This is a genomic window from Synechocystis sp. PCC 7339 (genome assembly GCF_019924095.1).
In the GTDB taxonomy this organism is placed as follows: domain Bacteria; phylum Cyanobacteriota; class Cyanobacteriia; order Cyanobacteriales; family Microcystaceae; genus Synechocystis.
The window spans coordinates 1,036,158-1,151,500 of record NZ_CP063659.1; the positions used below are offsets into that span (position 1 = coordinate 1,036,158).

Consider the following 115,343-nt stretch of genomic DNA (forward strand, 5'->3'; position numbering starts at 1 on the left):
CTGCCTTCAATGATCACTTCCTCCACCTCCATAACCCCCTGCCCCTGGGCTGGCGGAGTTAAACTGGAGGCCAAGGCCAGGCCACAGAGAGTTAAAGCCAATGGGTGCACAAGACGTTGAAGCATAGGAAGTCGGGGAAGGGCAAATGGAAGACGGCAGTGTAAGGCAAACTGCAACGTATATTAACATTCTCGGTTGATCTCTTTAGAACACCATTAGGCTAGTTTTACCATTGCCAAGACAACTTGTTTTTCCTCTCCGGCTCCCTGAGGAAAATTTGTTTTGCACCGACCTATTCTCTGGGGAGAATTCCTTCCCCCTACTCCAGATCAAAGGGCTTTGTGGCCAATGTCCCGTCGGTAATACATGCCCTCAAAATTAATTTGTTCTACTCCCCGGTAAACAGTGGCGATCGCCGTGGATAAGTCTTCCCCTAGGGCTGTGACCCCCAGCACCCGGCCACCATTGGTGAGCACTTTACTGTTCTTAAGTTCGGTTCCGGCATGGAATACTGTGACATTTTGGGCTTCAGCCTCAGCCAAACCATTAATTTCATCGCCTTTGCGGTAACTACCGGGATAGCCTCCAGCGGCCACCACCACACAAACTGTATTACCGGTATGCCATTGCAGTGGCTCCAACTGGTCTAGGGTTTGGTCCACACAGGCCATTAACACTTTTTCCAGGGGAGTGGCGAGGAGGGGCAACACCGCTTGGGTTTCAGGATCGCCAAAACGACAGTTATATTCCAACACTTTAATTTCCCCGGCGGGACTGACCATTAAGCCAGCGTATAACACCCCTCGGTAATCAATACCCCGCTTAGCTAGGGCGTTAGCCGTGGGTTGTAAAATTTGTTTTTGCACCTGGTCTATGACCGCTGGGGGCGCGATGGGAGCAGGACAGTAGGCCCCCATGCCACCGGTATTGAGGCCTTGATCCCCTTCCCCAATGCGTTTGTGATCCTGGGCTGGTAGTAGGGGAATTACGGTTTTACCGTCACACAGGGCTAGCACGGAAACTTCTTCCCCCGGTAAAAATTCCTCCACCACAATTTTGACAAAGCCCTGGTCAAATAATTCGATGATCGCCGTGGTTGCTTCGGCCAAAGTTTGGGCCACAATCACCCCTTTACCCGCCGCCAAACCGTCAGCTTTCACCACTATGGGGGCTCCCATCTTGGTGGCATAGGCCTGGGCTGGTTCTGGGTTGGTAAAAGTTTCTCCAAAAGCTGTGGGAACCCCTGCTTCGACTAATAACCGTTTCGTCCAGGATTTGCTTGCTTCCAATTCGGCCCCGGCTTTAGTGGGGCCAAAAACTTTTACGCCCAACGCTTGCAGTTGATCCGTTAATCCCAGGGTAAGGGGCAATTCCGGCCCCACCACTACTAAATCAATCTTTTCCGTTTGGCAAAATTGACAGATTTCCCCCAGTTGATCGACGGCGATCGCCACATTGGCGGTTTTGGGTAACCCGGCCGTGCCACCATTTCCAGGTAAGCAATAGCAATGGCTCACTTCTGGCGACCGAACCAATGACCAAACCAAAGTATGTTCCCGTCCACCGCTACCAATAACTGCCACCTTCATGGAGCCTAACCTCTACAACCGTTGGAAAAATTATGATAAATTAGCCGTTTTTAAGATTAACAGAATGGCCGGAGTTGACTAGAGTTATTTATCTACGCCCCCCAAATTCCCCATGGTTGAACAACATTTACTCATTTTCACCCGTTGGCCGGAACCAGGAAAAACGAAAACTCGCCTGATCCCCGCGCTCGGCCCTGGGGGAGCGGCCAAGCTACAACAACAACTGACGGAACATACGGCTCAAACCGCCCATGATTTTCGCTGCCAAACCGATGCCCCTTGTCAAATAAGTGTCTTTTACACTGGTGGAACTAGACAGCAGATGGAACAATGGCTAGGAACTAATTTTTGTTATCAACCCCAAGCAATGGGAAATTTAGGCGATCGCCTGCAACAATCTTGCCAGTGGGCCTTTGGACAGGGTAGCCAAAAAGTGGTGATTATCGGCATTGACTGCCCCGGTGTGACCCCAGAACTCCTCCAAATCACTTTCACTGCCTTGGATAGTTATTCGGCGGTGTTGGGGCCCGCCCTCGATGGAGGTTATTATCTAATGGGCTTGACTAAGTTTAACCCTGCTTATTTCCAGCAAATCGATTGGGGCACCGAGAGAGTTTATCAACAGACCCTAACCAAAATTGTCCAAAACGGCGATCGCCCTTACAAATTACCTGCCCTACCGGACATAGACCATCCCGCGGACCTACAATATCTGCCCACCATTTTCACCAACACACCCCCAACTTAGGTTGACAGTGCTAAATGGGCAACGGTACAATGAAAATTTGTCGATGATTTTCTTATTTATTAGGAGAAAGATCCTAATTCCCACCATATTTAACACATGCCAACTATCCAGCAGCTAATTCGTAGCGAACGCTCGAAGGTACAGAAGAAAACTAAATCCCCTGCCCTCAAGCAATGCCCCCAGCGGCGGGGAGTCTGTACTAGGGTCTACACCACCACCCCCAAAAAACCCAACTCAGCCCTACGGAAAGTGGCCCGGGTAAGGCTCACCTCTGGGTTTGAAGTGACGGCCTACATCCCCGGCATTGGCCACAACCTGCAGGAACACTCCGTAGTCCTGATCCGGGGCGGTCGGGTGAAAGACCTGCCTGGGGTTCGCTACCATATTGTGCGGGGGACGCTGGATGCCACCGGGGTTAAAGACCGGAAACAGGGTCGCTCCAAGTACGGCACCAAACGGGAAAAAGCGAAGAAATAACTTTCTCAACTTTCCATTAGGTTAACTTCCCTTGTCTGGTGAAGGTGTAGCCGGTTTTACAACTCTCCCTTACTTCCGGCAGCCTAGCCCGAGAAGTTTGGCAGTGACCACAACCTTTAATCATTATCTAGAGCAACAAAGAGTAAAAAGTTATGTCTCGTCGTGGCAACGTCAAAAAGCGCCCTGTCCCCCCGGATCCCGTTTACAACAGCACTCTGCTGAGCATGACCATCCGTCGGGTGATGCGCTCCGGTAAAAAATCCTTGGCTTCTAGCATTGTTTACAATGCCTTGACCTCCGTTGGTGAAAAAACCGGCGAAGATCCCTTGGAAGTATTTGAAAAGGCGATCAAAAATCTGACTCCCCTAGTGGAAGTTAAAGCCCGTCGGGTTGGGGGTGCCACCTACCAAGTGCCCATGGAAGTTCGCCCTGCCCGGGGGACTGCTCTGGCCTTGCGCTGGTTGGTGCATTTTTCCCGTGCTCGGGGTGGTCGCACCATGGAAAGCAAATTGGCTAACGAAATTATGGATGCCGCCAATGAAACCGGCGCCGCCATCAAAAAGCGGGAAGAAACCCACCGCATGGCCGAGGCCAACAAAGCCTTTGCCCATTACCGCTACTAGGTAGAAGCATCTTCACCACAGGTTTGGGGTTGAGTTGCCCCCACACCTCCCTGGGCTAGTTTTCAGCCCCCCCCCCTAGATTTAGTTGCAAATCTAGAAAGGTAAGGGAAAACGTATAGAATTGTTAATGGCCTCCCATTTCCCCTTGGGGAAGAGAGAGCTTGTTTTTGGTCGAACCCCCGGTTAGGAGTAAACTTCATGGCTCGCACAGTGCCCCTAGAACGAATACGTAACATTGGTATCGCCGCCCACATTGATGCGGGTAAGACCACCACGACGGAACGGATTTTGTTCTACTCTGGCGTGGTCCATAAAATCGGTGAGGTTCATGAAGGTACAGCGGTGACGGATTGGATGGCCCAGGAAAGGGAACGAGGCATCACCATCACCGCCGCTGCCATTAGTACCGATTGGTTGGGGCACCATATCAATATTATCGACACTCCGGGGCACGTGGATTTCACCATTGAGGTGGAACGCTCCATGCGGGTACTGGACGGAGTAATTGCTGTATTTTGTTCCGTGGGGGGAGTGCAACCCCAATCGGAAACGGTGTGGCGTCAGGCGGAACGGTACCAAGTACCCCGCATTGCCTTTATCAATAAAATGGACCGCACCGGGGCTAACTTTTTCCGAGTTTGTCAGCAGATTGGTGATCGCCTGCGGGCCAATGCAGTGCCCATTCAAATCCCCATTGGTAGTGAAGCGGAATTTGAAGGTATTGTGGATCTGGTGCGGATGAAGGCCTACCTCTACAAAAACGATTTGGGCACGGACATCCAAGAGGTTCCCATTCCTGCTGCAGTGCAAGATAAAGCAGAAGAATATCACCTGCGTTTGGTGGAATCAGTGGCGGAAGCAGATGATGCTCTGATGGAAAAATATTTAGAAGGGGAAGAGTTGACCGCCGATGAATTGGTGGCTGGTCTACGGCGGGGAACCATTGCCGGCACCATGGTGCCAGTGCTTTGCGGCTCTGCATTTAAAAATAAGGGAGTTCAGCTTTTACTCGATGCGGTGGTGGATTACCTCCCCTCCCCTCTGGAAGTACCGGCGATCGAGGGACATTTACCCGATGGGGAAGTGGCCGCTAGACCAGCGGACGATGAAGCTCCCCTGTCGGCTTTGGCCTTTAAAGTGATGGCGGATCCCTTTGGTCGGCTCACCTTTGTGCGGGTTTATTCCGGTGTGTTGGCCAAGGGCAGTTATGTCTTGAATTCCAGCAAAGAAAAGAAAGAGCGCATTTCCCGCCTAATCATACTCAAAGCCGATGAGCGCATCGAGGTTGATCAGCTTAACGCCGGAGATCTAGGGGCAGTGCTGGGGCTCAAGGACACCCTCACCGGTGACACTCTTTGTGACGACCAAGAACCAATTATTTTAGAGTCCCTGTTTATTCCCCAGCCAGTCATTTCCGTGGCGGTGGAACCAAAAACCAAACAGGATATGGACAAGCTTTCCAAGGCTTTGCAGTCCCTATCTGAAGAGGATCCCACCTTCCGGGTCAGCGTCGATCCAGAAACCAATCAAACGGTGATCGCCGGCATGGGAGAATTGCATTTAGAAATTCTGGTAGACCGAATGCTGCGGGAATTTAAGGTGGAGGCCAATGTGGGGGCTCCCCAGGTAGCTTATCGAGAAACCATTCGTAAGGCAGTGCAGGCGGAAGGTAAATTCATTCGCCAAAGTGGAGGTAAAGGCCAATATGGCCATGTGGTCATTGAGGTGGAGCCCACCGAGCCGGGGACGGGCTTTGAATTTGTCTCTAAAATCGTCGGTGGCGTCATTCCAAAGGAATATATTGCTCCGTCGGAACAGGGGATGAAGGAAGCCTGTGCTTCGGGGGTATTGGCGGGCTACCCAGTCATTGACCTCAAAGCCACCTTGGTAGATGGGTCTTTCCATGATGTGGACTCATCGGAAATGGCCTTCAAGATTGCTGGTTCCATGGCAATCCGGGAGGCTGTGGGCCAAGCTGACCCTGTACTCCTGGAGCCGGTCATGAAAGTCGAGATTGAAGTTCCTGATGACTTCATGGGCAACGTGATCGGTGACCTCAATGCCCGTCGGGGCCACATTGAGGGCCAGGAAACGGAGCAGGGCATAGCCAAAGTGGCCGCTAGTGTCCCATTAGCGGAAATGTTTGGTTATGCGACCGATATCCGGTCAAAAACCCAAGGCCGGGGTATTTTTTCGATGGAATTTAGCCATTATGCAGAAGTACCCCGTAATGTTGCCGAGGCGATCGTCGCCAAAAGCAGAGGGTATGCCTAACCCGGCGGTTCTCGGTTCTCCTAGGACTGCAATCTGTGTAGAAACAATCAAAGGAATTATTTATTCATGGCACGCGCAAAATTTGAACGGACGAAAGACCACGTAAACATTGGCACCATTGGTCACGTTGACCACGGTAAAACCACCCTAACGGCGGCGATCACCATGACCTTGGCGGAATTGGGTGGTGCCAAAGCCCGGAAATATGAAGATATTGATGCGGCTCCTGAGGAAAAAGCCCGGGGTATTACCATCAATACCGCCCACGTTGAGTATGAAACTGATAGCCGTCACTATGCCCACGTGGACTGTCCTGGTCACGCTGACTATGTGAAAAACATGATCACCGGTGCCGCCCAGATGGACGGTGCAATTCTGGTGGTTTCTGCCGCTGATGGGCCCATGCCCCAAACCCGGGAGCACATTCTCTTGGCTAAGCAGGTGGGGGTTCCCAAACTGGTGGTCTTTTTGAACAAGAAAGACATGGTGGACGACGAAGAACTGCTGGAACTGGTGGAATTGGAAGTTCGTGAGTTGCTCAGCGACTACGATTTCCCCGGCGATGATATTCCCATCGTGGCTGGTTCTGCCCTTAAGGCGATCGAAGGTGACGCAGAATATAAAGCTGCCATTCTTGAGTTGATGAAAGCCGTTGATGATTACATCGACACTCCCGAGCGGGAAGTGGATAAACCCTTCTTGATGGCGGTGGAAGACGTATTCTCCATCACTGGTCGGGGTACTGTGGCCACTGGTCGGATTGAACGGGGTAAAGTTAAAGTCGGTGAAACCGTGGAAATCGTGGGCATTAAAGACACCCGTAACACCACCGTTACCGGTGTGGAAATGTTCCAAAAAACCTTGGATGAAGGTATGGCTGGAGACAACGTCGGTCTGCTTCTCCGGGGTGTACAAAAAGAGGACATCGAACGGGGGATGGTTTTAGCCAAGCCCGGTTCCATCACTCCCCACACCGAATTTGAAGGCGAAGTTTATGTGCTCAAGAAAGAAGAAGGCGGTCGCCACACTCCTTTCTTTGCCAACTATCGCCCCCAGTTCTATGTGCGGACAACGGACGTAACCGGAACCATCAAGAGCTACACCGCTGATGATGGCAGTGCTGTGGAAATGGTTATGCCTGGCGATCGTATCAAAATGACCGTTGAGCTGATCAACCCCATCGCCATTGAACAAGGGATGCGTTTTGCTATCCGTGAAGGTGGCCGTACCATCGGTGCCGGTGTTGTTTCTAAGATTTTGAAGTAGTCCTTAGAACAACATTAATGATGTAGTTGGTGTTGGTTTGGTTACGGTAAGTTTTTTCTGACTGGGCCAGCCCCACTGACTACTCAATTTTCTGAACCTTGACAATTAAACAGTCCGCTAATTCTGAGTTAAATTTCCATGGCAACATTGCAACAACAAAAGATTCGTATCCGCCTCAAAGCCTTTGACCGTCGCCTGCTCGATACATCCTGCGACAAGATTGTAGAAACTGCTAATCGTACCAATGCCGCCGCTGTGGGACCGATTCCTTTGCCCACCAAACGGAAAGTTTATTGTGTGTTGCGCTCTCCCCACGTGGATAAAGATTCTCGGGAGCATTTTGAAACCCGCACCCATCGCCGCATCATCGACATTTATCAGCCTTCTTCCAAAACCATTGACGCCCTCATGAAGTTGGATCTCCCTGCTGGGGTCGACATTGAAGTCAAGCTATAACTATAAGTTGACTATTTGAATTTTCCACATCCTCGTTAAACTGATAGCGAGGATTTTTTGTTGATATTTAATTGTCAGTGGATTTTGATTCGCTTTGAATCCAATGGTCGATCATATTAAACATTTTTTCATGACTAATGATTCGCCGTTTTTGTCCATTCTTATTTTGAGTTGTCACACGATCTGAAATATCCAAGAATGTTTTAAATTTTCCATTTGCTTCCCTTTCTTGATAAATTAAAGCTCCATACTTTTTAGCTTCTGCGTAACTTATTCCACATTTAGAATCTAAAATATTAATTATTTTATCTATAAAACTTTCGTTGAAATAATCCAGGTAAGAAAGGGATTTGGTATTAATCTTGAATAATTTATCAATTTGATGCTGATGCTCCTTAACTGTGGTGGCGAGATTTTCAATGCTACTGGTCAAACTCTTTTCAAGATTTGTTAAACGAGAGTTATCAATAGTCTGCTCTGATTTACCAACCGCATCTGTTCTGTTAGTAATCGGTCGAGGTGTTGAGCTTTTAAATTTGGATAATTGTTCATTAATAAGGTCTTTGTTTTTATCATTTAAGATAACCGCTCTAATCATTTCAAAGAATTTATATTTTTCTCTGGCTTTTTTGGCCACATAAAGTTCCAGATCGCCTTCGACTACACGATACTCATCTAGTCCAATTGTTTCAACAAGAATCGGGTTAAGATTACCACCACATTCTAAATAATTATCGGCTAAGGCTTCTATTTCATTAGCGGGATAATTGGAAGCCGGCTGGGAATTTTCAACAGAGACAATGTCCAATAGTTGAATAGAGAATAGTTCTTTTTTAATCATTTTTAAATTTCTATTATTTATTAGGAATTTATTTTTTCTAAAATTTCCATGGCTAAAACCTCAAATTCATGAGACGAAGGAGAATCAGGTTTAAAGTCCAAGACTGAGCGGGGATCAGGAATAAGATCATCACCAAATGCAATAGAATTTTCTAAGCATTTTGCTAAATCTTCCCGTTCACAAATCATACTATCCATTATCGGCAAATCATATTTTGTCTGAACTAATTTTCTTCGCTTAGGATAGTTACTGGATAAGAATTTAGCATTGGTGGAAATTTTTGATGGAAGCACTCCTAATATTTTGAGATCTTCCATTCCATACATTTCCTTAGTTTCATTGATTTGTGCAATGAATCTTTTGACATTGTTCAAACCTTCATGAGAAAAAGGTTTGAGGTCTGAAGGTATGAGAAGAAAATCTGCGGTAATAAGTGCAATTTTGGCATAAAGATTTAGTGATGGAGGCGTATCAATAATTACAATGTCGTAGTGGTTATAAGTTTTTTTAGTTTATTCAAAAGTCGTATTTTAGCAGGTTCTCTTTCATTTAAATTTTTCTCTTCTTCCATTAGCTCAATATGAGAAGGAATTACATCGATGTTGTATTGACTAAAACTAGCTTTTCTTGCAACTTCGGCAATTTGATATTCATCTCTAGATTGAATAACTTGCATAATATTATTGCCTTTAATGTCATCATTTGCTTCATCCACAAACTTGACTAAGCCAGTAGCATAGGTAGTATTGGCTTGACTATCTAAGTCCACTATCAGAACTCGTTTTCTCTGTTTCGCCAGGGCCGCGGCTAGGTTGACAACAGTTGTAGTTTTACCTACACCGCCTTTATTATGGTAGACCGCAATAACTTTCATTGGTTGCTGGGGAAGAGGGTTACTTGGTTGAACTGGAGCAGGAATAGTTTTCAGCGAACTAGATAGCTCTTTCTTACTAATAATTTGCTTGATGCTATCAAGGTTAGCAGAAATTTCCGAACCAGGACAGGAAAATATCAGATTAACTTGGTCATGTTGACGTTCATAAATCCGTAACATGAGACCATTGGTCAAAACTCCATATAGAACCCGGAGACTCCGCATATAGTTGGCCAGCTTAAAGGCATGTTTGTCCAAATTTTGGTTAGGACTTTTAGCTTCAATAATCAGACTTAGAGGCGATGTCTCTGTCACAGTAAAGGGCAAAATCTGAGTGGCAAAAGCAAGGAAATCTAGCCGAATATTTCCAAAAGTGACTTCCTGATGCCAAGATTCCGGCGTATAGCCTAGGAAGGGAAGCAAATGCTGAACAATTAATTTTGTCTCAACCTCCTTTTCGTTGCGGCAAATTCTGGGGTCAAATTGAAATGGTGCAGGATTTGCCATGGGACCGCCGCTGCAAAAACAGAGTACCCTTTTATTTTAATCTTATTTGTTGATAAATCGACTAATTGTTCTCGATGGGGAATATGAAGGCGAGCGAACTCATTTAACTAGAATCAGACTTGATTACCCTGAAAGAAACTTGCTAGTCCGGGTTGTAGTCTGAACATCTATAATTTGTTCTGTTTTGATGGGAATGACTCGGGACTAGGGGGACTCTGCTTAGTGGAAAAATTATTAAAAATTGCTGGTATCATTGATCGACTCTTAGCAGGTATAGGCAAATTCACTGCTTGGCTGGTATTAGCGATGGTACTAATAGGTGGTTGGAATGTGGTGGGGCGCTACCTCGGTCGCTTAGTGGGCCAGAATTTAGCCTCCAATGGTTTGCTGGAAGCCCAATGGTATTTGTTTGACTTAGTTTTTCTTCTAGGTGCCGCCTACACACTACAAACTAATGACCATGTGCGAGTGGATATTTTCTACAAATCCCTTGGCGATCGCCAGCGGGCTTGGGTGAATTTATTGGGCACTTGTCTGTTTTTGTTCCCGTTTTGTGGACTGGTGATTTTTTATTCCTGGGAATCGGTGCTCAATTCTTGGCAGATTTGGGAAGCTTCTCCGGATCCGGGGGGCTTACCCCGTTATCCCATTAAAACAATGATTATTGTCGGTTTTGTCCTACTTATGCTCCAAGGCATTGCGGAAGTAATTAAAAATCTGGCGATCGCCCTTGGCCATGGTAATACGGAGGCTAGGGATTAATGGTGGACTACGACTGGTTAGGGCCAATGATGTTTGTGGGGGCATTGGTCTTCCTGGGCTGTGGCTATCCCGTTGCCTTTTCTCTAGGAGGGGTGGCGATTTTATTTGCCATTATCGGTGCAGCTTTGGGTTCTTTTGACCCGATATTTTTGTCCGCAATGCCCCAAAGAATTTTTGGCATTATGGCCAATGGCACCCTCCTGGCCATTCCCTTCTTCATCTTTTTGGGGTCCATGTTGGAGCGGTCTGGCATTGCCGAACGGCTACTGGAAACCATGGGCATTATCCTGGGTCATTTGCGGGGGGGGCTTGCCCTCGCTGTGATTCTGGTGGGTACCATGCTAGCGGCCACCACTGGAGTTGTAGCGGCCACCGTGGTGGCCATGGGTTTAATTTCCCTGCCAATTATGTTGCGCTATGGCTACAGCAAGGAGCTAGCTTCCGGTGTGATTGTGGCCTCTGGCACCCTCGGACAAATTATTCCTCCTAGCGTAGTTTTGATCGTTTTAGCAGATCAATTAGGAGTTTCCGTCGGGGATCTATTCATTGGTTCCCTTCTGCCTGGATTGATGATGGCCGGTAGTTTTGCTGTCTATGTCCTCATCATCGCTTGGCTTAAACCCAATCTAGCCCCTGCTTTGCCGGCTGAAGTTAGGAACATTGGCGGTCAGGAACTACGCAGACGCATAGTACAAGTGATGCTACCCCCCTTGATTTTGATTCTATTGGTGCTGGGCAGTATTTTCTTTGGCATTGCTAGCCCCACCGAAGCGGGGGCAGTGGGATCCATCGGGGCGATCGCCTTGGCTTTGGCCAATCAAAAGTTAACTTGGCAATCCCTCTGGCAGGTGTGTGACGCGACCCTACGCATTACTAGCATGGTGATGTTAATTTTGTTAGGCTCCACCGCCTTTAGTTTGGTGTTCCGGGGACTGGAAGGCGATCGGTTTATGTTTGATCTTTTGGCTAATTTACCCGGCGGTCAAATGGGCTTTTTAGCCGTTAGTATGTTGACCATTTTTATTCTGGGATTTTTCATTGACTTTTTTGAAATTGCCTTTATTGTTCTGCCTCTGTTTAAACCGGTGGCGGAAACCCTAAATCTAGATTTAATCTGGTATGGGGTAATTGTGGGGGCTAACTTACAAACTTCTTTCCTCACTCCACCCTTTGGCTTTGCCTTATTTTATTTGCGAGGAGTAGTCCCCCCCAGTTTAACCACTGGGCAAATTTACCGGGGGGCTCTGCCATTCATTGCTCTACAAATCTTGGTGTTGCTACTCATTATTATTTTCCCGCCCCTGGTCAATTGGTTACCTTCCCTGAGTGTTAATTAGGTAAGTTGATTTCTTCCACTTGGTCATAATTTTTCTGCCATTTCATCACCCTCTTACCCTTTCCATGCGTAGCTTCATTGTAGCTAGTTGTTTATTATTTTTAATTCCGGGTTTAACTGTCAGCGCCACTGCCCAAACTATGGCGATCAAGATGGATAGCATGGCCATGGCTAACCGGGAAGCTAGTTTAGAGGCCATTCGGCAACGGGGTAAATTAAGGGTAGGAGTTAAGAAAAATTTACGACCATTGGGTTTTCGCAACAACCAAGGTGAATTAGTTGGTTTGGAAATTGCTTTGGCCCATCGCTTGGCCCTGGCATTGTTGGGGGACGAAAAAGCAGTGGAGTTAATTCCAGTGCAAAACCAAGACCGGCTCGCCCTCTTGCTCAATGGTGACGTGGATTTAATCATTGCCCAAATGGGACAAAATCCGGCCCGCGATCGCCTGGTGGATTTTTCCCCGCCTTACTATGTGGATGGAGTGGGCCTAATTAGCAAAAACAAGCAACTTAAAAATTTAGATCGGAGTCAACCCCATACCATTGCGGTGCTTAATAACAGCGGCACCATCGCCGTGCTCAAACAAGCATTTCCCCAAGCTACCCTTGTGGGGGTAGATTCCTACGACCAAGCCTACCAAATTCTGGAACAGGGGCAAGCCATGGCCTTTGCTGGGGACAATTCTGTGTTAAGTGGCTGGGCCCAATCCCAACCGGATTACCAGCTTTCATCTTTGCAATTAACCGTGGCTCCTTTGGCGATCGCCATGGCCAAAGGGTTGCAACACCAAGCCCTACAACGGGAAGTTAACCAAACCCTACTGCAATTGCGGGCTTCCGGCTGGCTCCGGCAACAATGGCAAGCCTGGGGACTCCCCTTCTAGGAAATGCAGAAAATTTCGTCCTAGTCAACAATACTTAACAAAGGTTTACAATTGCCTTGGCTTTTGTTAAGGTGTAACTGTCAAAGTTGGTTTACTTGGAGAAATCAAACATGCAATCCTCACAGACCTGGGCGATGTCCTCCGCAGACACAGCTACAACAGCTACAAAAGAAACCAACTGGCTCTCCCTATTGTTCTTTTTGATGGGGGCGATGAACGTCTATGTGTTTTTCCGTCGTCAACGGGACTGGTTGAACCGTCAAGGGCTGCGCTTAATTAAGGTCGCCCTCGCATCCTTTGGCTGTGCTGCCCTATTGGAAGCACTGATCTTCTAGGGACAATGTTTTCCCCGGATGCAATTCCGTCAGTTAATTATTGCGGTGGCGGATTTCAACTAAATGACGTAGGCGGCCTGCAGGCCCCCAAAGCAACTGATATTTAATCCCTGGTGGCCATTATGACTGTGGTGATTTCCCAGTCCTAATACCCCTTCCCGAAACATTCCCCGGTCGGCGATCGCCTCTTCCCAATTAACGCCCTGCACCATGGCATCGTCCCAAATTGCCTGGGTTAGGTTGGCTCCCATCAGATCAGCCCCGGTTAGATCCGCTCCGGTGAGATTCGCCCCGGTCAAATCTGCGCCCCGGAGGTTAGCACTTCGCAAACTAGACTGGCTAAGGTTTGTCCCCCGTAGGCAACTGCCGGTTAATTTAGCTCCGTCCATGGTCAAGCCCTGGAGACTGAGATTACTCAGATCCATTTCCTTCATAAAAGCCCGGCGCAGATCCGTTGCCCACAACCTCGCATCACGCAGATTGGCCAGGCTCAGACAAGCCTCCTGGAGATTGGCCCAGGAGAGATCGGCTCCCTGGAGATTAGCTTCCCTTAAATTAATAGCAAACAAATTAGCTCCAGCAAGGTTAGCCTGTTCCAGGTTAGCTCCCCGGAGATTGGCATGGCCCAGGGTCGCTCCACTCAGCTTAGCCCCCTTAAAATTAGTTTTGACGGCAAAAGCCCCGTAGAGACTGGCTTTGGTCAAATTAGCATAGCTTAAATCTGCTTGGTTGAGTTTAGCGTAGGTTAAATCCGCCCAGTTCATCTTGCAGTGGCCGAGGCGGGCTTTAGTCAAAAAGGTACGCTGTAAATTACTGCCGATCAGGTTAGTGCGCTCGAAATCCACGGAAATGAGAGTGAATCCTGATAGATCAGCATTTTGTAAATTTTCCCGGGGGAAGCGGCGCACACCGTGTTCATAGGCCCGCAGGAGAGGATTAATGTTCATAGACAAGGAAACTCCATGTCGAGAATGTTTACTGTTGTCCCTCTTTGGCCACCGGGTTTGGGCGGCGGCAATTTTGACCAATGAAAGCACAGCAGTGACGTTTGTTAGATATTTGCCCAGAAAAATCCTTCCGTCTGTAATGGATTTTACCTAAAACAAACTATTTAGACATACTTTTTGGTTGAGCTGACACAATTCTTAATTGTTTATTAAGAATAAAATGGTCTATGTCCTAAGACAGAGGACAAAAGCTACAACCGTTGCTTCGTAAAGTTTTCACTCAAATATTTTTCAAGAAAAATCAATTATTTATGCCGGTAAGTCATTAACCTTTTGTAGTCAAGCTATAAATTCGTTAACAAATAATTTTAATAAGTTTTATGAATTTTTGTCCTCTGCCATAATCGCCAAAAAGCCATTGCCCAGACTAATCTGGGGCATTAATACCGGGGCTATGGCGATGAATATCCCCGGGGTAAGGCATGACAAAACTTTACAAAAAACTGAGGGTGCCAGTGTCCCCATCCAATTCCACTTCGCTACCCACGGGCAAAATAGCATTAACACCGCCATGGCCAAAGGGTAAATCCGCCACCACTGGTATGCCCAAATCCCCTAGGCGATCGCCAAGTACTTCTTCCACCGTCCAACTGGGGAAACCGGCGGGGGCTTCACATTCACTAAATCTTCCCAGGGCAATGCCACCCACCTGGGATAAATTGCCGGAGGCTCGCCATTGGGTCACCATGCGGTCAATGCGGTAGGGGGCTTCGGTCACATCTTCGATCGCCAAAATTACGTTGGCCAAATTGGGTTGCCAGGGAGTGCCTAAAAAATGGGTAGCTACGGTCAAGTTTCCTGCCACTAAACGCCCTCGGGCCCTGCCTTTTTGCCAACTATTCCCGGTCAACGGTGTGAGGGGGAAACCCTGAAGATGCACCCGTAACCGTTCCAGAGCCCAATCCGGCTCATCGCTGATCGTGGTCAATACCGGGCCGTGGAGACTAATAATGCCTGATTTGAGCAAACTCCATAAAATACCTGTGACGTCGGAAAAACCCAACACCCATTTTGGCTGGGCAATTTCCGGCCATTGCCAATCTTCCAGTAGCCGGGCGGAGCCGTAGCCCCCCCGACTGCATAAAATTCCTTTACATTGGGGGTCTAGCCAGGCGTTCAGTAAATCTTGCCGGCGTTGTTGATCCGTGCCCGCTAAATAACCTTGGCGGTTTTCGTAGCCTTGGCTGAAAGTCACCTCGTAGCCCCACGATCGCCAAATTTCTACCCCTTTTTGTAAGACGGCCAATTCCCGCAGACTACCGCTAGGGGACACCACGGTGAGGAGATCGCCGGTTTGGAGGGGTGCTGGTTGCAGAAAATTTTGGGGCAGGGAAAACATTGGTTGAGGATTTTTGCAAAGTTTACTCTAGCAAAAGCTTGCTCAATAGTTTTGCTGGTTGAACAGAGAACTTGACACTGTATTGTATTGCTCCCAATCTCCCAATCAGTGTTAGGAAGATTTCAACGGGCTCCTAGTCTAACCATGCTGGGCTAGATATTCCGCCAAATCCTCAATCAGCCTGGGTAATTCCGCCTCAGTGGTTAAACGAATCCGGTCGTCCCGTAGCGTCAGCAATACTTTCGCGGCAAAGGGACTGGGATAAATATTGGGATTACAAAATACTTCTAGGAATACTTCACCACTGTGGCAATATTCCAAATTCTGTTGCTTCTCTGGCCGGCCTCCTTGGTTGACCTGGGCACCAATGGCCTTTAGTTGATTGACCAATTGGTTAATTTCCTTCTGGAGGGCGATCGCCGCTTCGGGACTAAAGGGAAAACGAACAGAACCTTGGAGTAAGTTGAGGGTTAGGGGGGCTGTCATCGGAAAAATAGGGCTGGAAAATCAATTGTTAACACAGAGCCGGAGCAGACAAATTCTGGCCGCCGCCGTCCACTCCAGGGTACTGCGCTAAACGGGAATTGCGGCCGAACCTCTTTCGAGCATCTTCTCTTACCATGGGGGCATAACATTAATGTTTCTGCCCAAGGGGGAAGGTTATTATGTGCCAGAACTGCGGTTGTAGTGCGGTGGGAACCGTTGCCCATAGCCACCATCACCATGGCGATGGAAATTTGGCCCACAGCCATGATGGCCATACCCACCAGGAAGATCATCACCACCATGGCGACCATAGCTACAGTCCAAGTCAGGAGACTGTAACCATTGAACCTGATCGCCATTCTATTGCCATTGGTCAAGGCATTCTGAGCAAAAATGACCGCCTAGCGGAAAGGAATCGGGGCTACTTCCAGGCCAAAGGTTTACTGGTGATGAATTTTCTCTCCTCCCCCGGAGCCGGTAAAACCGCCCTGATCGAAAAAATGGTCGGCGATCGACAACAGAAGCATCCCACCGCTGTCATTGTGGGGGATTTAGCCACCGATAACGATGCCCAACGTCTCCGCAGTGCCGGGGCAATCGCCATTCAGGTAACTACGGGGAATATTTGCCACCTGGAAGCGGAAATGGTGGCCAAGGCAGCCCAAAAGTTGAATTTAGACAACATTGACCAATTGATCATTGAAAATGTCGGTAATCTAGTTTGTCCCACCGCCTATGATCTGGGGGAAGATTTACGGGTCGTATTATTTTCCGTCACGGAAGGGGAGGATAAACCCCTCAAATACCCCGCCACGTTCAAATCAGCCCAGGTTATTTTGGTGACTAAGCAGGATATTGCCGCCGCGGTGGATTTTAATGCAGAGCTAGCTTGGCAAAACCTAAGACAAGTAGCTCCCCAAGCAAAAATTTTTGCCGTGTCTGCCCGCACGGGGGAAGGATTGCAGCCCTGGTATGAGTATTTGAATCAATGGCAACTCCAGCACCGCTCGCCCCTAGCTGATCCGGTGTTGGCCTAGGAATGTAGGGAAAAACATTATGACTGTGGCACTCCCATGGTTCCTGGCGGTGGTTAGCGCGGCCCAAATGCAGGAGGTTGAAAATTGGTTATTCGCCCAGGGCATGCCGGTGGCGGCCTTGATGGAAAAAGCGGCTCTACAGATCGCTAATAGATTGTCCCTGCTCTATCCCCTCACTAAATTTCCCCGCATCGGGGTGGTGGTGGGCCCGGGCCATAACGGCGGCGATGGCTTAGTGGTGGCGAGGGAACTGAAGCTCCAGAATTACCAAGTAAAAGTTTTACAACCCCTGGATCAGTTAAAGCCCCTAACCCAAAACCACGCTGACTATGGCAAAAGTTTGGGCATCCCTTGGGTGGATGATGTCCAGGCTTTAGCCCATTGTGATCTGATTATTGATGCTTTGTTCGGCTTTGGTTTAACTAGACCGATTACCGGGGTGATCGCCGACCTAGTCACAGCCATTAACGATTTATCCATGCCCGTGGTCAGCATCGATCTGCCTTCCGGCATTCATACCGATACGGGGGAAATTTTAGGCACAGCGGTGCAGGCAGACCGGAGTTTTTGCCTTGGTCTCTGGAAACGAGCTTACTTTCAGGACAGGGCTTTGGCACACTTGGGCCAGACAGAATTACTAGGTATCGGTTTACCGCCCCAGGCGATCGCTAATGCTTTAGGTCAAGTTTGGCCGGTGCAACTCCTTGGGGCTGAGCAAGCTCAACGGATATTGCCCCTCCGCCGCCCCCTAGTGACCCACAAATATCACCAGGGCCATGTGTTGCTCATCTGCGGTTCCCAACAGTATGCTGGCGGAGCGTTATTAAGCTGTTTGGGAGCGAGGGCCAGCGGGGTAGGCATGGTGACCATGGCGGTGCCAAAAAGCATTAAAAATCTCATCCATCGTCAATGCCCAGAGGCGCTGGTTCATGGTTGTTTAGAAACCCCCTCTGGGGCGATCGCCGGTTTAGGGAATTTGGACCTATCCCGTTACACTGCCGTTGCTCTGGGGCCAGGGTTAGGCCTTGACGTGGGCCCAGTGGTGGAAGAAGTTTTGCCGGTTAATTGTCCCCTTATTTTGGATGCCGATGGCCTCAACCAACTGGCTCGGCAACAATTATTACCCCTGTTGGCGGAACGGACAGCCCCCACCGTGTTAACGCCCCATGGGGGTGAATTTCAACGGCTTTTTCCTGACCTCGACCAAGGCGATCGCCTCACAGCAGTGCAAAGAGCAGCAGCCATGGGCCAGGCCACCGTGTTACTCAAGGGAGCTAAAACGGTCATTGCCAGCCCAACGGGGCCCACTTGGGTAATCAAAGATAGCACTCCAGCCCTAGCCCGGGGGGCAGTGGGGATGTCCTCACTGGATTAATGGGGGGCATCTTGGCTCAAACAGGGGAATTTGACCTAACTCAAGGGGTAGCAACGGCCGCTTGGTGGCATGCCCAGGCCGGTATTTTAGCGGCTCAACAAAGAACAGTTTTGGGGGTGGATGCCCAACATTTAGCAGAATATTTGATTCCGGCCTGCCGCCAGTGGATCGGTCAAAATGCGACCAACTAGCCTGTTAATTTGCTCCATTACAGTTTATTTGGACTAAAGAATCTTCGTCTGAGCGAGCTTAGGGCTAGCCTAGCCAGGGTCAGTTGACTTCTGGGCGAATATCGGTAAGCTAAACTAAGATTAATTCTGGAAAAAATTGTTCCTGGAAAATGGCTAATTTTCATCATCTGAGTTTGCAAGGTTACCAATCCCATTCTCTGGCGTGAGGAAGTTCTTACACCGTGTCATCCACCAGCACCCTAAAACCGTCTTCCACCAAGGCCAAAGCCAAAGCCCAGCCTAATTTTTTCCAGCGGGTATTGCGCACCACTGGCACCACTTTTTTGGGGGTGGGTCTAGTTTCTAGCGCTGTGCTGGCCGGAGGGATGGCCGGTCTAGCCTTCAGTTTCCGTAACCTACCTGATGTGCGGGGTTTAACTTCCTACGTGCCGGCCCAAACCAGTTACATTTACGACGCCAAAGGGCGGGAATTGCTTAGTCTCCACGGGGAAGAACATCGCAAGGTTGTTCCCCTAGCAGAAATTTCCCCCAACCTGAAACGGGCCGTACTGGCGATCGAAGACAGCAATTTTTACAAACACCAAGGCATCAACCCCAACAGCATTGGGCGGGCCTTGTTAGTCAACTTTAAGAGTGGTGGAGTGAGCGAAGGGGCTTCTACCCTTAGCATGCAGTTGGTAAAAAATATTTACCTGAGTCAAAAAAGAGTTTTTACCCGCAAGTTGGCTGAAGCGGTTTTGGCGGTCAGAGTCGAGCAGGTATTCGACAAAGACCAGATTTTGGATATGTACCTCAACTACATCTACTGGGGGCATAATAACTACGGCATTCAAACCGCCGCTGAAAGCTACTTTAAAAAATCCGCCGCTGACCTAAATTTGGCCGAATCCGCCCTGTTAGCAGGCATGATTCAAGCCCCAGAGGCCTATAGCCCTTTCAACAATTTCACCGCGGCCAAGGAACGCCAGGAAGTGGTGCTGGATCGTATGGCCAGTATTGGTTGGATTACCCCCGCTGAAGCCGAAGCCGCTAAAAAAGAACCCCTCCAGAACAAATTAGGTGAACCCACTGCCTGGCAAAACAGCAAATTGCCCTACGTTACCGATGCGGTTATTGCCGAACTGGAAACTAGATTTGGTCAAGAGGCTTTGGCCCAAGGCGGTCTAAGGATACAAAGTACTATCGATTACGACACCCAAAAGCTAGCAGAAAATACGGTCAAGTCCGCCTATAAAAATTTGCGGGGACGCATGGGGAGGGCCAAGGATTTACAGATTGCCCTAGTGGCAGTGGAGCCGGAAACCCATTTCATCAAGGCTATGGCTGGAGGAGTCGATTACAACAAAAGCCAACTTAATCGGGTCACCATTTCCCGTCGTCAGCCGGGTTCAGCCTTTAAACCCTTTGTTTATTACAGTGCCTTTGCCAGTGGGAAATACACCCCCGATTCCTCCATCGAGGACCGGCCCATTAACTTAAGGGACGGAGCCGGTGTCTATTCTCCCAAAAACTATGGCGGTGGGTTTTCCGGTTCCATGTCTATTCGCCAGGCGGTGGCCAGTTCCGCCAATATTCCAGCGGTGTTGATTGGCAGTCGGGTTGGTCTCAATAAGGTGATTGAAGATGCCAAGCAGATGGGCATTAAAACCCCATTGCAGTCTGTTCTTTCCCTGCCCCTGGGGTCGGTGGATGTGACTCCGTTGGACATGGCCGTGGGCTATGCCACCCTAGCTAGCAATGGTTGGTATTCCGAACCCACTGCAATTTTACGGGTTACCAATGTGCGGGGGGATGTGCTGCTAGACAATAGTCCCAAGCCGCAACAGGTGTTAGACCCCTGGGCCGCCGCCAGTACTTCTTCAGTGCTGACTTCCGTTGTGCAGGGGGGGACCGGGACGTCGGCCTACTTAGGGCGTCCCACTGCCGGAAAAACTGGCACCACGGACAATGAGCGTAACGTCTGGTTTGTGGGTTATGTGCCCCAACTGGCCACCGCTGTCTGGATTGGAGATGATGCTAACCGTCCTCTGGGTAAGGGTATTTCGGGGGGGGATATGCCGCTCCCATTTGGCGTTCTTTTATGAGTCAGGCTATTAAAAATATGCCCGTGGAAAATTTCCCCTCCCCTTCCCAATTCCCCCGTCCCAAGCCGGAAAAACAACAAAAATCCTAGGCTTTGACCCGATCGCCGCTGGGGGTTAATGACAGAGAAAAATGCCCGTTGGAAGGCGGGAGTATGGCAGAATGGGGAGAAGCCAATATGCTGGAAATTCATGACTGCCACTGCTGTTAAAACCGATTACGAAGCGATTATTGGGCTAGAAACCCACTGTCAGCTCAACACAGCCAGTAAGATTTTTTGTAATTGCTCCACCGATTTTGACAGTCCCCCCAACACCAATGTCTGTCCGGTGTGTTTGGGATATCCGGGGGTTTTACCGGTGCTCAATGAAGAGGTGTTGGCGGCGGCGGTGAAGCTTGGCTTGGCCATCAATGGCCAGATTGCCCCCTACAGCAAATTTGACCGCAAACAGTATTTTTACCCGGATTTACCCAAGAACTATCAGATTTCCCAGTTTGATTTGCCCATTGTGGAACACGGCTCCTTGGAAATTGAGTTGGTGGATAAAAAAACTAAAGAAATTACCCGCAAAACCATTGGCATCACCCGTCTACACATGGAAGAGGACGCGGGCAAGTTAGTCCATGCGGGCAGCGATCGCCTGGCGGGATCAACCCATTCTCTGGTGGACTTTAATCGTACTGGGGTACCACTGCTGGAGATCGTTTCGGAGCCAGATTTACGCACGGGTCAGGAAGCGGCGGAATATGCCCAATCTTTGCGGCAACTGGTGCGTTACCTAGGCATTAGCGACGGCAATATGCAAGAAGGTTCGCTCCGTTGTGACGTGAATATTTCTGTGCGCCCTGTGGGACAAAAGGAATTTGGCACCAAGGTGGAGATCAAAAACATGAACTCCTTTAGTGCCATCCAAAAGGCGATCGAGTATGAAATTGAAAGACAAATTGAGGCGATCGGCAACGGGGAAGAAATTTACCAAGAAACCCGCCTCTGGGAGGAAGGCAGTCAACGCACCATCAGCATGCGGAAAAAGGAAGGCTCCAGCGATTATCGCTATTTTCCTGAACCGGACTTGCCCCCGCTGGAAGTTTCCGAACAGCAGAAACAAACTTGGTTAGCCACATTGCCAGAACTCCCCAGTGCCAAACGGGCCCGCTATGAAAAGGAATTGGGTTTGTCCGCCTACGACGCCCGAGTGTTAGCGGAAGACCGGGAAGTAGCGCTTTACTTTGAGGAAGCGGTGGATGTCGGGGCCGATCCGAAAGCAGTGACCAACTGGGTTACCCAGGACATTGCAGCCTACCTCAACAACAACCGTTTGACCATCGGCGAGCTGACCTTGAAACCATGGGCCCTGGCAGAGTTAATCGCTTTAATTACTAAAGGCACCATCAGCGGCAAAATTGCCAAGGATATTCTGCCGGAGTTATTGGAAAAGGGTGGTTCTCCCCAGAAAATTATTGAAGCCAGGGGCTTGGTGCAAATTTCTGACCCCGACGAGTTGACTGCCATCATCCAAGCCATCATTGCGGACTATCCCAAGGAGTTGGAGAAATTCCGCAGTGGTAAGGGCAACATGCAGGGCTTCTTTGTCGGTCAGGTAATGAAACACACCGGTGGTAAAGCAGATCCGAAGTTGACTAACCAGTTAATTGGTCAACTACTGGCTCAAGCTTAAGAACGTGTTTGAAAAGTCCCCCTGATCCCCCTCATTTGGGGGGAAACATAGGCAAAGTTCCCCAGTATTGCCGGAGCTTTAGTGAGGAGATTTAGGGGCAAAATAAGACTTTACAAACAAGCTCTAAGGCTCTACCGGTTAACCAACGGTATTTGGGCAGTGCCCCCAGCGGTTTTATGTTGTGCTGTTTGGGGGGCAGTGGGTTGGTCATTTTGAAAAATTAACCCGTTTATAAAGCTCCACAAGTTTGATTTTTATTTTCATAAAACTAAATTCAATTTCGGCATTTTCTCCCATCAGTTCTATTAATAACCATTGGCGATCGCCAACTTTTTGGTAATGTTCCACGCGGTAACAGGACTGGTCAGTTAATAAATATTCTTGTAATTGGGGGATAGTCCGGTAAAAGCCGAATTTCTGATTTTTATCAAAGCCCGCCGTTGAAGTGGAGAGAACTTCGGCAATCAAACAAGTATTGGTCACCGCCATCTGGCTATTGTCAGTAAACTTTGGCTCTTCCGCAATTACCATCAGATCCGGGTAAAAATAACTTTCAGACTCAGCAATCCATAACCTCATATTGCTGACAAAAATTTCATATTGGCCATCGCCAATTTCTAGGGGTAATAAGCGGCTTAAATTAAAAGTTAAGCGATTGTGGTTCGCGGAGGCTCCGGCCATGGAAATAATTTCTCCCTAGATAAATTCACTTTTTTCAGTGGCCTGTTCTTCCCGTTGCAGATACTCAGCCGCTGTTAGGATTTTAGTTGTAGCAACGACCATCATTGATCCCCTTTTTTATTTGGCTTATTCAAGTTTAGCTTCAACCTTTTGCCACTGTTTAACTTCAAAAAAATATCGATTTAAACCCAGACATACTTTAGAGTAGCTTTGTTTTTGCCTTGCTCCGCCAACTGCGTTCTAGAAGTTTAAACTGCTGACCGAGGTAATCTAAGTGGGGTTCTTGACCCCCGTAACGCCAAGCCACATAGGCCGTGGAAATTTCCACAATTGTTTCTACTTGCTCCGGAGTTAGATGTTCCCGTAGGGATTGGGCAAATTCCCCTGGGGTTTGGGCCCGACTTTTGCGAAAACCCCGTTGTTCGAGATCGTAAAGCAAAGTTTGATAAAGCCTAGCGATGGGATGAAGTTTGGCCAGGCGACGATACTGCAACCAACGTTTACCTTGAGTCCAACCAAGCCAACCTAAAAAACCAGCGGCGATCGCCAAAATGAGTCCGAGTAAAGCGCCACCTAAGCTGGTGGAAACTAAGTTCCAAAACCAACGTAAAACAGTGACCAGGAACCCGGTAACGGCTGACCAGACATTGGCAAGGAAACCGCTCACGGGGGAAGGCAACCAACCCGCCACCCAACGCCAGATTTGCTGAAGTACGCTAAAGGTCTCGTTATCTTCGATGGAAGGGGGATAGAGTTCGTGGCCGGGAATGGGGTCAAACATAAACCAACCCAGCCGAGGGAAAAACACCTCCGTCAAAGCATAGGCATCGGTGTTATGGACCAAATAATAACCAGTGAAGGGATTAAACTGCCCAGAGGCAAACCCCACCGTTAGCCGGGCGGGAATGTCTAAACTCCGCAACATAATGGTCAACACTGTGGCAAAGTGATCCGGCAGGCCTCCTTGGTATTCAAACAAAAAGGCTGTGACTAAATCTTCGTCGTCTGCAAAAAAGGGCAAATCAGTGCGGATACGATAATTCTGCTTGAGAGCCTGGGTTAAGTAGAGGGAAATTTCGTAGGGCGTTTCTAAGGGTCGTTCCGATTTGGCTAATAGTTCTTCGGCTTTAGTTCGCACCGCCGATTTAATATCCGGGGGGACTTGGAGCAATTGGGGCTGAATTTTCACCTCCGGGGGAATGCGGTACTTCTGCAACATGGTCCGATTCCGCACCGGCACTTCTGAAATGACTGTGTAGGTAATGCCCTCCAGTAAGCCCACTGGCGATCTTAAACTGCCATTGGGGTCTATGCCTACTTCCCTGGTGGGAAAGTACAAAAATCTGGGGTGATAGAGGCTGGGGATCACGTTGGGTAAATCCATTACAGCGGTGTAGGTCTGCACCACACTCTCCGTTTCCAGCAGGGAATCAATGTTATCCAACACAAAGCGATAGGACCATGGCGATCGTTCCACTGTGGTAATTTTCGTGTTGTCGATAATTTCCCATCCCTGTCCGGTGTAGTGGTCAAAGGACAACGCTTTCCAAAAGCCTGGCGCTTGGGAACGTACCCGGAGCACCAATTGTTTAGTCATTTGCCCCCGTAAATTTTGGTTCATGCGGCTGTTAAAACCGTAGTAGAAGGTGTCATCCACTTGCCCTGGTTCTGAACCATCTCCCTCGCCGCCGGTACCAGTGCCGTCGCCCCGACGATAACCGGGGTTATTAATATCTTGATTTTGTCCCTCGAAGGTTTGCTGTTGGATTTCCCCAGGGCTGGACACAGGAAAACTTTGGAGCCGATAGCCGGGGAAGCGGGGCATAAGGGCGAATAACAACAGGCCAAAAGCTAGGGTTACCGCCAACAGAGCTAATAATTTTCTCGGTACTAGGGGGGAATATTCTGCCTGATGGGATGAACTCCGTTGCCCAGCACTTTTCCACAGGGAGAAGGGAATTCCTTCTAAACCCAAACGGGAACGATAATCCAGCACCAGAGTGGGAATGGCCACGGCTAAAAAAAGTAGTAGCCAGGGGGCAAAGGCCAAGGTTTGGGATAGGGTACCTGCTACCCCCAAAAGGATCAGTCCAATTACCATGGAATAGCCCAAATCTTTACGCTGGGGCAAATCAAAACTGTGCAATACCTGCAATTGCACCAACAATCCCGCTAGGGCCACCTGGCTAGCATTCAGGTTTTCCACCAAGTTGCCTAAGAAGACAAACAACATGGCAACCATGGCGATCGCCAGCAGAAATTTGAGGGCAATATTTTTCTTTTTTCTTTGTCGCCAACTCCACCAGGAACCAATGACACTGAGGGGAATGGCCCATAAACTCCAGGTGGTTTGGGCGGCTACGTCTGTGGCCACAATACCCACAATCACCATTAACTGCACCAAAATGCGGAAAACAATAGATTCCTCCGTTTTGGGAACTGGCACAGCTTGAAAACGGGCTTGCCATTGCTCTAACCAACGGGCCATGGGCGATGAAGAGGTCATGGATGGAGTGGGAGAATTTTGTGGTTAACGAAATGGGGTTTTGTAAGACACAAACTAGTTTGTTGCTAAAAAATGATCATCAAAATGCATTGTAACCTTCAGCTAAGTTGAGCAACTCGCTGAACCCATAGGTGGTGGCTCGTCTACCCTTTTCTTGCACTAGGGGGTTGAGGCTATTTTTGCCGGAATTTAACTCAATTTGCCGAAGGGTTGCCCCCACCATTGCCAACATTCTTTGTTGAACGGCGATCGCCATTTGAGAATTAATGTTTTTTCCCAAGCCAGGAGAGTTTTTTTATCCGGGGGAATATGGGGCCAAAAGGCGGAAACCACTTCCACCTCTAGGTCATAACGGCGATGGAGTTCAATGTAGTTCAAAATATAATCTTTGCAGTCGTGGGTTCCCTGCCAGCGTTGGTCGGCAGTTAGCTTAGTTTCCCCGACATAAAGCAATATTGGCCAACGGCGATCGAGGATGAAGTATAAACAGCCCTGGTTTTCCCCGGTTATTTCTGCTGAACCTTTACCCTGTCGCCAAAACAGAGAAGATTGTTGAGACAAAGTAAAGGGATCAATGTCGTCGGGATTGTGCCAACTAACCACCGGGGCATCAAATAGGGAAATCTGTTGGGGCTGGCCCATTTGCCGTTGACTTTGTTGGTAGTGGTGAATTTTACCCTGCCAATCTTGCAATTCTTGCCGATCGAGCAATAATTTTGGTTCCCGCTTGACCCGATAGCTGGAGGGGGCATCGAACAGTTTGAGCTGTTTCAAAATTAAGATTTTATCCTAATCGAGGGTTTTACATTGGGCTTGGAAACGCAACAAATGGTCACATAAAACCAAAGCGGCCATAGCTTCCACCATGGGGACGGCTCGGGGTAATACACAGGGATCATGGCGGCCTTTTGCGGCTAAAGTCGTTTCTTCCCCCGTATTGCTGACGGTTTTTTGCTCCTGGCCAATGGTGGCGGTGGGCTTAAATGCTATGCGCATAATGATCGGTTCGCCGTTGCTAATGCCCCCCTGAACTCCCCCGGAACGGTTGGTACGGGTACGCCATTGCCCAGCTTCGTCTAAATAATATTCATCGTTGTGTTGACTGCCGGTGAGTAAAGTCCCCGCAAAACCAGAGCCAAACTCAAAACCCTTGGTGGCGGGTAGGGACATCATCGCCTTCGCTAAATCCGCCTCCAATTTATCAAAGACCGGTTCCCCTAAACCTTTGGGAGCATTGCGGATCAAGCATTCCACCACCCCACCAATGGAATCCTTTTGTCTTAGTACTTGATCAATCCTTTCAATCATCATCTCCGCCGTTTTACCGTCGGGACACCGGACAATATTACTTTCCACCTGTTCCAAGGTGACGGTTGCCGGATCTACGGATGCTTCAATATCCTGAATACTTTTCACGTAGGCGACAATTTCCACCCCGTTAAACTGGGCGAGGATCTTTTTGGCGATCGCCCCGGCGGCCACCCGGCCAATGGTTTCTCTGGCGGAAGACCGACCGCCCCCCTGCCAATTGCGAATGCCATATTTTGCTTCATAGGTGGCATCGGCATGGGAGGGACGATATTTCACCGCCATTTCGTTGTAATCCTGGGAGCGGGCATCCTTGTTCCTCACCAAAATGGCGATCGGTGTGCCCAAGGTTTTGCCTTCAAACACCCCGGAGAGGATTTCACACTGGTCAGCTTCCTTGCGGGGAGTGGTGATTTTGCTCTGTCCTGGACGCCGTCGGTCTAAATCCACTTGAATTTCCTTGGGGGAAATTTCTAACCGGGGAGGGCAACCATCGATGATCACTCCCACTCCACCCCCATGGGACTCCCCAAAGGTGGTAATGCGAAATAAACTGCCAAATGTGTTGCCCATAAAATATCCAATACTGACTGACCGGTCTTTTATTTTAGGTATTTTTTGCAACTAGGCATAGACAAAAACAAACAGGCCAAGGAAAAACCCTGGCCCGAGAAAAAGAGTGATTAGGTTAGCCCCTATCAATTCAATTTCTAATAGGAAAATGATCGACGGGTAAGCAATCAGCAAAATAGTTGGGCAAATATGCCAAACGACTATTTAACAGCGGCTTTACCACCAGCTTCTTCCAATTGTTTTTTGATGGCTTCAGCATCATCTTTGCCCGTAGCTTCTTTGATGGCTTTAGGAGTAGATTCCACCAATTCTTTGGCTTCTTTCAGACCCAAACCGGTGATGGTGCGGACAACTTTAAGCACAGCAATTTTCTTGTCGGCGGGTACTTCTTCGAGGATAACGTCGAATTCAGTTTTTTCTTCAGCGGCTTCAGCGGGAGCAGCAGCGGCGGCGGCCATAACCATGCCGCCAACAGGAGCAGCGGCGCTAACACCAAAAGCTTCTTCGATTTGTTTAACTAACTCGGAAGCTTCCAACAAGGAAAGGCTTTTTAACTGTTCTAAAATTTGATCGGTTGCAGCGGACATAGAAATGACTCCTATAGAATAAGTAGGTTAAATCTAACTAGACAAACCCAAAGCAAATGGTTTTGGGACAAGTAGGGCAAAAAACAACCCTATTCTTTGTCCACATGGGCTTGGAGACCACGGGCCACGGAAGCCGGAACTTCTTTGATGCCCAGGGCAATCTTGGTAGCCAGGGCGTTGATGGCTCCGGCGATTTGACCCATGAGTTGCTCTTTGGAGGGCAGATCACCGATCGCCTCCACGTCAGCTTGGGACAGGCTTTTTCCTTCCAGTACCCCCCCTTTGAGTTGGGTTTTTTTGGTATCTTTCTGGAATTTTTTGTACGCCTTGATGGCTCCACCCAGGTCATCCTTGAGCACCACAATTGCGGTAGTTCCCGTCAGGAATTCCTCCATGGGGGACCAGGCTTCTTGCCCAGCCAAAGCCCGACGGACTAAGGTATTTTTGGCGATTTTACAGGTTCCACCCAGGGGGCGGAGTCGGTTCCGTAAATCGGTAATTTCGGCAACGGTTAATCCCTGATAATCAATGACCATAGTCATCTGAGCGTCCTGGAATAATTCCTGAACTTCGGTGATTACCGTCGCTTTATTTTCTCTCGTTCTTCCCATTCGGGTTTCACCTCCTTGGGGTTGGGATAGCAAGCATTAAACACACAATAAAAATGCCCCTTGGCGATCGCCGGGGCTGAAGCAGAGGATCAAAAGCCAGCGGAAAAAATTCCCCCAGACTTAAATCTTGATTCAGGCTTCAACCTCGGCAGGTTAATTAAGCAACCCTAATTGCTCCTGCGGTCTTTGGCATAGCCAGTTAAGTGAATAGTGGCTAGAAATGACTCGGAAATTGTCGTCGCTTAGTTATCCTCAAACTTCAGATCGCGTAAAGCACTAACGTCTACGGGGATGGAAGGACCCATGGAACTGGACACAAACACTGTGCGCCAGAAACGCCCCTTAGCCCCCGAAGGACGATTGCGGTCAATGGTCTCTTGCAGCGCTTTTAAATTCGCCAACAGATCATCGGCAGAAAAAGAGGCCTTTCCAAACATAACATGAACGATGCCCGTGCGATCAGCTCGGAACTCTAATTTTCCTGCTTTAAATTCATTAACCGCCGCTGTCACGTCCGCCGTCACCGTTCCCCCCTTGGGAGAAGGCATCAGGCCCCGGGGCCCTAATTGTTTACCCAACCGGGCAATTTTAGGCATCATATCAGGGGTGGCAATGAGCACGTCAAAGTCCATCATGCCCTTTTGAATTTCTTCAATCAATTCCTCGGAACCGGCAATATCGGCCCCGGCATCGGTGGCTTCCTTGACCTTTTCCCCCCGGGCCAGGACTGCTACCCGTACTGTCTGTCCCGTACCCTTAGGCAGAGAAACGGTGGTCCGAATTTGTTGGTCACTGTATTTGGGGTCAATGCCCAGGCGGATGTGGGCTTCCGCAGTTTCGTCAAATTTAGCAGTGGCGGTTTCCTTCAGCAATTCCATAGCCTCCAGGGGACCATAGAGTTTGCTGTCATCTACCTTGGCGATCGCCGCCTGCATGCGTTTTGAAAGCTTTTTAGTCATGAATTTGGTAACTCCTTGGGTACTGGCGAAGTAGGGAACTTCTCCCCGAAATAAATGAAAACTTAACAGGCTTAATAGGCTCAAGCCGTAAACTGTTCTTAGCTGTTGACGGTAATACCCATGTTGCGGGCGGTGCCTTCAATAATATTCATGGCCGCATCAATGTCATTGGCATTGAGGTCAGGCAATTTGGTTTGGGCGATTTCCCGTAGTTGCTCCCGGGTAATGGAAGCCACTTTGGTTTTATTCGGTTCACTAGAGCCTTTTTCCACCCCAGCGGCTTTGCGGATTAACACCGAAGCAGGGGGAGTTTTAAGAATAAAAGTGAAACTACGGTCTTCAAACACCGAAATTTCCACAGGAATAATCATTCCGGGTTTGTCGGCAGTTTTGGCATTGTACTCTTTGCAAAATGCCATGATGTTAACCCCATGTTGACCCAGGGCAGGGCCGACGGGGGGCGCGGGGTTAGCCTTGCCAGCGGGCAGGGCCAGTTTAATCAGAGCGACGACTTTCTTGGCCATTGCTTATGTATGTCTAAGTTAATGTGATTAGGATGTGAATTGACGACAATCAAACCAGCCATGGGGAGCAGGAATTCACTTCCCATTCCCCACTAAAAGGTTTAATTCTGTTTTTCCACTTGGGTAAATTCCAATTCCACCGGGGTTTCCCGACCGAAAATGGACAGTAAGGCTTTTAGCTTACTTCTTTCTGGACTGACTTCAATCACGTCCCCTTCAAAATCTTTAAAGGGGCCGGAGAGCACCATGATGTGATCACCGATTTCCATATCGATTTTCACCACCGGTTCCTGCTCATCCACATGACGGAAGATCCGTTCCACTTCCCCATGGCTGAGGGGCATGGGCAAAACGTGGCCCCGCCCCCGACCATAGTGACGTTTTTGCTCGGAACCGACGAAGTTGATCACATGGGGGGTGTTTTTCACCACCTGCCAAGCGTCATCGTCCATAATCATGCGGATGAGCACGTAGCCAGGGAAAATTTTCTCTTCCCCCTGCACCCGGGCCCCGTCTTTACGGATTTTCACAATGGGAGTTTTGGGAATTTCCACCTGGAGAATGCGATCGGCCACGTCCAAGGTGTGAATCCTTTGCTCAAGGTTTAGCTTGACCCGCTTTTCACAACCAGAGGCTACTTGTACGGCAAACCAATGGCCTTCGGAGGGGGATTTTTTGTTTTGTTCCGCGACCGGAGACTGATCGTCAGTGAAGCTCATGACAACAACATGTACAGGGAGTATTTACGGTGGGCATTAGCTCCAATCCCGACTCAGATTGGAGTCAGATTAGGTAAGTTTAAGGTTTAAATTTTTTGACTTAGCAAATGGAGAACTTTTAGAACTTAAATTAGGATGGCAAGAATATTAAGGATTTGTCGAAAAGCTGAATGATATTGAATTTGGCTGAAAAACTAACCGGACAGTGGAAGAAAAGTTCCTTTCCCGGCCAATACCTGCAAGAAAGTTGGTGCAAATTTCAATAAGAATTGTTGGCCTTTTCTCGCCAGCCTCAACCAAAAAGAAAAGGTTGCTTGGTAATCCAGCCGAAGATCTGGTCAACAAAGTAAATGACCGTTGACACCAAAATAACCATCAGAATCACAGCCACGGATTCACTGATTAGTTGTTGACGGGAAGGCCAAACCACTTTTGCCAACTCATCTTTGGTGGCCGTAATGAAGTTGCTCCGGGCCTGGGCACTGTCCACGGAGTTATCTTCGGTACTGTCGGTTCTGACCGCTTCCTTCTTAACCACAGGTTTTTCTTGCCTCCCAAATCATTGTAACTAATGAGAAAATCCGGAATATCACCAAACGCAAAGTTGAACAGTTGCGGGACAATCGTTAGCGAGGTAATTGGTGGTCAACGCGCCCTGGAGGACTTGAACCCCCGACATCAGGTTTTGGAGACCTGCGTTCTACCAACTGAACTAAGGACGCATAGTCTGGGCTGAGGTTAGCCCCAGAGTCTGCACTCTCGCACCATCATACCCTAATTTGTTGCCAATTCCCATCGAGAGCGATCGCCATGGTGTTGGAGATCACAGTTTTGCGGACTACAGGGCCCGGTCAAACCGTTGCTTAATGCGGGTAGCTTTACCAACCCGATCCCGGAGATAGTAAAGTTTGGCCCGACGGACTTTACCGCGACGCAACACTTTGATACTGGCAACTCGGGGGGAATGGAGCAGGAAAACCCTTTCCACACCAACACCTTGGAAAATTTTACGAACGGTAATGGTTTCGCTGATGCCGCCGTTACGCTTGGCAATGACGGTGCCTTCGTAGGGTTGGATCCGCTCTTTACCACCTTCGACAATCTTGACCCCAACCTTGATGGTGTCACCGACATGGATGGTAGGCAGGTCTTCTTTGAGAAACTCTGCCTCGATGGAATTGATTATGGCTTGGGCGTTCATGGTCATAGTAAAAACTCACAATTTCTCATCATAACTGATTTACTCTCTTTTGCAAAAGTTGCTTTTTCCCTACTTCCCCCGCTGTTGTGCCCGGGCTATTGGCCGCTAGAATGCAGTTGCTCGATCCTAATTGAAAAGCTGATGACCACCATTACCTCCCAGGCGATCGCCCGTTACCGAGACCAACTTGCCCAATCTGTGGAGGCGATGCAGGCGCTGGATACCATCGAGGATTGTGAAGGTAATTTAGAAGATGCAGCTTTGACCCTGGGCATCCAGGTGGGGCAACAGCCCGATCGGAATGACTGGCTAGAAGGCTTGGCCAAAAGATGTCGGGTAGCCATTTGTGAGGGGGATTTTCCTGCGGCGCTGAAGGACAATAACATTAGTGCCGTGGTCAGTCACCTCAGCGAGCGCAAAGTCTGTCATCCCCTGTTGGCGCCCCTGGTGGTGGCCTACGTTTTGGAGCAAGGTATTGAGGATTTTTGTGCCCCTATCCATTTCAAGCTCAATTACGATGGTGAAAACAGTTGATTGATGACATTCCCATTACCCAGGCCCAGAATGAGCAAGGGGCAAACCTAGGCATAGGCAACGCAAACCGATGGGATGGCCGCATTGGCTGTCAGCGGGAATGGAGTTGGCGGGGTTGGCAAATCCGATACAGTTTTCGTCACCCTCCCGAGGCCACTGGTTTACCCCCCATGTTGCTCATCCATGGCTTTGGCGCGGCGATCGAACATTGGCGTTATAACCTGTCGGTGTTTGCCCAGCACACCAGCGTTTATGCCATTGATTTACTGGGTTTTGGTGGTTCCCGCAAGGCCAACGAACGTTACAGTGCCTACTCCTGGGCCGAGCAAGTGGGGGATTTTTGTCGGGAAATAATTGGTTGTCCGACGGTACTAGTGGGAAATTCCATTGGTTCCCTGGTGGCTTTGACCGTGGTGGCAGAAAATCCAGCCCTAGTGGCCGGATTAATTATGGCCAGTTTGCCCGATGTTTCCCTCCGTCAGCAGGCCGCTCCCCGTTTTTTCCGGCCTTGGATTGAAAAAATAGAAAATGCTTTTTCTCCCCCTTGGTTGCTCAATAGCCTATTCAAGTTTATTCGTCGTCCCCCGATTATTAGGCGTTGGGCTAGTTTGGCCTATGGTTTACGGCGGGAACAGCCTGATCCAGAGCAGTTTGAAGAAGAATTGGTACAGATTATTTGCTCTCCTCCCCAGGATTTGGGGGCTGAGGTTGCTTTTCAGCAATTATTTAGCTCTGTGCGCCAGCCCCACTTTGCGCCGTCAGTGAGGGATGTATTGCCTAGCCTAGATTTACCCATGTTGCTACTTTGGGGGGATGGTGATCGGTTCATTCCCTGGCGGTATGGGGAGCAATTTGCCCAGTTAAATGACAAAATCGAGTTTCAACTTTGGCCAGGGGTCGGCCATTGTTTGCACGATGAGTGTCCGACCAAGTTCAACCAAACTTGCTTAGCATGGCTGGAGCGAAATTTTTCCACTGTCACCCTTAGAGCTGGATAAAGAGCAAAATCAAACAGGAGCAATGGCATAGGGCAGCTTGAATGATCCTGATGCGCCTAAAAGGTGTACCAGTCACGAATGGAGCTGGCAAAGTCTTCGTCGCTATTCTCTTCATCGCCATAGTTACCAAACTCGACAATGGAGGTCTGTTGAGCATCCATCTCCTCTCCACGACTTTTTTTGTTGCCAGATAAACCTTCTCCTGAATCAGTGCTATACCGTCCGCCCCGTTGATTTTTTTCAATTTGTCTTAGAATCTTGCGCACCACCGAGGCTAAATTTTTAGCGGTTATTTTTTCGTAGGCAATACCATAGACGTCCAGCACTTGTTCTAGTTCTAATAAAGCGGCATGGTAATCCCTCACGCCCCGACGAATTTTGCTAGAAAGTTCATCTAGACTAACTTTATCGTGGGCAACGCCGATGTTGCGGGCAAATTCTTCTAATTCCATCAGGATGGAGTGAGCTGTGCTGAAAGAATCGATTTCATCTACCTGCAAGGGAGTAGATTTTTTTAAAGGATCCCGCATAATTGCCCCAATGCCCCTCAACACTGCGGTACGAATTTCCCCCCGCATTTGTTCAACCCGTTGCATCTGAAAGGCTTTTCCTTCTTCACTGGCCACATACATGGGAGGCAGACGGTTCAGGGTGTAGCTAGCTACCTCGGCAATGCTGACAAATTTGGCGACGTTGACAGGCAATTTTTGCAGTTCTTTATAAATTTCATCCTTGACCACTACTTCGAGTAAATTAAGACAAGTTTTCTGCTGACGTCTTTTCTCCTCCTCTTTTTCATCCAATAGGTTTTCTAGTAATGATTGACTAATACTGTCGGAGGTAATGCCATAAATAGGAGCGATAATATCTAGTAAGTTCTTGGCGATCGGCACGTAGGCCTGCTTCCGATTCAAGCTTTCAATCAAGTTATACATGTCCGACACCAGGCGCTTGATATCTGGTTGGACTTTCATTAAGTTCATTAGCAGCATGTAGGTAGAACAGCTACCCACTACCTTTGGGTCATTTTCCCAAACTTTATTGGTCAGACCGTAAATGATTTTCTTGAGCCTAATTCTTTCGCGGTTACTCTCAATTTTGTTGATAACATCGGGTAAGCATTCCGTGTTAAATTTCATGATAGTTAGCGAATGTTAGGGGAAGAATTATTGCTGACACAGACCAATGGCGTCGATAGCGATTGGGGTAGGGTATGCGGGTATGTGAACCATTTTTGATGATTGTGCTGACCGCCAATAATAGATATAATAACAGCCCTACACCGACACCATAGTCTGGGGGTAATGGTTCTGATATATCTCCTAAAATCGCGACTGGGAGATGAATGGGTAGCAATCACCAAAAAAGTTCATTTCAACTAAATCAAGGCAGCTTGACTAGTTAATTGGAACTAGCGATAGGTTCCCCTAGCTGTTGGGCAAGGAGATAACGGCATTCTTCCACCGATCGCCTCTGGGCTAGGGCTTGTTGCAACTGACCATGGGCTTGGCGATGTTGTTCCAGTAAGTTTTTGGCCTGGAGAAAAGCCCAACTTTCTTTTTGGTTTAGTTTAATTTCCGGCAGTCCTGCCCGACGAAAGGCTTGGCGTAGCTGTTGGCGATCGCCGTTCCCCCCCTGGGCTTCACCGTAGATAATTTTTTCCGCGGCAATACCTGCCATCCAGACCGTAGCCCAACGTTCCAGAGCTTGGGGACGGAGGTGCCAATCCCGACACTGATTTTCTAGATTAGTCGTATCGAATTGGACACCCGCCATCCCGCCAGACCCCTGGCGCAGAACTTCCCAGGGACTAAGGCTGTAGTTAGTAATGGGAACCTGTAGGCAATGGGCCACTAGGAAATGCCCCGCTTCATGGCACAGTATCCTCTCTTTTTCCGCTTTGGTTTGGAAGAGACCGACAAAAAAATCTGTCCCCCTTCCCTGCCAACTGATTTGATCCGCTGTGATTATGCCCAAAATCCCCAGGGTTGCCACCGTAGGAATGGCCGGGGAAAGGTGGACTATCGGCCCCACCAGGGCAGACATCATCATCAAAAAAATGGCGATTGCCACCAGATTTAAACGACTATCAGACATGATCAGTAAAAATAGCTCAAGTTAAAATCGATTAGTTTGGCTAACTAAAAGCGCACCTGGGAATAGGCTGCATCAGAAATGGTGGGAATTTCTGCATAGCGCCCCAGCACTGATTGAACAATGCCAAAAAATCCACAGGCTAAGGCACCAAGGAAAGCAAAATTGTAGAGAGTTTCCGTGACCAATCCTTGGCCAAACACTGGCTGAATAACGTAGGCAACAATTAGGCCAAACAATGATAGTAGGATGCCAATTAGGATGGCTTGCATGGCATTGAAGCGGATAAAGTGGGAAATATTGTTATTTCTAACCACCGCCATAAACAGCACAATAAAAATAATGAAAGAAGCAAAGGGAAACTGGTAATAAAATTGCAACAAGGGCATAATGGGCAAGTAAATTATCTGCAAAATAGGAAATTGCTGCAATAAAAAACTGCCGAACATGAATGCATCAATGAGAGGAATTAGATAAATTAGAGCACTAAAAAAACGATCTTTCCCGTCCGCCGTACTATTAGATGCCATAGAAAATTCCTTGTTGATTTAAAAAGAGTTAGGGAGATTATGCCTTGATTTTAACCTGGGTTCATTATGGGGCGGATTCGGTCTTCCCCCCCCCGGCGATCGCCGAGGGAAAATTATTTTTCTAGCCCACCGCCATGGGCGCAATGGTGGCCAGCCGACTCCTACCTCAAGTTAGTTAACAGCCTATCCAAAACTTGCTAGAGTGTTCATTGGCCAAAAACCCGATTAATTCTTTTATTATTACCGCTTTGCCATGGTTAACACCTACACCGCCGAAATCCAACACCAGGGTCAGACCTACACCATCTCCGTGCCCGAGGATAAAACGGTGCTCCAAGCAGCGGATGATGAGGGGGTGCAATTACCCACTTCCTGTGGTGCCGGAGTTTGTACTACCTGTGCAGCGTTGATCACCAAAGGCACAGTGGATCAAGCTGACGGCATGGGGGTTTCGGCCGAACTACAGACAGAGGGTTACGCTTTACTCTGTGTGGCCTATCCCCGCTCAGATTTAAAAATTATCACTGAAAAAGAAGACGAAGTTTATCAACGGCAGTTCGGCGGTCAAGGCTAGATTCGGCCGTAATTCTCCTTTTCCATGACAAATTTTCCAGATCAACAGTTGCCACCCCAAAAGCTAAGCCATAATTCAGGTAGCGGCCAGTAGTAAGGTGGATTTTGACCATGGAATCGACAAGTAAAACCTGGACAGAACTCATGACTCCCCTCAGTCAGTTCTGGCTGGAGTCCAGTAGTCAGGCTTGGAAAAATTGGTTTGACCTTATGGCTAAAGGAGGCGCCGGCGGGATGATGGGCAATGCTCCCCAGCCCTTTGATTCTTTACCCCAGCAGTTCCTCCAATCCCAGCAGTTTTATGGACAGCTACTCAAGCTTTCCTTTGAGGCTTGGCAGAGTCTGTGGCCAAAATTGGACAATGGTTCGGCCCAAGCCGCAGTGCAGGGCTACCTAGAACAGTTACAAGCTCAGATTGAGCAATATACCACCAGCACCCAAGCTCTCCAGGGAGACATGGATGGTTTATGGCAGTGTTACCTCAAGGAAGTACAAAAATTTTCCCAACTCTGGCTCTCCACTTGGCAGAGCAGCGTCGCCCCCCTGGGCAAATTACCAACAGGGGATATCCATACCTGGCTAGATTTAAGTAATCTTTATGGCGATGCCCTTTACAGTAAAAATCTCGGCAGTTTTATGCGATCGCCGTTATTGGGCCCCAGCCGGGAAATGAATGGCAAATTGTTGCGGGCCTTTGACGATTGGGTCAAGTTGTCCCAGGCCATGGCGGACTATCAATTACTAGAAGCGGATATTCAATACCGGGGCTTTGCCGCGCTGATGGAAGATTTATTAGCCCGGGCCCAGGAAGATAAACCCGTTAAAACTTGGAAGGAATTTCAACAACGGTGGGCGATCGCCGCTGACCAAGTATTTGAAGAAGCTTTCTGCCAAGAGAAAAACCTTAAAGTAAGGGGCAAATTCATCAATGCTTTGAATCGTTATCGGATTCAACAACAAGAAATTCTCGAAGCATGGTTAAAAACGCTCAATTTACCCACCCGCTCCGAGGTAGATGAAATTCATCAAACCATTTATCAATTACGGAAAGAAGTTAAAAGTTTGAAAAAGCGTTTAGGGGAAACGGAATTAAGCCAAGATTAAGATCCTAGTCTGCCACATTTACTGCATTGGTAATTGCTGACTATATTGGTGGCCAAATCAAAAAAATGTCGACAAGATCTTTGAGATCATTAAATCTTGACGGAGGACTACCGGGAAAGAATCATAATCTGTTCAGACAATGCCCTTGGCTAACTGATTAACCGTTAATGTTTTTACTTTTTTTTATTGTTCATTGGTTAAAAATTATGTTGCCTTTTTTTGCTCAGATGGGACTGGAAGAAAATCTCCACGAAACACTAGATTTTACTGAAAAATTCCTCTCCGGCTTGGAGAATTTACAGGGCTTGGAAGAAGATGATATTCAAGTGGGCTTTACCCCCAAGGAGGCAGTTTACCAGGAAGATAAGGTTGTTCTTTACCGCTTCCAACCAGTAGTGGAAAATCCCCTCCCTATCCCCGTCTTAATTGTTTACGCCTTGGTGAATCGCCCCTACATGGTGGACTTGCAGGAGGGCCGTTCCCTGGTGGCTAACTTGCTCAAACTGGGTTTGGATGTGTACCTAATTGATTGGGGTTATCCTTCCCGGGGCGATCGTTGGTTGACCCTAGAGGATCATTTGTGCGGCTATTTAAATAACTGTGTGGATGTGATTTGCCAGCGCTCCCACCAGGAAAAAATCACCCTCCTAGGGGTCTGTCAGGGGGGCACATTTAGTTTATGCTATGCTTCCCTTTTTCCTGAAAAAGTTAAAAGCTTGGTGGTGATGGTGGCCCCGGTAGACTTTGAGCAACCCGGTACTTTATTAAATGCCAGAGGTGGCTGTACCCTGGGGGCTGAAGCGGTGGACATTGACTTAATGGTGGATGCCATGGGCAATATTCCAGGGGATTATCTTAATTTGGAATTTCTCATGCTTAAACCCCTGCAATTGGGTTATCAAAAATACCTTGATGTGCCAGATATTATGGGGGATGAGGCCAAATTATTAAACTTTTTACGCATGGAAAAATGGATTTTTGATAGTCCCGATCAAGCGGGGGAAACCTACCGTCAATTCCTCAAGGATTTTTATCAGCAAAACAAGTTGGTTAAAGGGGAAGTGATGATTGGCGATCGCCGGGTGGATTTGCACCATCTCACCATGCCCATTTTGAATTTGTATGCCGAAAAGGACCATTTAGTGGCTCCCGCCTCTTCCCTCGCCCTGGGGGACTATTTGCCCGAAAACAGTGACTACACCGTACAATCTTTCCCGGTAGGGCACATCGGTATGTATGTTAGTGGCAAAGTGCAACGGGATTTGCCCCCGGCGATCGTCCATTGGTTGTCAGAACGACAGTGAAAATTCTCTTGGAATCCCAATAAAAATCAGGACTCATCCAGGGCCTTAACTGATACATCCACTGCTTGCACGTCAATGGTACCAGGGGGAGTGGGACGGGTAAATTGGCCATTGCTTACCTCCAACACTTCCCCACAACTGGGGCATCGGCATGGTTGACCCTCAAAACCAGTGAAATGGTACTGACAAACGGGACAGTCCCCATCTACCAATTTTCTCTTCAGCCACCAGCGAAACACTAAAAAGCCCACCGTTGGAGCGAGGAATAGCAACAAAATCAACAAAGCAATGCCATTGACAACCCATTTCAGACCAATGGCACTGAGGAGTAAGGCCACAGCCAGCACGGTTAGGCCACAGCCTAGGCCTGATTGGTTGACGGTAACAAATTTGGGAGAAAAATTGTTCACAGATGGCTCCTACCAACAGCATTACCGTTGGGATTACTATTTTCCATCCTAGTCCATTGGCTCCGCAGTTGGAATACCGGGGCATTCCCCCCTGGGCTAAAGGTTTTGAATAACTAGGACACTATGCCTATCCCATCAGAATGACATTATCAATCACATGAATAATGCCGTTGTCCGCTTCGATATCGGGGATGATTACCGTAGCATTTTTCACTTCAAACCCCTCCGTACAGTCAATGGCGATCGGGGAACCTTCCACCGAATCAACGGTTGATAGGCGACATAAATCGGCTTGGGTAAGCTTTCCAGAAACCACGTGGTAGGTCAGAATCCGAGCTAATTGGGGAATATTCTGTACTAGGGTGGCGATGGTGCCAGGGGGGAGTTTGGCGAAGGCCGCATCTGTGGGAGCAAAAACCGTAAAGGGCCCAGGACTTTGCAACACGTCAACCAAATTGGCCGCAGTAACAGCGGTTACCAATGTAGAAAACCTATCGTCGGCTACGGCAATTTCAACAATGTTAGGCATGGATTTAATCAGCTTAGTTGGGCAAGCACGGAATAATTAGAGGGGGTAAAGAAAGATTTGTAATTTAGCTATTACGGCGGAAAATACTGGCAAATTGCCCCGAACTGGAGGGATTTAAGACGCAACTTCAGAGTATTTAACTCTGGTTCATGGGTTAGCCCCAAAGCAACTAACGATAGCGATCACTTTGAATATCTTTTAAGCGGGCCTCGGGGCGGAGAAACCGATCCATTTGAGCTTCAAAAAACTGTCGATTCTTGGCTAAATGTCGGGGGTTAGGATCGTCTAGGGGATATAACAATGCCGTCCGTAAAGCTTGGATAACTGCGGAGGTAACATTGTACATTGAGCGCTGGAAAGTGATACCCAACTGCACTAACATATCATCCTCACCCCGGCAATGTTTTTGATAATATTCCACTAAATAGGGCGGTAAAAAGTGCAACATATCATCCATTAACAACGTGGGGGGAATACCCGCAGTACCAACGGGGAACACATCGGCATACAAAATACCATAGTGAAAATCCTTTTGTTCGTCTGGTACCTGTTTGGCCTGGGCATTATAGGATTTGGTACCCCGGAATGGTGCGGTGCGGTAAAATACAGCTTCCACGTAGGGTAATGCTGCTTCATAAAGCCAAGTAAAGCCTTTAGATTTAGGAATAATTTCTAAACATTCGCCATCAATATAAACATGGTGGTAAATGGGGCGGCCAGCAATGGCAAAAATACCGTTAACTAAGAAATTCATGGCATCAGGAACTCCTTTAAATCCGCCCTCATCGTAAATGTCGGACATTTCAAAAAATACCGGGGCCATTACTTCCCAAAAAAGCCCCAAATTGGAATAGTAAGATAGTTCTCTGACTTGTTCCAAAAATAAATCAGGAAAAAGTTTATATAACGCCAACATGGGGGGATTACCCTTGAAGTAAGCTCGGATAGCTTTATCTGCGTTGGCCTTATATTCGTCACTGTCTAGGTAGGCATCAAATTTCCCCATCCCCATATCCCGACCATGCCATAGCATTGCTTGCATACAGGCTTCCGCAAACTCCATGTTGATGCGGTCATGCCAGAGATGATGGAACAATTTAGGCATTTTGGTGGTATTGCCTTTTTCCATAAATTCCAGCAACTCAGGGTGGGCATAAGCCTCTCCCCGCCAGATTCTCAGGTCGGCACTTTCCCCGGCATAGTGGTTGGGGAGGTCTAAATATTCCTGGGGTAGAAAATATTTAAAGAAACGCAGGGGATTAAGGAAAACCCGTTCCGCAATGTAGAGCAGATCTCGCCAGTAAAAATCCATGGGCACAGCATAGGCTTTGTAAATGCCGATGATCTGCATTAAGTTTTCCGGGGTATCTGGCAACATGGATCCACCGGCTTCAAGACGATGGATAACCTCGGCAAAGGGATGGGTAGAGGGGGGCAAGACGGTGTTTTGGGTCAGGCTAGTCATTTAAAGCTCATCGGGAAAAATAAACGGCACTAAATGCAAAGAACAATGGTAACGACGTTAAAGTTGTGGCAAGGTCACCCTTTGGGCTAATTGCTCGACGGCGGGAGCGCCATGGGTCAGTTGGGCAATCATGTCATTGGTGGTGGTTTGCGTCCAATGTACTAAGTAATTGGGCTGAACACCGAGGAAGAAAATAATGGCGGTTAATACCAGGGCAGGTAGCATTTCCGATGCCAACACTTTTGAATAGTAAGCCTGTTCGTTGTCGAGTTTGCCAAAGCAGGTGCGGTTTAAAAGAATGACAAAATAGACCGCTGTTAAGCCCGAAGCCAGAATGCACAGTAGGGTGGGAATGGGAAAGGTGGGAAAACTGCCTTGAAAAACGATGAATTCGGCGGCAAACCCTACCAAACCAGGAATGCCAGCACTGGCCATGCCGCCAGTAATCAATAATGCACTGGTAAGGGGTAAACCCCGAACGGGATTCATCAAGCCATTCAACACATTTAGGTCGCGGGTACCAGCTTTGCGTTCGACGATACCAACAAGGTGAAACAGTAATGCCAAAATAAGACCATGGCTAACCATTTGGGCCACTGCCCCTAATACACTTAGTTCCGTGCCGGCGGCGGCGGCCACTAAAATGTATCCCATGTGGCCAATGGAGCTATAGGCCACCATCCGTTTAATATCTTTTTGGGCGATCGCCGAGAGGGCTCCATACAGTACAGTGACCGTGCCAATGATGGCTAGCACCGGGGCAAATTGGGCCCAGGTTTGGGGAAATAATTGCAGACCAAAGCGAATGATACCGTAGGTTCCAAGTTTGGATAAAATTCCGCCCAATAGAATAGCCGTGGCCGGGGAAGCTTCTGTGTAGGCATCCGGTAACCAGGTATGGAGCGGAACCAGGGGGATTTTGATGCCAAAACCTAGCAAAATCAGAATCAGCAGAATGGTTTGGGCTGACTCAGTGAAGGTTTGGGTCATTTGTGGATTGTAGTCAAAAGAATGACTACCGCTCAGTAAACTCATACCTAGAAAGGCCGCTAACACCAACAGACCAGAAAAAGCCGTGTAGAGTAGAAACTTCATGGAGGCATATCCCCGCTTTTCTCCACCCCAAATGGCAATCATCAAATAGAAGGGAATTAATTCCAGTTCGTAGAAGACGATAAATAGAAGCAGGTTTTGGGATAGTAGGGCACCGGAAATACCGGCATTAATTAACAAAATCAACCCGTAGTAAAGTCTTGATCGGTTTACGTTGGGCCCAATACTATAAATCGCCACTCCTGTTAACAGATTATTAAGAATGACTAGGGGGAGGGATAATCCATCGATGGCAAGACTATAGTTCAAACCAAGCTGGGGAATCCAAGGCAGATATTCCTGGAATTGAAACTGCGGGTCTGTAACGTCAAACTTAAACAACACTAGCAATGACCAAACAAGGGTCAACACAGCGAATAGTTCGGTAATTTGCCGCAGTTGTTTGGCTTGTATGTTGCCCGGAAAAAAGCCAATAATTAAAGCTCCGATAACTGGCAGGATTAATAGCAGGCTAAGCATGGCAAAAAGAGGTGATAAATCAGTTGGGTAAACGTAAATCTTGCCGGTAAAAAATCAAAGCTGAACAAGTTTGATTCATGGGCTTTAGGTTGTGATTGATTTTCTCCAGCTTGGACTTAAAATGCTCGGCCAAACAGAGAATAACTGAGAAAAGCGCCAATCAAAGTCAAGCCTAGAACTATGGAAAGAACATAAAACTGCGTCTGACCAGAAACGTTATATTTCAGGCTCTGACCACTAAAAATTGTTACGATGCCGATCAAGTTAATTACCCCGTCTACAAAGGTTTTATCGATCCAGTTAATCAGGCGAGAAATTGAATCAATGATGGCGACAATCGTTATTTTGTAGAACTTTTCTGTATATAGATCATAGGCAAAAAAGTTTTGTACTGCGGGCAAGGGTAAATTAATCGGTTTAGTAATTTTGGGATTGAGGTAAACAAAGGCTGAGCTTCCCACACCAAGCAAGCTAGAAAGAATTAAGACTGAGCTTAGTCCCCAATTGATATCGGCAAAATCCGGTAATAAATTTCCTTGCTTTAAGATGAGGGACAGATGCAGAGCAAAACCCACTGTTACCACCATGGGCAGCACCAGGGCCCACAAACCCTCTGGCGATCGGGTAGTCATCGGTTTAGCTACACCACCGAAAATCAAACAAAATTCCCTGGTTACATTGAAGGCGGTGAGTAGATTGACCATCAACAAAACCCCCACCAGCCAAGGATTTGTTCCCGCTAAATTTTCTGTCAGTTTTAACCAGGCCCAAAAAGTACCAAAGGGAGGAAGGGCAATAAGGGAAGCAATACCGACCAGATAACTCAAACCAGAAATTGGACGACGACTCCAAAGACCGCCGTACTGGGTCAAATCCTGGGTAACGTTGTTAAGAATGATGCCCCCCACACACATGACAAGAATTGCCATAGCAAAGGTGTAGGTGAAAATCAATTGTAGAGCCGTTTCTCCTTGCTCCGTGCCCACAGCAATGAAGACCAAGCCCATATAAGCACTGACCACATAGGAAAGGGAGCGCTTGATATCAATCTGGGCAATGGCGATGAGGGAAGCACCGATCGCCGTTAGGGAACCGACAGTGACCATGAAGGTTAAAGCCACAGGGGAAAGGGTCAGAATTGGTTGTACTTTTACCAAAACCCATGCTCCCGTTGAAACCACCACTGTATTCCTGAGAATGGTGGCGGGAATCGGCCCTTCCATGGCTTCATCCAACCAGAGATGGAGCGGAAATTGGGCACATTTAGCCAAAGGTCCAGCAATTAAGGCTAGACAAAGCAGGGTAGCGGCGGTGGGATTTAAGTCTGCACTGGCAGCCCACTGGGCTAAATCATCATAATTCCAACTTCCAGCCAGAGGTAGTAGCGCCACCACCCCCATTAATAAAATTAAATCCCCAACCCGTTTAGTTAAAAAAGCATCCCTCGCCCCGGTGACCACTAGGGATTGATTGAACCAATAGCCAATGAGAAGATAGGTTCCTAGGGTCAAAATTTCCAGAACAACGTAGCTGAAAAACAGTGAGTTGCACAACACTAAAGTGCATAATCCTGCTTCAAATAGAGCCATTAGCGAGAAAAATCTGGCCCAGCCCCAGTCCCTTTCTAGGTAGCCAATGGCATAAATCTGTGCCCCCAAATTAAGCCCAGTAATCACCACTAAGGCAGCAATGTTGACGGTGGATATTTTTAAATCAAAGCTAATCTCTAGGTCAGCGGCCTGTAGCCAGGGAAAAGAAAGATCGATGGCGGGTTGCTGCCAAATATAGATAAGCACTAGCAGACTATGCAAAAATGCAGTGAAAGTCATTAAAGTGCTGATATAGCCTGCCGGTCTTGGCCCCGTTTGTCGAGTTAAGCCCGGTGACCAAGGGACTGCTAAGAGGGCACCTAAGAGAGCGTAGCAAGGTACTAGCCAGATAATTCGACTTAAACTTTCTAACATGGGGGTTGTGGGAAATTTTGTTAACAAGGTTCCACTTTCGCCGTCCAAACGTTCGAGTCACCGAAAAATTTTCCGGATTACTCGGTGCGAAGAACCCAGGAGCGTCTAGAACCCAGACCGGGAAAAGCTAATACAATTAAAGTGATGGCCGAAATGGCTGATTTGATCTAGGCCCCAAGGGGACGCGACCATAGCCAAGCAGCAATGATAGACGCTAGATGCATAGAAACAGTGTTATTTGTTACACCATATCATAGGTTAAATAAAATCCCAGATCAACAACCATTTGCTTAAGCAAATGATAAGTCTGGGTAATTAGAGGAGATGGCGATCGCCCTGGGGAGAGTTCACTCCTGGGGCAAATTTGAGCTTTTAATCTGAACCATCAAATCGGTGATTAATCTGTTGCCATTCCCGCAGTAGGGCCCGACATTGCAAACAGTCCAAAATTTTTAGCAAATCGACTAGTTGTGAAGGGACATGGAACTCGGCTCCGATCGCCTTGGGGTTGGGGGAAAAATCTTCGTTGATCCTGATCCAATAGCCATAGAGCTTTTGGCTGGAGAAAGAACTATTAACGGTCCAACCGCCGGGATTGAGGGGTACTATTTCAGTGATGGCATCAAGGGGGACATCCAGTTCCCGATTGAGAATTTCAGCCAAAGTTAGCTCCACCTTAGTTATGTCCGTGAGCCTTCCTCCGGGAAAATCCCAAGTAGATCGACCTATCCCCGGGCGAAAAATAGGATGGGGTAAAAGCAGGCGATCGCCCTGTTGGGGCAATACCACCAAAGAATCGGCCTTTTCCACTCGCCAATAATCTAATCTCCTGGCCTGGCCGTCCTGCCACCGCTCTCCCTTTAAGGTCAACCAGGGATTTTTAACCTCCGCAAAACATTCCAACAGAGTCCAAGCCAGACCGTCGGACTGATTTTCCTGGTCGGGTTCTGATCCAATCTGCAAAACTCGCCCATCGTTCAAAAGACGATCATAATTTTTATCTATGGAGAGCATTGCCAAAATCCTTTTCTTAACATTTCTTAAAAATAAAGCTGTTATAGCAACAATATTGATTAATTTCTATCTAATTTTTGGCGGCGCCCATTGCTATCAGTTGTAAATTGATGAAAATGCTGTAAATTTTTGTAACAAAGTTCAACTTTATCTTGACTTTTGTAAGTCTTTGCAAAATCCAGGAGCTAGAACTGGTCAGGGTTGAGGCAATTTTTAATTATTGTTACGCAGGTCTTGCCTAGGGGGGGGGAGGCCGTATTATCTTCTAGTGATGTTTGCTGAAAACGCCTATCTGTGCAAGGTTTAACATCGTTATTATGAAGCGAAAACTTATTCCCTTTTTTACGCTTCCTCTATTACACTATTCTGCATAGGAAACCCTTAATAGTTCATTGTCGAGCGAGGAGAACCCTGCATGACAATTAGTCCACCCGAAAGAGAGGCTAAGGCCAAAGTCTCGGTTGATAACAATCCGGTACCAACTTCCTTCGAGAAGTGGGGCAAGCCGGGTCACTTCGACCGGACTTTAGCTAGAGGTCCCAAAACCACCACCTGGATTTGGAATCTCCATGCCAATGCCCATGATTTTGATAGTCAGACCAGCGATTTAGAAGATGTTTCGCGCAAAATCTTCAGTGCTCACTTTGGGCACCTCGCTGTGGTCTTTGTTTGGTTAAGTGGAATGTACTTCCACGGCGCGAAATTTTCCAATTACGAAGGTTGGTTAGCTGACCCCACCCACATTAAACCCAGTGCTCAAGTGGTTTGGCCCATTGTTGGTCAAGGCATTTTGAATGGAGATGTGGGCGGCGGCTTCCACGGTATTCAGATTACGTCCGGCCTGTTTTATCTCTGGCGAGCCTCCGGTTTCACCGACAGCTATCAGCTTTACTGCACCGCCATTGGTGGTTTGGTTATGGCTGCCCTAATGCTGTTCGCTGGCTGGTTCCACTACCACGTCAAAGCTCCCAAATTGGAATGGTTCCAAAATGTGGAGTCGATGATGAACCATCATTTGGCTGGTTTGTTGGGTTTAGGCTCCTTGGGATGGGCGGGTCACCAGATCCACGTTTCCATGCCCATTAATAAACTTTTGGATGCTGGGGTTGCTCCTAAGGACATTCCCCTCCCCCACGAGTTTATTTTAGAGCCGAGCAAAATGGCGGAACTTTACCCCAGCTTTGCCCAGGGCTTGGCGCCGTTCTTTACCCTCAACTGGGGAGTCTACGCTGACTTCCTGACCTTTAAAGGGGGATTGAACCCAGTTACCGGTGGACTCTGGCTGTCTGATTCTGCCCACCACCACTTGGCGATCGCCGTCCTGTTCATCATTGCCGGTCACATGTACCGCACGAACTGGGGCATCGGTCACAGTATGAAGGAGATCCTCGAAGCCCACAAGGGCCCCTTCACCGGGGAAGGTCACAAAGGACTTTATGAAATCCTGACCACTTCTTGGCACGCTCAATTGGCCATTAACCTCGCCCTGTTAGGTTCTTTGACGATCATCGTTGCACAACACATGTATGCGATGCCTCCCTATCCCTACCAGGCGATCGATTACGCTACGCAGCTATCCCTATTCACCCACCACATGTGGATTGGCGGCTTCCTCATTGTAGGGGCCGGTGCCCATGGCGCCATCTTCATGGTGCGTGATTATGATCCCGCCAAAAACGTTAATAACTTGCTGGATCGGATGCTGCGCCACCGTGACGCCATCATTTCCCATCTCAACTGGGTATGTATTTTCCTCGGCTTCCATAGCTTTGGTCTTTACATCCACAACGACACCATGCGGGCTTTAGGCCGTCCCCAGGACATGTTTTCCGACACGGCCATTCAACTGCAACCTATCTTTGCCCAATGGGTACAGCACCTGCACACCTTGGCCCCCGGAGCCACTGCTCCCAATGCCTTGGCCACTGCCAGCTATGCCTTTGGTGGAGAAACCGTTGCCGTTGCCGGTAAAGTCGCCATGATGCCCATCACCCTGGGTACGGCGGACTTCATGGTTCACCACATCCACGCTTTCACCATCCACGTAACGGCCCTGATCCTCCTCAAAGGGGTTCTGTATGCCCGTAGTTCTCGCCTTGTTCCCGATAAAGCGAATCTCGGCTTCCGTTTCCCCTGTGATGGCCCCGGTCGCGGCGGTACCTGCCAAGTGTCTGGTTGGGACCACGTTTTCCTCGGTCTGTTCTGGATGTACAACTCCCTTTCCATCGTCATCTTCCACTTCAGTTGGAAAATGCAGTCCGATGTTTGGGGTACTGTTTCCCCTGATGGCGGTGTCACCCATGTGACCCTGGGTAACTTTGCCCAAAGTGCCATCACTATCAATGGCTGGTTGCGGGACTTCCTCTGGGCCCAAGCCGCCAACGTAATCAACTCCTATGGTTCTGCCCTGTCGGCCTATGGCATTATGTTCCTCGCCGGACACTTTGTCTTCGCCTTCAGCCTTATGTTCCTGTTCAGTGGACGGGGATATTGGCAAGAGTTGATCGAGTCTATTGTCTGGGCTCACAACAAACTGAATGTGGCTCCTGCCATTCAACCCCGCGCTTTGAGCATTATTCAAGGTCGTGCGGTCGGTGTAGCGCATTATCTCCTCGGAGGTATTGTTACCACCTGGGCGTTCTTCCTCGCCCGCAGTCTTTCCATTGGCTAGACTTTGAGCTGAAGTTGGGTTTTCCGGGATAAACCAGGGGGATTGGCTGAGGTTTTTACCATTCCTAATCCTCCCCCTGCCCTTCACCCTCCCCAGCCTTTAATAGAAGCGGTTTTAATTTCGCTTTTACCCTATATTCACCCCTATAACCCCTTGTTATAGTGGCTTTAACAATCCGGAAATGAGCAGCGCTTCTGCATTAGCCTCATTTTGCTTGCTTAACGAGGAGAATTTCCGAAAAAGCTATGGCAACTAAATTTCCTAAATTTAGCCAGGATCTCGCCCAAGACCCGACTACACGGCGTATTTGGTACGGGATTGCTACGGCCCACGACTTTGAAACCCACGATGGGATGACTGAGGAGAATCTTTACCAAAAGATTTTTGCCTCCCACTTTGGTCACATCGCCATCATTTTCCTGTGGACGTCTGGCACCCTTTTCCACGTTGCGTGGCAAGGTAACTTTGAACAATGGATTAAAGATCCTTTAAATATTCGCCCGATCGCCCATGCGATTTGGGATCCCCACTTTGGCGAGGGGGCTGTCAATGCCTTCACCCAAGCTGGGGCTTCTAACCCGGTTAACATTGCTTATTCCGGGGTTTACCACTGGTTCTACACCATTGGTATGACCACCAACCAAGAGCTCTACTCTGGTGCGGTCTTCCTATTAGTGTTAGCTTCCCTGTTTTTGTTTGCAGGCTGGTTACACCTCCAACCGAAGTTCCGTCCTAGCTTAGCTTGGTTTAAAAATGCCGAGTCCCGCTTAAATCACCACTTGGCTGGTTTGTTCGGGGTTAGCTCCTTGGCTTGGGCTGGTCACTTAGTCCACGTCGCGATTCCCGAAGCCCGGGGTCAACACGTTGGTTGGGATAATTTCCTGTCCACCCCTCCCCACCCCGCCGGCTTGATGCCTTTCTTCACCGGCAACTGGGGGGTGTATGCGGCTAATCCCGACACCGCTGGTCACATCTTTGGTACTTCTGAAGGTGCTGGTACTGCCATTTTGACTTTCCTCGGTGGTTTTCACCCCCAAACGGAAGCTCTTTGGCTAACGGACATTGCCCACCACCATTTGGCGATCGCCGTGATCTTCATCATTGCTGGTCACATGTATCGCACCAACTGGGGCATTGGCCACAGCATCAAAGAAATTCTTAACGCCCATAAAGGTCCCCTAACCGGCGCAGGCCATACCAACCTGTACGACACCATCAATAACTCCCTCCACTTCCAACTCGGCTTAGCGTTGGCAAGCTTAGGGGTTATTACTTCCTTGGTGGCGCAGCACATGTACTCCCTGCCCTCCTACGCCTTTATCGCCCAGGACCACACCACCCAAGCGGCCCTCTACACCCATCACCAGTACATTGCTGGATTCCTGATGGTTGGTGCTTTTGCCCACGGTGCCATCTTCTTCGTCCGGGATTACGATCCTGTGGCCAATAAAGATAATGTGCTGGCCCGCATGCTCGAACACAAAGAAGCATTGATTTCTCACCTCAGTTGGGTGTCTCTCTTCTTGGGCTTCCACACCCTTGGTCTTTATGTCCATAACGACGTGGTGGTCGCCTTCGGTACCCCCGAAAAACAAATTCTGATCGAGCCTGTTTTTGCCCAATGGATTCAAGCAACTTCCGGTAAAGCTCTCTATGGCTTTGACGTATTGCTTTCTAATCCTGACAGTATTGCTTCCACCACTGGAGCCGCTTGGTTACCCGGTTGGTTGGATGCTATCAACAGTGGCACCAACTCTCTGTTCTTGACCATTGGTCCTGGGGACTTCTTGGTTCACCATGCCATCGCCCTAGGGTTGCACACCACTGCCCTGATCTTGATCAAAGGTGCTTTGGATGCCCGTGGTTCCAAGTTAATGCCGGACAAAAAAGACTTCGGCTACTCCTTCCCCTGTGACGGCCCCGGCCGTGGCGGTACCTGCGACATCTCTGCTTGGGATTCCTTCTACCTAGCCATGTTCTGGATGCTGAATACCCTGGGTTGGTTGACCTTCTACTGGCACTGGAAACACCTCGGTGTTTGGACCGGTAACGTTGCTCAGTTCAACGAAAACTCTACCTACCTAATGGGTTGGTTCCGGGATTACCTCTGGGCAAACTCTGCTCAGTTGATCAATGGCTACAATCCCTACGGTGTCAATAATCTGTCGGTTTGGGCTTGGATGTTTCTCTTCGGACACCTGGTCTGGGCCACTGGCTTTATGTTCCTGATCTCTTGGCGGGGTTACTGGCAAGAGTTGATTGAAACCATCGTTTGGGCCCACGAGCGCACTCCTTTGGCGAACTTGGTTCGTTGGAAAGATAAGCCCGTTGCGTTGTCCATCGTTCAAGCCCGTTTGGTTGGCTTAGCCCACTTCACCGTTGGTTATGTCCTCACCTATGCGGCATTCCTAATTGCTTCCACAGCAGGCAAGTTCGGTTAACGAAAATCCTCTGTTAGGTAATTAAGTAAGTCCCCTACCCTCGTTGGTGGGGGATTTGCTTTGGGGATTAAAAATTGCCACGAAAATCTGGCGATCGCCTAGGAAGATCGCCCGAACTAATTGGATTTGCTCAATGCCACTGTCCATGAAATCCGCTACTGTATGTTTAGCCAACTTGCCCCGTCCATCCCGTGTGAAAAAAACACAAATCGTTCATCTGACCTTCGTAAGACAAAATGCAGTGATTCTTCATACGTGGCATTGCGCCTTCAATCTATTTTCAGTCGAACTTTGAACTTTAAATAATTGGGATTATTTTGATAAAATTGAAGAAATATCCATTAGAGCTTGTTCAAAAACAAATTGTCGAGATTTTACTCCCATTCTCTCCAAAATTCTTTCAAGACCAACAGGAAAGCAGAAGAGTTTGTCTTGAGTTGACTAGTGTCTCAAAAACTTTGCAGGCGGTGAGCAAAGGTAGCCCTTAGTTAAGATTTTATAATTCTTTTTAAATATTTTTGGCGGACACTTTATCACCTGAGGATCTACTGGTAATAGACTTTTTCCCGACAATCATCCAAATTTTAATAAGCCGGACTGGTTGGATATGAGTATAAGAAGAAAAGTGTTGATGTTTTTGTCTTTGCTGTTTGTAACAGCCATTGGCAATGGCGCTTTAAGTTTTCAAATAGAAAAATATGGTGAAAAAAAACTATAATGAGTCAATCATACGAATCAAGTTTTAGGTGAAATAAGTAACTTTTTGGGTAGCATAGATAACGCTGAAGCTAATCAACGAAATTATTTGCTTACCAAAAGGCCATTTTATTTGATGCATTATCAGATTAGCGTAGAAAAAATTGGATATCATTTCAACCAATTGAAAATTTTGACTATAGACAATCATATTCAGCAACAACGTTTAGACGCCGTCAAAAAATATCTTGAAATTAATCTCAATGAGTTATCAAAAACAACTCGTTTAAATCAGGAGAATAATTATATCAAAGCCCTTGAAATTATTAATCAAGGCGAAGGTAGGAAGTCAATGGAAGAAATCAAATGAATTCAAAAATATTAACCGATACCCTTGGCCATGATGCAAGAGATATGGTGGTAAAGGAGACGGCTAATCGTCTTCAACAAGCTGTTCGCTCCGATGATGCTCTATTCCGTATCGGCGGAGATGAATTTATTTTGATAATACAAAATCTTGAGAATAGCTTAAAGGTTGAGGATATTATCTTTAATATCTTAAAGATTTTTAAAAGACCTGTAATAATTCAGGGCCAATCAATTGAAATTTTGCTCAGCAATGGCATTGCCATTGCACCTGATGATTCAGAAAAAGATGACGAAATTTTAAAATTTTCTGATATTGCAATGTATGAAGCTAAGCAGGATGAAAATACTGAGTTTAAATTTTTTGATCGAAGTATGCTGAAGCGTTGGAGTGATTAGTGAGCAACCTATTGTAAATAAAAGGATGGAACGCTGTTATTTGCTATTATTCAATGTCATTCACAAATACCATTCCATTTACTCCGCCCTTGATTTTGTTAGCTCCATCACTAAGCTTGACATCCACGATCATACGTCACTAGAAATACTGGATGCTGTAGGTATAACCTTTTGAATCAATTATAAAATCAATTAGTAAGTCAATCGGAATCATATTTGTTTCCAGGGATAGGTAGTCTGTTTGTGAGAGGAGAATCAGCTATGGCCAATATTCTTTTAGTGGACGACGAAAATGCTTTAACGGAACCCTTGAGCAAAGCATTAGGGCATCAGGGTTATCACACTGACGTCGCCGACCAAGGACAAATGGGTTTAGCCATGGCGGTCGGCGGTCAATATGACTTGTTAATCCTTGACTGGATGTTGCCCCAGGTATCGGGGTTGGAAATTTGTCGTCAGATTAGGGCTCTAGGAAGATCAACGCCGGTTTTATTTCTCACCGCCAAAGATACCCTAGATGACCGAGTGGCGGGCCTAGATGCCGGGGGAGATGACTATTTAATTAAACCCTTTGAATTACGGGAACTTTTAGCCAGGGTGCGAGCCCTATTGCGACGGCAAGGCCAAGGGGAAATCCCCCCAGAAACCCCAGGTAAAAGTAATATGCTTAGTGTCAACAATGTCAGCCTAGATGTGGCTAATCAGGCGGCTTATTGCCAAGGTCAGCGCATTGCCCTGTCGGAAAAGGAAGTCGCCCTGCTGAGTCTGTTCCTTCAGGCTCCGGGACAAATTTTGAGCCACGAGGAAATTTACGCCCGCCTCTGGCCGGGGGAATCGCCTCCCAGTAGCAACGTTTTGGCGGCCCTAGTGCGATTGCTACGACGCAAAATTGAACAGCCCAATGCCCCCCGCCTGATTAATTCCGTTTACGGCAAGGGTTATTGCTTCGAAGCATATTAACCGACGATCGCCTTGACCGCGTCGACAATTTGGGGTGGTTGGACAATGGTCAGCCGTTCCAACATGCCGTTATAGGGGGTGGGAATATCCTGGGAAGAAAGGCGCACTACCGGAGCGTCTAACTCATCGAAGAGATGGTCATTAATGAGGGCAATCAGTTCTGCCCCAATGCCGCCAGTCTTCATACATTCTTCGACAATGATCACCCGATGGGTTTTCTTCACCGAAGCGCTAATGGTTTCCATGTCAAAGGGCTTGAGGGAAATCAAGTCGATCACTTCCGGGTCGTAGCCTTCTTTTTCCAGGGTTTTGAGCGCTTGCAAGCAATGGTGACGCATGCGGGAATAGGTCAAAATGGTCACGTCTTTGCCAGGGCGCACCACTTCCGCTTTGTCTAGGGGCACAATGTATTCGTAGTCGGGGAGATTTTCCTTCAGGTTGTAGAGCAGTACGTGCTCAAAAAATAACACCGGATTATTGTCTCGAATGGCCGCTTTGAGCAAACCCTTGGCGTTGTAGGGGGTGGAGCAAGCCACAATTTTTAACCCCGGCACCGCATGGAAATAGGCCTCCAACCGTTGGGAATGTTCTGCCCCCAATTGCCGACCGACGCCCCCAGGACCACGGATAACCATGGGAATTTGGTAATTGCCACCGGATGTATAGCGCAACATCCCCGCATTATTGGCAATTTGGTTAAACGCCAATAGGAGAAAACCCATATTCATGCCTTCAATGACTGGGCGCAATCCTGTCATGGCCGCCCCCACCGCCATGCCGGTAAAACTGTTTTCGGCGATCGGGGTATCCAGCACCCGCATTTCGCCATACTTCTCGTACAAATCCTTGGTTACTTTGTAAGAACCGCCATAGAGTCCCACATCTTCTCCCAGCACAAGGACGTTGATATCCCGTCCCATTTCTTCGTCAAGGGCTTGGCGTAGGGCGGCAAACAGTAGGGTCTCAGCCATGATTTCTGGGGGAAAACTTAGTTTTTAATAACAATTTAGACCGTCGCCGCATCTCTCCCTGTTGGTCCGGTATAGGCAAACCAAGCAAGGGCGATCGGGGCACAACAATCTAGTATTTTGACATACTGACTGGCCTCCATAGCGGGGATTTTGGTCAAGGGGCAAGGTAGAGGTCGATTAGGACACCAATCCGAAAGCTGTTCTTGGTCACCTGGGCCTGCTCAAGTAACCAATTCCCCTCCTTGAAAAGCACTGGCACCTTGCGTGTTGATTTGCCTGTGCCACGTTTTTGATAGGATGAAAGGCTAGCTGAGTTCTAATCTTTGCTTGCCTAGTCCGATTGATTGTTCCCATCCGTTCCCCCCAGAGGAATTTCCCATGCCCCAGGCCGTTGGCGTTATACAAACCCTTGGCTTTCCCTCCGTTTTAGCTGCCGCCGATGCCATGCTCAAGGGGGGTAGGGTGACCCTGGTGTACTATGACTTGGCAGAACGGGGAAACTTTGTTGTCGCAATACGGGGTCCAGTGTCGGAGGTTAATCTCTCGATGAAGATGGGTCTAGCCGCAGTCAATGAATCAGTTATGGGGGGAGAAATTGTCAGCCACTACATCGTCCCCAATCCTCCCGAAAATGTCCTAGCGGTTCTGCCGGTGGAATACACAGAAAAAGTAGCTCGCTTCCGCACCTAACGGAGACTTTGCCGCCGTCGTAGTCCGATGTACACCACTTAGCCTATAGTTGACCATGGGATTCTCGCTGATTCCCACCCCGACTAGTCGTTAAGTCGAGAGTTTTGATTCGATCTGTCCTTTAGTTTTTGCCGCCACTGTCAAGGAGAAAAATATGTCCGCCCAATCCGCCGTCGGTTCCATTGAAACCATTGGTTTTCCCGGTATTCTTGCCGCTGCTGATGCCATGGTTAAGGCCGGTAGGATTACCATTGTGGGCTACATTCGGGCAGGGAGTGCTCGGTTCACCCTTAATATTCGTGGAGATGTACAAGAGGTGAAAACTGCGATGGCGGCGGGTATTGATGCCATTAACCGCACGGAAGGGGCAGATGTGAAAACCTGGGTAATTATTCCCCGACCCCACGAAAACGTAGTAGCGGTTCTGCCCATTGATTTTAGTCCTGAGGTGGAGCCTTTCCGAGAAGCTGCCGAAGGTCTGAATCGTCGTTGATTTTTTCGTGAAAGTGCAACAATTGTGGATGGGGGCGGGCTGTAAGATGCTTCGATGCGCCGAATCCTGATCGCACCAGACTCGTTTAAAGGAACTCTCTCCGCTGGGGAGGTTTGCCGTATTACGTCGGAAGTTTTAGCACCAGAATTTGACTGTGTTGCCCATCCCTTGGCCGATGGTGGGGAAGGAACCCTAGAGGCGATCGCCCATAATCTCGATGGCCAATGGCAAACGGTGTGGGTACGGGGCCCATTGCCTGGTCAAAAAGTTGATGCCCGTTATTTATGGTCAGCAGAAAGGGAAATAGCGGTCATTGAATTAGCTCAAGCCAGTGGTTTACCTTTGGTTCCCACTGGGGAACGTAATCCGGAAATTACCACTAGCTACGGCACTGGGGAATTAATTGCCCATGCTGCCCAGCGGGGAGCAAAACAAATTCAATTGGCGATCGGTGGTTCAGCCACCAATGATGCTGGCTTAGGTTTGCTGATGGCGTTGGGTTGGCAGTTTTTAGATTATCAAGGTCAATCTGTCGGTTGGGGAGGTCAAGCTCTAGGAAAAGTCAGCCAAGTTATTCCCCCGGTCTTAGATACTTTTCCCGAGATAACCCTGTTATGTGATGTGACCAGTCCTTTTTATGGTTCCAATGGGGCCGCCTTTGTTTACGCTCCACAAAAAGGGGCAGATCCGGCTATGGTGCAACGCTTGAACCGAGGTCTGGAACATTTTGCCCAAGTAGTCAGAAAAAGGAATTGCTTTGAGCTTAATTTTCCCGGAGCCGGTGCTGCTGGGGGAATTGGTGGGGGCGTTGCCTGGGCTCTCAAGGCCACCATAGAGTCGGGATTTACGGCGATCGCCCAATTGACCGGATTGGAACAAACCATGGCCCAATGCGACCTAGTGATTACTGGGGAGGGGCGCTTCGATAACCAATCTCACCGAGGCAAAGTGGTGGGGAGGGTCATTGAGTTGGCACAGGCCATGGGAAAACCGGCGATCATCATGGCGGGGCAAAGTCAAGAAAACCAAACAAAAATTCCTCCTAACCTAAAGCAAATTTTTACCCTAGTGGGCAGCGATATTTCTGCAACCACAGCATTGAACAATCCTCAATGGGCTTTGCAACGGAGACTGGTTGAGGTCAAACAGTATCTCGACTCTATGAATTAGGAAATGGTCAACTCTCTTCCTGACCAAACCGAGGGGGCCAGCCAGAAAACTGACCCTGACCCTAGCCATCATTAAAATAGCAACTATAATCTGTTATTAACCATCAACATCATCGTTCCGTGAGCAGAAGCTGTAGGCGGTCTTTCTTTGCCAAAACTGATTGTGGCTCCGGTGCCCTAAACCGGGTCTGCAGAACAGCCCAATGGCCTTGCTAAACCTAGCATTCACCATGAATCTAAAGAAAATTGTCAACTTCTCCCACTCTTTCGAAAAAAACGTGTACAATGTGTTACTGAGTATAGGACCTGGTTCCCGTAGTCATTATTAGGTGTGAGGAAAAGCTAAAAATGCTTAAACTATCTTGGAAGTCCCTGTTAGTGAGCCCTGCTGTGATCGGTGCCGCCCTTTTGGCCGGTGCTGCTAATGCTGCTCCCGACAACGTTACGAATGCTCAAGTTTTAGACCAATTGGATCAATATACTGCTGAAGGCCAACTCTCCAGTGTTGATCAAGTAACCAGCGTCAGCGAACTCCGCGATGTGCAACCCACCGCCTGGGCCTATGAAGCGCTCAAGAGCTTGGTGGAACGCTACGGTTGTATCGTTGGTTACCCCGACCGTACCTTCCGTGGTGATCGGGCCCTCAGCCGCTGGGAATTTGCCGCCGGTCTTAACGCCTGTATGAACGTTATGGAACGTTTGATTCAGGAAAACGTGGCGGTTCTCCGTGAAGACATTGACAAACTGAAACGCCTCATGCAGGAATTCGAAGCAGAATTGGCTGCTTTGGGTGCTCGGGTTGACAACCTTGAAGCTCGCACCTCCTTCCTGGAAGATCATCAGTTCTCTACCACCACCAAGTTGACCGGGGAGGTAATCTTTGCTCCCACCGCCATCTTTGGCACTAAAAACACCCTCAACAACCAGAGCGACAACAACCAGGCTGTATTCCAAAACCGGGTTCGTTTACAGTTCAACACCAGTTTCTCCGGTGAAGACCTCTTAGTTACCCGTCTTGCTGCCGGTAATGGCAATCGCTTCAAGAGCTTCTACCCCACTCAAAACGTTATCGATCCTGAGACTGGTAACCCCATCGGTATCGTAGGCAACTACTATGAAAGCCCCACCTTTACTCAGGTGCACCAGCTTTCCCCTGGCGACAATAACAACGTAGCCGTTGACTGGTTGGCCTACTATGTCCCCCTCGATTTAGGCACTAACTTTCGTCTCAATAACTATATTGCCGCCTTCGGTGGTATCTGGGATGACTTCGTTCCTACCCTAAATCCCTACTTCGACGACTACACCGGTGGTAAAGGTTCTTTGAGCCAATTCACCGCTCAGAACCCCATCTACTCGATTGGTGGTGGTACCGGTATTGGTACCAGCCTCGAGGTAGGTTTCCTGAGCAATTTGTTAGGTCCCACTTCCTTGAGCTTGGGTTACTTGGCTAGCACCGGTAACAATCCCAGCAGTGGCGGTTCTGTAACCAACCCTGCTACCGGTAATAACTACGACTTCAGCAGTGGTGGCAACGGTTTGTTCAACGGTGGCTACAGCGCCTTGGCTCAAATCACCACTAACATCTTTGATCGGGTAAGCTTGGGCTTCACCTACGTTAATGCCTACACCACCCCCGATGCCGCTATCTTCGGCAAAGGTGGTACTCAAGGTATTGTTGGTACGACGGCTGCTAACCTTAATCGTTCTGAGTTAAATGACTCCTTTGTTAACGGTTTGGGTGTGGGTGCCCCTCCTGTGGATGCGGCTACCTATAACGGTAATGTTAGTGGCGGCAGTGCCTCTGGCAACGTTATCAATCCCTACGACTTTGGTGGTAAGCAAACCAACAGCTACGGCGTCCAAATGGCTTGGAATATCGCTGAATGGTTGAGCTTCAGTGCCTACGGCAGCTACACCAACGTGACTTTGATTGGTAAGGACAACGGTGATATCTGGACCTACGGTGGTGGCTTTGCCTTCCCCGACCTTGGTAAAGAGGGTAACGTTCTTGGTATCTTTGCCGGTGTTCAACCCTATGTTTCTGGTTTCACCAACGGTACTTTAGGAACCACCTTTGTAACCACTGCTAACCCTGTCCAAGTTGAACTGTTCTACAAGTATCAACTCACCGACAACCTTTCTTTGACCCCTGGTGTAATCTGGATCTCCAAGCCTGAACAGACCACCAATGCCACCGACGCCTTCATTGGCACTATCCGTGGTACCTTCACTTTCTAATCCTAAGTTCATCTTTTTGGGATACTTGTTTGAAAGTTAAGCTCTAATAACTCTTTAACCCCGCCTCTGGTGGGGTTTTTCGTTGTAAGATGCAGGCAGATTTCCCTTCTTGGTGGGCCCTTACCTATGAAAATTGCTAGCAATGTTACAAAGCTAATTGGTCGTACTCCTCTAGTTCGCCTCAATCGTATTCCCCAATTTGAAGGGTGTGAAGCTCAAATTGTAGTCAAGTTGGAAGGGATGAATCCGGCGGCGTCGGTAAAAGACCGCATTGGTGTCAATATGATTAACCAGGCAGGACTCTGTTGATTGAGCCCACTTCTGGTAATACAGGTATTGCCCTCGCCATGGTGGCGGCGGCCAAGGGTTACCAATTAATTTTGACCATGCCAGAAACCATGAGCCAAGAACGGCGGGCTATGTTAAAAGCCTATGGAGCCAAATTGGAACTCACCCCAGGGGGGGAAGGTATGGGAGGATGCATTAGGAGAGCCCAGGAATTGGCGGAAAGTTTGCCAAATGCTTATATGCTGCAACAGTTTGATAATCCGGCCAATCCTCAAATCCATCAACAGACTACGGCATTGGAAATTTGGCAAGATACGGACGGAACCATTGATTTTTTGGTGGCGGGGGTAGGCACTGGTGGCACAATTACCGGGGTTGCTTCTGTGTTGAAGGAGAAAAAGCCTACTTTCCAGGCGATCGCCGTGGAACCTCAGAACAGTCCGGTTTTATCGGGAGGGAAACCAGGTCCCCACAAAATTCAAGGAATTGGGGCTGGATTTATACCCGAAGTGTTAGATGTGGATTTAATTGATGAAGTAATTACCGTTACTGACCAAGAGGCGATCGCCTACGGCCGTAGATTAGCCAGAGAAGAAGGCTTATTGTCGGGGATTTCCACCGGGGCAGCCTTAGCCGCGGCCATCAAAGTGGGAAAAAGACCTGCCAATAAAGACAAATTGATTGTCATGATCCAACCCAGTTTTGGAGAAAGATATCTCAGCACGCCCCTATTTCAAGATCTGGACTAGGAAAGGAATTTTTCCTTAAAACTTTACTGAAAAAAGGAAACTTTCGGGAATTGTGAGTTATTTTAAAGCGTAAGTGGCCACACAATACGAGCATTCCCCATGGTAACGCTACTCGAAAACCCCTTCCGTACTGGACTCCGCCAAGAACGCACTCCAGAACCTCTCGTTTTGACCATTTTTGGCGCATCGGGAGACCTAACCCAACGAAAACTGGTGCCAGCCATCTACCAAATGAAACGAGAGCGTCGTTTACCCCCGGAGTTAACAGTTGTCGGTTTTGCTAGAAGGGACTGGAGTCACGACCATTTTCGTGAGCAGATGCGTAAGGGCATCGAAGAATTTTCCACCGGCATTGGCAGTGAAGACCTCTGGAATGAGTTTGCCCAAGGTCTATTTTATTGCTCCGGCAACATGGACGACCCAGAAAGCTATCTCAAATTGAAAAACTTCCTGGCGGAATTAGATGAAAAACGCAATACCAGGGGCAATCGAGTCTTCTATCTAGCTGTTTCCCCCAACTTTTTCCCCCCAGGTATTAAACAATTAGGGGCGGCGGGGATGCTTAGTGATCCGATAAAAAGCCGGATTGTGATTGAAAAGCCCTTTGGTCGGGACCTGAGTTCAGCTCAAAACCTTAACCGAGTGGTACAGGGGGTGTGTAAAGAAAATCAGGTATATCGTATCGACCATTATCTGGGCAAAGAAACGGTGCAAAACCTGATGGTGTTCCGCTTTGCCAATGCAATTTTTGAACCATTGTGGAATCGCCAGTTTGTCGACCACGTACAAATTACGGTGGCAGAAACGGTGGGAGTAGAAGAACGGGCTGGTTATTACGAATCTGCCGGTGCTCTGCGGGACATGGTGCAGAACCACCTGTTGCAACTGTTTTGCTTGACCGCCATGGATCCCCCCAACGCTATTGATGCAGATAGTATTCGCAACGAAAAAGTCAAAGTTTTACAGGCTACCCGTTTGGCAGATATTAATAACCTGGAAAATGCTGGTATCCGTGGTCAGTATAAAGCGGGTTGGATGGGCGGCAAACCAGTCCCCGGCTATCGGGAAGAATCAGGGGTAGCTCCCACTTCCACCACCCCCACCTTTGTTGCTCTCAAGTTAATGGTGGATAACTGGCGTTGGCAGGGAGTCCCCTTTTATCTCCGCACCGGCAAGCGTATGCCCAAAAAAGTGAGTGAAATTGCCATTCAATTCCGGGAAGTGCCTTTGTTAATTTTTCAATCCGTGGCTCACCAAGCTAATCCCAATGTGTTAAGTCTGCGAATTCAGCCCAACGAAGGTATTTCTCTCCGGTTTGAAGCCAAGATGCCCGGCTCAGAATTGCGTACCCGCACTGTAGATATGGATTTCAGCTATGGCTCTTCCTTTGGGGTGGCCACGGCTGATGCTTATCATCGTCTTTTATTGGATTGTATGTTGGGGGATCAAACCCTCTTCACTCGGGCTGATGAGGTGGAAGAAGCTTGGCGGGTAGTAACTCCAGTGTTATCAGCTTGGGATGCCCCCAGTGATCCCCTTTCTATGCCCTTATACGAAGCTGGCACCTGGGAACCGGCGGAGGCGGAATGGTTAATTAATAAGGATGGTCGTCGCTGGCGTAGACTTTAGATTTGCTAACTATAACTATAAATTTGTAGGACAAGGGCAGATCTCTGTTTTTGTGGCTTGCCCTTGTCACAATAAGGTTTTCCGATTGGATGCAAGCTTCAAAAATGTATGGCCTATTATGAAATATGTTTTGTTAAGACTTATTGTATTGCAGAAAATAAATATTTTTGATAGTGTAGTCCATTATGTAAGAAAAACCAATCTGAAGTCCTTGTACTATGTGCCTCTGGTTATTTTTCCATGCTAGTGTTCGTGGTTTTAGGTTTAAAGCAAAGTCCCTGTGTCTGCAACCACGAATAATTACACAATCATTTCAAAATTTTTGGAGAATCACACGATGCCATATATTGAAGTAATTGGGGGAGAAATTCCCACGGGAAAATGGGACACTAAGTATTTATTTGAAGATATTTTTCCTGAGATTGTCATCAATTTTGAAGGTCAACCTCGAAAGTTAAATTTGAACAATATCAAGTCGGCAGATGTAGTGGATCAAGAAGAAATTAAGAGTATTGCGGCTTCTGCTGGCTGGGGAATAGCGGCAGGTTTGGTTGCTGGGATTCTGACGGGAGGGCTGGGTCTCATTGCGGGTGGAGTTGCTGGAGCAATGGCAAAAGGAAGGAAAACTGTGGTCACGTTCATGTGTGAACTCAATGACGGACGAAAATTTATTGCGGCAACTGACCCTCAGACATGGAAAAAAGTTATGGGTATAACTATGACTCCTGAAGATAAGCGATTTGAACGAAAAGCTCTCAATACAGCAAAAATAAAAGATATTTGATTTGATATTTTTATTGCTTTAAATTTTAAACATAACTTTAATCTCTCAGGAGAAATTTTCCGCCCCTTGGGGCGTCGGTCTTAGCGCTCCGCTCCCGATTTTTTATTTTTAAAACTCTTATTTGCAAAGGATTTCAGTGACTATTCGTCCCAACATTCCTGCTCTTTGCTATAGTAATCATGAATGATGCAAACTTTCACCCGAAAAAATAAAAGAGTTGTTAGCAAAAGCTGGGTGTGAAGTCATATTTTTACCACCTTATTCACCAGACTTGAACAAAACAGAACACTTTTGGGCGAGACTTAAAAGTTAGTCAGACAACTAATCAGTAATGGAGAATCGCTTATTTCTGCATTGGATATAGCGTTGAGAGACTTGTCCTTGTCTTAACTATCTCGAATTTTGCTACTGACTAGTATTCAGTCGATCGCCGAGGGAATTATCCTCAGTTCAAGGCAATGGACCAATTCGGGATAGGAGCGATCGCCTTTGCAAACGGAGACTAATCAACTCATCTATCCCCAAACCACCGATGATGAAGGCCGCAAACAAGGAGCCCATTCTATTAGCCGGGGTGGATAACACCAAAATGGCGATCGCCAGGGCCAGGAAAAATAAACCAAAAAAGGATCTAATTACCAAATCCTGTCTTGACCTAGTAACTTGCCGGCCAGCATTTTTTTTCATGGTGTAATTCCCCGGCAAAATCGGGTTTAGCTGATAACAAAATTGACCAATTTTCCAGGCACCACAATCACTTTTTTAATGGTTTTGCCGGCCAAGTAACGTTGGGCTAAATCGGAGTTACGGGCCAACTCCTCCAACTGGGTTTTGTCAGCTCCAGCGGGAACGGTGATAGTACCACGGGTTTTGCCGAGCACCTGGATCACCAAAGTAATTTCATCCAACACTAAGGCAGTGGGGTCTGCCTGTAACCAGGCCTGTCGGTGGATGGAGTCAGTACGGCCTAAACGATGCCACAATTCCTCCGTCAAATGGGGCGCAAAGGGAGCAAGGAGTAACAGCAGGGTTTCAATGCCTTCTTGGTAAACGGGAGAAGTAATCAAATCCGTTGCCGCAATTAGAGCATTACTGAGTTTCATCATTTCGGAAATGGCGGTGTTGAACTGATAATCGTCGTTCAAATCCTCTGCCACTTCTTTGATCGCCCCATGGATAGCTCGGCGCAAATCTTTCTCCGCTTTAGTTAAAGGGCCATTGCTGGTCAAAACTTCTGGGCGATCGCCAATGTAGTCGGTCACTAAGCGCCAAACCCGATTGAGAAAGCGGAATTGCCCTTCCACGTCTGCATCGTCCCATTCTAGATCCTTTTCTGGAGGGGCTTTAAACAAAATGAACATTCGGGCCGTATCGGCACCATATTTGGATAAAACTTCCTGGGGGTCCACACCGTTAAATTTGGACTTGGACATCTTTTCGTAGAAAACCTGCAACGGTTCCCCACTGTCGGGATCCTTTGGATCCTTGGGATCAATTACCTGTTGCCCCGTTTGCAAATCCTTGGCTGGCACATATTTCCCCGTGGTGGAATTTTTGTAGGTAATGCCCTGCACCATGCCCTGGGTTAACAATTTTTGGAATGGCTCTTTGACAGAAATTAACTGGCGATCGGCTAAAACCTTAGTGAAAAAACGGGAGTAGAGCAAATGCAAAATGGCATGTTCAATGCCCCCCACATATTGATCCACCGGCAACCAGTGGGCAACTTTTTCCCCATCAAAGGGCAACTCGGTATTTTGGGCATCGGCATAACGCAGGAAATACCAGGAGGAATCGATGAATGTATCCATGGTGTCTGTTTCCCGCCGGGCCGGTTTACCACAACTGGGACAGGGAACATTAATCCAATCCTCTAATTTAGCTAGGGGAGAAGGGCCCCGCCCAGAAAATTCCACATTGTCCGGCAGTTCCACTGGCAAATCTTGGGTTGGAACCGGCACCGATCCACAGTCATCGCAATGGATAATGGGAATAGGACAGCCCCAATACCGTTGTCGAGAAATCAACCAATCCCGCAGACGATATTGCACCTTGGCGCGGCCATAATCATTTTCTTCAGCGAATTTAATAATGGCTTGTTTGGCCTTGAGCGAATTCATACCAGTGAACTGGGCTGAGTTAACCATTACCCCAGCTTCCGTGTAGGCTGTCTCTACTTCTACATCATTGTTATCAGCATCGTCGGCAACAATCACCGCTTGAATGGGCAAATTATTATCCTGGGCAAATTTAAAGTCTCGTTGGTCGTGGGCTGGCACCCCCATCACTGCCCCGGTGCCGTATTCGTATAAAACATAATCGGCAATTAAAATGGGAATCTCTTTACCGTTAAAAGGATTAATGGCTACTCCGCCGGTTCTAACTCCCCGTTTTGGTTTATCCTCCGCTGTCCGTTCAATTTCACTTTCCTTGGCCATCAAAGCCACAAAATCTGCCACTGTTTTCTTTTGGGCCGCTGTGGTTACTACTTCAGTCAAAGGATGTTCTGGCGCTAAAACCACATAGGTGACGCCGTACACCGTATCAGGGCGGGTGGTAAAAACGGCAATTTTTTCCTCACTATCCTTAACCGGAAACTCTAAATAGGCCCCGACGGATTTGCCAATCCAATGGGATTGCATTAGTTTGACCCGTTCCGGCCAGCCATCAAGCTCATCCAAATCATTTAACAGGGCTTCAGCGTAATCGGTAATTTTTAAAAACCATTGCCGTAATAATTTCCGCTCCACCATGGCCCCCGATCGCCAGGAGCGCCCTTCCCCATCAACCTGTTCGTTGGCCAGCACAGTTTGATCAATGGGGTCCCAATTGACGGTGGCTTCTTTTTGATAGGCCAGACCAGCCTGGAAAAATTGCAGAAATAACCATTGGGTCCAACGGTAATAATCCGGAGCACAGGTGGCCACTTCCCGTTCCCAATCGATGGAAAGCCCCAACTGTTGCAACTGCGCTCGCATCTGGGCAATATTTTTTTCTGTCCACTGCTTGGGGGGAATGCCTCGCTCAATGGCGGCATTTTCCGCCGGTAAACCGAAGGCATCCCAGCCCATGGGGTGGAGCACCTGATAACCCTGCATCCTTTTCAGACGGGCAATGACATCGGTGATGGTGTAATTACGGACATGGCCCATGTGGAGATTCCCGGAAGGATAGGGAAACATGGACAGGGCATAAAATTTGGGCAAATCGGAAGCGATAGGGGTTTTATCCAGTTCCCATTCAGCCCAGCGTTGTTGCCATTTTTGCTCGATTTCACCAGCGTTGTATGGGGATGCCACGACGACCAAGATCTCCTAAGCCCAGTTGATTACAGGCTTGTTAGTATACCATTCTGTCCTAGGCCCAAGGTTGTCTGTTAACCGCCCTGGACCGGTGACCATGTAAAGATTAGAATTTGTAATTATGGAAACTATTCAATTCGACGTACGCCAGACAGTTATTGTCGCAATTTTGGTGCTTTACATTGGCAAATATCTCACCAAAAAAATCAAGTTTTTGCAGAGTTTTAATATTCCCGATGCCGTTTCCGGTGGAGTGCTTGCTTCCCTGTTTTTTGGTCTCATCTACGGTATTTTTCGCACAGAAGTAACTTTCGATTTTCCGATTAGGGATGCTTTTTTAATTATTTTCTTTACCTGCATTGGTCTATCTTCCAAGTTAAAAATCCTACTCCAGGGCGGCAAACCCCTATTGATTCTTTTAGCAACAGCGGTGAGTTTTTTAGTAATTCAAAATTTTGTCGGGGTGGGTATGGCTTCCCTATTGGGGCAGGCGTTACCAGTGGGTTTACTCTCCGGGTCCATCTCCCTGAGTGGTGGCCATGGCACGGCGATCGCCTGGTCTCCGGTTTTTTACCAGATTGGCATTACCAACGCACCGGAAATTGCCATAGCCTGCGCCACTTTTGGTTTGGTATTTGGGGGCATTGTGGGAGGCCCCATCGCCAAATTTTTAATTATCCGCAATAAGTTAGAACCGAATTGTGACACTAAAGATTTGACCATTGGCATCCGGCGAGATCAGGACAATGTGCAAATTGATTACAACACCATGCTCCACACCATTTTAGTCATTGGCGTTACCATCGGTCTTGGCTATGAAATTAACGATCTGGTTGCTAAGTTGGGGTTAATGTTGCCGGCCTTTGTCTCCTGTTTACTGGCAGGTATCATTCTCACCAATACCATTCCCCTCGCGTTCAAACAATTTCCTTGGCCAGCGGAAACCCCTTCCCTAGCTTTAATTTCCGACGTTAGTTTGGGACTATTCCTAGCCATTTCCCTGATGAGCTTACAAATCTGGACTTTGGCTGGCATCGGCGGAGTTATTGCCATTATTCTCCTCGTCCAATTTATGGCCACAGTGATTTACACTGTTGTCGTTGTTTTTCCTCTCATGGGCAAGGACTACAACGCGGCGGTGATCTCCTCTGGCTATTCCGGTTTAACCCTGGGGGCTACCCCCACGGCGATCGCCAATATGACCGCAGTAACAGAAAAATTCGGCGCTGCCCCCCAGGCCTTCATCGTTGTACCCCTGGTGGGAGCTTTTTTCATTGACATTGCCAACGCTTTTGTCATCCAGCAATTTCTCAATTTCCTTGGCTAGACTTTTTGCGAAGAAAAGGACGATTAAGGTTATTAATTTGCAACAACAGCCACCCCAGCCTGGAAGCTAGAGTGGACTCAGTTGCCAAAACATGACAGGATCTTGTTGAGAAAGAATTCCTCGGATAAGAATGAAAGTTCAAACTGACCAATGCTTCCCTCGATTTACGCAGGGTTCGCACCCAAAACCTGCTCTGGATCTAACCTGCCAAGGGAAGTCAACCCCAACAAAACCGATTTAGTCTGCTTTTACCATTGTTTAGAAACCAGAAACCGTTCAGTTAACGGCTCCCAGCGCCCACGGGGGTTTTGGTGCTAGGGGTGGGGAGTTGGTACTCCCGCAGACTGGGGAATAGAAAATGATTCTCTTCCACATACTGGGCCCCAAACAATCCCTTCTCGGCCCAAAAATATCGATCAGTAGTGTGCTCATTTCGTTTTACAATGAGCAAGGCCGGGGGCTGAATTTCGTTAGCTTGGATGTAGCGACGAGCGGCCGTGACGGGCTTATCCTCGCCGCTTTCAATATTAAACTGAGGAACAAGCTCCAAAATCTTACGACCTTCTTGACGACGACGACTCTTCCGTTTGCGTTTGCGTGCCAACCCAGTTACCTCCTATTTCAGCGATATGCTGTAATGATAGTTACAAAAGCCGTGTCGATTATATCCGGTCTAATTCTAAATATCAAGCCTCTCCAGCCCTTGCAGTGCTAAGGGGATCGCTGATTCTAAACACCATTTGAGTAGGGTTTCACCCTCAAAACTGCCCCCCAGGGCCATAAATAGACCGATTTAAATCTTAATATTTCTTAACATTTTCGGGGTCTTGCCCCACCATAAGCTCCATGGCTGGTTCCATCTCATCAATGTATTCCCCCAGTGCTGGGTTGATTACCCTTTGTCAGTCGCAGGTTCGGCTTTTGCAACAGGTATTGCGGGTGGACTGGTGTGGCGTTTATCTAAACCAAGAAGAAACAGAGCAGGGGCTGGTTCCGTTGGTGGTTTCCCATAGTCCAACAGTAGCTGAATCGGAAAGTTATGGGTTAATCACTCTACCACAAGGGGAAGCGTCTCCCCCGACAGGCGATTTGTCTTTGCCTGCGGTTCCCGTGGGGGTGGGTAAGTTAAGTCGCCGCAGTCGCTTGGAGCCTCCCCCCTTCGATGCAGACAAACGCTTGGTTTTACCTTTGGTTTACGGAGAAGAAATGGCGGGGCTGTTGGTAATTCACCGCAGTCAGGGCCAGTGGCATGGGGAGGAAATGGTGCAGTTGGAGGCGATCGCCAAATCTTTAGCGGTGGCTTGTCTATTGGACCAACAACAGGATTGGTACCGCCAGGCGTGGGAGGAGCAAAATCAACAATACCAGTGGGAGCGGCAACATTGGGCTGACCTGTTGCACCAACTCCGCAATCCCCTCACTGCCCTAAAAACGTTTAGTAAATTACTGCTCAAGCGTTGGCAGGGGGACGACAAAAGTCAACAGGTGGTGGAAGGCATTGTCCGCCAGGGGGAACACCTCCAGGAATTGTTACAAACCTTTGAGGCGAGTCAACATCAAGGCCCTGAGATAGTGCCCCTGTTGTCAAGCTCTCCCGTAGCCACAATCCAAGCTTTGCCTCCAGCGGACCAGGGGGAAACCACGCCCCTGGCCAATTTTTCCTTAGGGGAGGTTTTGCCTCCCATTTTGCTGGCCCATCAGGCGATCGCCGCCGAGAGAAATATTACTTTAACCGCCCAAATTGCTTTGATTGATATCCTGGTGATGGCTAACCGTTTAGCTTTGCGGGAAGTGGTTAATAATCTTTTAGACAATGCAATTAAATACACCCCCAACGGTGGCCTGGTAAAAGTTGATCTTGCCTTGGAAATAGGCCAATCTTCTGGAACGGATTGGGTCACATTGGCGATCGCCGACACGGGTTACGGCATTCCCCCGGAGGATCAAGACAAAATTTTTGAGCGCAATTATCGGGGAGCCCAGGCCCAGGGCCCCATTGACGGTACAGGTTTAGGTTTGGCGATCGTGGCGGATTTGGTGGCTCAGATGGGGGGAAAAATTACTGTCACTAGCCCTAACGGCTCATCTCCCGATCCGGATCGACCCGGCTCAACTTTTACCCTTTGGCTAAAGTCCGTTGAGGAGTCAGATTGAAACCCAATTTAGCGTTTTTTCTCTCAGACTAGCCCCAGTCCTGACTGGTGTCACAAAGAAAATTTTCTTGTAAAACACTTGCTAATGGGTAAGGACAGACTTCAGGAAAAACACGAATTGGCAAGTTGGTCTCCCGTAAAGCTAGATCCGTCCCGGCTTCAAATCCATCCTCCAATGCTTCGGGTAGGCGGTACTTTAAGCTAGGGTTCTGGAGCAGATGGCGACGAATGGCGCGACGTTGCTCCCGAATGGTAAGAAACCAACTACGGGATCGCTGTTCTGGCTGTAATTCCCACTTCAACAAATGACCAAGCAAAACAGCTAAACGACTGACCAACTCCCGATATTGTTGTCTTCCCAAGGCCTCTATCTCTTCTTTAAGATGTTGCCAATCCAGCAATGATGGCTGTTGATTGTTCAAAGCCTTGGCTTGGCTCTGGGTCCAGGCATAAAAGTCTTGCTCATACAAACCAGAATGTTCCATAACACATACTAACTCTGCGTTTTTAGGTTTAACACTTTGTCAATCTTGCCTGTTCTCTCCAGTCAGCCTAGCTCTACTTTCACTCCGTAGTTACCATCTGAAAAGTACCTCCATCAATTCTCCCAGGTTAGAATAATATTCTCTGATTCACAGATGGACTGGGCATGGCGTAGAGAAGTTTTAGTGATGGCTCCAAATAAATGAATTCTGGGCTGATGGTTAGGATAAAACACAGCATAGCTTTTCACTTGACCGATCGCCGCTTTCCAGTTTTTGGCAATTTTTACCTCAATCAACTCAGTTTTTGTCAGAATGTCAATGCGGCCTACAGGGGTGTTTACTTCAGTTTTTCCCTGCAATTTTTCAGCAAGATAATCTCGATACTCAGATTCTGTATAAAGATGCCGGCTTGTGATTGGTTTTTCTGGTCTTGGGCGGCCAGACAAGTCTCTGATTGCTTGCCTGACAATTTTTTGCAGTGGATTTAGTTTGCTTCTGGCCATAGTTGAAAATTAGTGATGTTGGCGTTTTTTATGATGTTTGCGCTTTTTCCCTTCAAATAATTTTGATACCCCATAACCAGCTAGTCCCACTACGGCTCCGGCGGCGGCTACGGGGGCCATGGTGATGCCGACCGCAGTCCCTGCCACAGCAAGACCCATTCCACCGATAACTGATGCGGCTCCCGCTCCAACCCCAGCCCCAACAACTGCCGCGCCAATAGCGGTGGCATCCTGTTCATCAATTGCTTTTTTAACTCCGTAGGCAGCAGAGCCAACCACAGCACCAGCCGCAGCAACTGGAGCAACACCAATCCCCACTGCAGTTCCCGTCACAGCCAGACCCATGCCTCCCACCACTGATGATGTGGCAACTCCGGCCGCCGTACCAGCGGCGATCGATGCGGCTCCCATGGCAGTATCAGTCAAATCACTCAATTCATCTTTTTTAGACCAATGATTATGGGCTTTTTGTTTTTTCAACCTCTCTATTTCAAGCTTCAGTATTCTTTTTTGCAAAATGAGACGTTCTCTTTCCCTATTACTACCCATAACATTACCCTCGGTAAATATATGAATATTATAATTACCTAAAGGTCTTTAGTATGCTCAGTAAAGGAGATGTTTTTGGGTCTTTGGTCCGATGACCTTGACCTGCCAAAGATTTTGTTACCGTTAGAAGTGAATTTGATCAACAATCGACAAATAACGGCGATCGCCAAGGCCCATGTCAGAAAGCAAACTCAAAAATCTGCGGCAATTCTTTCAGGAGTTAGACCGGGCTTTAATTGCCTATTCTGGCGGAGTGGATAGCACCCTAGTGGCCAAGGTGGCCTACGACGTATTGGGGGCCAATGCCGTGGCCATTACCGCCGTTTCCCCTTCCCTGTTACCGGAGGAACTAGAAGACGCCCAGGCCCAGGCAGAGTGGATCGGCATTGCCCACGAATTGGTGCAGACCCATGAAATGGATAACCCTAATTACACGGCCAACCCTGAAAACCGTTGTTATTTTTGCAAAAGTGAACTCCACGACACTCTCAAACCCTTAGCTTTGGCCCGGGGTTACAGTTACGTCATTGATGGGGTAAATGGGGATGATCTACGGGATTATCGCCCCGGCATCCAGGCGGCTAAGGAACGGGGGGGGCGATCGCCATTGGCCGAATTGCAAATTAGTAAGTTAGAAGTGCGGCAACTTTCCCAATTATTGGGCTTGCCTTGGTGGGATAAACCAGCCCAACCTTGCTTGAGTTCCCGTTTTCCCTACGGCGAAGAAATTACAGTGGAAAAATTACAGCGGGTCGGCCGGGCAGAAATTTATCTCCGTCGTCTCGGTTATCCCCAGGTCAGGGTACGCTCAGAGCAAAATTTGGCCCGCATTGAATTACCCCCAGAACAAATTCAGCAGTTTGTGCAAGCTGTCCCCCTAGGGGAATTGGTGCAAACCTTTCAGAACTTAGGTTTCCTGTACGTCACCCTGGATTTGGAAGGCTACCAGAGTGGCAAACTCAATCGAGTCTTGACCAAAGCCAATGGGATTACAGCTTAGTTTTTTGGGGGAGAGTAAAAACCAAAACCTTATGCTAAATCCAGCCCTGTAGTTTATAAATAAACAGTCCCAGGTATTCCTTCAGAGCCATGGTGGCAAGTTGCAAACTTTTAGCATCGGGCATCAGACCAAGAATAACGTTGGCAAGGTTGAAATTATTTCTGCCCAACGGCTGACTCAAAAAGTCAGTGGCGGCCGGGATGACATTGATACCCAACTTTTCAAACACCCTTTTGGCCCTGGGCATGTGGTAACCAGAGGTAACTAGGATAATGGTGTTTATGCCCATTTGCTGGAGAATTTTCTGGGTAAAAACTGCATTTTGCCTGGTATTAAGGGATTTCTCTTCTTTAATAATGGCTTTTCTGGGTACCCCCAGCCGTTGCAGCAGCAGGGCCATATCCTCCGCTTCTGAACCGGTCACTGTACCAAGCCAAGGAATCCTGCCTCCGGTGGCAATGATGTAGGGTGCTTTGCCCTCTTGGTAAATTTGGGCGCCGTAAATAACCCGATCGCCAGCTTCGGCCACTTCCGGAAATTGGCGGGGATAGGTGGCTTGGTAAAGTCCTCCCCCCAAAACCACAATGACTGGAGCCTCGGGTAAATCCTCCGTCGGTAAATATCGGTACTCTAGGGTTCGTAGGAGGGCATCACTGACCCAGCTATTGGCGCTGACCAGCAAAATTGCCAATGCTATCAAGGCGAGCCATTGCATCCCCGACTGTTGTCGCCAACTCCAAAAACCGATCCCCAGCAGTAGCAACGAAACCAACCCCAGGGGATAGAGGAATAGGGGCAAAAGTTTAGAGAGAAAAACGAACATAAACATTGAGGAGGACGTTTAAATGCCCATTTTTGCCAGTTTTGCTCAATCAATCAGGGAAAAGAGCATTTCACCGCCACAGACCAGTTGTCCATCCACCCGGGCTTCCCCCTGCATTTTGGCAATGCGTTGCATTTTGAAGGATTGTAACTCCACCGTCATGATCAGTTGATCCCCCGGTACTACTGGTCGCCGGAACCGCACCCCGTCAATGCCAGCAAAGGCAAAAAATTTCCCCCGCATCCCCGGCAGTTGGGTTAAAATCACCCCCCCCACCTGGGCCATGGATTCTACAATTAACACCCCAGGCATAATTGGGCGATCGGGAATATGCCCCGGAAAAAACGGTTCATTAATGGTGACATTTTTCAGTCCGACGGCGGATTTACCTGGCTGAAAATCGATGATGCGGTCCACCAAAGCAAAGGGATAACGGTGGGGCAATAGGTCACGGATTTCTTGGATGGTGAATTGGGTTTGGGCGCCGGCTTCATTGCCATTGCTGTCACTTAAATTGGGAGTCACCTCCGGAGTTGAAATTGCCATGGGAAAATTTTTGCTAAAAATTTAGGACAAACAGACGTTGTGGGAAAGTTGTGAGAAATCTAGGGTCTGCCCAGCAAAGCTTGGTTAATCTTCAGCATTCTGGCCAGGTTTTGCCCTCGATCGCCACCGAACACCAGTTTAAAGCCCATTGGACTCTCCCCTGGACCCCGACCCCAGAAAAATCGGCCAATTCTTCTGCGGGGTTGGCCTACTACCGATAAGATGGGAAGGTTGTTCATTCCCCAAACAGTCCGCTGAATCCTGTGGAAATTTTTGTTTATCACACGCCGGAATTAACACCAGATCAGCCATTGCCTGATTGTGCGGTGGTTATTGATGTCCTGCGGGCCACCACCACCATTGCCACGGCACTCAAAGTTGGAGCGGAGGCGGTACAGGTTTTCAGTTCCTTGAATGATTTGTTGGCCACCAGTGCTGCTTGGCCAGAGGAAAAACGCCTCAGGGCCGGGGAAAGGGGCGGAGCTATGGTGGAAGGCTATGACCTGGGTAATTCCCCCCTTGATTGTACGCCGGAACTAATGGCGGGGAAAAGGTTATTTCTATCCACTACCAATGGCACCCGAGCTTTACAACGGGTGGAAAATTGCCCCCAACTAATCACGGCTTCTTTGGTTAATCGGAGGGCGGCGGCAGATTATCTGGTCAAAAACCAGCCTAAATCCGTGTGGCTGTTAGGTTCCGGCTGGGAAGGGGGTTACTCCCTGGAGGATACAGTCTGTGCCGGGGCGATCGCCGCCTACCTCACAGAAAAGGGGGTGGAATTCACCAAAGGCAACGATGAAGTAACGGCAGCTTTAAGTCTTTACCGCCAATGGCAGGACAATCTGTTGGGACTGTTTGAATTGGCTAGTCATGGCCAGCGGTTGCTGAAGCTCGATCGCCTGGATGATTTGCGCTACTGTGCCACGGAGGATTTAATTGATATTCTGCCCAAGCAGGTATCCCCAGGGGTATTGACCGCCGCTTAAATCGACAATTGTATTTATATTGAATTTAGTTTTTCCAATTATTTCCCCGCTAAAATTCCATTTCCCAACCACTATGGATACATTTGACGCTATTTACCAACGGCGATCGATTAAGCATTTCGACCCTGACCATCGACTGACCCCAGAAGAAGAAAGAAAATTGCTCGAAGCGGCCATCCAAGCCCCCACTAGTTACAACATCCAACATTGGCGGTTCCTGATCATCCGGGACCCCCAACTGCGGCAAACCATCAGGGAAAAATATGGCAACCAAGCCCAAATGACCGATGCCTCCCTGCTAATTTTGGTGGTGGCAGACGTCGATGCCTGGGATAAAGATCCGGCCCGTTACTGGCGCAATGCTCCCCCAGAGGTGGCGGATTATTTGGTCGGGGCGATCGGTTCTTTCTATGGCGGCAAATCAGAGTTGCAACGGGATGAAGCCCAACGCTCCATTGGCATGGCTATGCAAAATTTGATGTTAGCGGCCAAGGCCATGGGCTATGATAGCTGTCCCATGATCGGTTTTGACCTAGAAAAGGTGGCCGAGTTGGTCAAGTTACCCGCCGACTACGCCATTGGCCCCATGGTGGCGATCGGTAAGCGTACCGAAGATGCCCGTGCTAAAGGGGGACAACTTCCCCTGGAGGAATTGGTCAAAGAAAATTCCTTTGCCTAGGTCAATTCCCCGGTGGACGATTGGGCATTGGAGCGACATCTTCCCTGCACCCAGGTAACCCCTTAATTTTCTCGTTTAACGAAATTTTGCTTGATTAACACCTCTATGCGTACTCATTATTGCGGCGACCTACGGACAACCCATCTGGGGGAAACTGTTACCCTCTACGGTTGGGTCGATCGCCGTCGGGATCATGGTGGCGTAATTTTCCTGGACCTGCGCGATCGCCGGGGCATAGTGCAAATCGCTAGTAGCCCCGACCAAACCCCTGCCTCCTATCCGGTGGCAGAAGGATTGCGGAACGAATACGTGGTGCAAGTTACCGGTGTGGTTAGTAAGCGCCCCCCGGAATCGTTAAATGAGAAAATTCCCACCGGGGAGATTGAGATCTATGCAGATAGCATCATCCTGCTCAACGCCGTCAATCAACAATTGCCCTTTGTGGTGTCCAGCCACGAAGCAGAACAGGTGCGGGAAGATGTGCGGCTCAAATACCGCTACCTAGACCTGCGGCGGGCCAGGTTAAGCCAAAATCTCCAACTGCGCCATCAAGTGGTGAAAGCCATGCGCCGTTTCCTGGAAGACCAAGAGCACTTTCTGGAAATTGAGACTCCCATTCTCACCCGTTCCACCCCCGAAGGGGCAAGGGATTACCTAGTGCCCTCCAGGGTTAACCCTGGGGAATGGTACGCCCTGCCCCAGTCGCCCCAACTGTTCAAGCAACTGTTGATGGTGGCGGGTATGGACCGCTATTACCAAATTGCCCGCTGTTTTCGGGATGAAGATTTACGGGCCGATCGCCAGCCGGAATTTACCCAGTTGGATATGGAAATGAGCTTCATGGGGCAGGATGAAATTCTCGACCTCAACGAAGTCTTAATCTGCCATATTTTCAAAGTGGTTAAAGGCATTGAGCTGCCCAGGCCGTTTCCCCGGCTGACCTACCAGGCCTCCATGGCCAAATACGGCAACGATCGCCCGGATACCCGCTTTGGTTTAGAACTGGTGGATCTATCGGAATTGATGGGAAATTGTGGGTTTAAAGTTTTTGCCGCCGCCGTTAGCAGTGGGGGTTCTGTCAAGGCCATTCGAGTGCCTGGTGGAAATGAAACCATCTCCAATGTGCGGATTAAACCCGGCGGAGATTTATTCAAAGAGGCGACAGAAGCCGGAGCGAAAGGTATTGCCTACATTCGGGTGCGGGATAACGGCGACATTGACACCATTGGTGCCATTAAGGAGAACCTCGATGAAGAACAGGTAAAAACCCTGTTGCAACGTACCCAGGCCAACGCAGGGGATTTGTTACTGTTTGGTGCTGGAGATACCGCCACAGTAAATAAATCCCTATCCCGTCTCCGTTTAGTGTTGGGTGAACAGTTGGGTTTGATCGATCCCGATGCCGTCAACCTACTGTGGATCACGGACTTTCCCATGTTTGAGTGGAATGCGGACGAAAAGCGTTGGGAAGCTCTGCACCATCCCTTCACTGCGCCCCACCCTGAAGACTTGGAGGACTTAAAAACCGCCCGGGCCCAGGCCTATGATTTAGTAATGAACGGCGTGGAAATTGGCGGTGGCAGTTTGCGGATTTACCAACGGGAAGTGCAGGAAAAAGTCTTTGCCACCATTGGCTTATCCCCGGAGGAAGCCCACAAAAAATTTGGCTTCCTGCTGGATGCATTCGAGTATGGTACCCCTCCCCACGGCGGCATTGCCTACGGTTTAGACCGGTTAGTGATGTTGTTGGCCAAGGAAGATTCCATTCGAGATGTGATTGCATTCCCCAAAACCCAACAGGCCAGTTGTCTGCTCACGGAAGCTCCAGCAGCGGTGGATAAAAAGCAACTTAAGGAGCTGGAGGTGGCTTCTACCTACATCCCTAAAGCTAAAGTGGAGGACTAGGTAGCCCTGTTTTTTATTGGCCTCCATGATGGAACGTTTTTCCCCTACTCCGGATTTATGGAAAAAATTGAGCCTCTTTGATCGTACCGTGGGGGCGATCGCCATCATTCTGATTGGCTTAATTGCGGTGGTGCTACTGCGGGGCAATCAAAGTCCCCTGTCGGTGACGCAATACAGTTGGCGCAACACCAACATTGGAGCCCAGACCCAGGCCCTGACCATGGCGTTTAACCACCCCGTCGAACCAGGGAAAATTGAGGCGGGGTTGACCATTAATCCGCCCTTGGCGGGAAAAACTGTTTGGCAGGGGCGGCGTTGGTTTTACTCCCTGACCGAAATTCCCCGGTACGGCACTAACTATCAGTTGAGCCTACCGTTACCCTCCATGGTGCGGGGCCAAGGGAAGCGGGATTTCACCAGTGTCATCACCAGTCGAGCCCGGGCTTTGGTCTACATCGGTGTGGGCGGCGAAGAAAGGGGGAGGTTAATTCTCTACAACATCACCAACCCCCAACAACCCCAAAAAATCATCCTCACCCCCAAGGACCTCACCGTTCGTCAATTTCAAATTTATCCCCAAGGCGATCGCCTGGTTTTTACCGCCACTGACCCCACCCGCCGGAGTGGACAACAGAATATTTTTACTGTCACCACCGGCATCAATAATCTCAACACCCAAACCAAGGTTTTACCGGGAAAGTTGGAACGGCTTTGGGAAAGTCAGGATTACGATAATCAGCGCATTGCCCTGGCCATCAATGGCAGCATGTTAGTGATTGCTAGGCAGAATGTTCAAAATCCTGCCGATGCTGGTTTATGGATAGCCCCCAAAGGGGTCGATCCCCGGCCCCTAGGCATTAAGGCTGACCAGTTCATTGTTGGCCCCAATGGTGATTTCCTGGCGGTCACCCAAGAAGGAGGAGTGGGGTTGATTCCCCTCACCCCCAACGCCGGGGCGCCCCAATTTTTGGAAGCTATAGAACAAGCTTTAGATTTTTCTCCCAATGGCAAGGAACTGTTATTGACCCAACAAAACCCAGATTTTAGCCATTCCTTGGTCATTTATGACCTGCAAGACCGCACCCAAAGGGAAATTTTACGGGGTCCTTATCCCCTATTAAGCTGTCGTTTCGATCCCCGCTCCCAACCCAGGGCCTATTGTTTGCAGGCGGATTTCATCCAACGGGAAGGAGAGCCTGTACAACCAGAACCCTACCTGGCGGTGATTAATTTAGCCAATGGCCAAGTCCGCCCCCTGTTAGCTTTGCCCAACTACCCTGAAGTTGACCTCACCATTGCCCCCGACGGTTTGGGGTTAATGTTTGACCAGGTGGCTACCGGCCCTAGTATGGGTTCCCATGATCTGCTTACCAATTCCCAAAGATCCATTGTGGATGGACGAGTTTGGCTACTGCCCCTACCCGGAGATCTAGCCATGGAAACCGACGCTGATCCCGACCCTCAAGAATTGACTGCCGGTTTTGCTCCCCGTTGGATGCCATAGCCTCTGATCCCCACTGGATTAGGGTTATTCGGGCCTGAGGACGCCCAAAGGGTCGATTATTTGGTACGCTAATTTAAACAGTTTGGGAATAGTAAGTAAGCGTGAACATTACGATTGGACGGGGAAAAACAGCCCGTCGAGCCTATGGTATCGACGAAATTGCACTGGTTCCCGGAGTGCGGACTTTAGACCCAGCCCTGGCCGATACCCGCTGGCAAGTGGGCGCCATTGAGCGAGAAATCCCCATTATTGCCAGCGCTATGGATGGGGTAGTAGATAGCCGCATGGCAGTACTGCTTTCAGAGCTAGGTGCTTTGGGGGTAGTGAATTTAGAGGGCATCCAAACCCGTTACGAAGATCCCAATCCGATTTTGGACCGCATCGCTTCGGTGGGCAAAACGGAATTTGTGGGGTTAATGCAGGAACTCTACGCCGAACCCATTAAGCCCGAGTTAATTACCAAGCGCATTCAAGAAATCCAAGCTGCTGGTGGCATTGCGGCGGTGAGCCTGACTCCGGTGGGGGCGGCCAAATATGCCAGTACGGTGGCCGAAGCTGGGGCTGATCTGTTATTTATTCAAGCTACGGTAGTATCCACAGCCCATCTATCCCCTGAGTCGGTGGAGAGTTTGGACCTGGTCAAGCTTTGTCGGGAAATGCCCATGCCGGTGGTGTTGGGTAATTGTGTTACCTACGAAGTCAGCTTGGAGTTGATGCGGGCTGGGGCAGCGGCAGTATTGGTGGGGATTGGCCCAGGAGCGGCTTGTACTTCCCGGGGAGTGCTGGGGGTAGGAGTTCCTCAACCAACGGCGATCGCCGATTGTGCGGCGGCTAGGGATGACTATTTCCAAGAAAGTGGCCGTTACGTGCCCGTAATTGCCGACGGCGGCATCATTACCGGTGGTGATATTTGCAAATGTATTGCCTGCGGTGCTGATGCGGTGATGATCGGTTCTCCCATTGCCAGGGCGGCGGAAGCTCCCGGACGAGGTTTTCATTGGGGGATGGCCACCCCCAGTCCCGTATTACCCCGGGGGACTCGTATTAATGTCGGTACCACTGGCACCATTCGGGAGATTTTGGTGGGGCCCGCCAAATTGGATGACGGCACCCATAACCTGCTGGGGGCATTAAAAACCAGCATGGGCACCCTGGGAGCCAAAGATATGAAAGAAATGCAACAGGTGGATGTGGTCATTGCCCCTTCCCTGCTCACAGAAGGTAAAGTTTACCAAAAAGCCCAACAGTTGGGCATGGGTAAGTAATACTTGCCATCGCAATTATCAACCCCCTGGGAGCATTCTGGGGGGTTTTTCTTTGGTCTATTTGCTACCCTGGGCTAAGTTTTATTGACAATGCCCAATCACTACCCGCTATTACCCCACCGCTGTGAAACACTGGAAAACTTACCTAGTTTTGGTCTTGTTGGCGATCGCCATGTTGTTGCCGTTGCTGTGGTTGGTAGCTACGGCGTTGAAAGCCCCGACGGAGGATGTCTTTGGGGGTTTGGGGCAATTGTTACCCCGACAACCCAACCTGGGGAATTTTATTAAGGTTTGGCAAGACTATCCCTTTGGCCGCTACCTATTTAACAGCGTGGTGGTTTCCAGCATCACTGTGGCCCTCAATTTATTTTTTTGCGCCCTAGCCGCCTATCCCCTGGCTCGGTTAAACTTTGTCGGTCGAGACGTGACCCTAGCGGCGATCGTAGCCACGTTGATGATCCCTTTCCAGTTGATCATGATTCCCCTCTACATTCTGGCAGTGAATTTGGGGCTCAGGAATAGTTACGTGGGCATTATCTTCCCCAGCCTGGCTTCTGCCTTTGGTATTTTTCTGCTCCGTCAGGCTTTCCAAGGGGTGCCCAAGGAATTGGAGGAGGCGGCCCGCATCGATGGTTGTCGAGAACTGGGCATTTGGTGGCACATCATGATTCCGGCCATTCGCCCCGCCTTGGTTACCCTGGCCATTTTTGTTTTTATCGGTTCCTGGAGCGATTTTCTCTGGCCCTTGATTGTGCTCGATCAACCAGAATATTACACATTGCCTTTGGGCGTTGCCCAATTATCTAGTGCTTTGGATTTTGACTGGCGGTTAATTGCAGCGGCTTCCGTGATTGCCATTGCTCCCATTATTGTGCTGTTTCTGTTTGTGCAACGTTACATTATCCCCTCCGAGGCTAGTAGTGGGGTCAAAGGATAACATATTTACCTGCATATTTTCTTACTCCTTTAACACTACCTTTATTAAAATATGATCATGACCTACGCAATACTGCGTCATTTGGACTTACCAATTGGAAATTGGAAAACGGGATTATATGCTCCATCTGCTTCCTGCGGTGCAGCAGCCTGCAATCTAAATTGAATTGAAGAATGCAGGCGATCGCCAAAAGATACATCAAGCCATATTCCCATTTTGCTGATTGAGATAATTGCGATAAATTATCCATAGAAGACTTGGAGATCAATTGCTGTGAACAATGTACCTTGCAAGACTAAAGGAAGTTGCCGTTGCGGCAAGATTCAATTTGAAGTGTCTTCAAAAGCATTGATTACTATGGCCTGTCACTGTACAGGATGTCAAAAAATGACATCAAGCGCATTTAGTCTGAGTTCACTGTTTCCCAGTTCTGCATTTTTTATCGCATCAGGTTCACCTGTTATCGGTGGTTTACACGGAGGTACACGTCACTACTTCTGTGACCATTGTATGAGCTGGCTATTCACACGCCCTGAAGGGATGGATGATTTTGTCAATGTACGCTCCACCTTGTTAGAGGACACTCAAAACTATAGGCCATTCATTGAGTGCTACACAGATGAAAAGCTGGCTTGGGCCACCACTGAGGCAAAGTACAGTTTTAGTAAATTTCCCGCCCAGGAGGACTATCCAGCACTGATCCAAGCATTTGCATCCAATGGGAAATAAATACGGCGTCCGGTGGAGTTAACTGTATTAGTCTAGACTTTTTTGACTGAAAATTACGATTTGGTAATGATTACCATTCTGTGTTAATCATTCTTCTAAACAGTTAACTGCTTTGAATTGGAGTGGTTCGGCAGGGCCAACCCAGCCGGGGGGTTTAGTAGAAGGTTTTCTTTCAAACCCGATCCGGCAATCTTGACCATAGTTAATGGTCTGATTTTCTAAATCTATGGATTTCAACGTTGCCGCCACGTTAGGACTTTCTTTAATGTAATTGACCATCACCTCTAAATCCTTGATATTTTGGTACTGGGGGGTCAAGGCGGCAATGCCAGGGGCGCGCTGGACGATCGCCATTGAAAAAAAAGAAAAAGTGATCAGTGCGGGAATAATTTGCTTCATATTGTAGTGGCTGATGGTTCCGCTTCACCTTACATCAAAAATGATACAATTCTACGAAGGGCGCAGTTTCATTGCTTCATTGATTGCTTGAATGATACTAATGGTTAGAATTAAAAGTATAGATACTGATCTAGAATCATCCCGATCATTCTAGTTAAATTACCAAATATTTCTTTCAGCTTTATCATCTTATTTAACTACTATTAAACCGATAAAAATTTATGACTAATCCCCTTTCCTGGCCAGCTCTAGCGGAATTGCTTAACTACCAAGTGGATACAGTTAACGGTGCCACCAATGCCCAGGCAACCTTAAGGTTGTTTGGGCAACCTGAGGAGGCTGTGCGAGTTACCCTCTATCGGGATAATCATGCCTGGTGTCCCTATTGTCAAAAAGTTTGGTTGTGGTTAGAAGAAAAGCAAATTCCCTACCAAATTAAAAAAGTGACTATGTTTTGCTATGGGGAAAAGGAAGCTTGGTATAAAAAATTGGTGCCATCGGGAATGTTACCGGCTTTGGAATTAAATGGCAGATTCCACACTGAAAGCGACGATATTTTAATGGCTTTAGAGAAAGCTTTTGGACTATTGCTTTGGGGCATGGAAGATCCATTGGTTTTACCCCTCAGAAAACTGGAAAGACTATTGTTTCGAGCGTGGTGTAATTGGCTCTGTTACCCAGCCATGTTTCCCGGTGCCGATCAACGGAATCAACAACAGTTCCAACAGGTAGTTGATCAAGTGGAAAAAGCCCTGGAAAAATTGCCTGGCCCCTATTTTTTGCCGGAATTTAGCACTGCTGACATCGTTTTTATTCCCTATGTAGAACGCATGCATGCCAGCCTATTTTATTACAAAGGTTATTCTCTGCGGGAAAATAATCCCCGGCTCAAAGACTGGTTTGGGGCTTTGGAAACTAGGGCTACTTACCGGGGCACCCAGAGTGATTTCCATACCCATGCCCATGATTTGCCTCCCCAAATGGGTGGTTGTTACTCCAACGGCAGTGCCCAAGCCCGGCAGAACCAAGAGCAGGTGGATCATGGCCCTTGGTTTGGTTTGCCCGATGCCACCTACCCAGAACCAGAAAACGTTAAGCAAGAGGCGATCGCCAGGGTGGTGAAACATCACCGCAATATTATTGAGGTCAACGGCCATGACCAGGGGGAGAGTTTTGACCAAGCCCTACGCTGTGCGTTAACCCTACTGGCTACGGGGGAACAATGTACACCGCCCCAGGGTACTGACCAAGCATTGCGTTATCTGCGGGATCGTATTAATGTGCCCCGGGATATGTCCATTTACGCCGCCAAACATCTCCGCCAAGCGTTGGAAACCACTGCTAGTTTAGTGGGAGATCAACAAGGGGAACCAATTCCAGTACGCCACCGCCGGGATCAAGACCCAGCCAATTTTTGCTGATCCATCGTTGCCCTAGGGCCATGTTCCAATTGGGTGATCGCCCCCTGGCAATCTTCAAATAACTCGAGGGAAGCCTGTTGCTGGCCAAAACAAAGTTCCTGATGGATGGTGAAAAGAGTGTTATAGGCGAGCGCCTGGGGAAATTGCGCCGTTAACTGCTGATATTCCCGGTCAGTTCTCCCCGGTGTTTGATCTAAACCCCTTTGCTCCTGCAACATTTGCAACATGGCCAAGTACAAATGGCGACAAGCTTGGTAATAATCCCCCTGGCGGGCGGCCTGGTGGGCCGTTCTAATCCAATGATTAACTCCGGGATTTGGGGGCAAAAAATGAGGACTCAGATCAACTTTGCTCAAATTATGCCAATATCTCTGCCACGTTTTGCGATTAAACCAAAGGACGGCGATCACCATTGCAATAATTAACCAGAGTAAGCCGTGGAAAATTAATTCTTCCCACCGTTCCCAATGGGGAATATTTAACCCCGGTATGGGAGGCACTCCCTGCCAGAGGCGATCAGTCTGCCAGGCCACCCATTCCCGCCCATTCTGCGTTAACTGTTGCAATTCCCAGGCAAGGTTGCTTTTTTGATAGGTAGCCATGGCATTGGTTAGAAAAAACGGAAAGAGCCTTAGCCGATGGGATTACGGCCCTTGATCATGTCGATCGCCCTGGTGACACTTTCGGGGAACATCACCACCAAGCCATCGGTTTCAACGCCATCTAGGGCCTGGTTGAGGGCGGTGGTTTCATTCAAAATTAGCTCGTAGTCAGCGCCAGGATTTTCTTGCAAAATGCCCTTAATAATTAAATCCGCCGCTTCTCCCTCTGAACGACCCCGTTTATCGTCATCTTCCTTGACAATAATACGATCAAACACTTGGGCGGCAATTTGCCCCAATTCGATCAGATCACTGTCCCGGCGATCGCCAGGGCCCCCCACCACCCCAAAGCGTTGACCCCGCCAGTTTTTGACAAAATCCCCTACGGCCCGATAACCGGCCGGATTGTGGGCATAGTCCACCAACGCATGGTAACGACCGAGATTAAATAAATTCATCCTACCAGGAGTCTGTTCTGCCGAGGTGGTGAAGGTGCGTACCCCCTGGCGAATGATTTCCACATCTAAGCCATTCACAAAGGCGGCCAAGCAAGCGGCCAGGGCATTGGCAATCATAAACGGTGCCATTCCCCCCATGGTCATGGGAATCAATGTGGCCTGTTCCACCCGCAGAGTCCAGGAACCTTCCAAAATGGACAAATAACCAGATTCATAGACCGCTGCAATCCCATTTCGCCGTATGTGGGTTTGGATAATGGGGTTATCGGGATTCATGGAAAAATAGGCCACCTTAGCTTTCACCTTATCCGCCATGGCTGCCACCAAGGGGTCATCGGCATTGAGCACCGCATAGCCACTGGGATCCACCACTTCTGCAATGACCGATTTAACTTTGGCCATTTGTTCAATGGTGTCAATGTCTCCCAAACCGAGGTGATCTGCGGCCACGTTGAGTACTACACCCACGTCACAGGTATCAAAGGCTAGTCCTGCCCGCAAAATTCCGCCCCGGGCTGTTTCCAACACCGCCACTTCCACCGTGGGATCCCGCAGGATTACCCCGGCACTCTGGGGCCCCGTATTGTCCCCTTTTTCCACACAGTATTCATTGATATAAATGGCATCGGTGCTGGTGTAGCCCACCGTTTTGCCTGTTTGCTGATAAATATGGGCCAAAAGGCGAGTGGTGGTGGTTTTACCATTGGTGCCCGTCACCGCCAAAATGGGAATGCGGCTGGGGGTGCCGGGGGGAAAGAGCATATCCAACACTGGTGCGGCCACGTTACGGGGTAAGCCTTGGCTGGGGGCCACATGCATGCGAAAACCGGGGGCCGCGTTCACTTCCACAATTACCCCGTTGGTTTCCCGCAGGGGCTTACTGATGTCGGAGGTCACCACGTCGATGCCGGCAATGTCCAGGCCAATCACTTTGGCCACCCGTTCCATTAACCAGACGTTTTCTGGGTGAATATCGTCGGTGCGGTCAATGGCAATGCCGCCGGTGCTGAGGTTGGCCGTGGCCCGCAGATAAACCACTTCATCCTTGGGTAAAACACTGTCCAGGTTATAGCCCTGGCGTTCCATCACATCGATCGCCGTTTTATTGACCACAATTTTGGTAAGGATATTATCGTGGCCATCGCCGCGATTGGGGTCTCGGTTAGTTTTATCAATTAATTCACTAATGGTGGAGTTGCCGTCCCCGGTCACATGGGCCGGGATTCTCTCCGCCACCGCCACCAGTTTGCCATTTACCACCAATACCCGGTGGTCACTGCCCTCGTAGTACCGCTCCACAATGATGGAACGACTTTTCGACTCTTCTGCAGCCAAATCATAGGCGGCGATCGCCTCTTGCCAATGGCGCACATTAATGGTGATGCCCCGACCATGGTTGCCATCCAGGGGTTTAATGACTATCGGATAACCCCCCACATCGTTAATCGCCTCTTCCAAATCATCAAAATATTGAATGGTAGTACCCCGGGGCACCGGGATACCCGCATCCTGGAGAATGGTTTTGGTTCCTTCCTTATCACAGGCCAGTTCCACCCCCAGAATGCCAGATTGGGAACTAAGGGTCGCCTGAATTCTCTGTTGATGGATGCCATAACCCAACTGCACCATGGCCCGAGCACTGAGAAGCATCCAAGGAATTTTGCGGGCATCGGCTTCGGTGACAATGGTTTCGGTGCTGGGGCCCAGGGCCGAGTTAGCTCCCAAATCCCGTAAATCTTCTAAATCCTTTTCTAGTTCAGCCTGGGGATAATCCCCCGTATCCACCAGGGAACGACATAAACGCACCGCCGCCCTGCCGGCATAACGTCCCGCCTGTTCATCCACATATTCATAGACAACATTATAAATGCCTGGGGTCGAAGTCTCCCTGGTGCGGCCAAATCCCGCTGTCATGCCCACCAACTCCTGGAGTTCCAGGGCCACATGCTCAACGATATGGCCCATATAGGTTCCCTCCTGCACCCTCTCCAAAAAGCCGCCCCGGTGTCCTGGGGAGCAAAAGTGTTCTATGAGGGAGGGCAAGACCCTGATTAACCCTTCATAAAAACCGGGAATACTGCTCGAGGGTCGCTCCGCCAAATCCTCCAAGTCTAGGCGCATTACAATTAGCTTCTTGCGTCGAATGCTCCAATAGTTGGGGCCGCGGAGAGTAAGGGTTTTAAGAATTTTCATGATCTGTGTCAGTCAAGAACCAATGCAAGAAGCACAACACGCCGACTATCATTCTCAAGCTAGGCCTCTGACTGAAACTGTTCGCTGTGAACAATTGATCCGAGTTAGTCCCTAGGGTCAGGGAACGTTACCTGCCTTGGGTCACCCCTAGATTACCCGAGGAAAAGCCCGCTGTTTTACTTGATGGTAAACTTCCCCATGCACAAGGATATTGAGGCGTAGATTATGCAGGCTTAACGGAGCATTGGCCCCCACCACAGCGGCGTTGGTGTAGCTCATGTCCCTAGCATCCACAAAGGACACCGTACCCTGGCCGATAACTTTAACAGAGCCGTCCCGCTCGAACATGGCGCAGGTATCTTCATCAATGCCTAGGGCCAACAGTTCTGGATGGGTGGAAACGGCACTTAATAGTCGGGCCATGCGATTACGGTTATGGAAATGTTGATCCACCACAATTTCTGGAATGATACCCAGCCCCACCGCCATATCCACCAAGGCTCGATTGGGCCATTCGCCGCTACTGCCCCCGGCAATCATGTGATGCCCCATCACCGCTGCCCCCGCACTGGTGCCCGCCAAACTAATTTCCCCGTTATGTACCCGTTGACGAATGCGATCCATTAGAGGGGTATCTGCCAACAGCCCACAAAGGCGTAGCTGATCTCCCCCGGTCATAAAAATGCCTGTACACTGTTCGACAAATTCCCGGTAACCACTGTCGTCCCCCTGGGAGCGGTCACGGATATCCAATACCTTTAACTCTTTGACCCCCATGTCGCCAAAGATAGTTTGATATCTCTCCCCAATTAGCAAAGGCTCCCGAGATGCGGATGGAATAATGCCAATAATGGCGTCGGTGCCACCGGAACGCGACCAAAATGTTTGTAAAATTTCACGGCCGTGAACTTTATCTTCTGCACCACCAATAATTAAGATGGCCGGTTGGGAGGATAGGGGCATTGTCAACTCTTAGGGGTTCAGTTCTCTGATCAGCAGACTAATATTATCTTGACCGGACAAAGAAAAAAAGTCCATGCCAAGAGTTTTTCTGGGCATTGTGACAACCATTGAGGCGGCTTGGTCAGATTTAAATTCCTCGACCAAATTATTATTACTACTCAGATAGGGTCAGCCCATGGTCAAAGCTCCTTAAATTCAGTCAAATTTAAGTTCAATTAGTCACGGCAAGCGATTTTTACCATTAACTAATTGGGGGAATTCTCTGGGGTAACGGTGGGTTCAACTTCGGGGGATGGAGCTGCAGGAGCATTAATGACATCTTTGGCGCTTAGACCATCGGTCTGGGCTCCTAAAAACCAGAGGGCTGAGGCCGCTTCTCCCCTGGTTACTGGACGTTGGGGTTGAAAGATGGTGATGTAACCAAACATTCTTTTGAGGTTGGATTGATCGCCGTTTTGGAAGTCGGCGGCTAGGGCGGGCCAAATGTTAGGGCTAATTTTGGCGGCGTCCTGAAAACCCCAGGTTTCTTTGATATTTTCCAGGCTGGCATTAGGCAGTGCCCGGCGGTGGTCTAGGGGGACTTTCCAGCGGATTAAATCTTCTCTGGTTAGGGGAGCACCGGGGCGAAACTGGGTGGCGCTGGGGTCGTTGGTGAGGCTAGAGGGGATTAAACCAGCATCGGCTAAACCTTGAATTTGGGCAAAGTCGGAGTGGTTGGGGGGAACGTCGGTGAAAAGAGGGGTGGCGTTACCAGAAGCGGGCCTGATTTGTTTACTGGGTTGGTTGGCAAAAAATATGTTATTGGCTTGAAATAACCAGCGGGCGAATTTTCCCCGACTGATGTTACTTTGGGGCGCAAATTCCTGCCCCGTTTTAGCTTGGACAATGCCTAGTTGACTCAGGTCTTCAATTTCTGCCCTTTGGCGATCGCCTACTTTGTCTAGATCGCTAAAAGTGCCCGTAGAAAAAGTGGCAGTAGGGGTTGGTGCCGGTGTGGTGGTGGGCTCTGCCTCTGTGGGTTGGGGAGTTGGGGCAGGGGAAACCGGGGAAGTGGGATTAGGGGAACTGCCCAGGGAAGGATTAGCGGCAAAACGATCCTGCAACGCCTGATTGCCACTACAGGCCCCCAACAGGACACCAAGTCCAATAATTAAACAGGGAAAAAACGACGAAGATTTCTGAGCCATTGGCGGCACTGCTGGCTGAATTGGGCAACTTTTTTGAGCAACAGGGGAGTAATGCCCCCATAGATCCTATCAAATCGGTAGTGGAAAAGGAGATCCAACACATCTTCATAGCGGAAATAGCTCAAGTACGTCACCCCCAAATCAATTTGGCGATCGCCAAACTCCAGGTAAACCCGTTGACTTAATTTTTCTGTCCGTTGCCAGGGTTCAGCAAAGTGGGATTTCATCGCCTGCTCATACTTTCCGAAAGCTTGTTGATCCCCCCGGAGATAACCCAGCACAAAGGGAACAGCAATATTGGCCCCCTGCATACCATGGCGAATGCCTTCCCCCCCAAAAAATTCACCGTTGACACCGCATCTCCGATCGCCAACACCGAACCACGGTGGTAAGTGTCCCCTTGGTTAACGGCGTAGTCAAGGACAGAACCATGGATTTCCACCAGATGGTATTGGGGTCTTTCTAGTTTTAAATAATCCTTGATAATGGCTTCGGTGTAGGAACGGATTGGCTTTAACTTCCCCAGATGGCGATGCTTCCCCGCAAAAATAGCCGTGCCCACCTTTAGCTGCCCATTATCCATGGGAAAAATCCAGGAATAGCCCTGGGGACTCCAACGGTAACCGAGGAAAAAAACTAAGGTGTCCGTAAAACGCTTATGGGTAGCTTCATCCACTGTAATTAAATATTCTGTGCCAATGCCCCGGTAATACTGGCCGTTATCTGTGACTTTGGGTTGCCCATAATTAATCACCGCCCGTTTTGACCCGGTGGCATCAATTAGTACCTGGGCTTTTACTGTTACCTTTTCAGAGGATCCAGTACCTAGGGCATCTCGGCAAGATAGGGTTACCTCTAACCCAGATTCTCCCTGTTGGTAACTCGAAAAACGGTGCCCTAACCAAACCTGGCTCTCCGCCTCTGTGACTGCATCTGCTAAAAATTGTCGTAATTTAGCAAAATCGAACACCACTCCCTGGGGTTGATCGCTGTGCCATGTTTGTTCACTTTCACTGGCGGCGATTGCCAAATTGCGCCAATAACGGGCCACCACCCCTGGAGGTAGATCGAACAATGCCATGGTTTCCAAAGGACTAGCGGCGCTAGAGTAATTATTTTGGCTAAAATTTGAATGTTGCTCCACTAACAGAACTCGGACACCCTTTTGGGCCAACCGTCGAGCACATTGCCCCCCAGCGGGCCCTGCTCCAATTATCACCACTGCAAACTCTTCCATCGGCCTGTGGGCTTATTGCCCTAGATAATCGAAATATCAACAATCAAAACATCAACGGGCAAATTTGTAATGTCCCCATCCCATCCCCCCTCAGCCATTGCCATTTTTGAGCCAGAGAGTTTTCTCATTCTAGTGGTAGATGATGTGAAAGATAATATCTATGTCATTTCCGAGCTGTTGGAAGGGGAAGGTTACAGCACCACCTTTGTCACCTCCGGGCCGGAAGCTCTGCAACGGGTGACCCAGGCTCAACCAGACTTGATTCTGTTGGATTTGATGATGCCCGGCATGGATGGGCTAGAAGTGTGCGATCGCCTCAAACAGGATCCCCAGGCCAGGGATATTCCGGTAATTTTTCTTACTGCTAGCAACGAAAAACAACATCTGCTCCAAGCCTTTGCTAAGGGGGCAGTGGACTATGTCACCAAACCCTTTAGCCCGCCGGAACTGTTGGCCCGGGTGAAGACGCACTTGGAACTAAAACAAACCAGGGATAATCTACGCCATGCCTTGCTAGAACAGGCCAAAACCGCTGAAGCCTTGGCTTGCACCTCCACCCGCCTCAGTACCCTGGTGCAAAATATGCAAGCAGGGGTGCTAATGACCGACGCCCAGGGCGACATTGTGGTGGTCAATCCCGAATTTGCCCGGCTGTTTAACCTTGGTTTTCCCGCTGACCTCCTGCTAGGTAAAAATTTGACGGCGATCGCCCCCCGCATTAATGGCCTTGTGTCCCATGGTGAGGGTATAACCCAGGACTTTTTGGCGATCGAGTACCCGGCACCATTGCTAAAAGTGGAACTGCACCTACAGGACGGACGTTTTTTTGAGCGGGATTATGTGCCTATTGTGTTGGGGGATAGCTCCCAGGGTCATTTTTGGCTTTACCGAGACATCAGCCAGCGTAAACAAGTGGAAGTCATTCAGGGGCAATCCTTGGAAATGGAACGGCGCATGCGGCAACAATTGGCTGAACAAAACCAAGAATTGGTGGCAGCTACCAGTGCAGCAGAGGCGGCTAACCGCTCCAAAGGTGAATTTTTGGCCACCATGAGCCACGAAATTCGCACCCCCATGAATGCCATTATCGGCATGACCGGACTATTACTAGATACGGAATTAACCACCCAACAAAAATATTTCACCCAAACCATCCGCAACAGTGGAGAAACCCTGCTCACCCTAATTAACGATATTTTGGACTTTTCCAAGATTGAGGCTGGGAAATTAGACCTGGAAGTGTACCCATTTGATTTGGGGCAATGCCTGGAGGAAGCCTTAGATGTGGTGATGCCCAGCGCCCGGGAAAAATCCCTTACCTTAATCCGACGTTTTCTCACTCCCATTCCCCCCAACCTCCAGGGGGATGTGACCCGCCTCAGGCAAATTTTGGTTAATCTCCTCAGCAATGCGGTCAAATTCACCGAAGCAGGGCAGGTTAAGGTGACGGTGGAAGTGGTGGACCATGACGCGGCCAAGGGAGAATATCAACTCTGTTTTGCGGTCCAGGATACTGGCATTGGCATTGCTCCCAACCAACAACAAGCTTTGTTCCAGGCCTTTAGTCAGGGCAACTCTTCCATTACCCGTCGTTTTGGCGGCACTGGGTTGGGCTTGGCCATTTGTGTCCGTTTAACTGCTTTGATGGGGGGCACCATCTGGGCGGAAAGTAATGGTTTTGTGGTGGGAGACCCCCCCGACCCTTGGCAGATCGGGCAACCGACAACCCCAGGCTCGACTTTCTATTTCACTGTCAATTTAACGGTGGTGCCCAGTTGTGCCTATTCTGCTCATAATTTGCGCCACTCCCTGTTCCTTGGGCGCTCGGTGTTGGTGGCGGATTACGACGAAGGCCGGGCCACCAGAATGCAAAATCTTTTGGCCAGTTGGCGTCTCCAAGCGGAGCAAATTACTTTTTCTTCTCCCGCAAAACTGGGGGAGGATCTACGGGAAAAATTAGCGCAAAAAACCTATAGCGCCCTAATCATTCATTGTCCCCATCCAGGCGGCAGGGGAGAGGCTTTGGCTGATTTTGATTTGGGGGAAATTGCAGCTTTGGGCCCTACTGACCAAGACATTCCTGTGCTGGTGGCAACGGACATTTACCTATCCCTAGGAGAGCGCTACAGCGGCGATAAATCACCGGTAGGGGCCTGGATCAGGAGTCCAATTAATCCTGATGAGCTGGAAAATACCTTGGTGCAGGTGTTGGGACAAACCGAGCCTCCCACCCTAGTGTCCACGGAGGCAATCAGCGGGCCTTTGTTTCCCTATGCCCCTTCCCATTTAACTATTTTGCTGGCGGAAGATAACCTAATTAATCAACAGGTGGCTAAGCTCTTACTGAAAAAGTTGGGTTATCCAGTGGATGTGGTCAACAACGGCCAAGAAGCCCTCTCGGCTTTGGCTAAGGGGGATTACGATGTGGTGTTGATGGATGTGGAAATGCCGGAAATGGATGGTTTGACTGCTACGAAGCAGATCCGGCAGTCCCAGGGCCGGAGTGAAAGACCTTGGATCATTGCGGTGACAGCCTATTCCATGGAAGGCGATCGGGAACGGTGTTTGGCCAGCGGCATGAATGATTATGTCAGTAAACCGATCCGCTTGGAAGCTTTGCAACAGGCGTTACAGGTAGCTGCCACGGCGCTCCAGTCCACCAGCCAAAATACGGTTACCGCCCTTCCCAGTGTCAATGCTTTTGAGGCAAAACCATCCCCTTCTAGCCCCGATCCAGAAAACTTGGCCAGCATGGCCTTACCTCCCATTGACCAAGACATAATTCATTCTCTGCGGGAATTGGACGAAGAAAATGGTGACTTAATTCTCAGGGAAATTAGCGATATCTATTGCCAGACGGTGCCAGCACTGTTGCAGAGGATCAAAATGGCGATCGCCAATCAAGATTGGGTAGATTTGAGTTTAGCCGCCCATACGTTGGGTTCTAGCAGTGCTAATTTGGGGGCGGTGCTCCTGGCCCAACAGGCTAAAACCTTAGAAAATCTTGCCCGCCAACGGAACTCCCGGGCCATGAACCCAGACCATGTCTCCACCCTAACGGCTAGCTATGCAAGGGTGCAGAGGGAACTGCAAACCATGCTCGATCGCCTCTAGGAAAAGTTTTGCCGGGCATTGGTTGGTTAGAATACGGAGTGTTTTCTCTGGCAATGTATTCATGACCGTTAGCGAATCGATGGCCGGAGCCCCGTTGCCAAAATTGCCCCTGGTGACCATGTTCCGCCTGGGGTTATTCCAGATGGGGCTGGGCATTATGTCCCTGTTAACCTTAGGTGTGCTCAACCGCATTTTAATTGACGAGCTGGCAGTGTTACCGTGGGTGGCCGCCACGGCGATCGCCATGTATCAGTTTGTCAGCCCTTTTAAAGTCTGGTGTGGGCAACTATCCGACAGTCAGCGGTTGTGGGGTTACCATCGCACTGGTTACGTTTGGTTGGGCGCCCTAGGCTTTACGGTGTTGTCCTTTATCGCCCTCCAGGTGGTGTGGCAGTTGGGGCTAAGTTTGCAAAATAATGGTTGGGGAGCCCTGACAATTTTTTGGAGCATAGCGTTGGGCACAGTTTTCGCTGCCTATGGGGTCACCCTGAGTTTAAGTTCCACCCCCTTTGCCGCCCTGTTGGTGGACGTATCCGACGAAGATAACCGCTCCAAACTGGTGGGTATTGTCTGGTCTATGTTGATGGTGGGCATTGTGCTGGGGGCCATTGTCAGTTCCCGCCTTTTAAACACCCCGGAAATTTGCGGTCGGGCCCTGTTGGATGCCGATGCCCTGGTGGTGAAAAAAACCGTTGACATTGCCCAACTGCAACGGGGCATTAATCCCGTCTTTATCATCATGCCGGCAATCGTGGTTTTCCTTGCTTGGCTGGCCACGGTGGGGGTGGAAAAAAAATATTCCCGTTTTGGCGATCGTTCCGAGGGCCGGGAGGATGAAATCACCCTGGCGCAAGCAGTGAAGGTACTGACTGCCAGCCGACAAACCGCCATCTTTTTTGGTTTTTTACTACTGCTGACCCTGAGCCTATTTATGCAGGATGCGGTGCTGGAACCCTACGGCGGGGAAGTCTTTAATCTTTGCATTTCCGAAACCACCCAGTTAAACGCCTTTTTTGGCATGGGTACCCTGTTGGGCATTGGCTCCACCGGCTTTTTTGTCGTACCCCGTTTAGGCAAGCAACGCACCACTTCCCTAGGCTGTGCCCTGGCCGCCTTGTGTTTTTCCTTGCTAATTCTGGCGGGATTTCAGGAAAATGTGACCCTGTTAAAATCTGGTTTACTTTTCTTCGGTTTAGCATCGGGCATGATCACCGCCGGAGCCACCAGTTTGATGTTGGACCTCACCGCAGTGGAAACCGCTGGCACTTTCATCGGGGCCTGGGGTTTAGCCCAATCCATTTCTAGGGGCTTAGCCACCGTGGCCGGGGGCACAATTTTGAACATCGGCAAGGCTTTGTTTGCTAATGCAGTGTTGGCCTACGGTTTGGTGTTTGCCCTCCAAGCCCTGGGGCTAATTTTGTCTATTTTCCTGCTCAACAAGGTTAACGTGCGGGAATTTCAGGACAATGCCAAAACGGCGATCGCCACGGTGATGGCGGGGGATTTAGACGGCTGAAAAAAAAGCTCCCCAAAATTAGGGAGGAGAAAATTAGGATATTCGCACGATACCGTAAAAATCAGGTGTGGTGTGCCCCATTTACCCGTAACACTTCCCCAGTGACATAGCTACTGGCCACGGGGGAAAGCAAAAAGGCCACCGCCCAGGCAATTTCTTCTGGTTTACCGAAACGGCGGAAGGGGATTTCTTTGGTGATTTTCTCTCGAATATCTTCCCGGATAGCCAAAGTCATTTCGGTGTCAATGAAACCGGGAGCCACCGCATTGGCCCGCACTCCGTAGCGTGCCCCTTCCCGAGCCAGGGATTTCATCATACCAATTACCCCGGCCTTAGTGGCGGAATAGTTAGTTTGGCCAACGTTGCCCCGCTCCCCGGAAATGGAACTAATGGCCACAACGGAACCGGCTTTGCGTTCGTACATGCCTTCAATGAACGGTTTGATGCTGTAGGCCACCCCCTTGAGGTTGACATTGAGCACCGCATCCCAATCGGCGGGGGTTAATTTTGGGAAAAAATTGTCTTTGGTGATACCAGCATTGGCCACTATGCCGTAAACGGGCCCCAGCTTATCGGTGATTTCCGCCGCCGCCGCGGTCATGGATTCTAAATCAGTGACGTTGGCCACCACCCCCAGGGCTTCAGCGCTACCGCCATCCGTAGCTAAATCAGTAAAAGCCACCTTGGCCCCCATTTCCTGGAGTAATTTGACGATCGCCGCGCCGATGCCCCGATTACCGCCGGTGACCACAATTACCTTGTCTTCCAAACCCAGACTCAACATGGTGACTCCTTAAAAAATTAATAGAAACAAATTCAACTTGATCAATCAAAGCCTCGACATTCGATTTGATCGCCCACCAATGCCTAAACCCGTTCAATGACTACGGCAGTACCGCCCCCAGTACCGTGGCAAAGGGCCGCTAGCCCCATGGTTTTGTCCCGTTGTTGTAGAGCGTAGAGTAGGGTAACCATGATCCGGGCCCCCGATGCCCCAATGGGATGGCCTAAGGCGATCGCCCCGCCGTTAACATTCAACTTGTCCCGGTCCACCCCCAACTGCCGCTCAAATAAAAGATTGCTGACGGAGAAGGCTTCATTGTTTTCAAACAAGTCAAAATCAGCCAGGTTCTTATCCAGCTTGGCCAAGAGTTTTTTGCTAGCGATGATGGGCAACTCGGGAAAACGACTGGGGGTGCCGGCGGCCCAACTGCCTCCTAAAATTTTCGCTAGGGGTTTTAACTGATATTTTTCCACCGCTTCCCCACTGGCCAGGAGCAAAGCCGCGGCCCCATCGGTAATCTGGCTACAGTTACCCGCTGTTAGTACCCCGTCCTTGGCAAAGGCTGACCGCAACTTGCCTAGGCTTTCCACTGTGGTGTCACTGCGAATACCTTCATCACTCTTCAGCACCTGGGTACCTTTGCGACTGGTGATTTCAATGGGGGCGATTTCTGCCTCAAAATAACCAGATTCCGTGGCCTGGGCCGCCCTTTGTTGCGACAAACAGGCCACTTCGTCCAACTCTGCCCGACTGAAACCATGGTCTGCGGCTAACTTTTCCGTCTGTTCCCCCATGCCCTCGCCGTTGGTGCTGTCCGTCAAACCATCATGGAGGAGAAGATCGGTTAAATTTTCCGGCGCTCCCATGAGAAACTTGTAGCCCCAGCGGGCCCGGTGGGAGAGGTAAAAACCAGTTTGGGACATGGATTCCGTCCCGCCAGCCAAAATTAAATCCCCTTCGCCGGCCCGGATGGTCAAAGCGGCATTAATCACACTCATCATGGCGGAAGAGCAGACCATATCCACTGCATAACCGTCCACCGTATCGGGAATTTTCGCTTTCAGGGCCGCTTGACGGGGAATCAGTTGCCCATGGCCAGCCCTTAACACGTTGCCCATAATGTACAGGTCTAGGTACTTTCCCTCCACTCCGGCCTGGGCTAGGACGCTTTTCATTACATGGCCCCCCAAGTCCGCCGCCGAAAAATTGGTCAGGGATCCACCAAAACGCCCCAGGGGAGTTCGTTGAGCGGCCACAATAAAAACATCACGCATAATTGCTTTCCAATGCCATGGGTTGGGTTGGGCAGGCATTAACCCCGCCTCCAGCTCAATTATGGAGGTGAATTCCCAAAGCGGTGTACCCCAAATTTCAAGCTATGACAACAAATGCTCCATGGCGATCGCCTATGCGAAGCCAATGTGGATCGGATTTTCCCCAACAAAATACCCCGTGCAGAGGCACAGGGTGAAAATTACAGCAAGCTCAATGGCAGAGAATGTGTGCGCTCAAAAACTTAGCCCAAAGCTTTTTCAATGGCAGCTTTTAAAGAAGAGTCATCGGGTTTAGTTTGGGGGTCAAAGCGGGCCACCACCTGCCCATCCCGACCAATTAAAAACTTGCCAAAGTTCCAGCCAATGTCTTCGCCATCGCCGACGAGGAACTGGTAGAGGGGGCTACGGTTCGGGCCATTGACATCCTGCTTTTCTAGCAAGGTAAAGTCCACGTCATACTTGGTTTTGGTGAACTCTTTGATTTCCTCTGGGGAGCCTGGTTCCTGGGCACCGAACTGATTACAGGGCACACCGATAATTACCAAACCTTGGTCGCCATAGGCCTGATCTAGGGCCACTAGGCCGCTGTATTGAGGGGTCAAACCACATTTGCTGGCAACATTGACAAAGAGAATAACCTTATTATCAATTACCTCCGGAGCCAGGGGCGTTCCATCTAGGGTGGTCAGAGAAGTGGGTAATGGCATAGGTGTTAAGAAATCTTACGACGGTTCCCATTATGGACGATCAAGGCCCTTCCGATACGGGGGTAGTATCTTCCAACGAGGTCTGATCCAAAAGTGATCCGAGGGCGGCAAAGGGCAGTCCGTAAATGGCGATCGGTTTGGTGTAGCCTTTCAACTCAATGGTGTCCTGCTGAATAGTTGCAGTCCATTGGGGTAATCCCTGTAGATAGCTAAAGGTTTTTTCGCTCATGGCCAAGTCGAAATGGGCCTGTTTAGTGGCAGATTCTAACCGAAAAGCAGCGTTGACCGTATCACCGATCGCCGTGTAGTCAGGGTGGTCGCCACTACCGGTGTTACCCACCATGGCGTAGCCAGTGTTTATTCCTGTGCCAATGCGGAGGGGGAAAGGCAGATCGTATTTCTGATTTAACCGGGCCGTCATGGCTTGTAGGCGGTTGACAGCATGGAGAATTTGAATAATTTCCGCCGGGGTCGCTTCGTTGTAACCGTGGAACCAGATAGCCATCACCGCATCGCCGATGTACTTATCTACCCAGCTACCGGCCTCCCGCAAAATGTGTCCGGCTTGGCGAAACCAATTGCCAATCAGCAAGGATAGCAATTCCTCCTGCACCTGCTGGGCCATGCCAGTGAAGTTGCGCATATCCGCCACCAACACCGTAATTAGCCGCCGTTCATGGAGCACATTGGTCTGGGTGTCCCATTCCGCCGGATTCCGCAACAGCCCCGACGGCGTACCATTTTGGTCAGAGTAAAATTTCGCTTCCGTTTTACCAAAGGTAATTTTGTCTTTGTCCTGAATGGCGATCGGCACACTTACCCGTCGACCATTCACAAAGGTGCCATTGCGACTACCTAGATCAATTAACAAAAAAGTGTCTTCCTCTGTCGCCTGCAAAATCGCATGGTTGCGAGAAATGCAACTGTCCCGGATTACTAAATCATTTTCCTGGCTCCGGCCTACAGTCCAATAGTTCCGTCCCTGGAGAGGAAAAGTCACATCTCCATGGGAGAAATATACTACTAAATGAACGGATGGGGCAGGCTTATCCACGGAGTAATGGCGAAAGTTGACTTAGGCCATCATAGCCCCAAGCCAGAAAAGGGCATCTACAACAATAGTACTCAACACTGCCCCCGCAAAGGCTTGCCAGCCAGGGGAGCGCCGTTGCAACGCCCAACCGCCCAGCCCCAGCAATAGGGCCAATAATAGCCAAGCCCAGGCCGCCCCCCAGGGGGTATGAATTTTAGCCAGAGCCGCTTGGAAAACAAACCGGGCCAATTGGGGGTCCACTACCATCACCTGGCGCCAATGGTCCATCAACCCGGTGAGATAAAAGTAAATGTCGGTGACGGCCGTTCCCGTCAGAGAGCCTAGGTAGAATAAATGGCCGATTACGCCCCAGCCCCGTTTCAGTCCCCAGAGGGCAAAGGGTAAACCGATCGCCTCGATGGGTAAATGCCAGAGGGGTTCCCAACGAAACCAACCCCAATAAATGGCCCCCGCCAACCAACTCCAGCTAAAGCCCAGCAGTAAATCCCCCCACAGGGCCTGATCGGGTCGTTTCATTAACCAAACGGCGATCGCCACCCAGGGCAAAGTCAATGCCAGGGAAAGCCAGGGAAATTGCCGCACCAGAGGCGCTTGGATAAACACCGGCACGGAAACGAGAAAGCCCGCCATCAGTTGCATGCCGGTGGTGGTGGCATCAATGGCAAGGCTGGAGCGCCAACGGTGCAGGCGACGCAGAAAATCAAGCCCTGGCTGGGCTAAGGCGGTGGTTAAAAGGGGAATCACTACAGGGGTTGAGTAAAGTTGGCTAAAAGGAGTTTTAAAAAAAGCTTCCCTCTGGGGGAACAGAGGCAGGGATAATTTTAAGTTTTGTTACTTTAAATTAATCTTGCTTATTATATCCAAAAACTTCTAGGCTTTCTAGGGAAAACTGCCCAGGGTTTGGCTCACTCAGCCCCTAGGAATCAGAAATATTGCTAACGGTTATCCCCCAAGCCGCTAGAATGGGCTACGGAGATCGGCCCAGGATACCAACTGCATCTAGTGAATCTAGCCTGGCTCCAGGGATTTTTTCTACCCCTTCCGTCCCCGCCGGCCCCAGCGCTATTAATTTTTCGATCATTCACCATGGCTAAAGTTTTAGTTTCTGACTCCATTGACCAAGTCGGCATTGATATTCTCAAACAAGTTGCCCAAGTTGACGTAAAGACTGGGCTATCGGAAGCAGAAATTATAGACATCATCCCCGAGTACGATGCCATCATGTTGCGCTCTGCCACTAAGGTGACGGAGAAAATCATCCAGGCGGGTAGCCAGTTAAAAATTATTGGCCGGGCTGGGGTTGGTGTGGATAATATTGACGTTCCCGCGGCCACTCGCCAGGGCATTGTGGTGGTTAATTCCCCTGAAGGTAATACCATTGCGGCAGCGGAACACGCTCTGGCCATGATGATGGCCCTGGCCCGCCATATTCCTGATGCCAATAAATCCGTCAAGGAAAGCAAGTGGGAACGGAAACAATTCATCGGCACCGAAGTTTACAAAAAAACCCTAGGGGTCGTGGGACTAGGCAAAATTGGTTCCCACGTAGCCGGCGTGGCCAAGGCCATGGGCATGAAATTGCTGGCCTATGACCCGTTTATTTCCCAGGAACGGGCCGACCAAATCGGTTGTACGTTGGTAGACCTGGATCTGCTGTTCAGCGAAGCGGACTTTATTACCCTGCACATTCCCAAAACGCCGGAAACCGCCAATCTGATCAATGCTGAAACCCTGGCTAAAATGAAGCCCAGCGCCCGCATTGTCAACTGTTCCCGGGGTGGCATCATTGACGAAGAGGCTTTGGTAACGGCCATTGAAACAGCCGAGATTGGTGGGGCAGCCCTGGATGTGTTTGCCCAGGAACCCCTAGGGGAATCCCGCCTGCGGGAATTTAGCAATGTGATTTTGACTCCCCATTTGGGAGCTTCCACCGAAGAGGCCCAGGTGAATGTGGCGGTGGATGTGGCCGAACAAATTCGGGATGTGTTGTTGGGCTTACCGGCCCGCTCAGCGGTGAATATCCCTGGCCTCACCCCCGATGTAATGGAAAAATTACGCCCCTATCTCAAGCTAGCGGAAACCCTGGGCACCTTAGTGGGTCAGTTGGCCGGTGGCCGGATCGATCGCCTGACAGTTTGTTTACAGGGGGATTTGGCGGAATATACCAACAGTCAACCCCTGGTGGTGGCGGCCATTAAAGGTCTGCTCTCCCAAGCCCTCCGGGAACGGGTCAACTATGTCAATGCCGCGATCGAGGCTAAGGAACGGGGCATCCGGGTAATTGAAACCAAAGATGCTTCAGTGCGGGACTATTCCGGCTCCTTGCATCTGAAAGCCACCGGCACCATGGGGGAACACTCTGCCACCGGCGCCCTATTGAGCAACGGCGAAATTCGCATCACCGACGTGGACGAATTCCCCATTAACGTGCCTCCCAACAACTATATGTTGTTCACCCTGCACCGGGATATGCCGGGCATCATTGGTAAAATTGGTTCCCTGCTGGGTAGCTTTAACGTCAACATCGCCAGCATGCAGGTGGGTCGTAAAATTGTCCGGGGGGATGCGATCATGGCCCTGAGCTTGGACGATCCCCTCCCTGATGGCTTGCTATCGGAAATCACCAAGGTGGCTGGTATTCGGGATGCCTATACCGTTAAGCTCTAATCCGCTCTATGGAGTGGAGGCCGATCGCCAAAGGTTGGAGTCAATGTAGGGAGGCTGATCCCTCCCTGTTGGCGTATATAAGGGAGGAATAAATGGCTGTGGCTAATAGCTGGTGGGAAATTAGAATACTTTGCCATCCTTCCCTGGAAGAAACTGTTTTTTGGCGGCTGGAAAGGTTTGGCTGTGTGGGCACTTCCACTGAAAAAAAAGCCCATTCCCTGCTCATTCGGGGTTATTTACCCCAGGAAAAGGCAGAAATCCTCGACCTCGCCGCCCTAGCCCTTTGGTGTGAGCAGGACGCCCTTTTACTCCAGATTCCTAAACCCCGCTTCCATTGGCAATTGATTGACGAAGAGGATTGGTCCATTAGTTGGAAGGAGCATTGGCAACCTACCTCCGTCGGCGATCGGTTCATGATCTATCCGGCCTGGATTGCTCCCCTAGACCCTGGCGATCGCCTAATTCTGCGCCTCGACCCCGGCGTGGCCTTTGGCACTGGCACCCATGCCACCACCCAGCTTTGTTTGGAATCCTTGGAAATGCGGGTGGAGCCAGGCAAAAATCAAGTGCTGGCGGATCTTGGTTGTGGTTCCGGCATTTTGGGCATTGGAGCGGTTTTGTTAGGGGCGGCCAAGGTGTACGGCGTGGACAATGACCCCCTCACGGTGGAGTCGGCGCGGAATAATCGTCATCTGAATCAAATTCACCCCGATAATTTAGTCATCAATGAGGGCAGTGTGCCGGAGTTGGAGCATTTAATTGCTGAGCCGGTGGATGGCATCATTTGCAATATTTTGGCGGACGTCATCATCGATTTACTGCCCCAATTTACCCCCCTGGTCAAACCCCAAGGTTGGGCTATTCTCAGCGGCATTATGGTGGAACAAAGTCAGGCGATCGCCGATGCACTGGAGCAAAACGGTTGGACGGTGGTCGCCATTTGGAAGCGGCAAGAATGGTGTTGCTTTCAAGCTAGAAGGGAAGAGAGTGATTGAGCAAAAAACAAAAAAGAGGCCATTGCTGACCTCAAGGAAATTGATTCATAAAATTGCCATTCAACTAGTCTTGAACCTAGGCCAGACCAGCATTGGTGCCGGGGCGGCCAGTGGCTAATTCGACCTTCACAATTTTGCCGCCCATTTTCATGATGCGCTGTTGCTCACGAAACCAATTATCGTAGGGCACCAACTTCGTAAAATAAGTATTTTGTAATTCCCGTTGTGTCCGAATCCGGGTTTGGCTAGGAACACAAGCCGTAATTCTAAACATCCGCATGGGGTGTGGCTCTCCTAAAACGTTTTCTCTTAAAAAGTTGGCATATGCGACAGAACGGGAGTCAGAAGTCAATACCGGTCAGCTAAAACCCCGGCTATCCCGGTGGTGGCTTTAACGGCCCCAGCACTCACTTTAGACTTCCCGTTCCAACAGAGGGGCTACTGGCTAGGTTGCAAATCAACTAAGGCAGCATTACCCACGGGAATCCAGGACTAGCTCAAGCCAGAGCAGATGTAGTCGAGGTAAACGCCCATTTCTTTGCCAGCATCGGCACCAACCAGGCTAGCGGTAACTTCTTTGATGGCTTGGATAGCTTGAACGGTGGAGGAAATGGGTACACCCAAGGAGTTGTAGGTTTCTTTCAAACCGTTGAGTACGCGCTCATCGAGAATGGAAGCGTCACCAGCCAACATGGCATAGGTAGCATAGCGGAGGTAGTAGTCCAAGTCACGGATACAAGCCGCATAGCGACGGGTGGTGTACATGTTGCCACCGGGACGGGTGACATCAGAGTACAACAGGGATTTAGCCACAGCTTCTTTAACGATGGTGGCGGCGTTGGCGCTGATTACACTGGCAGCCCGCACCCGCAGTTCACCGCTGGCGAAGTAGCTTTTCAGTTTGTCCATGGCGGCACCGTCGAGGTACTTACCTTGAACGTCAGCAGAGTTGATTACAGCCGTAATTGCGTCTTGCATAGTTTTGGTTTCCTTAAATCTTACTCAATGGGAAAAATTGCTAAAAGGGTTGAATAATTAGGGCTCAACACTTCAATAAGCTCAGGTGCAAAGACCTAGCTCATGGCACCGATAACGAAATCAAAGTAGGCAGAGGCTTCGGCGGCGTCGTCGGAGGACATCAAACCAGAAGCAACCTCTTTCATTTCCCGGACACTTTGAGCAACGGCTTCAATGGGAGTGCCGAGGGAACGATACATTTCCCGTACGCCCACTAGACCGATTTCTTCGATGGGGGTAACGTCACCGGAAACCACACCGTAGGTGACGAGACGGAGGTAATAGTCCATGTCCCGCAGGCAGGTGGCGGTCATTTCTTCACCGTAGGCATTGCCACCGGGGGAAACGATGTCAGGACGTTTTTGGAAAAGGCGATCGCCAGCTTGTTTAACGATGGTTTCGCGGGAACCGGTCAGGGTTTCAGCAATGCGAAGACGGGCGGCACCGCCGGTAACGAAAGCTTTAATACGATCCAGTTCACCCGGGCTCAGGTAGCGGGCTTCTGCATCAGCATTCACGATTGATTTCGTGACGATACTCATGGATGGATTCCTCCGTAAAGATTTAAAACGTTAAAAAAAGGCTTTAAGCTGATTTTATCAACCGAGACATAGTCACGAACTGGACAAAGCCGTTAACCAGCGGATTCCAGCGAGCAACCTGCCCAAACTATTCTCAGGCATTGCGTTCCTGATTACACTGTCCCCGTAACAGTTTGTAATATTTCTTGACGATCGCCCCTTGAATTTGCCCTAATCCCTTGGCATTTTAGGGGGAGGCTGTAAGATTAGAGGGGAAAGTGATGGTTAAATCCAAACTTTCCCGAATTTTGACTTCCACTCCTCCGCCTCCCTTCGTATTTTCGGCTGTGTTGCAGCGATTCCAATAATGAAGAAGCGACCCCTATTCTCTCTTGTAACTGGCTCTCTGCTGATTTTCAGCGGCGGATGTGGATTTCTCCCCGGTGGTGGTGGCGGTGAAACTGATGTTTCTCTAGAAAATCAAGAAACAGCCTCCCCGACAGTGCCCCTAGCCGCCGTTCGCCCCTTACCCCCAGTGGACATGGCCGCCCTGGGATTGATTCCCCCTGTATTGCCAGATCAACGTCTCAGGGAAATCCAGCCCGGCAGGGAAAATCCGTTCGAGTTAATTCCTGTGGAAGCAAAAATTCGGGAATCTGTCTGTCAGCTTGATCCACCCAAACCAGGGGAGGCCAATGGGGCCAAGCAGGATAAAACTAACGGCGGTTCTTTCACCACCACAACTACGACTACCGCCCCTTCTGTCACTCCCAGCACTCCGGGCACTGTTAATATATCCCCATCTTCGACCACCCCTCCACCCCTGTTCCCCAACGACGCTAGGGCAGTGGTGGTTTCGGGTGTTATTGAGATCGGTAGTCGTCCCTATGCCATTGTCCAAGCTCCTGGGGAGCCCGTCGCCCGTAACGTGACCGTCGGCGATCGCCTTTCCGGTGGCCGGGTTAGGGTCAAAGCCATCAATCCCTTTGGAGCCACGCCCAATGTGGTGCTAGAACAGTACGGAGATTCTGTCACCAGGGATGTGGGGGCCCCCGCTTTACCGCCCCTCACGCCCCCCAGTTCTCCCACTATGGAAGGATCTGCATTGGATGCTGAAGCGGCCATGGAGGCTTTTGGCCAGGGATTCGCCCAAATTTTAGGAGCCATGGCCCAAGAAATGGGAGGCACTGTTACCACCACCACTCGGAACAGTAACACTACCCGCACCGTTCCCCTCAGGGGTCCCGAAGGGGATGGCATTGGCTACGGCGAAATCCGTAACCTAGCGGTGCTCAAGTTGGCAGTTAACGAAAGGGGCGGTGATTTGATCAATTCCGTTGGTGTGCTCTGTAATGCTGGCCAAGAAACCCTTGAGGTGCGCCGTTTGACCTTCCAAGTGGAGGACGCCACCGACAACACCATTTTGGATAGTATCCAGATTGCTTTAGCTCGTCCCTATTTTCTGCAAAAGGGGCAAAAACTCGAATTTGATGGCAATGCTCCCCGCTTCCGGGGCCGTTCCCCCCAGGACGTCATTGTCAAACTGGTGGATTGGGGTTCCCAACAAACCCAAACTGCTCAGAATAATTAACTCGGGAACCGGCGGTTCTGCCTATTGTCTAGCTGTAAGACAAGGTAGTAAAGGGGGCAAGTCTTCTACTACTTCGCAGGCTGTTGGATAGAAAACCTACGCTGTAGTCTTTGATTCAGCGTGGGTAGTTCACTCGCTGGATAGCCTGGGCCTATAGCTTTTAGGATTATCCAGAATGGGGAGATAGTGCCAATTTCTATGGGGCCCTGGGCCGACGGGCTCCCTTGCCCTAAATTTGAGTAATGTCTTCCCCCAGTATTTCTCCCCCATACCAAACAATGCTTGACGATCTGGATGGGCAGGTGCTCCAGCTAGACCGTCAGGTATTCCGCCGCTTGGCCAACTTGGGCTACCATCCCCAGGTGATTTTCGATGTGGGCGCTTCCAACAGTGGTTGGTCCTACTATATGAAGCAGGTGGCAACGGAGGCTGACTTCTATTTATTCGAGCCCTTGGTGGACCATGTGCCGGATTATCAAGGTCTGATGGCGGAAACATTGCGGGTTTACCCTTCTTTCCATCTATGTAAATATGCCCTCGGCGATCGGGATGGCACCATAACAGTTAACGTTTTTGACGACCCGGCCAGTAGCACCACTTTGTCCATGGGAGAGGGGAGCCCCACCACCATAGGGGTGTCAGTACCCATACTTACCCTGGATTCGGCTTTAATCAAGCTTGGTTTGCCCCAACCCCAGGTGATTAAAATCGACACCCAAGGTAATGAGTTGTCCATTCTCCGGGGAGCGGCCCAGACATTAACTAAAGTTGACGTTTTATTTATAGAGTGCTGGCTCTATCGGGGTTACGGCCCTGAAACCCCCCTGTTAACGGAAATTGCCCATTGGTTACTGCCACTCAATTTTCGCCTTTGGGATGTTTCCGAGCCCTACCGTGGTCCCCAGGGGGAATTGACTACTTTAGATTGCATTTTCATCAACACAGCAGCCGGCCTAACCCCAGATTGGTACTACTAGCTTTCTTTCCCCTTTCCTCCTCAAAACGGACTCCAAGGGAGGTTAATTACCCACCAAGGGAACTGTAATGAAAAATTTTCTGTCCAATTCGTACATCTTCTCCCCTTTTTAATCATAGCTTTTAGTGAGTAGGGGCAACGAAAGGGAATTAATCATGATTAACAGCAGTGAATTCGCTGCCCGCCTATCTAGCCATTCTGGATTTTCAGGCGCTGGCTGGCAAAATATCTCTGCATTTCCTTATTCGTAGGCTATAATTTGCCTGGAGTAGCAATTCTAGACAATTCTTATGGAGAGCCCCATGGGTTCGCCGTCCCTGGTTGACTAGAAAAAGTTCTACTATTCGCCGAGTAGACGATGTTGAAAAAGCGCGAATAATCATCTATTGGTGGCACCATGCTTCTGGTCTTGACAGCAAGGCGATTCTTGCTATGATTACCCTAAGCAACTCCTAGACACACATAGATGAACCCTGTTTTGTATATTTTTTACCGTAAAAACTGAGGAGTTTTAAGAAGTCCTATGGCACTAAGTCCTAACATAATTGCGGCTCTGCAGATCATGTACACCGGCAAGGGTGTATCTACCAGCGATCTGAACTGGTGGGCTACAGATGGGGCAAATATCACCTACGACGAAGCAGTTGCCCTGTTTGCTAACAGCGCTGATGCGAAAGTGAAGTATCCCTTCTTCCAAGCGCCCCAAACTGCGAATAAGCGTCAATACATTGCTCAAGTTTTTGCCAATCTCTACAACATTGACATTAACGACACTTCCCTGGTCCCCACAGAGGAACTTGACTATTGGATTAACTGGTTGTCATTGGCTCCCGACAACTATTTAGTTTTCCCCAGCGCGCTCAATCATGCTTCTGCTGCTGCGGGTCTGACCAACCGGTTGGATGCTTTGATCAACAAAACTGATACGTCTCTCCTCTTTGCTGAAACGTTTTCCAGTGTTGGCGTCAATACTTTCACCCCCGACCAGTCTGTCGATGCGAGCACAGTTATTGCTGGAGTTGACGAAACTCCTGGGAGTGTGTTGATTGCAGAGGCTCAAATCATTGAACTGGCTGCGGGCGTAAACGTCTTTACCATTGCTCAAGCTCAGGCGACACCTAATCTGCCCCCTCTCTACACCATTAGCGACAGTGCCGATAACTTAATTGCTGGCACCGCTGACTCTGTTGTGGTTGATGCCACCACCGTCATTGCCAACCAATCCCCCGCGGCTCCTTTGACTGTGGACAATGCGGAAATTCTGCTTGCCACCGCCGATTCTTTGGCTCCCGGTGTTACCTGGGACATTCTTGATTCCGCCACCGACGTCCTTGGTAGTGGTGTTGCCGTATCCGGTGCCGCCAGTGTTGGTATCACAGATCCCTTTGTCGATGTTGCCACCGCTGATGATCTAACTGCGTTAGCTAATTTTGATGGTATCTACGCCATTGAAGATACTTCCGCCGCTATCCTCGCCAACACGGCGGTTGCTGCCGGTGCCACCAGTGTATCTCTCACCGACCCCGGTGTACCTGTAACCGTTGCCGGTGCTCAAACTCTCCAAGGTTTGGGTAACTTTGAGGGTCCCTACAACATTGAGGACACCTCCGCCGCTATCTTGGGTGCTGCTAGTTCCCCTGCAGTCCTTGGTGCCGATAGTGTCAGTTTGTCCGACCCCCTAGCCGGCGTAACCGTGGCTGGAGCGGAAACTCTCCAAGGTTTGGGCAACTTTGTCGGTCCTTACAATATTTCTGACACCTCTGCCAACATTTTGGCGGCGGAAAGCTCCCCTGCGGTGCTTGCTGCCGACAGCGTTGCTCTTTCTAATCCTTCAACTCCCGTAACCGTTGCCGGTGCCGAAACCCTCCAAGGTTTGGGGAACTTCGCCGGCCCCTACAACATCCAGGACACGTCCCCCAACATTATTGCGGCGGCCACCTCTCCCGCAGTTCTTGGTGCTGAAACCGTCAGCCTAGATGATTCCTTTGCTTTTGTAACCGTTGCCGGTTCCGATATTCTGCTCGGTTTGGGCAACTTTGTAGGGCCCTACAGCATCCTTGATACCTCTGCCAATATTTTGGCGGCGGCTACCTCTCCCGCAGTTCTTGGTGCCGATGCCGTTGTCCTCTCCAATCCTGGTGTTGGTATAACTGTTGCGGATGCTGAAATCCTCCAAGGTTTGGGTAACTTCGTAGGTGCTTACAACATCCTCGATACCTCTGCCAATATTTTGGCGGCGGCTACCTCTCCCGCGGTTCTCGGTGCCGACAGCGTTGTCCTATCCAACTCTTCAGTTCCCGTAACCGTTGCCGATGCGGAAGTTCTTCAAGGTTTAGGTAACTTTGAAGGACCCTATGCCATTGAAGACACCTCTGCCAATATTTTGGCGGCAGCTACTTCTCCCGCGGTACTGGATGCCACCAGTGTGACCCTGTCTGACCCCGGTGTGGCCATAACCGTTGCCGATGCCAAAACCCTCCAAGATCTCGGTAACTTTGGTGGTCTTTACAACATTGAAGATACCTCTGCTGCCATCTTGGGGAATGCAACCTCTGCTGCAGTTCTTAATGCTGAGAGCGTTATCCTTTCCAATCCTGGTGTACCCGTAAGCGTTGCCGGTGCCCAAACTCTCCAAGGGCTGGGCAACTTTGAAGGGCCCTACCACATCGAAGACACTTCTGCCAACATTCTTGCGGCGGCTACTACCCCTGCCGTTCTTGATGCTACCAGCGTGGAACTGTCCGACCCCGGTGTGCCCGTAACCGTTGCTGAGGCTGAAATTCTCCAAGGCTTACCCACCTTCGCTGGCCCCTACAACATCGAAGATACTTCCGCCGCTATTTTGGCCGCCGCCACCACCGGTGCGGTACTCGATGCCGATAGCGTCACCCTGTCTGACCCTGGTGTACCCGTAACCGTTGATGGTGCCGAAACCCTCCAGGGCTTGGGTAACTTTGTTGGTCCCTACAACATCGAAGATACTTCTGCCGCTATTTTGGCTGCTGCCACCACCGGTGCGGTACTCGATGCCGATAGCGTCACCCTGTCTGACCCTGGTGTGCCCGTAACCGTTGATGGTGCCGAAACCCTCCAGGGCTTGGGTAACTTTGTTGGTCCTTACAACATCGAAGATACTTCTGCTGCCATCTTGGCCGCCGCCACCACTGGTGCGGTACTCGATGCCGATAGCGTCACCCTGTCTGACCCCGGTGTTGGTATTACCGTTGCCGATGCTGAAGTTCTGCAAGGTTTAGGCAACTTCGTTGGTCCCTACCACATTCTCGATACATCTGCGAATATTCTGGCCGCTGCTAGCTCTGCTGCGGTAATCGATGCCACTAGTGTTAGTCTGTCCGATCCCGGTGTGGGAGTTACCGTTGCTGAAGCGGAGACTCTCGCCGATATCCCTGGTTTCGGCGGTCCCTACAGCATCGCTGATAGCCTGGAAGCCTTGACTGCTGCCATTGGCAATCCCGTGGTTGATGGTGCTACGGATTACAGTTTAACCAACACTCCTGGTTCCCTCGGTATCATCTCCGATGCCCAGTTGTTGATTGTTCAGGGCGCCCTCAACGAGTTGGACTACACCTTCACCACCGTTGATATCACTGCTTCTCGTCCCCAGGTCAACGAAGGTTCTGTAACCGAAATTCTGGTTACCTTGAGTGAAGCCCAGGCAACGGACACAACAGTCACCTTCTTCCTTACCCCAGGCGATCCCACTGCCCCCGACACTGGTACTGACGAGTCCAACACTAATGACTTTATTGGTGGTCAGTTCAATCCCATTACGGTCATTATTCCTGCTGGTGAGCTTTCGGCATCCGTTGATTACTCTCCCTTCCTGGATGGCATTGCTGAGTTGACTGAAGGATTCAGCGTTGTTGTTACCATCTCTGGTTCCGCCGCCGGTGCATTGTTTGACCTGGGCGACCTGGCTATTCTGGATGGCCCCGGCGATGGCAGTACCGTCAACCTTACCGTTGGTAATGACATTGTTTCCGCCACCACTTTCATCGCTGCTCCTGAGTTGTCGATCGGCGGTCTCACTGCAAATACTTTAAACACCGGCGATAAGCTAACCGGTATTGGTGAAGATACCAGCCTCACTGTTACTTGGGTGGCAAGTACCTTTGGCAGTAACCTGGTTCAACTGCAGATGAAAGGGGTAGAAGACCTCAACGTCACCTTGCTCCAGGATGACTTGAATATCTTCGCCAACAATCCTGGTGGTGTTACCGTCACAGACGTGAAGAACCTGAAAGCCAGCGGTAGTGTTAATGGCGATTTCTCTCTGGTTGATCTCCAGAGCACCCTGGAAACCATCACGGTTCAGAACTACTTCTTTGGTGATGATGTCAACGTTACCATCGGCGATCCTTTCCTAGCCGGGGATGACGATGTTCTTGAACTTCTCCTTGACCAGGTTACAGCTAGCAAAACTGGCAACACCCGCGTTAATGTCAGTGACTTCTCTGGTAGGGCTTGCGCCAATCCCCCAAGACGTAGCGGGCTGGCTCGTTTACGGAAGCTAGGGGGTTACCCAAGGGAGGGCCGGCAAAGGTAAAGTCAATTTGTACCGGGGTGAGCGCACTATTGAGTCCGGGATCGTAACCGATAATGGTGTCAAAGCCTTCGCGACCTTGAATAAATTCAATAGAATCCTGGCCAAAGGCGTAGTCGGACCCTGGTGTCCAGAAGGAAATAAACTTGGTTATGAGAGCTTCGTTGTTGATTTCAATGCCCAACTGAGCAGATAGCTCGGCAGCTAGCGCCCCCGTCAGAATTCCACCTGCCAGCCCAAAAGCAAGTTGACCAAGTGTGGTGCCGTAGGTACCGGCCGCCTCGGGGAGTAGGGCCGGCTCAATAATAAAGTTGCTAAGATTGTTAAGATTAGTTAAAGAGATGTCGTAGGGATTAAGAGAGTTGTACGTCTGCAGAACGGGGACGTCAGGGATGCCGCTGTAAAGACTATTAAGATTGGTCAGAGCGACGTCGAAGGGATTGGCCATAAACTCCTCACCAGGATTAGATTGAATAGCGATTTGACGATTAAGGGGAAGAAACTTAAAGAATCAGAGAAAGTTTCACTAAAAAATTCTTATTTACGGAGTGTGACTATGCGATTATAGTCAATTCAGCGGGCGTTGCAAGCCACGGCGCCAAAAATTGTCATTAATCTTATTTATCTTTCGCGTTGACGGCAATGATTAGCATCAGCTCATCCTAGTATCGGTAATCTAGCCCTCTTTTATGACTCTCGGAAGCTGGTTGGAATATTAAAGGTCTTGCTGTGAAAACATTTTAGGCTTTTCATAACTCAAGAAATATGAGATTGACTTTTTATAAAGTACACTTCCTGAAACCTTTGCCCTTAGAAACTTTCCGTGGTTTTCCTCCAATTAACCTACACAGTCTGACGAAAAATAGTTAATAAGGTCTTAATTTAAGCTTGACTTCATTCATTGAGACCCATTCAGGAAGCATAACAACACAAATGATACTGATTTGTACCAGACAGTGGATAAAATTGCCCATAGCCTAATCAGTATGCTGGTTAAAAACAATTTCAATTAATCCCCTCGATCTCCTTCACCGATAAAGGAGTTGCCCACTGTCCTAGCTAGATGTCATTAGGGATTAAGCCGAAAAGCGATTAGGGAACAACTCAGACTAAGATGGTGGCAAATTGAGTTTTTAGATTGATGCCAACAAGCAATACTGCCCTGTCTCCGGCCATCTTCTACGAGTCAGAGGGTTATCGTACTAGCGGTTCCAGGTTGATGGGACGCCACTCCGCAGGTGAAGCGTTTTTGCGGGCCGTAATCCAGGGAACTCCCCCTAGTAATCCAATATTTGGCTATTGTCGAGATGCAGGAAGTTTTGGCGCTTTTAAGGCTGATGTTTTAAGACATGATCCGACCAACGGCGATCGCCTTGTGCAGTGGCTACCTCGTCATCAGCCGGAAAAGTTGGGGAATGCATCAATACTTTATCTGCCAGGGCCAGGTCTGCTCAATGAAGCCCAGCGACGTTTGGGTAGTGGTCAAGAGCAGTCCTATAGTTTGTGTGGCATCACCCATACAATTTCATCCGCCGGGGCAATGCAGTCAATCCGAGATTTGTTAATTGCTCCGGTTCACGGCTGGGATGCGATTATTTGTACGTCTAAAGCTGTAAAAGCTAGTTTAGAAACCATCATTGCAGAACAAGCTGAGTATCTACGGGTTCGTTTGGGGGCACGTTTTTGTGAAATGCCTCAATTTCCAGTCATTCCCCTGGGGGTACATTGCCAAGATTTTCAGTTTACAACGGCGGAAAAGCAGACTGCCCGTGCCCGTCTGGGAATTGCACCAGAGGATGTGGTGGTATTATTTGTGGGTCGATTAGTCTTCCATGCTAAAGCCCATCCCTTACCTTTGTATCTGGCTTTAGAACGGGCGGCAGCGGAAAAATCCGTTACCTTGATCGAATGTGGTTGGTTCCCAAATGAGCCGGTGGCCCGTAGTTATGATCAAGCCCGTCAGTTGGGTGCACCTAATATAGGCTCAATTGTGCTAGATGGTCGCCAACCGTCACAGCGTCGAGATGCCTGGGCGGCGGCGGATATCTTTACATCGCTATCGGACAATATTCAAGAAAGCTTTGGTTTAACGCCCATTGAGGCGATGGCCGCAGGTCTCCCCTCTGTAGTTAGTGACTGGGATGGCTACAAAGATACGATACGGGATGGGATCGATGGCTTTAGAATTCCCACAACCATGCCCTCTGATGGGGGTGATGATTTTGCACTACGTCATCTGTTAGATATTGATTCCTACGATTTTTACATTGGTCATGTCAGTCAGACTGTTGCGGTCGATATTGAGGCGGCGGCTCTAGCTTTTCACCAGCTTTTACGTCAACCGGAACTACGGCAGCGCATGGGGACAGCAGCGAAAAAACAGGCCCAAACGGTTTTTGATTGGTCTTGTATTTATGGTCGTTACCAGGAATTGTGGCACCATCTGACCGAGAAGCGTCGACAGGTCAGCGGCGATCGCCAGTTACCCCGAGGAGGAGCAATGATCGACCCTTATAAGTTATTCACCAACTACCCAACCAATACCATGGGTAATCTACAATTTGCCCTCAGGGAAAATGTAACGTTGGCAGAAATAGAGACAATTGGCCAATTAGAAAGTGTTAAATTCGCTAGCTATGTGTTGCCACCTATGGCATTGGTTGACCAAATTGTGCAAAATTTCAATAAATCCCAGCCTTTGTCTCTGGAAGAATTACAATCATTTGTGTCTGTGCCAATGGCTACCCTAGAAAAGGCCATCAGTTGGCTACTGAAATATGGCTTGATTAAATCTGAATTAATACTAAGGGATTAGGTAAAATAGCCAGTTAAATTCTCTCAGCTAAACTTAACCAACGCTCCGTTTTTTGATCAATACTTTCAATTAGGTTAGCTAAGCGTTCCGTCAGGTTTTGCAACTCAGTAAAGTCGCCATTGGGATTCTGGTAAAGTTGGGCTTCCAGTTGGGCTTTTTCCGCCTCTAACTGGGGGATTTGTTGTTCTAGTTGTTCATATTCTCGTTTTTCTTTATAGGAAAGTTTTTTCGAGCCATTATCTTGCTTAACGGTGGTGGAGTTAGAAGTCGGAGGTTGGGATTTTTTCGATTCGGTTTCTTCTTGGTTTGCTCTAACCTGTTCTGCTTTTTTATATTCTAAATACAAACTATAATTGCCGGGATATTGCCGTAGTTCTCCTTCTTCCTCAAAGGCAAAAATTGTTTCCACTGTCCGGTCCAGAAAATAGCGATCATGGGAAACCACAATGACGCAACCGTTAAAGTCTTCGAGGTAATCTTCCAGCACCGCCAGGGTTTGCACATCCAAGTCGTTGGTGGGTTCGTCCAAAATTAAAACGTTGGGGGCCCGCATCAACACCCGGAGCAAAAATAAACGGCGCTTTTCTCCCCCAGATAATTTGGCAATGGGGGCAAATTGTTGGTTGGGGGGAAACAGAAACCGTTCTAACATTTGACCAGCGGTAATTACTTCGCCGTCGGTGGTTTTGACCAATTCTGCCACACTTTTGAGGTAATCAATTACCCGTTGGTTGGGATTCAAACTCAGATCATCGGAATGTTGATCAAAATAGCCAAAATGAATGGTACTGCCAATGTCCACTGTGCCCTGATCTGGCTCTAATCTGCCGGTGATCATGTTCATTAAAGTGGATTTACCCACGCCATTTTTGCCCACAATACCGACCCGATCCACGGGGGTAAAAATATAGGAAAAATCCTTAATCAATTGGCGATCACTAAAGCCTTTGCTGATATTTTCCAGTTCCACCACCTTTTTGCCAATGCGTCGTCCGGCGGTGCTAATATCTACCTTGCCTGGGCCTGTTTTAAAGCTGGTTTCCTGCATATCCTGAATGCGGTCAATGCGGGCTTTTTGCTTAGTGCTCCGGGCTTTGGGCCCTCTTTTTAACCATTCCAATTCCCGCCGCAACACTCCCCGGTGTTTTTTCTGACTGCTCTGTTCCGATTCCTCTGCTTCCGCCTTTTTGGTCAGATAATAACCATAGTTACCGTTGTAGCTATACAGTTCTCCTTGATCAATTTCCAAAATGCGGTTCGTTACCCGGTCCAAAAAATAGCGGTCGTGGGTAATCAGCAACAATGCTCCCCGGAACCGTTGCAGGTAACTTTGTAGCCATTCCACCGAAAAAGCATCCAAATGGTTAGTGGGCTCGTCCATCAGCAACACATCTGGCTGGGACAGTAATGCGGCGGCGATCGCCACCCGTTTGCGGTAACCCCCAGAGAGATCGGCAATTTTAGCATCGAGGTGGTCTACCCCCAATTGGGTCAGAACAATTTTCGCTTGGGTTTCCAACTCCCAGGCCCCAGAGGTTTCCATTTGAGCTGATAGGGCTGACAGTTGATTGAGCAATTGTTCGTCACTGCCCTGGTGGGCCAACTTATCCGACAGCAGTTCATATTGTTTGACCAATTGCCACTGTTCCCCGCTGTCCACAAATACCTGTTCCAGCACGGTGCGATCGCCTTCCATTTCCGGTTGTTGAGGCAAATAAACCACCTTGGCACTGCTGTTGCACCAATATTCCCCGCCATCAAAAGGTTCCAACCCTGCAATCATTTTCAGCAAAGTGGATTTACCAGAGCCGTTGACCCCAATTAATCCCACCCGATCGCCTGGTTCAATGTTGAAAGTAGCGTCCCGCAGAATTTCCTTGATGCCGAAATCTTTACGGAGGGATTGGACAGTGATGAGAGCCATACGGGGAAATTTACCAGGAAAAATTGAGCAGACTGGCAAATTACAAGCCTTTGTCTGGCCCCCATTTTATCGAAAAACTGAGTTTACCCCCCGGTCATCCACCATGATGGGCGCTGACTAGAATTAAAAACGGCGACCCATTGTTTAGTCACCTGTTTAGAAAGTGTTTGAAAAATGCAAGGCTAGGTATTTA

Annotated in this window: 101 protein-coding genes, 1 tRNA gene, 6 pseudogenes and 1 other annotated feature (1 of these 109 only partly in view); of the genes and pseudogenes, 51 read left to right on the plus strand and 57 right to left on the minus strand. The window is 49.1% G+C overall.

The features are described from left to right. Together IQE94_RS04765 and purD are read right to left on the minus strand one after the other, a co-directional pair. Positions 1 to 125: the beginning of a hypothetical protein gene (locus IQE94_RS04765; RefSeq protein ID WP_212716496.1), read on the minus strand. The gene continues 490 nt to the left of window position 1, outside the view; only the first 125 of its 615 coding nucleotides appear in the window; its start codon is at positions 123 to 125; the stop codon falls past the left edge of the window. Between the two features lie 204 nt (positions 126 to 329). Further along, a complete protein-coding gene (purD, locus tag IQE94_RS04770; protein ID WP_212716498.1) occupies positions 330 to 1,589 on the minus strand; it encodes a phosphoribosylamine--glycine ligase in 1,260 nt (419 codons plus the stop codon). A gap of 112 nt (positions 1,590 to 1,701) precedes the next feature. On the opposite strand from purD, the gene IQE94_RS04775 reads away from it, so the two are divergent. The 6 genes from IQE94_RS04775 to rpsJ all read left to right on the plus strand — a co-directional run bounded on the left by IQE94_RS04775 (position 1,702) and on the right by rpsJ (position 7,433). Further along, positions 1,702 to 2,337: a TIGR04282 family arsenosugar biosynthesis glycosyltransferase gene (locus IQE94_RS04775; protein ID WP_223342808.1), complete on the plus strand. Its 636-nt coding sequence runs from the start codon at positions 1,702 to 1,704 to the stop codon at positions 2,335 to 2,337. Positions 2,338 to 2,433: 96 nt separating this feature from the next. Continuing rightward, entirely contained in the window at positions 2,434 to 2,814 is a 381-nt protein-coding gene (gene rpsL, locus IQE94_RS04780) for a 30S ribosomal protein S12 (RefSeq protein WP_010872944.1), read from the plus strand. A 152-nt stretch (positions 2,815 to 2,966) separates the two neighbouring features. Further along, complete coding sequence (gene rpsG / locus IQE94_RS04785; RefSeq protein ID WP_190595987.1) at positions 2,967 to 3,437, plus strand: 30S ribosomal protein S7; 471 nt, start codon at positions 2,967 to 2,969, stop codon at positions 3,435 to 3,437. A gap of 198 nt (positions 3,438 to 3,635) precedes the next feature. Further along, a complete protein-coding gene (fusA, locus tag IQE94_RS04790) occupies positions 3,636 to 5,711 on the plus strand; it encodes an elongation factor G (RefSeq protein ID WP_212716502.1) in 2,076 nt (691 codons plus the stop codon). A gap of 66 nt (positions 5,712 to 5,777) precedes the next feature. Continuing rightward, positions 5,778 to 6,977, plus strand: coding sequence for an elongation factor Tu (gene tuf, locus IQE94_RS04795; protein WP_212716504.1), 1,200 nt, complete (start codon positions 5,778 to 5,780; stop codon positions 6,975 to 6,977). A gap of 138 nt (positions 6,978 to 7,115) precedes the next feature. After that, entirely contained in the window at positions 7,116 to 7,433 is a 318-nt protein-coding gene (rpsJ, locus tag IQE94_RS04800; RefSeq protein ID WP_212716506.1) for a 30S ribosomal protein S10, read from the plus strand. A 67-nt stretch (positions 7,434 to 7,500) separates the two neighbouring features. Here the strand turns inward: rpsJ and IQE94_RS04805 are convergent, their stop codons facing one another. The 3 genes and pseudogenes from IQE94_RS04805 to IQE94_RS04815 all read right to left on the minus strand — a co-directional run. After that, complete coding sequence (locus IQE94_RS04805; RefSeq protein WP_223342809.1) at positions 7,501 to 8,274, minus strand: hypothetical protein; 774 nt, start codon at positions 8,272 to 8,274, stop codon at positions 7,501 to 7,503. Positions 8,275 to 8,294: 20 nt separating this feature from the next. Continuing rightward, positions 8,295 to 8,591 carry a hypothetical protein gene (locus IQE94_RS04810; protein WP_223343265.1) on the minus strand — a complete coding sequence of 99 codons (297 nt, stop codon included), beginning with the start codon at positions 8,589 to 8,591 and terminating at the stop codon, positions 8,295 to 8,297. Between the two features lie 72 nt (positions 8,592 to 8,663). Continuing rightward, positions 8,664 to 9,655 (minus strand): annotated as a pseudogene (locus tag IQE94_RS04815) (AAA family ATPase); the annotation flags it as partial. A 222-nt stretch (positions 9,656 to 9,877) separates the two neighbouring features. Between IQE94_RS04815 and IQE94_RS04820 the strand changes: the two are divergent. From IQE94_RS04820 to IQE94_RS04835, 4 genes are all read left to right on the plus strand, one after another. Further along, on the plus strand, positions 9,878 to 10,417 hold the full coding sequence (locus IQE94_RS04820) for a TRAP transporter small permease subunit (protein WP_212716512.1): 540 nt from the start codon (positions 9,878 to 9,880) through the stop codon (positions 10,415 to 10,417). Further along, positions 10,417 to 11,754, plus strand: a complete 1,338-nt coding sequence (locus IQE94_RS04825) for a TRAP transporter large permease subunit (protein WP_212716514.1) — start codon at positions 10,417 to 10,419, stop codon at positions 11,752 to 11,754. Before IQE94_RS04820 ends, IQE94_RS04825 begins: the two co-directional genes overlap by 1 nt. A gap of 64 nt (positions 11,755 to 11,818) precedes the next feature. Further along, entirely contained in the window at positions 11,819 to 12,637 is an 819-nt protein-coding gene (locus IQE94_RS04830; protein WP_223342810.1) for a transporter substrate-binding domain-containing protein, read from the plus strand. Between the two features lie 110 nt (positions 12,638 to 12,747). Next, the gene (locus IQE94_RS04835; RefSeq protein ID WP_223342811.1) at positions 12,748 to 12,972 is read left to right on the plus strand and encodes a hypothetical protein; all 225 of its coding nucleotides are present in this window, start codon (positions 12,748 to 12,750) and stop codon (positions 12,970 to 12,972) included. Positions 12,973 to 13,031: 59 nt separating this feature from the next. Here the strand turns inward: IQE94_RS04835 and IQE94_RS04840 are convergent, their stop codons facing one another. From IQE94_RS04840 to IQE94_RS04850, 3 genes are all read right to left on the minus strand, one after another. Then, positions 13,032 to 14,009, minus strand: a complete 978-nt coding sequence (locus IQE94_RS04840; RefSeq protein ID WP_223342812.1) for a pentapeptide repeat-containing protein — start codon at positions 14,007 to 14,009, stop codon at positions 13,032 to 13,034. A 403-nt stretch (positions 14,010 to 14,412) separates the two neighbouring features. Further along, on the minus strand, positions 14,413 to 15,318 hold the full coding sequence (locus IQE94_RS04845) for an LD-carboxypeptidase (protein WP_212716523.1): 906 nt from the start codon (positions 15,316 to 15,318) through the stop codon (positions 14,413 to 14,415). Positions 15,319 to 15,456: 138 nt separating this feature from the next. Further along, a complete protein-coding gene (locus tag IQE94_RS04850; protein WP_212716525.1) occupies positions 15,457 to 15,804 on the minus strand; it encodes a hypothetical protein in 348 nt (115 codons plus the stop codon). Between the two features lie 179 nt (positions 15,805 to 15,983). Here IQE94_RS04850 and hypB point away from each other — a divergent pair, with 179 nt between their 5' ends. From hypB to gatB, 4 genes and pseudogenes are all read left to right on the plus strand, one after another. After that, a complete protein-coding gene (gene hypB / locus IQE94_RS04855; protein WP_212716527.1) occupies positions 15,984 to 16,841 on the plus strand; it encodes a hydrogenase nickel incorporation protein HypB in 858 nt (285 codons plus the stop codon). Positions 16,842 to 16,860: 19 nt separating this feature from the next. Continuing rightward, positions 16,861 to 18,407: pseudogene (locus IQE94_RS04860) on the plus strand (NAD(P)H-hydrate dehydratase). Between the two features lie 221 nt (positions 18,408 to 18,628). Next, positions 18,629 to 20,580: pseudogene (locus IQE94_RS04865) on the plus strand (transglycosylase domain-containing protein). A gap of 100 nt (positions 20,581 to 20,680) precedes the next feature. Next, entirely contained in the window at positions 20,681 to 22,168 is a 1,488-nt protein-coding gene (gatB, locus tag IQE94_RS04870) for an Asp-tRNA(Asn)/Glu-tRNA(Gln) amidotransferase subunit GatB (protein WP_212716533.1), read from the plus strand. 207 nt (positions 22,169 to 22,375) lie between these two features. Here gatB and IQE94_RS04875 read toward each other — a convergent pair. The 12 genes and pseudogenes from IQE94_RS04875 to rplS all read right to left on the minus strand — a co-directional run bounded on the left by IQE94_RS04875 (position 22,376) and on the right by rplS (position 31,843). Continuing rightward, positions 22,376 to 22,954 (minus strand): annotated as a pseudogene (locus IQE94_RS04875) (Uma2 family endonuclease). A 94-nt stretch (positions 22,955 to 23,048) separates the two neighbouring features. Continuing rightward, a complete protein-coding gene (locus IQE94_RS04880; RefSeq protein ID WP_212716536.1) occupies positions 23,049 to 25,355 on the minus strand; it encodes a transglutaminaseTgpA domain-containing protein in 2,307 nt (768 codons plus the stop codon). Positions 25,356 to 25,544: 189 nt separating this feature from the next. Continuing rightward, entirely contained in the window at positions 25,545 to 26,129 is a 585-nt protein-coding gene (locus IQE94_RS04885) for a GIY-YIG nuclease family protein (protein WP_223342813.1), read from the minus strand. Between the two features lie 15 nt (positions 26,130 to 26,144). Continuing rightward, positions 26,145 to 27,236 (minus strand): chorismate synthase, encoded by a 1,092-nt coding sequence (gene aroC, locus IQE94_RS04890; RefSeq protein ID WP_212716537.1) that lies wholly within the window; start codon positions 27,234 to 27,236, stop codon positions 26,145 to 26,147. Positions 27,237 to 27,436: 200 nt separating this feature from the next. After that, positions 27,437 to 27,823, minus strand: a complete 387-nt coding sequence (rplL, locus tag IQE94_RS04895) for a 50S ribosomal protein L7/L12 (RefSeq protein WP_194017278.1) — start codon at positions 27,821 to 27,823, stop codon at positions 27,437 to 27,439. An 89-nt stretch (positions 27,824 to 27,912) separates the two neighbouring features. Then, positions 27,913 to 28,434 carry a 50S ribosomal protein L10 gene (gene rplJ, locus IQE94_RS04900; protein WP_212716539.1) on the minus strand — a complete coding sequence of 174 codons (522 nt, stop codon included), beginning with the start codon at positions 28,432 to 28,434 and terminating at the stop codon, positions 27,913 to 27,915. A 40-nt stretch (positions 28,435 to 28,474) separates the two neighbouring features. Further along, positions 28,475 to 28,642, minus strand: a sequence feature (ribosomal protein L10 leader region). Between the two features lie 34 nt (positions 28,643 to 28,676). Next, a complete protein-coding gene (rplA, locus tag IQE94_RS04905; protein WP_212716541.1) occupies positions 28,677 to 29,393 on the minus strand; it encodes a 50S ribosomal protein L1 in 717 nt (238 codons plus the stop codon). A 98-nt stretch (positions 29,394 to 29,491) separates the two neighbouring features. After that, positions 29,492 to 29,917 (minus strand): 50S ribosomal protein L11, encoded by a 426-nt coding sequence (rplK, locus tag IQE94_RS04910; protein ID WP_194017280.1) that lies wholly within the window; start codon positions 29,915 to 29,917, stop codon positions 29,492 to 29,494. Between the two features lie 101 nt (positions 29,918 to 30,018). Then, positions 30,019 to 30,636, minus strand: a complete 618-nt coding sequence (gene nusG, locus IQE94_RS04915) for a transcription termination/antitermination protein NusG (RefSeq protein WP_194017282.1) — start codon at positions 30,634 to 30,636, stop codon at positions 30,019 to 30,021. A gap of 292 nt (positions 30,637 to 30,928) precedes the next feature. Beyond that, positions 30,929 to 31,174: a preprotein translocase subunit SecE gene (gene secE, locus IQE94_RS04920; RefSeq protein WP_190598947.1), complete on the minus strand. Its 246-nt coding sequence runs from the start codon at positions 31,172 to 31,174 to the stop codon at positions 30,929 to 30,931. A gap of 111 nt (positions 31,175 to 31,285) precedes the next feature. Beyond that, a tRNA-Trp gene (locus IQE94_RS04925) sits at positions 31,286 to 31,358 on the minus strand. 116 nt (positions 31,359 to 31,474) lie between these two features. Further along, positions 31,475 to 31,843 carry a 50S ribosomal protein L19 gene (rplS, locus tag IQE94_RS04930; RefSeq protein ID WP_010872052.1) on the minus strand — a complete coding sequence of 123 codons (369 nt, stop codon included), beginning with the start codon at positions 31,841 to 31,843 and terminating at the stop codon, positions 31,475 to 31,477. Positions 31,844 to 31,978: 135 nt separating this feature from the next. Here rplS and IQE94_RS04935 point away from each other — a divergent pair, with 135 nt between their 5' ends. Further along, positions 31,979 to 32,371: a hypothetical protein gene (locus IQE94_RS04935; protein WP_223342814.1), complete on the plus strand. Its 393-nt coding sequence runs from the start codon at positions 31,979 to 31,981 to the stop codon at positions 32,369 to 32,371. Beyond that, on the plus strand, positions 32,368 to 33,369 hold the full coding sequence (locus tag IQE94_RS04940) for an alpha/beta fold hydrolase (protein WP_223342815.1): 1,002 nt from the start codon (positions 32,368 to 32,370) through the stop codon (positions 33,367 to 33,369). The genes IQE94_RS04935 and IQE94_RS04940 overlap by 4 nt, the downstream gene beginning before the upstream one ends. Before the next feature lie 56 nt (positions 33,370 to 33,425). Here the strand turns inward: IQE94_RS04940 and IQE94_RS04945 are convergent, their stop codons facing one another. From IQE94_RS04945 to IQE94_RS04955, 3 genes are all read right to left on the minus strand, one after another. Further along, the gene (locus IQE94_RS04945) at positions 33,426 to 34,508 is read right to left on the minus strand and encodes a late competence development ComFB family protein (RefSeq protein ID WP_223342816.1); all 1,083 of its coding nucleotides are present in this window, start codon (positions 34,506 to 34,508) and stop codon (positions 33,426 to 33,428) included. Between the two features lie 262 nt (positions 34,509 to 34,770). Then, on the minus strand, positions 34,771 to 35,466 hold the full coding sequence (locus tag IQE94_RS04950; protein WP_223342817.1) for an ATP-dependent Zn protease: 696 nt from the start codon (positions 35,464 to 35,466) through the stop codon (positions 34,771 to 34,773). Positions 35,467 to 35,510: 44 nt separating this feature from the next. Next, positions 35,511 to 35,993 (minus strand): Tic20 family protein, encoded by a 483-nt coding sequence (locus IQE94_RS04955; protein ID WP_194017288.1) that lies wholly within the window; start codon positions 35,991 to 35,993, stop codon positions 35,511 to 35,513. Positions 35,994 to 36,246: 253 nt separating this feature from the next. On the opposite strand from IQE94_RS04955, the gene IQE94_RS04960 reads away from it, so the two are divergent. The 3 genes from IQE94_RS04960 (at position 36,247) to IQE94_RS04970 (ending at position 38,974) form a co-directional block, all read left to right on the plus strand. Beyond that, on the plus strand, positions 36,247 to 36,567 hold the full coding sequence (locus tag IQE94_RS04960; protein ID WP_212716549.1) for a 2Fe-2S iron-sulfur cluster-binding protein: 321 nt from the start codon (positions 36,247 to 36,249) through the stop codon (positions 36,565 to 36,567). Positions 36,568 to 36,677: 110 nt separating this feature from the next. Continuing rightward, positions 36,678 to 37,670, plus strand: a complete 993-nt coding sequence (gene phaE, locus IQE94_RS04965; protein ID WP_212716551.1) for a class III poly(R)-hydroxyalkanoic acid synthase subunit PhaE — start codon at positions 36,678 to 36,680, stop codon at positions 37,668 to 37,670. Between the two features lie 167 nt (positions 37,671 to 37,837). Beyond that, positions 37,838 to 38,974, plus strand: coding sequence for a class III poly(R)-hydroxyalkanoic acid synthase subunit PhaC (locus IQE94_RS04970; RefSeq protein ID WP_223342818.1), 1,137 nt, complete (start codon positions 37,838 to 37,840; stop codon positions 38,972 to 38,974). A 26-nt stretch (positions 38,975 to 39,000) separates the two neighbouring features. On the opposite strand, the gene IQE94_RS04975 is transcribed toward IQE94_RS04970, so the two are convergent. The 6 genes from IQE94_RS04975 to IQE94_RS05000 all read right to left on the minus strand — a co-directional run bounded on the left by IQE94_RS04975 (position 39,001) and on the right by IQE94_RS05000 (position 45,928). Then, positions 39,001 to 39,384 (minus strand): hypothetical protein, encoded by a 384-nt coding sequence (locus tag IQE94_RS04975; RefSeq protein ID WP_223342819.1) that lies wholly within the window; start codon positions 39,382 to 39,384, stop codon positions 39,001 to 39,003. Positions 39,385 to 39,511: 127 nt separating this feature from the next. Beyond that, positions 39,512 to 39,913 carry a fasciclin domain-containing protein gene (locus IQE94_RS04980; protein WP_212716557.1) on the minus strand — a complete coding sequence of 134 codons (402 nt, stop codon included), beginning with the start codon at positions 39,911 to 39,913 and terminating at the stop codon, positions 39,512 to 39,514. Positions 39,914 to 40,082: 169 nt separating this feature from the next. Then, positions 40,083 to 41,378 (minus strand): CO2 hydration protein, encoded by a 1,296-nt coding sequence (locus IQE94_RS04985; RefSeq protein WP_212716559.1) that lies wholly within the window; start codon positions 41,376 to 41,378, stop codon positions 40,083 to 40,085. Positions 41,379 to 41,435: 57 nt separating this feature from the next. Further along, the gene (locus tag IQE94_RS04990; protein ID WP_212716561.1) at positions 41,436 to 42,950 is read right to left on the minus strand and encodes an NADH-quinone oxidoreductase subunit M; all 1,515 of its coding nucleotides are present in this window, start codon (positions 42,948 to 42,950) and stop codon (positions 41,436 to 41,438) included. 116 nt (positions 42,951 to 43,066) lie between these two features. Continuing rightward, a complete protein-coding gene (locus IQE94_RS04995) occupies positions 43,067 to 44,914 on the minus strand; it encodes an NAD(P)H-quinone oxidoreductase subunit F (RefSeq protein ID WP_212716563.1) in 1,848 nt (615 codons plus the stop codon). A gap of 372 nt (positions 44,915 to 45,286) precedes the next feature. Then, positions 45,287 to 45,928 (minus strand): hypothetical protein, encoded by a 642-nt coding sequence (locus IQE94_RS05000; protein WP_223342820.1) that lies wholly within the window; start codon positions 45,926 to 45,928, stop codon positions 45,287 to 45,289. A 415-nt stretch (positions 45,929 to 46,343) separates the two neighbouring features. Between IQE94_RS05000 and psaA the strand changes: the two genes are divergently transcribed. Together psaA and psaB are read left to right on the plus strand one after the other, a co-directional pair. Continuing rightward, complete coding sequence (psaA, locus tag IQE94_RS05005; protein WP_223342821.1) at positions 46,344 to 48,599, plus strand: photosystem I core protein PsaA; 2,256 nt, start codon at positions 46,344 to 46,346, stop codon at positions 48,597 to 48,599. A 245-nt stretch (positions 48,600 to 48,844) separates the two neighbouring features. Next, positions 48,845 to 51,040, plus strand: coding sequence for a photosystem I core protein PsaB (gene psaB, locus IQE94_RS05010; protein WP_212716569.1), 2,196 nt, complete (start codon positions 48,845 to 48,847; stop codon positions 51,038 to 51,040). A 21-nt stretch (positions 51,041 to 51,061) separates the two neighbouring features. Here psaB and IQE94_RS05015 read toward each other — a convergent pair whose 3' ends face one another. Further along, positions 51,062 to 51,214, minus strand: a complete 153-nt coding sequence (locus tag IQE94_RS05015) for a hypothetical protein (RefSeq protein WP_223342822.1) — start codon at positions 51,212 to 51,214, stop codon at positions 51,062 to 51,064. A gap of 589 nt (positions 51,215 to 51,803) precedes the next feature. Between IQE94_RS05015 and IQE94_RS05020 the strand changes: the two genes are divergently transcribed. The 3 genes from IQE94_RS05020 (at position 51,804) to IQE94_RS05030 (ending at position 53,461) form a co-directional block, all read left to right on the plus strand. Beyond that, on the plus strand, positions 51,804 to 52,106 hold the full coding sequence (locus tag IQE94_RS05020) for a CHASE3 domain-containing protein (protein ID WP_212716573.1): 303 nt from the start codon (positions 51,804 to 51,806) through the stop codon (positions 52,104 to 52,106). Then, a complete protein-coding gene (locus IQE94_RS05025; RefSeq protein ID WP_212716574.1) occupies positions 52,103 to 52,501 on the plus strand; it encodes a diguanylate cyclase domain-containing protein in 399 nt (132 codons plus the stop codon). The genes IQE94_RS05020 and IQE94_RS05025 overlap by 4 nt, the downstream gene beginning before the upstream one ends. 261 nt (positions 52,502 to 52,762) lie before the next feature. Next, positions 52,763 to 53,461, plus strand: coding sequence for a response regulator transcription factor (locus tag IQE94_RS05030; protein WP_212716575.1), 699 nt, complete (start codon positions 52,763 to 52,765; stop codon positions 53,459 to 53,461). Here the strand turns inward: IQE94_RS05030 and IQE94_RS05035 are convergent. After that, positions 53,458 to 54,432, minus strand: a complete 975-nt coding sequence (locus tag IQE94_RS05035; protein WP_212716576.1) for an alpha-ketoacid dehydrogenase subunit beta — start codon at positions 54,430 to 54,432, stop codon at positions 53,458 to 53,460. The two genes, IQE94_RS05030 and IQE94_RS05035, sit on opposite strands and share 4 nt — an antisense overlap. Before the next feature lie 35 nt (positions 54,433 to 54,467). Beyond that, positions 54,468 to 54,590 carry a hypothetical protein gene (locus IQE94_RS18590; RefSeq protein WP_255611365.1) on the minus strand — a complete coding sequence of 41 codons (123 nt, stop codon included), beginning with the start codon at positions 54,588 to 54,590 and terminating at the stop codon, positions 54,468 to 54,470. Positions 54,591 to 54,810: 220 nt separating this feature from the next. On the opposite strand from IQE94_RS18590, the gene IQE94_RS05040 reads away from it, so the two are divergent. The 8 genes and pseudogenes from IQE94_RS05040 to IQE94_RS18830 form a co-directional block, all read left to right on the plus strand. Continuing rightward, the gene (locus IQE94_RS05040) at positions 54,811 to 55,122 is read left to right on the plus strand and encodes a carbon dioxide-concentrating mechanism protein CcmK (protein ID WP_010872076.1); all 312 of its coding nucleotides are present in this window, start codon (positions 54,811 to 54,813) and stop codon (positions 55,120 to 55,122) included. Positions 55,123 to 55,276: 154 nt separating this feature from the next. Further along, entirely contained in the window at positions 55,277 to 55,615 is a 339-nt protein-coding gene (locus tag IQE94_RS05045; RefSeq protein WP_010872077.1) for a carbon dioxide-concentrating mechanism protein CcmK, read from the plus strand. 54 nt (positions 55,616 to 55,669) lie between these two features. Further along, entirely contained in the window at positions 55,670 to 56,785 is a 1,116-nt protein-coding gene (locus tag IQE94_RS05050) for a glycerate kinase (RefSeq protein WP_212716578.1), read from the plus strand. Positions 56,786 to 57,132: 347 nt separating this feature from the next. Beyond that, complete coding sequence (locus tag IQE94_RS05055) at positions 57,133 to 59,025, plus strand: iron uptake porin (protein WP_212716581.1); 1,893 nt, start codon at positions 57,133 to 57,135, stop codon at positions 59,023 to 59,025. A 126-nt stretch (positions 59,026 to 59,151) separates the two neighbouring features. After that, positions 59,152 to 60,062: pseudogene (cysK, locus tag IQE94_RS05060) on the plus strand (cysteine synthase A). A gap of 99 nt (positions 60,063 to 60,161) precedes the next feature. Further along, entirely contained in the window at positions 60,162 to 61,691 is a 1,530-nt protein-coding gene (gene zwf, locus IQE94_RS05065) for a glucose-6-phosphate dehydrogenase (protein WP_212716585.1), read from the plus strand. A 337-nt stretch (positions 61,692 to 62,028) separates the two neighbouring features. Then, on the plus strand, positions 62,029 to 62,475 hold the full coding sequence (locus IQE94_RS05070; RefSeq protein WP_212716587.1) for a hypothetical protein: 447 nt from the start codon (positions 62,029 to 62,031) through the stop codon (positions 62,473 to 62,475). A gap of 205 nt (positions 62,476 to 62,680) precedes the next feature. Next, positions 62,681 to 62,785 (plus strand): annotated as a pseudogene (locus IQE94_RS18830) (transposase); the annotation flags it as partial. Positions 62,786 to 62,925: 140 nt separating this feature from the next. Here IQE94_RS18830 and IQE94_RS05080 read toward each other — a convergent pair. Then, the gene (locus tag IQE94_RS05080; RefSeq protein ID WP_212716591.1) at positions 62,926 to 63,162 is read right to left on the minus strand and encodes a hypothetical protein; all 237 of its coding nucleotides are present in this window, start codon (positions 63,160 to 63,162) and stop codon (positions 62,926 to 62,928) included. Positions 63,163 to 63,188: 26 nt separating this feature from the next. Continuing rightward, positions 63,189 to 65,774 (minus strand): leucine--tRNA ligase, encoded by a 2,586-nt coding sequence (leuS, locus tag IQE94_RS05085; RefSeq protein ID WP_212716593.1) that lies wholly within the window; start codon positions 65,772 to 65,774, stop codon positions 63,189 to 63,191. 124 nt (positions 65,775 to 65,898) lie between these two features. Between leuS and gltS the strand changes: the two genes are divergently transcribed. Then, entirely contained in the window at positions 65,899 to 67,104 is a 1,206-nt protein-coding gene (gene gltS, locus IQE94_RS05090; RefSeq protein WP_212716595.1) for a sodium/glutamate symporter, read from the plus strand. Between the two features lie 280 nt (positions 67,105 to 67,384). On the opposite strand, the gene IQE94_RS05095 is transcribed toward gltS, so the two are convergent. Then, positions 67,385 to 67,708, minus strand: coding sequence for a DUF3155 domain-containing protein (locus IQE94_RS05095; RefSeq protein ID WP_190598492.1), 324 nt, complete (start codon positions 67,706 to 67,708; stop codon positions 67,385 to 67,387). 242 nt (positions 67,709 to 67,950) lie between these two features. On the opposite strand from IQE94_RS05095, the gene hik2 reads away from it, so the two are divergent. Continuing rightward, on the plus strand, positions 67,951 to 69,258 hold the full coding sequence (gene hik2, locus IQE94_RS05100) for a two-component system sensor histidine kinase Hik2 (RefSeq protein ID WP_223342823.1): 1,308 nt from the start codon (positions 67,951 to 67,953) through the stop codon (positions 69,256 to 69,258). 28 nt (positions 69,259 to 69,286) lie between these two features. Here hik2 and IQE94_RS05105 read toward each other — a convergent pair whose 3' ends face one another. The 3 genes from IQE94_RS05105 to IQE94_RS05115 all read right to left on the minus strand — a co-directional run bounded on the left by IQE94_RS05105 (position 69,287) and on the right by IQE94_RS05115 (position 70,794). After that, on the minus strand, positions 69,287 to 69,742 hold the full coding sequence (locus IQE94_RS05105; protein ID WP_212716600.1) for a DUF29 domain-containing protein: 456 nt from the start codon (positions 69,740 to 69,742) through the stop codon (positions 69,287 to 69,289). 113 nt (positions 69,743 to 69,855) lie between these two features. Then, positions 69,856 to 70,245, minus strand: a complete 390-nt coding sequence (locus IQE94_RS05110; RefSeq protein WP_212716601.1) for a hypothetical protein — start codon at positions 70,243 to 70,245, stop codon at positions 69,856 to 69,858. A 9-nt stretch (positions 70,246 to 70,254) separates the two neighbouring features. Next, positions 70,255 to 70,794 carry a hypothetical protein gene (locus tag IQE94_RS05115; RefSeq protein ID WP_223342824.1) on the minus strand — a complete coding sequence of 180 codons (540 nt, stop codon included), beginning with the start codon at positions 70,792 to 70,794 and terminating at the stop codon, positions 70,255 to 70,257. Positions 70,795 to 70,969: 175 nt separating this feature from the next. Here IQE94_RS05115 and larE point away from each other — a divergent pair, with 175 nt between their 5' ends. After that, positions 70,970 to 71,794 carry an ATP-dependent sacrificial sulfur transferase LarE gene (larE, locus tag IQE94_RS05120; RefSeq protein WP_223342825.1) on the plus strand — a complete coding sequence of 275 codons (825 nt, stop codon included), beginning with the start codon at positions 70,970 to 70,972 and terminating at the stop codon, positions 71,792 to 71,794. Between the two features lie 34 nt (positions 71,795 to 71,828). On the opposite strand, the gene IQE94_RS05125 is transcribed toward larE, so the two are convergent. Next, complete coding sequence (locus tag IQE94_RS05125; RefSeq protein ID WP_223342826.1) at positions 71,829 to 72,617, minus strand: YdcF family protein; 789 nt, start codon at positions 72,615 to 72,617, stop codon at positions 71,829 to 71,831. A gap of 45 nt (positions 72,618 to 72,662) precedes the next feature. Further along, positions 72,663 to 73,163 (minus strand): 3-hydroxyacyl-ACP dehydratase FabZ, encoded by a 501-nt coding sequence (gene fabZ / locus IQE94_RS05130; RefSeq protein WP_212716608.1) that lies wholly within the window; start codon positions 73,161 to 73,163, stop codon positions 72,663 to 72,665. Between the two features lie 263 nt (positions 73,164 to 73,426). Here fabZ and IQE94_RS05135 point away from each other — a divergent pair, with 263 nt between their 5' ends. The 7 genes from IQE94_RS05135 to IQE94_RS05165 all read left to right on the plus strand — a co-directional run bounded on the left by IQE94_RS05135 (position 73,427) and on the right by IQE94_RS05165 (position 81,171). Beyond that, positions 73,427 to 74,152: a 2-phosphosulfolactate phosphatase family protein gene (locus tag IQE94_RS05135; protein WP_223342827.1), complete on the plus strand. Its 726-nt coding sequence runs from the start codon at positions 73,427 to 73,429 to the stop codon at positions 74,150 to 74,152. A 73-nt stretch (positions 74,153 to 74,225) separates the two neighbouring features. Continuing rightward, positions 74,226 to 74,831, plus strand: a complete 606-nt coding sequence (locus IQE94_RS05140) for a nitroreductase family protein (RefSeq protein WP_212716612.1) — start codon at positions 74,226 to 74,228, stop codon at positions 74,829 to 74,831. A gap of 105 nt (positions 74,832 to 74,936) precedes the next feature. Continuing rightward, positions 74,937 to 76,736 carry an aspartate--tRNA ligase gene (gene aspS / locus IQE94_RS05145; RefSeq protein ID WP_223342828.1) on the plus strand — a complete coding sequence of 600 codons (1,800 nt, stop codon included), beginning with the start codon at positions 74,937 to 74,939 and terminating at the stop codon, positions 76,734 to 76,736. 25 nt (positions 76,737 to 76,761) lie between these two features. After that, positions 76,762 to 78,240 (plus strand): hypothetical protein, encoded by a 1,479-nt coding sequence (locus IQE94_RS05150; RefSeq protein ID WP_212716616.1) that lies wholly within the window; start codon positions 76,762 to 76,764, stop codon positions 78,238 to 78,240. Positions 78,241 to 78,341: 101 nt separating this feature from the next. Continuing rightward, positions 78,342 to 79,505, plus strand: coding sequence for a GuaB3 family IMP dehydrogenase-related protein (locus tag IQE94_RS05155; RefSeq protein WP_212716618.1), 1,164 nt, complete (start codon positions 78,342 to 78,344; stop codon positions 79,503 to 79,505). 124 nt (positions 79,506 to 79,629) lie between these two features. Next, positions 79,630 to 80,442 (plus strand): carbohydrate ABC transporter permease, encoded by an 813-nt coding sequence (locus tag IQE94_RS05160; protein WP_190598501.1) that lies wholly within the window; start codon positions 79,630 to 79,632, stop codon positions 80,440 to 80,442. Between the two features lie 273 nt (positions 80,443 to 80,715). Further along, positions 80,716 to 81,171, plus strand: coding sequence for a GFA family protein (locus IQE94_RS05165; protein ID WP_223342829.1), 456 nt, complete (start codon positions 80,716 to 80,718; stop codon positions 81,169 to 81,171). Positions 81,172 to 81,258: 87 nt separating this feature from the next. On the opposite strand, the gene IQE94_RS05170 is transcribed toward IQE94_RS05165, so the two are convergent. Beyond that, positions 81,259 to 81,570 carry a hypothetical protein gene (locus tag IQE94_RS05170; RefSeq protein WP_223342830.1) on the minus strand — a complete coding sequence of 104 codons (312 nt, stop codon included), beginning with the start codon at positions 81,568 to 81,570 and terminating at the stop codon, positions 81,259 to 81,261. 221 nt (positions 81,571 to 81,791) lie between these two features. Between IQE94_RS05170 and IQE94_RS05175 the strand changes: the two genes are divergently transcribed. After that, positions 81,792 to 82,991 carry a glutathione S-transferase family protein gene (locus IQE94_RS05175; RefSeq protein WP_223342831.1) on the plus strand — a complete coding sequence of 400 codons (1,200 nt, stop codon included), beginning with the start codon at positions 81,792 to 81,794 and terminating at the stop codon, positions 82,989 to 82,991. Here the strand turns inward: IQE94_RS05175 and IQE94_RS05180 are convergent. The 6 genes from IQE94_RS05180 to IQE94_RS05205 form a co-directional block, all read right to left on the minus strand. Continuing rightward, positions 82,967 to 83,593, minus strand: a complete 627-nt coding sequence (locus tag IQE94_RS05180) for a DUF4129 domain-containing protein (RefSeq protein ID WP_223342832.1) — start codon at positions 83,591 to 83,593, stop codon at positions 82,967 to 82,969. The two genes, IQE94_RS05175 and IQE94_RS05180, sit on opposite strands and share 25 nt — an antisense overlap. Positions 83,594 to 83,622: 29 nt before the next feature. Then, positions 83,623 to 86,244: a cyanophycin synthetase gene (gene cphA, locus IQE94_RS05185; protein WP_223342833.1), complete on the minus strand. Its 2,622-nt coding sequence runs from the start codon at positions 86,242 to 86,244 to the stop codon at positions 83,623 to 83,625. Positions 86,245 to 86,391: 147 nt separating this feature from the next. Continuing rightward, complete coding sequence (locus IQE94_RS05190; protein WP_194014303.1) at positions 86,392 to 87,207, minus strand: cyanophycinase; 816 nt, start codon at positions 87,205 to 87,207, stop codon at positions 86,392 to 86,394. Between the two features lie 245 nt (positions 87,208 to 87,452). Beyond that, positions 87,453 to 88,394 carry an S-layer homology domain-containing protein gene (locus IQE94_RS05195; protein ID WP_223342834.1) on the minus strand — a complete coding sequence of 314 codons (942 nt, stop codon included), beginning with the start codon at positions 88,392 to 88,394 and terminating at the stop codon, positions 87,453 to 87,455. Beyond that, positions 88,358 to 88,621 (minus strand): hypothetical protein, encoded by a 264-nt coding sequence (locus tag IQE94_RS05200; RefSeq protein ID WP_223342835.1) that lies wholly within the window; start codon positions 88,619 to 88,621, stop codon positions 88,358 to 88,360. The genes IQE94_RS05195 and IQE94_RS05200 overlap by 37 nt, the downstream gene beginning before the upstream one ends. Continuing rightward, on the minus strand, positions 88,618 to 89,631 hold the full coding sequence (locus IQE94_RS05205) for an NAD(P)/FAD-dependent oxidoreductase (RefSeq protein ID WP_223342836.1): 1,014 nt from the start codon (positions 89,629 to 89,631) through the stop codon (positions 88,618 to 88,620). Before IQE94_RS05205 ends, IQE94_RS05200 begins: the two co-directional genes overlap by 4 nt. A gap of 69 nt (positions 89,632 to 89,700) precedes the next feature. Here IQE94_RS05205 and IQE94_RS05210 point away from each other — a divergent pair, with 69 nt between their 5' ends. Further along, the gene (locus IQE94_RS05210) at positions 89,701 to 92,745 is read left to right on the plus strand and encodes a response regulator (protein WP_223342837.1); all 3,045 of its coding nucleotides are present in this window, start codon (positions 89,701 to 89,703) and stop codon (positions 92,743 to 92,745) included. Between the two features lie 61 nt (positions 92,746 to 92,806). Next, on the plus strand, positions 92,807 to 94,261 hold the full coding sequence (locus tag IQE94_RS05215; RefSeq protein WP_212716636.1) for a PucC family protein: 1,455 nt from the start codon (positions 92,807 to 92,809) through the stop codon (positions 94,259 to 94,261). A gap of 61 nt (positions 94,262 to 94,322) precedes the next feature. Here IQE94_RS05215 and phaB read toward each other — a convergent pair whose 3' ends face one another. The 5 genes from phaB to IQE94_RS05240 form a co-directional block, all read right to left on the minus strand. Further along, positions 94,323 to 95,045, minus strand: a complete 723-nt coding sequence (gene phaB, locus IQE94_RS05220; protein ID WP_212716639.1) for an acetoacetyl-CoA reductase PhaB — start codon at positions 95,043 to 95,045, stop codon at positions 94,323 to 94,325. Positions 95,046 to 95,128: 83 nt separating this feature from the next. Beyond that, positions 95,129 to 96,319 (minus strand): acetyl-CoA acetyltransferase PhaA, encoded by a 1,191-nt coding sequence (gene phaA / locus IQE94_RS05225; protein WP_223342838.1) that lies wholly within the window; start codon positions 96,317 to 96,319, stop codon positions 95,129 to 95,131. A gap of 242 nt (positions 96,320 to 96,561) precedes the next feature. Continuing rightward, positions 96,562 to 97,026, minus strand: a complete 465-nt coding sequence (locus IQE94_RS05230; RefSeq protein ID WP_194014285.1) for a glutathione peroxidase — start codon at positions 97,024 to 97,026, stop codon at positions 96,562 to 96,564. Positions 97,027 to 97,066: 40 nt separating this feature from the next. Beyond that, on the minus strand, positions 97,067 to 98,080 hold the full coding sequence (locus tag IQE94_RS05235; protein WP_223342839.1) for an adenylate/guanylate cyclase domain-containing protein: 1,014 nt from the start codon (positions 98,078 to 98,080) through the stop codon (positions 97,067 to 97,069). Between the two features lie 21 nt (positions 98,081 to 98,101). Beyond that, positions 98,102 to 98,824, minus strand: a complete 723-nt coding sequence (locus IQE94_RS05240; protein ID WP_212716642.1) for a DUF3120 domain-containing protein — start codon at positions 98,822 to 98,824, stop codon at positions 98,102 to 98,104. 258 nt (positions 98,825 to 99,082) lie between these two features. On the opposite strand from IQE94_RS05240, the gene serA reads away from it, so the two are divergent. Next, positions 99,083 to 100,747, plus strand: coding sequence for a phosphoglycerate dehydrogenase (gene serA, locus IQE94_RS05245; RefSeq protein ID WP_212716643.1), 1,665 nt, complete (start codon positions 99,083 to 99,085; stop codon positions 100,745 to 100,747). A 92-nt stretch (positions 100,748 to 100,839) separates the two neighbouring features. After that, positions 100,840 to 101,742: a 50S ribosomal protein L11 methyltransferase gene (gene prmA / locus IQE94_RS05250; RefSeq protein WP_212716644.1), complete on the plus strand. Its 903-nt coding sequence runs from the start codon at positions 100,840 to 100,842 to the stop codon at positions 101,740 to 101,742. A gap of 76 nt (positions 101,743 to 101,818) precedes the next feature. Here the strand turns inward: prmA and IQE94_RS05255 are convergent, their stop codons facing one another. From IQE94_RS05255 to IQE94_RS05265, 3 genes are all read right to left on the minus strand, one after another. Then, a complete protein-coding gene (locus tag IQE94_RS05255; RefSeq protein WP_010872505.1) occupies positions 101,819 to 102,022 on the minus strand; it encodes a phycobilisome linker polypeptide in 204 nt (67 codons plus the stop codon). Between the two features lie 212 nt (positions 102,023 to 102,234). Continuing rightward, positions 102,235 to 102,720, minus strand: a complete 486-nt coding sequence (gene apcB / locus IQE94_RS05260; protein WP_010872504.1) for an allophycocyanin subunit beta — start codon at positions 102,718 to 102,720, stop codon at positions 102,235 to 102,237. 95 nt (positions 102,721 to 102,815) lie between these two features. Beyond that, positions 102,816 to 103,301, minus strand: a complete 486-nt coding sequence (locus IQE94_RS05265; protein WP_028948242.1) for an allophycocyanin alpha chain — start codon at positions 103,299 to 103,301, stop codon at positions 102,816 to 102,818. Between the two features lie 346 nt (positions 103,302 to 103,647). On the opposite strand from IQE94_RS05265, the gene IQE94_RS05270 reads away from it, so the two are divergent. The 3 genes from IQE94_RS05270 (at position 103,648) to IQE94_RS05280 (ending at position 110,414) form a co-directional block, all read left to right on the plus strand. Then, positions 103,648 to 104,871, plus strand: coding sequence for a hypothetical protein (locus IQE94_RS05270; RefSeq protein ID WP_223342840.1), 1,224 nt, complete (start codon positions 103,648 to 103,650; stop codon positions 104,869 to 104,871). A gap of 242 nt (positions 104,872 to 105,113) precedes the next feature. Beyond that, positions 105,114 to 105,848 (plus strand): FkbM family methyltransferase, encoded by a 735-nt coding sequence (locus IQE94_RS05275; protein WP_212716645.1) that lies wholly within the window; start codon positions 105,114 to 105,116, stop codon positions 105,846 to 105,848. 522 nt (positions 105,849 to 106,370) lie between these two features. Beyond that, a complete protein-coding gene (locus IQE94_RS05280; RefSeq protein ID WP_223342841.1) occupies positions 106,371 to 110,414 on the plus strand; it encodes a hypothetical protein in 4,044 nt (1,347 codons plus the stop codon). Here IQE94_RS05280 and IQE94_RS05285 read toward each other — a convergent pair. Continuing rightward, positions 110,311 to 110,859, minus strand: coding sequence for a hypothetical protein (locus IQE94_RS05285; RefSeq protein WP_223342842.1), 549 nt, complete (start codon positions 110,857 to 110,859; stop codon positions 110,311 to 110,313). The two genes, IQE94_RS05280 and IQE94_RS05285, sit on opposite strands and share 104 nt — an antisense overlap. 693 nt (positions 110,860 to 111,552) lie before the next feature. Here IQE94_RS05285 and IQE94_RS05290 point away from each other — a divergent pair. Further along, positions 111,553 to 113,226 carry a glycosyltransferase family 4 protein gene (locus IQE94_RS05290; protein ID WP_223342843.1) on the plus strand — a complete coding sequence of 558 codons (1,674 nt, stop codon included), beginning with the start codon at positions 111,553 to 111,555 and terminating at the stop codon, positions 113,224 to 113,226. Between the two features lie 13 nt (positions 113,227 to 113,239). Here IQE94_RS05290 and IQE94_RS05295 read toward each other — a convergent pair whose 3' ends face one another. After that, a complete protein-coding gene (locus IQE94_RS05295; RefSeq protein ID WP_223342844.1) occupies positions 113,240 to 115,150 on the minus strand; it encodes an ABC-F family ATP-binding cassette domain-containing protein in 1,911 nt (636 codons plus the stop codon). Positions 115,151 to 115,343 lie beyond the last annotated feature (193 nt).

Excerpts from the sequence above, each read along its gene's own strand:
- purD (WP_212716498.1), bottom strand. The coding sequence starts at position 1,589 with ATGAAGGTGGCAGTTATTGGTAGCGGTGGACGGGAACATACTTTGGTT.
- IQE94_RS04775 (WP_223342808.1), top strand. The coding sequence starts at position 1,702 with ATGGTTGAACAACATTTACTCATTTTCACCCGTTGGCCGGAACCAGGA.
- rpsL (WP_010872944.1), top strand. The coding sequence starts at position 2,434 with ATGCCAACTATCCAGCAGCTAATTCGTAGCGAACGCTCGAAGGTACAG.
- rpsG (WP_190595987.1), top strand. The coding sequence starts at position 2,967 with ATGTCTCGTCGTGGCAACGTCAAAAAGCGCCCTGTCCCCCCGGATCCC.
- fusA (WP_212716502.1), top strand. The coding sequence starts at position 3,636 with ATGGCTCGCACAGTGCCCCTAGAACGAATACGTAACATTGGTATCGCC.
- tuf (WP_212716504.1), top strand. The coding sequence starts at position 5,778 with ATGGCACGCGCAAAATTTGAACGGACGAAAGACCACGTAAACATTGGC.
- rpsJ (WP_212716506.1), top strand. The coding sequence starts at position 7,116 with ATGGCAACATTGCAACAACAAAAGATTCGTATCCGCCTCAAAGCCTTT.
- IQE94_RS04805 (WP_223342809.1), bottom strand. The coding sequence starts at position 8,274 with ATGATTAAAAAAGAACTATTCTCTATTCAACTATTGGACATTGTCTCT.
- IQE94_RS04810 (WP_223343265.1), bottom strand. The coding sequence starts at position 8,591 with ATGGAAGATCTCAAAATATTAGGAGTGCTTCCATCAAAAATTTCCACC.
- IQE94_RS04825 (WP_212716514.1), top strand. The coding sequence starts at position 10,417 with ATGGTGGACTACGACTGGTTAGGGCCAATGATGTTTGTGGGGGCATTG.
- IQE94_RS04830 (WP_223342810.1), top strand. The coding sequence starts at position 11,819 with ATGCGTAGCTTCATTGTAGCTAGTTGTTTATTATTTTTAATTCCGGGT.
- IQE94_RS04835 (WP_223342811.1), top strand. The coding sequence starts at position 12,748 with ATGCAATCCTCACAGACCTGGGCGATGTCCTCCGCAGACACAGCTACA.
- IQE94_RS04845 (WP_212716523.1), bottom strand. The coding sequence starts at position 15,318 with ATGTTTTCCCTGCCCCAAAATTTTCTGCAACCAGCACCCCTCCAAACC.
- IQE94_RS04850 (WP_212716525.1), bottom strand. The coding sequence starts at position 15,804 with ATGACAGCCCCCCTAACCCTCAACTTACTCCAAGGTTCTGTTCGTTTT.
- hypB (WP_212716527.1), top strand. The coding sequence starts at position 15,984 with ATGTGCCAGAACTGCGGTTGTAGTGCGGTGGGAACCGTTGCCCATAGC.
- gatB (WP_212716533.1), top strand. The coding sequence starts at position 20,681 with ATGACTGCCACTGCTGTTAAAACCGATTACGAAGCGATTATTGGGCTA.
- IQE94_RS04880 (WP_212716536.1), bottom strand. The coding sequence starts at position 25,355 with ATGACCTCTTCATCGCCCATGGCCCGTTGGTTAGAGCAATGGCAAGCC.
- aroC (WP_212716537.1), bottom strand. The coding sequence starts at position 27,236 with ATGGGCAACACATTTGGCAGTTTATTTCGCATTACCACCTTTGGGGAG.
- rplL (WP_194017278.1), bottom strand. The coding sequence starts at position 27,823 with ATGTCCGCTGCAACCGATCAAATTTTAGAACAGTTAAAAAGCCTTTCC.
- rplJ (WP_212716539.1), bottom strand. The coding sequence starts at position 28,434 with ATGGGAAGAACGAGAGAAAATAAAGCGACGGTAATCACCGAAGTTCAG.
- rplA (WP_212716541.1), bottom strand. The coding sequence starts at position 29,393 with ATGACTAAAAAGCTTTCAAAACGCATGCAGGCGGCGATCGCCAAGGTA.
- rplK (WP_194017280.1), bottom strand. The coding sequence starts at position 29,917 with ATGGCCAAGAAAGTCGTCGCTCTGATTAAACTGGCCCTGCCCGCTGGC.
- nusG (WP_194017282.1), bottom strand. The coding sequence starts at position 30,636 with ATGAGCTTCACTGACGATCAGTCTCCGGTCGCGGAACAAAACAAAAAA.
- rplS (WP_010872052.1), bottom strand. The coding sequence starts at position 31,843 with ATGACCATGAACGCCCAAGCCATAATCAATTCCATCGAGGCAGAGTTT.
- IQE94_RS04935 (WP_223342814.1), top strand. The coding sequence starts at position 31,979 with ATGACCACCATTACCTCCCAGGCGATCGCCCGTTACCGAGACCAACTT.
- IQE94_RS04945 (WP_223342816.1), bottom strand. The coding sequence starts at position 34,508 with ATGAAATTTAACACGGAATGCTTACCCGATGTTATCAACAAAATTGAG.
- IQE94_RS04950 (WP_223342817.1), bottom strand. The coding sequence starts at position 35,466 with ATGTCTGATAGTCGTTTAAATCTGGTGGCAATCGCCATTTTTTTGATG.
- IQE94_RS04955 (WP_194017288.1), bottom strand. The coding sequence starts at position 35,993 with ATGGCATCTAATAGTACGGCGGACGGGAAAGATCGTTTTTTTAGTGCT.
- IQE94_RS04960 (WP_212716549.1), top strand. The coding sequence starts at position 36,247 with ATGGTTAACACCTACACCGCCGAAATCCAACACCAGGGTCAGACCTAC.
- phaE (WP_212716551.1), top strand. The coding sequence starts at position 36,678 with ATGGAATCGACAAGTAAAACCTGGACAGAACTCATGACTCCCCTCAGT.
- IQE94_RS04970 (WP_223342818.1), top strand. The coding sequence starts at position 37,838 with ATGTTTTTACTTTTTTTTATTGTTCATTGGTTAAAAATTATGTTGCCT.
- IQE94_RS04980 (WP_212716557.1), bottom strand. The coding sequence starts at position 39,913 with ATGCCTAACATTGTTGAAATTGCCGTAGCCGACGATAGGTTTTCTACA.
- IQE94_RS04985 (WP_212716559.1), bottom strand. The coding sequence starts at position 41,378 with ATGACTAGCCTGACCCAAAACACCGTCTTGCCCCCCTCTACCCATCCC.
- IQE94_RS04990 (WP_212716561.1), bottom strand. The coding sequence starts at position 42,950 with ATGCTTAGCCTGCTATTAATCCTGCCAGTTATCGGAGCTTTAATTATT.
- IQE94_RS04995 (WP_212716563.1), bottom strand. The coding sequence starts at position 44,914 with ATGTTAGAAAGTTTAAGTCGAATTATCTGGCTAGTACCTTGCTACGCT.
- IQE94_RS05000 (WP_223342820.1), bottom strand. The coding sequence starts at position 45,928 with ATGCTCTCCATAGATAAAAATTATGATCGTCTTTTGAACGATGGGCGA.
- psaA (WP_223342821.1), top strand. The coding sequence starts at position 46,344 with ATGACAATTAGTCCACCCGAAAGAGAGGCTAAGGCCAAAGTCTCGGTT.
- psaB (WP_212716569.1), top strand. The coding sequence starts at position 48,845 with ATGGCAACTAAATTTCCTAAATTTAGCCAGGATCTCGCCCAAGACCCG.
- IQE94_RS05025 (WP_212716574.1), top strand. The coding sequence starts at position 52,103 with ATGAATTCAAAAATATTAACCGATACCCTTGGCCATGATGCAAGAGAT.
- IQE94_RS05030 (WP_212716575.1), top strand. The coding sequence starts at position 52,763 with ATGGCCAATATTCTTTTAGTGGACGACGAAAATGCTTTAACGGAACCC.
- IQE94_RS05035 (WP_212716576.1), bottom strand. The coding sequence starts at position 54,432 with ATGGCTGAGACCCTACTGTTTGCCGCCCTACGCCAAGCCCTTGACGAA.
- IQE94_RS05040 (WP_010872076.1), top strand. The coding sequence starts at position 54,811 with ATGCCCCAGGCCGTTGGCGTTATACAAACCCTTGGCTTTCCCTCCGTT.
- IQE94_RS05045 (WP_010872077.1), top strand. The coding sequence starts at position 55,277 with ATGTCCGCCCAATCCGCCGTCGGTTCCATTGAAACCATTGGTTTTCCC.
- IQE94_RS05050 (WP_212716578.1), top strand. The coding sequence starts at position 55,670 with ATGCGCCGAATCCTGATCGCACCAGACTCGTTTAAAGGAACTCTCTCC.
- IQE94_RS05055 (WP_212716581.1), top strand. The coding sequence starts at position 57,133 with ATGCTTAAACTATCTTGGAAGTCCCTGTTAGTGAGCCCTGCTGTGATC.
- zwf (WP_212716585.1), top strand. The coding sequence starts at position 60,162 with ATGGTAACGCTACTCGAAAACCCCTTCCGTACTGGACTCCGCCAAGAA.
- IQE94_RS05070 (WP_212716587.1), top strand. The coding sequence starts at position 62,029 with ATGCCATATATTGAAGTAATTGGGGGAGAAATTCCCACGGGAAAATGG.
- IQE94_RS05080 (WP_212716591.1), bottom strand. The coding sequence starts at position 63,162 with ATGAAAAAAAATGCTGGCCGGCAAGTTACTAGGTCAAGACAGGATTTG.
- gltS (WP_212716595.1), top strand. The coding sequence starts at position 65,899 with ATGGAAACTATTCAATTCGACGTACGCCAGACAGTTATTGTCGCAATT.
- hik2 (WP_223342823.1), top strand. The coding sequence starts at position 67,951 with ATGGCTGGTTCCATCTCATCAATGTATTCCCCCAGTGCTGGGTTGATT.
- IQE94_RS05105 (WP_212716600.1), bottom strand. The coding sequence starts at position 69,742 with ATGGAACATTCTGGTTTGTATGAGCAAGACTTTTATGCCTGGACCCAG.
- IQE94_RS05110 (WP_212716601.1), bottom strand. The coding sequence starts at position 70,245 with ATGGCCAGAAGCAAACTAAATCCACTGCAAAAAATTGTCAGGCAAGCA.
- IQE94_RS05115 (WP_223342824.1), bottom strand. The coding sequence starts at position 70,794 with ATGGGTAGTAATAGGGAAAGAGAACGTCTCATTTTGCAAAAAAGAATA.
- larE (WP_223342825.1), top strand. The coding sequence starts at position 70,970 with ATGTCAGAAAGCAAACTCAAAAATCTGCGGCAATTCTTTCAGGAGTTA.
- IQE94_RS05125 (WP_223342826.1), bottom strand. The coding sequence starts at position 72,617 with ATGTTCGTTTTTCTCTCTAAACTTTTGCCCCTATTCCTCTATCCCCTG.
- fabZ (WP_212716608.1), bottom strand. The coding sequence starts at position 73,163 with ATGGCAATTTCAACTCCGGAGGTGACTCCCAATTTAAGTGACAGCAAT.
- IQE94_RS05140 (WP_212716612.1), top strand. The coding sequence starts at position 74,226 with ATGGATACATTTGACGCTATTTACCAACGGCGATCGATTAAGCATTTC.
- aspS (WP_223342828.1), top strand. The coding sequence starts at position 74,937 with ATGCGTACTCATTATTGCGGCGACCTACGGACAACCCATCTGGGGGAA.
- IQE94_RS05150 (WP_212716616.1), top strand. The coding sequence starts at position 76,762 with ATGATGGAACGTTTTTCCCCTACTCCGGATTTATGGAAAAAATTGAGC.
- IQE94_RS05170 (WP_223342830.1), bottom strand. The coding sequence starts at position 81,570 with ATGAAGCAAATTATTCCCGCACTGATCACTTTTTCTTTTTTTTCAATG.
- IQE94_RS05175 (WP_223342831.1), top strand. The coding sequence starts at position 81,792 with ATGACTAATCCCCTTTCCTGGCCAGCTCTAGCGGAATTGCTTAACTAC.
- IQE94_RS05180 (WP_223342832.1), bottom strand. The coding sequence starts at position 83,593 with ATGGCTACCTATCAAAAAAGCAACCTTGCCTGGGAATTGCAACAGTTA.
- cphA (WP_223342833.1), bottom strand. The coding sequence starts at position 86,244 with ATGAAAATTCTTAAAACCCTTACTCTCCGCGGCCCCAACTATTGGAGC.
- IQE94_RS05190 (WP_194014303.1), bottom strand. The coding sequence starts at position 87,207 with ATGCCCCTATCCTCCCAACCGGCCATCTTAATTATTGGTGGTGCAGAA.
- IQE94_RS05195 (WP_223342834.1), bottom strand. The coding sequence starts at position 88,394 with ATGGCTCAGAAATCTTCGTCGTTTTTTCCCTGTTTAATTATTGGACTT.
- IQE94_RS05200 (WP_223342835.1), bottom strand. The coding sequence starts at position 88,621 with ATGAAATCCCACTTTGCTGAACCCTGGCAACGGACAGAAAAATTAAGT.
- IQE94_RS05205 (WP_223342836.1), bottom strand. The coding sequence starts at position 89,631 with ATGGAAGAGTTTGCAGTGGTGATAATTGGAGCAGGGCCCGCTGGGGGG.
- IQE94_RS05210 (WP_223342837.1), top strand. The coding sequence starts at position 89,701 with ATGTCCCCATCCCATCCCCCCTCAGCCATTGCCATTTTTGAGCCAGAG.
- IQE94_RS05215 (WP_212716636.1), top strand. The coding sequence starts at position 92,807 with ATGACCGTTAGCGAATCGATGGCCGGAGCCCCGTTGCCAAAATTGCCC.
- phaB (WP_212716639.1), bottom strand. The coding sequence starts at position 95,045 with ATGTTGAGTCTGGGTTTGGAAGACAAGGTAATTGTGGTCACCGGCGGT.
- phaA (WP_223342838.1), bottom strand. The coding sequence starts at position 96,319 with ATGCGTGATGTTTTTATTGTGGCCGCTCAACGAACTCCCCTGGGGCGT.
- IQE94_RS05230 (WP_194014285.1), bottom strand. The coding sequence starts at position 97,026 with ATGCCATTACCCACTTCTCTGACCACCCTAGATGGAACGCCCCTGGCT.
- prmA (WP_212716644.1), top strand. The coding sequence starts at position 100,840 with ATGGCTGTGGCTAATAGCTGGTGGGAAATTAGAATACTTTGCCATCCT.
- IQE94_RS05255 (WP_010872505.1), bottom strand. The coding sequence starts at position 102,022 with ATGCGGATGTTTAGAATTACGGCTTGTGTTCCTAGCCAAACCCGGATT.
- apcB (WP_010872504.1), bottom strand. The coding sequence starts at position 102,720 with ATGCAAGACGCAATTACGGCTGTAATCAACTCTGCTGACGTTCAAGGT.
- IQE94_RS05265 (WP_028948242.1), bottom strand. The coding sequence starts at position 103,301 with ATGAGTATCGTCACGAAATCAATCGTGAATGCTGATGCAGAAGCCCGC.
- IQE94_RS05270 (WP_223342840.1), top strand. The coding sequence starts at position 103,648 with ATGAAGAAGCGACCCCTATTCTCTCTTGTAACTGGCTCTCTGCTGATT.
- IQE94_RS05275 (WP_212716645.1), top strand. The coding sequence starts at position 105,114 with ATGTCTTCCCCCAGTATTTCTCCCCCATACCAAACAATGCTTGACGAT.
- IQE94_RS05280 (WP_223342841.1), top strand. The coding sequence starts at position 106,371 with ATGGCACTAAGTCCTAACATAATTGCGGCTCTGCAGATCATGTACACC.
- IQE94_RS05285 (WP_223342842.1), bottom strand. The coding sequence starts at position 110,859 with ATGGCCAATCCCTTCGACGTCGCTCTGACCAATCTTAATAGTCTTTAC.
- IQE94_RS05290 (WP_223342843.1), top strand. The coding sequence starts at position 111,553 with ATGCCAACAAGCAATACTGCCCTGTCTCCGGCCATCTTCTACGAGTCA.
- IQE94_RS05295 (WP_223342844.1), bottom strand. The coding sequence starts at position 115,150 with ATGGCTCTCATCACTGTCCAATCCCTCCGTAAAGATTTCGGCATCAAG.